The 115,343-nt window shown below is 53.5% G+C and carries 107 protein-coding genes, 1 tRNA gene and 3 pseudogenes (2 of these 111 only partly in view); 84 read left to right on the top strand and 27 right to left on the bottom strand.

All coding sequences use genetic code 11. The features are described 5' to 3' along the window. The 7 genes from EAW52_RS19985 to EAW52_RS19955 all read right to left on the bottom strand — a co-directional run. Positions 1–462, bottom strand: partial view of an MFS transporter gene (locus EAW52_RS19985; protein WP_122043737.1) — the 5' portion only. The gene continues 744 nt to the left of window position 1, outside the view; the window shows 462 of its 1,206 coding nt (coding positions 1–462); the start codon lies at positions 460–462; the stop codon falls past the left edge of the window. Between the two features lie 374 nt (positions 463–836). After that, positions 837–1,148 carry a LysR substrate-binding domain-containing protein gene (locus tag EAW52_RS19980; RefSeq protein WP_122043736.1) on the bottom strand — a complete coding sequence of 104 codons (312 nt, stop codon included), beginning with the start codon at positions 1,146–1,148 and terminating at the stop codon, positions 837–839. A gap of 132 nt (positions 1,149–1,280) precedes the next feature. Then, positions 1,281–1,922, bottom strand: coding sequence for a DedA family protein (locus EAW52_RS19975; RefSeq protein ID WP_122043734.1), 642 nt, complete (start codon positions 1,920–1,922; stop codon positions 1,281–1,283). A 71-nt stretch (positions 1,923–1,993) separates the two neighbouring features. Next, the gene (locus tag EAW52_RS19970) at positions 1,994–2,413 is read right to left on the bottom strand and encodes a DoxX family protein (RefSeq protein WP_162997665.1); all 420 of its coding nucleotides are present in this window, start codon (positions 2,411–2,413) and stop codon (positions 1,994–1,996) included. Positions 2,414–3,226: 813 nt separating this feature from the next. Continuing rightward, positions 3,227–3,619, bottom strand: a complete 393-nt coding sequence (locus EAW52_RS19965) for a hypothetical protein (protein ID WP_122043731.1) — start codon at positions 3,617–3,619, stop codon at positions 3,227–3,229. 15 nt (positions 3,620–3,634) lie between these two features. Beyond that, entirely contained in the window at positions 3,635–4,945 is a 1,311-nt protein-coding gene (locus tag EAW52_RS19960; RefSeq protein ID WP_122043730.1) for an ATP-binding protein, read from the bottom strand. Between the two features lie 12 nt (positions 4,946–4,957). Further along, positions 4,958–5,659, bottom strand: coding sequence for a response regulator transcription factor (locus EAW52_RS19955; RefSeq protein WP_122043728.1), 702 nt, complete (start codon positions 5,657–5,659; stop codon positions 4,958–4,960). 151 nt (positions 5,660–5,810) lie between these two features. Between EAW52_RS19955 and EAW52_RS19950 the strand changes: the two genes are divergently transcribed. From EAW52_RS19950 to EAW52_RS19940, 3 genes are read left to right on the top strand one after another with little or no spacing between them, the layout of a single operon-like run. Further along, positions 5,811–6,983: an efflux RND transporter periplasmic adaptor subunit gene (locus EAW52_RS19950; protein WP_122043727.1), complete on the top strand. Its 1,173-nt coding sequence runs from the start codon at positions 5,811–5,813 to the stop codon at positions 6,981–6,983. Next, on the top strand, positions 6,983–10,105 hold the full coding sequence (locus EAW52_RS19945) for an efflux RND transporter permease subunit (RefSeq protein WP_122043725.1): 3,123 nt from the start codon (positions 6,983–6,985) through the stop codon (positions 10,103–10,105). Before EAW52_RS19950 ends, EAW52_RS19945 begins: the two co-directional genes overlap by 1 nt. Beyond that, positions 10,098–11,537: an efflux transporter outer membrane subunit gene (locus EAW52_RS19940; RefSeq protein WP_122043724.1), complete on the top strand. Its 1,440-nt coding sequence runs from the start codon at positions 10,098–10,100 to the stop codon at positions 11,535–11,537. Before EAW52_RS19945 ends, EAW52_RS19940 begins: the two co-directional genes overlap by 8 nt. 315 nt (positions 11,538–11,852) lie before the next feature. On the opposite strand, the gene EAW52_RS19935 is transcribed toward EAW52_RS19940, so the two are convergent. Next, a complete protein-coding gene (locus EAW52_RS19935) occupies positions 11,853–12,575 on the bottom strand; it encodes a pirin family protein (protein ID WP_122043722.1) in 723 nt (240 codons plus the stop codon). Between the two features lie 281 nt (positions 12,576–12,856). Between EAW52_RS19935 and fusA (EAW52_RS19930) the strand changes: the two genes are divergently transcribed. Further along, complete coding sequence (fusA, locus tag EAW52_RS19930; protein ID WP_122043721.1) at positions 12,857–14,956, top strand: elongation factor G; 2,100 nt, start codon at positions 12,857–12,859, stop codon at positions 14,954–14,956. A 226-nt stretch (positions 14,957–15,182) separates the two neighbouring features. Next, a complete protein-coding gene (locus EAW52_RS19925; protein WP_256680645.1) occupies positions 15,183–15,758 on the top strand; it encodes a helix-turn-helix domain-containing protein in 576 nt (191 codons plus the stop codon). A 24-nt stretch (positions 15,759–15,782) separates the two neighbouring features. Here the strand turns inward: EAW52_RS19925 and EAW52_RS19920 are convergent, their stop codons facing one another. Beyond that, positions 15,783–16,691, bottom strand: a complete 909-nt coding sequence (locus EAW52_RS19920; RefSeq protein ID WP_256680644.1) for a LysR family transcriptional regulator — start codon at positions 16,689–16,691, stop codon at positions 15,783–15,785. 254 nt (positions 16,692–16,945) lie between these two features. Between EAW52_RS19920 and EAW52_RS19915 the strand changes: the two genes are divergently transcribed. Further along, entirely contained in the window at positions 16,946–17,185 is a 240-nt protein-coding gene (locus EAW52_RS19915) for a TIGR02647 family protein (protein ID WP_019366276.1), read from the top strand. Positions 17,186–17,311: 126 nt separating this feature from the next. On the opposite strand, the gene EAW52_RS19910 is transcribed toward EAW52_RS19915, so the two are convergent. The 4 genes from EAW52_RS19910 to EAW52_RS19895 form a co-directional block, all read right to left on the bottom strand. Continuing rightward, a complete protein-coding gene (locus EAW52_RS19910; protein ID WP_122043719.1) occupies positions 17,312–18,088 on the bottom strand; it encodes a WbqC family protein in 777 nt (258 codons plus the stop codon). A gap of 111 nt (positions 18,089–18,199) precedes the next feature. Further along, positions 18,200–19,132, bottom strand: a complete 933-nt coding sequence (locus tag EAW52_RS19905; protein WP_010799077.1) for a glycosyltransferase — start codon at positions 19,130–19,132, stop codon at positions 18,200–18,202. Positions 19,133–19,134: 2 nt separating this feature from the next. Beyond that, complete coding sequence (locus tag EAW52_RS19900; RefSeq protein WP_372238865.1) at positions 19,135–20,658, bottom strand: lipopolysaccharide biosynthesis protein; 1,524 nt, start codon at positions 20,656–20,658, stop codon at positions 19,135–19,137. After that, positions 20,655–21,845: a DegT/DnrJ/EryC1/StrS aminotransferase family protein gene (locus EAW52_RS19895; protein WP_122043716.1), complete on the bottom strand. Its 1,191-nt coding sequence runs from the start codon at positions 21,843–21,845 to the stop codon at positions 20,655–20,657. The genes EAW52_RS19900 and EAW52_RS19895 overlap by 4 nt, the downstream gene beginning before the upstream one ends. Before the next feature lie 604 nt (positions 21,846–22,449). On the opposite strand from EAW52_RS19895, the gene EAW52_RS19890 reads away from it, so the two are divergent. Next, positions 22,450–23,280 (top strand): formyltransferase family protein, encoded by an 831-nt coding sequence (locus EAW52_RS19890; RefSeq protein ID WP_162997664.1) that lies wholly within the window; start codon positions 22,450–22,452, stop codon positions 23,278–23,280. A gap of 92 nt (positions 23,281–23,372) precedes the next feature. Here EAW52_RS19890 and EAW52_RS19885 read toward each other — a convergent pair whose 3' ends face one another. Beyond that, a complete protein-coding gene (locus EAW52_RS19885) occupies positions 23,373–24,290 on the bottom strand; it encodes a LysR substrate-binding domain-containing protein (RefSeq protein ID WP_026003744.1) in 918 nt (305 codons plus the stop codon). 167 nt (positions 24,291–24,457) lie between these two features. On the opposite strand from EAW52_RS19885, the gene EAW52_RS19880 reads away from it, so the two are divergent. The 10 genes and pseudogenes from EAW52_RS19880 to EAW52_RS19845 all read left to right on the top strand — a co-directional run bounded on the left by EAW52_RS19880 (position 24,458) and on the right by EAW52_RS19845 (position 33,972). Next, entirely contained in the window at positions 24,458–25,207 is a 750-nt protein-coding gene (locus tag EAW52_RS19880) for an SDR family NAD(P)-dependent oxidoreductase (protein ID WP_019364260.1), read from the top strand. Between the two features lie 108 nt (positions 25,208–25,315). Continuing rightward, positions 25,316–26,614 carry an MFS transporter gene (locus EAW52_RS19875; RefSeq protein ID WP_122043714.1) on the top strand — a complete coding sequence of 433 codons (1,299 nt, stop codon included), beginning with the start codon at positions 25,316–25,318 and terminating at the stop codon, positions 26,612–26,614. Between the two features lie 21 nt (positions 26,615–26,635). Next, positions 26,636–27,481 (top strand): transketolase, encoded by an 846-nt coding sequence (locus EAW52_RS19870; protein ID WP_122043713.1) that lies wholly within the window; start codon positions 26,636–26,638, stop codon positions 27,479–27,481. After that, positions 27,481–28,500 carry a transketolase family protein gene (locus EAW52_RS19865; protein WP_122043712.1) on the top strand — a complete coding sequence of 340 codons (1,020 nt, stop codon included), beginning with the start codon at positions 27,481–27,483 and terminating at the stop codon, positions 28,498–28,500. Before EAW52_RS19870 ends, EAW52_RS19865 begins: the two co-directional genes overlap by 1 nt. A gap of 79 nt (positions 28,501–28,579) precedes the next feature. Further along, positions 28,580–29,527: an alpha/beta hydrolase gene (locus tag EAW52_RS19860; protein ID WP_122043711.1), complete on the top strand. Its 948-nt coding sequence runs from the start codon at positions 28,580–28,582 to the stop codon at positions 29,525–29,527. A 362-nt stretch (positions 29,528–29,889) separates the two neighbouring features. Beyond that, on the top strand, positions 29,890–30,015 hold the full coding sequence (locus EAW52_RS26445; RefSeq protein WP_256680643.1) for a hypothetical protein: 126 nt from the start codon (positions 29,890–29,892) through the stop codon (positions 30,013–30,015). A 240-nt stretch (positions 30,016–30,255) separates the two neighbouring features. Then, positions 30,256–30,405, top strand: coding sequence for an amidohydrolase family protein (locus EAW52_RS26905; protein ID WP_218567946.1), 150 nt, complete (start codon positions 30,256–30,258; stop codon positions 30,403–30,405). Positions 30,406–31,136: 731 nt separating this feature from the next. Continuing rightward, positions 31,137–31,676 (top strand): annotated as a pseudogene (locus tag EAW52_RS26900) (MCP four helix bundle domain-containing protein); the annotation flags it as partial. Positions 31,677–32,285: 609 nt separating this feature from the next. Further along, positions 32,286–32,807, top strand: a pseudogene (locus EAW52_RS26895) (methyl-accepting chemotaxis protein); the annotation flags it as partial. Positions 32,808–32,907: 100 nt separating this feature from the next. Further along, positions 32,908–33,972 carry a serine hydrolase gene (locus EAW52_RS19845; protein ID WP_122043709.1) on the top strand — a complete coding sequence of 355 codons (1,065 nt, stop codon included), beginning with the start codon at positions 32,908–32,910 and terminating at the stop codon, positions 33,970–33,972. 68 nt (positions 33,973–34,040) lie between these two features. Here EAW52_RS19845 and EAW52_RS19840 read toward each other — a convergent pair whose 3' ends face one another. The 3 genes from EAW52_RS19840 to EAW52_RS19830 form a co-directional block, all read right to left on the bottom strand. Continuing rightward, positions 34,041–35,414, bottom strand: a complete 1,374-nt coding sequence (locus EAW52_RS19840; RefSeq protein WP_122043708.1) for a GntP family permease — start codon at positions 35,412–35,414, stop codon at positions 34,041–34,043. 197 nt (positions 35,415–35,611) lie between these two features. Further along, the gene (locus tag EAW52_RS19835) at positions 35,612–36,145 is read right to left on the bottom strand and encodes a gluconokinase (RefSeq protein ID WP_122043707.1); all 534 of its coding nucleotides are present in this window, start codon (positions 36,143–36,145) and stop codon (positions 35,612–35,614) included. A 246-nt stretch (positions 36,146–36,391) separates the two neighbouring features. Beyond that, positions 36,392–37,126, bottom strand: coding sequence for an SDR family NAD(P)-dependent oxidoreductase (locus EAW52_RS19830; RefSeq protein WP_122043705.1), 735 nt, complete (start codon positions 37,124–37,126; stop codon positions 36,392–36,394). Between the two features lie 175 nt (positions 37,127–37,301). Between EAW52_RS19830 and EAW52_RS19825 the strand changes: the two genes are divergently transcribed. Then, complete coding sequence (locus EAW52_RS19825) at positions 37,302–40,577, top strand: EAL domain-containing protein (RefSeq protein WP_122043703.1); 3,276 nt, start codon at positions 37,302–37,304, stop codon at positions 40,575–40,577. 181 nt (positions 40,578–40,758) lie between these two features. On the opposite strand, the gene EAW52_RS19820 is transcribed toward EAW52_RS19825, so the two are convergent. From EAW52_RS19820 to EAW52_RS19810, 3 genes are all read right to left on the bottom strand, one after another. Beyond that, positions 40,759–41,838: a nucleoside hydrolase gene (locus EAW52_RS19820; RefSeq protein WP_122043702.1), complete on the bottom strand. Its 1,080-nt coding sequence runs from the start codon at positions 41,836–41,838 to the stop codon at positions 40,759–40,761. Positions 41,839–42,050: 212 nt separating this feature from the next. Continuing rightward, on the bottom strand, positions 42,051–44,426 hold the full coding sequence (locus EAW52_RS19815; RefSeq protein WP_372238864.1) for a glucose/quinate/shikimate family membrane-bound PQQ-dependent dehydrogenase: 2,376 nt from the start codon (positions 44,424–44,426) through the stop codon (positions 42,051–42,053). 83 nt (positions 44,427–44,509) lie between these two features. After that, positions 44,510–45,655, bottom strand: a complete 1,146-nt coding sequence (locus EAW52_RS19810) for an aldose epimerase family protein (RefSeq protein WP_122043700.1) — start codon at positions 45,653–45,655, stop codon at positions 44,510–44,512. Between the two features lie 677 nt (positions 45,656–46,332). Here EAW52_RS19810 and EAW52_RS19805 point away from each other — a divergent pair. From EAW52_RS19805 to EAW52_RS19790, 4 genes are all read left to right on the top strand, one after another. Beyond that, a complete protein-coding gene (locus tag EAW52_RS19805; protein ID WP_122043699.1) occupies positions 46,333–47,097 on the top strand; it encodes an SDR family NAD(P)-dependent oxidoreductase in 765 nt (254 codons plus the stop codon). Between the two features lie 131 nt (positions 47,098–47,228). Beyond that, complete coding sequence (locus tag EAW52_RS19800; RefSeq protein WP_162997663.1) at positions 47,229–47,648, top strand: DUF2946 domain-containing protein; 420 nt, start codon at positions 47,229–47,231, stop codon at positions 47,646–47,648. 82 nt (positions 47,649–47,730) lie between these two features. Continuing rightward, positions 47,731–49,116 (top strand): PepSY domain-containing protein, encoded by a 1,386-nt coding sequence (locus tag EAW52_RS19795; protein ID WP_122043696.1) that lies wholly within the window; start codon positions 47,731–47,733, stop codon positions 49,114–49,116. A gap of 152 nt (positions 49,117–49,268) precedes the next feature. Next, a complete protein-coding gene (locus EAW52_RS19790) occupies positions 49,269–50,285 on the top strand; it encodes a hypothetical protein (protein WP_122043694.1) in 1,017 nt (338 codons plus the stop codon). Positions 50,286–50,373: 88 nt separating this feature from the next. Here the strand turns inward: EAW52_RS19790 and EAW52_RS19785 are convergent, their stop codons facing one another. After that, positions 50,374–50,610 carry a hypothetical protein gene (locus EAW52_RS19785; protein ID WP_010799101.1) on the bottom strand — a complete coding sequence of 79 codons (237 nt, stop codon included), beginning with the start codon at positions 50,608–50,610 and terminating at the stop codon, positions 50,374–50,376. A gap of 1,395 nt (positions 50,611–52,005) precedes the next feature. Here EAW52_RS19785 and EAW52_RS19775 point away from each other — a divergent pair. The 3 genes from EAW52_RS19775 to EAW52_RS19765 all read left to right on the top strand — a co-directional run bounded on the left by EAW52_RS19775 (position 52,006) and on the right by EAW52_RS19765 (position 56,017). After that, positions 52,006–53,229: an MFS transporter gene (locus tag EAW52_RS19775; RefSeq protein ID WP_122043692.1), complete on the top strand. Its 1,224-nt coding sequence runs from the start codon at positions 52,006–52,008 to the stop codon at positions 53,227–53,229. 411 nt (positions 53,230–53,640) lie between these two features. Then, positions 53,641–55,350: a YbaL family putative K(+) efflux transporter gene (gene ybaL / locus EAW52_RS19770; RefSeq protein WP_122043691.1), complete on the top strand. Its 1,710-nt coding sequence runs from the start codon at positions 53,641–53,643 to the stop codon at positions 55,348–55,350. A 403-nt stretch (positions 55,351–55,753) separates the two neighbouring features. After that, complete coding sequence (locus EAW52_RS19765; protein WP_010799106.1) at positions 55,754–56,017, top strand: PapB/FocB family fimbrial expression transcriptional regulator; 264 nt, start codon at positions 55,754–55,756, stop codon at positions 56,015–56,017. Between the two features lie 155 nt (positions 56,018–56,172). Here EAW52_RS19765 and EAW52_RS19760 read toward each other — a convergent pair whose 3' ends face one another. Both EAW52_RS19760 and EAW52_RS19755 read right to left on the bottom strand, forming a co-directional pair. Then, the gene (locus EAW52_RS19760; RefSeq protein WP_010799107.1) at positions 56,173–56,622 is read right to left on the bottom strand and encodes a PA2169 family four-helix-bundle protein; all 450 of its coding nucleotides are present in this window, start codon (positions 56,620–56,622) and stop codon (positions 56,173–56,175) included. Between the two features lie 357 nt (positions 56,623–56,979). After that, positions 56,980–58,137: an SDR family oxidoreductase gene (locus EAW52_RS19755; protein WP_162997662.1), complete on the bottom strand. Its 1,158-nt coding sequence runs from the start codon at positions 58,135–58,137 to the stop codon at positions 56,980–56,982. A 618-nt stretch (positions 58,138–58,755) separates the two neighbouring features. On the opposite strand from EAW52_RS19755, the gene EAW52_RS25980 reads away from it, so the two are divergent. The 45 genes and pseudogenes from EAW52_RS25980 to EAW52_RS19530 all read left to right on the top strand — a co-directional run bounded on the left by EAW52_RS25980 (position 58,756) and on the right by EAW52_RS19530 (position 92,103). Beyond that, positions 58,756–58,896, top strand: a complete 141-nt coding sequence (locus tag EAW52_RS25980) for a hypothetical protein (protein ID WP_162997661.1) — start codon at positions 58,756–58,758, stop codon at positions 58,894–58,896. A gap of 268 nt (positions 58,897–59,164) precedes the next feature. Beyond that, a pseudogene (locus EAW52_RS19750) lies at positions 59,165–59,242 on the top strand (elongation factor Tu); the annotation flags it as partial. Between the two features lie 54 nt (positions 59,243–59,296). Continuing rightward, positions 59,297–59,372, top strand: a tRNA-Trp gene (locus tag EAW52_RS19745). Positions 59,373–59,408: 36 nt separating this feature from the next. Then, the gene (gene secE / locus EAW52_RS19740) at positions 59,409–59,777 is read left to right on the top strand and encodes a preprotein translocase subunit SecE (protein ID WP_019366107.1); all 369 of its coding nucleotides are present in this window, start codon (positions 59,409–59,411) and stop codon (positions 59,775–59,777) included. A gap of 9 nt (positions 59,778–59,786) precedes the next feature. Continuing rightward, on the top strand, positions 59,787–60,323 hold the full coding sequence (gene nusG, locus EAW52_RS19735) for a transcription termination/antitermination protein NusG (protein WP_074830397.1): 537 nt from the start codon (positions 59,787–59,789) through the stop codon (positions 60,321–60,323). Between the two features lie 113 nt (positions 60,324–60,436). Further along, positions 60,437–60,868, top strand: a complete 432-nt coding sequence (gene rplK / locus EAW52_RS19730) for a 50S ribosomal protein L11 (protein WP_010796741.1) — start codon at positions 60,437–60,439, stop codon at positions 60,866–60,868. Next, a complete protein-coding gene (rplA, locus tag EAW52_RS19725; protein ID WP_010796742.1) occupies positions 60,868–61,563 on the top strand; it encodes a 50S ribosomal protein L1 in 696 nt (231 codons plus the stop codon). The genes rplK and rplA overlap by 1 nt, the downstream gene beginning before the upstream one ends. Before the next feature lie 192 nt (positions 61,564–61,755). Next, on the top strand, positions 61,756–62,256 hold the full coding sequence (gene rplJ / locus EAW52_RS19720; protein WP_010796743.1) for a 50S ribosomal protein L10: 501 nt from the start codon (positions 61,756–61,758) through the stop codon (positions 62,254–62,256). A gap of 78 nt (positions 62,257–62,334) precedes the next feature. After that, positions 62,335–62,703: a 50S ribosomal protein L7/L12 gene (gene rplL, locus EAW52_RS19715; protein ID WP_010796744.1), complete on the top strand. Its 369-nt coding sequence runs from the start codon at positions 62,335–62,337 to the stop codon at positions 62,701–62,703. A 224-nt stretch (positions 62,704–62,927) separates the two neighbouring features. Further along, positions 62,928–67,001, top strand: a complete 4,074-nt coding sequence (gene rpoB, locus EAW52_RS19705; RefSeq protein ID WP_122043688.1) for a DNA-directed RNA polymerase subunit beta — start codon at positions 62,928–62,930, stop codon at positions 66,999–67,001. A 64-nt stretch (positions 67,002–67,065) separates the two neighbouring features. After that, positions 67,066–71,268, top strand: a complete 4,203-nt coding sequence (rpoC, locus tag EAW52_RS19700; RefSeq protein ID WP_010796746.1) for a DNA-directed RNA polymerase subunit beta' — start codon at positions 67,066–67,068, stop codon at positions 71,266–71,268. Positions 71,269–71,418: 150 nt separating this feature from the next. Next, the gene (gene rpsL / locus EAW52_RS19695; protein ID WP_010796747.1) at positions 71,419–71,790 is read left to right on the top strand and encodes a 30S ribosomal protein S12; all 372 of its coding nucleotides are present in this window, start codon (positions 71,419–71,421) and stop codon (positions 71,788–71,790) included. A gap of 96 nt (positions 71,791–71,886) precedes the next feature. After that, positions 71,887–72,360 carry a 30S ribosomal protein S7 gene (rpsG, locus tag EAW52_RS19690; RefSeq protein ID WP_010796748.1) on the top strand — a complete coding sequence of 158 codons (474 nt, stop codon included), beginning with the start codon at positions 71,887–71,889 and terminating at the stop codon, positions 72,358–72,360. A gap of 18 nt (positions 72,361–72,378) precedes the next feature. Beyond that, complete coding sequence (fusA, locus tag EAW52_RS19685) at positions 72,379–74,481, top strand: elongation factor G (protein WP_122043687.1); 2,103 nt, start codon at positions 72,379–72,381, stop codon at positions 74,479–74,481. Positions 74,482–74,510: 29 nt separating this feature from the next. Next, positions 74,511–75,704: an elongation factor Tu gene (gene tuf, locus EAW52_RS19680; RefSeq protein WP_010796738.1), complete on the top strand. Its 1,194-nt coding sequence runs from the start codon at positions 74,511–74,513 to the stop codon at positions 75,702–75,704. A gap of 142 nt (positions 75,705–75,846) precedes the next feature. Then, positions 75,847–76,158 carry a 30S ribosomal protein S10 gene (gene rpsJ / locus EAW52_RS19675; RefSeq protein ID WP_003243886.1) on the top strand — a complete coding sequence of 104 codons (312 nt, stop codon included), beginning with the start codon at positions 75,847–75,849 and terminating at the stop codon, positions 76,156–76,158. Between the two features lie 83 nt (positions 76,159–76,241). Further along, positions 76,242–76,877, top strand: coding sequence for a 50S ribosomal protein L3 (gene rplC, locus EAW52_RS19670; RefSeq protein ID WP_010796750.1), 636 nt, complete (start codon positions 76,242–76,244; stop codon positions 76,875–76,877). A 14-nt stretch (positions 76,878–76,891) separates the two neighbouring features. Beyond that, positions 76,892–77,494, top strand: coding sequence for a 50S ribosomal protein L4 (gene rplD, locus EAW52_RS19665; RefSeq protein ID WP_010796751.1), 603 nt, complete (start codon positions 76,892–76,894; stop codon positions 77,492–77,494). Then, entirely contained in the window at positions 77,491–77,790 is a 300-nt protein-coding gene (rplW, locus tag EAW52_RS19660) for a 50S ribosomal protein L23 (protein ID WP_010796752.1), read from the top strand. Before rplD ends, rplW begins: the two co-directional genes overlap by 4 nt. Before the next feature lie 13 nt (positions 77,791–77,803). After that, complete coding sequence (gene rplB, locus EAW52_RS19655; RefSeq protein WP_010796753.1) at positions 77,804–78,625, top strand: 50S ribosomal protein L2; 822 nt, start codon at positions 77,804–77,806, stop codon at positions 78,623–78,625. Between the two features lie 18 nt (positions 78,626–78,643). After that, complete coding sequence (gene rpsS / locus EAW52_RS19650) at positions 78,644–78,919, top strand: 30S ribosomal protein S19 (RefSeq protein ID WP_010796754.1); 276 nt, start codon at positions 78,644–78,646, stop codon at positions 78,917–78,919. Positions 78,920–78,932: 13 nt separating this feature from the next. Continuing rightward, positions 78,933–79,265, top strand: a complete 333-nt coding sequence (rplV, locus tag EAW52_RS19645; protein WP_003103908.1) for a 50S ribosomal protein L22 — start codon at positions 78,933–78,935, stop codon at positions 79,263–79,265. A gap of 13 nt (positions 79,266–79,278) precedes the next feature. Continuing rightward, positions 79,279–79,965 carry a 30S ribosomal protein S3 gene (rpsC, locus tag EAW52_RS19640; RefSeq protein ID WP_010796755.1) on the top strand — a complete coding sequence of 229 codons (687 nt, stop codon included), beginning with the start codon at positions 79,279–79,281 and terminating at the stop codon, positions 79,963–79,965. A 12-nt stretch (positions 79,966–79,977) separates the two neighbouring features. Further along, positions 79,978–80,391 carry a 50S ribosomal protein L16 gene (rplP, locus tag EAW52_RS19635; protein ID WP_010796756.1) on the top strand — a complete coding sequence of 138 codons (414 nt, stop codon included), beginning with the start codon at positions 79,978–79,980 and terminating at the stop codon, positions 80,389–80,391. Beyond that, the gene (gene rpmC / locus EAW52_RS19630; RefSeq protein WP_010796757.1) at positions 80,391–80,582 is read left to right on the top strand and encodes a 50S ribosomal protein L29; all 192 of its coding nucleotides are present in this window, start codon (positions 80,391–80,393) and stop codon (positions 80,580–80,582) included. The genes rplP and rpmC overlap by 1 nt, the downstream gene beginning before the upstream one ends. 2 nt (positions 80,583–80,584) lie before the next feature. Beyond that, a complete protein-coding gene (gene rpsQ, locus EAW52_RS19625; protein ID WP_010796758.1) occupies positions 80,585–80,851 on the top strand; it encodes a 30S ribosomal protein S17 in 267 nt (88 codons plus the stop codon). A 12-nt stretch (positions 80,852–80,863) separates the two neighbouring features. Beyond that, on the top strand, positions 80,864–81,232 hold the full coding sequence (gene rplN / locus EAW52_RS19620; RefSeq protein WP_007161241.1) for a 50S ribosomal protein L14: 369 nt from the start codon (positions 80,864–80,866) through the stop codon (positions 81,230–81,232). Between the two features lie 12 nt (positions 81,233–81,244). Beyond that, positions 81,245–81,559: a 50S ribosomal protein L24 gene (rplX, locus tag EAW52_RS19615; RefSeq protein WP_010796759.1), complete on the top strand. Its 315-nt coding sequence runs from the start codon at positions 81,245–81,247 to the stop codon at positions 81,557–81,559. A gap of 19 nt (positions 81,560–81,578) precedes the next feature. Further along, the gene (gene rplE / locus EAW52_RS19610) at positions 81,579–82,118 is read left to right on the top strand and encodes a 50S ribosomal protein L5 (protein WP_010796760.1); all 540 of its coding nucleotides are present in this window, start codon (positions 81,579–81,581) and stop codon (positions 82,116–82,118) included. A gap of 12 nt (positions 82,119–82,130) precedes the next feature. Continuing rightward, complete coding sequence (gene rpsN, locus EAW52_RS19605) at positions 82,131–82,436, top strand: 30S ribosomal protein S14 (RefSeq protein WP_010796761.1); 306 nt, start codon at positions 82,131–82,133, stop codon at positions 82,434–82,436. Positions 82,437–82,597: 161 nt separating this feature from the next. Further along, positions 82,598–82,990, top strand: a complete 393-nt coding sequence (gene rpsH, locus EAW52_RS19600; RefSeq protein ID WP_010796762.1) for a 30S ribosomal protein S8 — start codon at positions 82,598–82,600, stop codon at positions 82,988–82,990. An 11-nt stretch (positions 82,991–83,001) separates the two neighbouring features. Further along, positions 83,002–83,535, top strand: coding sequence for a 50S ribosomal protein L6 (gene rplF / locus EAW52_RS19595; RefSeq protein ID WP_010796763.1), 534 nt, complete (start codon positions 83,002–83,004; stop codon positions 83,533–83,535). A gap of 10 nt (positions 83,536–83,545) precedes the next feature. Then, positions 83,546–83,896, top strand: coding sequence for a 50S ribosomal protein L18 (rplR, locus tag EAW52_RS19590; RefSeq protein ID WP_010796764.1), 351 nt, complete (start codon positions 83,546–83,548; stop codon positions 83,894–83,896). Between the two features lie 3 nt (positions 83,897–83,899). Then, positions 83,900–84,400 (top strand): 30S ribosomal protein S5, encoded by a 501-nt coding sequence (rpsE, locus tag EAW52_RS19585; protein WP_010796765.1) that lies wholly within the window; start codon positions 83,900–83,902, stop codon positions 84,398–84,400. A gap of 2 nt (positions 84,401–84,402) precedes the next feature. After that, positions 84,403–84,585 carry a 50S ribosomal protein L30 gene (gene rpmD / locus EAW52_RS19580; protein ID WP_010796766.1) on the top strand — a complete coding sequence of 61 codons (183 nt, stop codon included), beginning with the start codon at positions 84,403–84,405 and terminating at the stop codon, positions 84,583–84,585. A gap of 3 nt (positions 84,586–84,588) precedes the next feature. Further along, on the top strand, positions 84,589–85,023 hold the full coding sequence (rplO, locus tag EAW52_RS19575) for a 50S ribosomal protein L15 (protein ID WP_019366103.1): 435 nt from the start codon (positions 84,589–84,591) through the stop codon (positions 85,021–85,023). Next, complete coding sequence (secY, locus tag EAW52_RS19570; protein WP_010796768.1) at positions 85,024–86,352, top strand: preprotein translocase subunit SecY; 1,329 nt, start codon at positions 85,024–85,026, stop codon at positions 86,350–86,352. A gap of 29 nt (positions 86,353–86,381) precedes the next feature. After that, positions 86,382–86,498, top strand: a complete 117-nt coding sequence (gene rpmJ, locus EAW52_RS19565) for a 50S ribosomal protein L36 (protein WP_003281814.1) — start codon at positions 86,382–86,384, stop codon at positions 86,496–86,498. Between the two features lie 132 nt (positions 86,499–86,630). After that, entirely contained in the window at positions 86,631–86,987 is a 357-nt protein-coding gene (rpsM, locus tag EAW52_RS19560) for a 30S ribosomal protein S13 (protein ID WP_010796769.1), read from the top strand. Positions 86,988–87,017: 30 nt separating this feature from the next. Beyond that, the gene (gene rpsK / locus EAW52_RS19555) at positions 87,018–87,407 is read left to right on the top strand and encodes a 30S ribosomal protein S11 (RefSeq protein WP_003093689.1); all 390 of its coding nucleotides are present in this window, start codon (positions 87,018–87,020) and stop codon (positions 87,405–87,407) included. A gap of 16 nt (positions 87,408–87,423) precedes the next feature. Beyond that, the gene (rpsD, locus tag EAW52_RS19550; protein WP_010796770.1) at positions 87,424–88,044 is read left to right on the top strand and encodes a 30S ribosomal protein S4; all 621 of its coding nucleotides are present in this window, start codon (positions 87,424–87,426) and stop codon (positions 88,042–88,044) included. A gap of 22 nt (positions 88,045–88,066) precedes the next feature. Further along, the gene (gene rpoA, locus EAW52_RS19545; RefSeq protein ID WP_010796771.1) at positions 88,067–89,068 is read left to right on the top strand and encodes a DNA-directed RNA polymerase subunit alpha; all 1,002 of its coding nucleotides are present in this window, start codon (positions 88,067–88,069) and stop codon (positions 89,066–89,068) included. A gap of 43 nt (positions 89,069–89,111) precedes the next feature. Then, entirely contained in the window at positions 89,112–89,504 is a 393-nt protein-coding gene (gene rplQ, locus EAW52_RS19540) for a 50S ribosomal protein L17 (protein WP_010796772.1), read from the top strand. Between the two features lie 166 nt (positions 89,505–89,670). Next, a complete protein-coding gene (locus EAW52_RS19535; protein ID WP_122043685.1) occupies positions 89,671–91,128 on the top strand; it encodes a catalase in 1,458 nt (485 codons plus the stop codon). 126 nt (positions 91,129–91,254) lie between these two features. Continuing rightward, positions 91,255–92,103, top strand: a complete 849-nt coding sequence (locus tag EAW52_RS19530) for an MBL fold metallo-hydrolase (protein ID WP_122043684.1) — start codon at positions 91,255–91,257, stop codon at positions 92,101–92,103. A 38-nt stretch (positions 92,104–92,141) separates the two neighbouring features. On the opposite strand, the gene uvrA is transcribed toward EAW52_RS19530, so the two are convergent. Continuing rightward, a complete protein-coding gene (gene uvrA / locus EAW52_RS19525; protein WP_122043683.1) occupies positions 92,142–94,976 on the bottom strand; it encodes an excinuclease ABC subunit UvrA in 2,835 nt (944 codons plus the stop codon). A 299-nt stretch (positions 94,977–95,275) separates the two neighbouring features. Between uvrA and EAW52_RS19520 the strand changes: the two genes are divergently transcribed. The 5 genes from EAW52_RS19520 to EAW52_RS19500 all read left to right on the top strand — a co-directional run bounded on the left by EAW52_RS19520 (position 95,276) and on the right by EAW52_RS19500 (position 101,601). Further along, on the top strand, positions 95,276–96,664 hold the full coding sequence (locus EAW52_RS19520) for an MFS transporter (protein ID WP_122043681.1): 1,389 nt from the start codon (positions 95,276–95,278) through the stop codon (positions 96,662–96,664). 25 nt (positions 96,665–96,689) lie between these two features. After that, complete coding sequence (ssb, locus tag EAW52_RS19515) at positions 96,690–97,202, top strand: single-stranded DNA-binding protein (protein WP_019366098.1); 513 nt, start codon at positions 96,690–96,692, stop codon at positions 97,200–97,202. 251 nt (positions 97,203–97,453) lie between these two features. Beyond that, positions 97,454–99,667, top strand: a complete 2,214-nt coding sequence (gene yccS / locus EAW52_RS19510) for a YccS family putative transporter (RefSeq protein ID WP_177411916.1) — start codon at positions 97,454–97,456, stop codon at positions 99,665–99,667. A 106-nt stretch (positions 99,668–99,773) separates the two neighbouring features. Then, positions 99,774–100,673: a sugar nucleotide-binding protein gene (locus tag EAW52_RS19505; RefSeq protein ID WP_010796788.1), complete on the top strand. Its 900-nt coding sequence runs from the start codon at positions 99,774–99,776 to the stop codon at positions 100,671–100,673. Further along, a complete protein-coding gene (locus tag EAW52_RS19500) occupies positions 100,666–101,601 on the top strand; it encodes an NAD-dependent epimerase/dehydratase family protein (RefSeq protein WP_122043680.1) in 936 nt (311 codons plus the stop codon). The genes EAW52_RS19505 and EAW52_RS19500 overlap by 8 nt, the downstream gene beginning before the upstream one ends. A gap of 66 nt (positions 101,602–101,667) precedes the next feature. Here EAW52_RS19500 and EAW52_RS19495 read toward each other — a convergent pair whose 3' ends face one another. After that, positions 101,668–102,216: an outer membrane protein assembly factor BamE gene (locus EAW52_RS19495; RefSeq protein WP_122043678.1), complete on the bottom strand. Its 549-nt coding sequence runs from the start codon at positions 102,214–102,216 to the stop codon at positions 101,668–101,670. Positions 102,217–102,308: 92 nt separating this feature from the next. Here EAW52_RS19495 and fur point away from each other — a divergent pair, with 92 nt between their 5' ends. After that, positions 102,309–102,713 (top strand): ferric iron uptake transcriptional regulator, encoded by a 405-nt coding sequence (gene fur, locus EAW52_RS19490; protein ID WP_010796791.1) that lies wholly within the window; start codon positions 102,309–102,311, stop codon positions 102,711–102,713. A gap of 60 nt (positions 102,714–102,773) precedes the next feature. On the opposite strand, the gene recN is transcribed toward fur, so the two are convergent. Beyond that, entirely contained in the window at positions 102,774–104,441 is a 1,668-nt protein-coding gene (gene recN, locus EAW52_RS19485; RefSeq protein ID WP_074829489.1) for a DNA repair protein RecN, read from the bottom strand. A gap of 194 nt (positions 104,442–104,635) precedes the next feature. On the opposite strand from recN, the gene grpE reads away from it, so the two are divergent. The 8 genes from grpE (at position 104,636) to greA (ending at position 115,105) form a co-directional block, all read left to right on the top strand. Continuing rightward, entirely contained in the window at positions 104,636–105,205 is a 570-nt protein-coding gene (gene grpE / locus EAW52_RS19480) for a nucleotide exchange factor GrpE (RefSeq protein WP_019366093.1), read from the top strand. A 91-nt stretch (positions 105,206–105,296) separates the two neighbouring features. Next, a complete protein-coding gene (dnaK, locus tag EAW52_RS19475) occupies positions 105,297–107,222 on the top strand; it encodes a molecular chaperone DnaK (protein ID WP_010796794.1) in 1,926 nt (641 codons plus the stop codon). Between the two features lie 116 nt (positions 107,223–107,338). Continuing rightward, positions 107,339–108,469: a molecular chaperone DnaJ gene (dnaJ, locus tag EAW52_RS19470; protein WP_010796795.1), complete on the top strand. Its 1,131-nt coding sequence runs from the start codon at positions 107,339–107,341 to the stop codon at positions 108,467–108,469. Positions 108,470–108,529: 60 nt separating this feature from the next. Further along, complete coding sequence (gene dapB, locus EAW52_RS19465) at positions 108,530–109,336, top strand: 4-hydroxy-tetrahydrodipicolinate reductase (RefSeq protein ID WP_122043677.1); 807 nt, start codon at positions 108,530–108,532, stop codon at positions 109,334–109,336. A 255-nt stretch (positions 109,337–109,591) separates the two neighbouring features. Then, the gene (carA, locus tag EAW52_RS19460) at positions 109,592–110,728 is read left to right on the top strand and encodes a glutamine-hydrolyzing carbamoyl-phosphate synthase small subunit (RefSeq protein ID WP_074829484.1); all 1,137 of its coding nucleotides are present in this window, start codon (positions 109,592–109,594) and stop codon (positions 110,726–110,728) included. Between the two features lie 3 nt (positions 110,729–110,731). Next, a complete protein-coding gene (gene leuE, locus EAW52_RS19455) occupies positions 110,732–111,391 on the top strand; it encodes a leucine efflux protein LeuE (RefSeq protein ID WP_122043675.1) in 660 nt (219 codons plus the stop codon). Between the two features lie 19 nt (positions 111,392–111,410). Continuing rightward, positions 111,411–114,632 carry a carbamoyl-phosphate synthase large subunit gene (gene carB / locus EAW52_RS19450; RefSeq protein ID WP_122043674.1) on the top strand — a complete coding sequence of 1,074 codons (3,222 nt, stop codon included), beginning with the start codon at positions 111,411–111,413 and terminating at the stop codon, positions 114,630–114,632. Continuing rightward, complete coding sequence (gene greA / locus EAW52_RS19445; RefSeq protein WP_019366089.1) at positions 114,629–115,105, top strand: transcription elongation factor GreA; 477 nt, start codon at positions 114,629–114,631, stop codon at positions 115,103–115,105. The genes carB and greA overlap by 4 nt, the downstream gene beginning before the upstream one ends. A 179-nt stretch (positions 115,106–115,284) precedes the next feature. On the opposite strand, the gene yhbY is transcribed toward greA, so the two are convergent. Continuing rightward, positions 115,285–115,343, bottom strand: the 3' end of a protein-coding gene (gene yhbY / locus EAW52_RS19440) for a ribosome assembly RNA-binding protein YhbY (RefSeq protein WP_122043672.1). 253 nt of this gene lie beyond the right edge of the window; the window shows 59 of its 312 coding nt (coding positions 254–312); its start codon lies beyond the right edge, outside the window; its stop codon occupies positions 115,285–115,287.

Below are 115,343 nucleotides of genomic sequence, written 5' to 3'. Positions count from 1 at the left end.
ACCCAGCAGCAGTCCACTCATGATGGTGCCAACGATGCGTCCACGTGACTGTTCGGGAGCAAGATGGGCGGCCAGCGGAATCAGTATTTGTACGGCCACCGAGCTGATACCGATTAATAGCGAGACCACTAGAAATACGCTGGGTTGAGTCGAAAGGCCTGCCGCCATCAGCATGACGGCCGAGGCGAGGACCGTGATAACCATTAGACGACGATTTTCCAGGAGATCGGCTAGCGGAACCAGCAGAAGCAGCCCCAGGGCATATCCGATCTGGGTCAGCGAAACGATTAGGCTGGCATCGTGCTCGCTGAGTCCGACGGCGGGAGCGATCAGCTCGATGATGGGCTGTGAGTAATAGAGATTGGCCACAATAGCGCCACAGCAAAAGGCAAAAAGTAATACCAGCCCTTTTGATAGTGTAATAGTAGAATGCTCATGTTCGATCATCGATGCGGTACTCATTAAAGTCTCTTGGCAAGGCAACGGTTATTCAAGTCGGTTCAAGGTCTTTTCAAGAAAATCGACAAACAGAATGGAGCGAGACCCGCTTGTTCAATATAAGCGTGTGAGAACACGTCTATTGGTGGTCTGCCTGTACGGATAATGCTCCGTCAGGTCGCGTTTCAGGTAACCAGGAAAGGCCATAAAGTCAGAAGGTTTGACTCTCATCTTTTCTTATCTCTTCGCCTCAGGTGCGGAGGTGCCTTTACTCCCGATGGGCTCCAGGCGAAGTGCTACTCTATCTTCTGTATCTGCACAACTACCTACCGGCCCCACACCTAGAGCAGAAAACAGCCCGGATAATGTTACGATCAGTCGGGTGCATAGCGGGTGCTTCATTCTGCCTTTGATGAGGCATACCTTAAAGAGGGGGGCAGCGCGAGAGAATTGGACGGCAGAACAACGCAGCGTTGCGTCAGGCGCAATGCCTGGCGAGTGGAAAGGCGTCCCTCGCAAAATTCGATAAAGGCGCTGACCCGCCTTGAGCCGCGCCGATTGGGCATATACAGCGCCGAAATGGCGGCACTGGCCTGATTCAGATTGATGTCATGATCCGGAAATAGCCGAGTCAGTCGACCGCTTTCGATATCGGTTTGCACCAGCCAGCCGGCCAATAAGGTAATGCCCCACCTGCCAGCGCGACTCATGCAGAACCTCGGCATTATCACTGTGTAGACGGGGAACCGATTGACCTGTTGAAAAGCCGGCGATGCCGTGACGCTGAACGTGCGGATTAAAGACACTTCGACCAAAGGCTCTGTAAAAGGCTGATTCGCCGGTTATCGAGGATGGGTGACGGCTTGCTGATTAAGGTGTCTCGCCTGATGGTGTGTGGCACGGTGTTTCAGGTGATGTGCCGCCAGCAGGGCTGCGGCAAGCATCAGCCCGGCAACAGCCAGCCCGGGGAGTAGGTATTCCTGAACCATGTCCAGCGCCAAGAGCACCGGGGCCTGAAAGGCATGCCCTAACGCCAGCGCTGAACCAGCCCACAACATTGAACCCAGAATGTCGTACACGAGAAATTGAGCCAGCGACATTCGTTGTGCGCCTGCCATCAATGTGGCGACTGCTCCCATGCCGGGTACGAATTTGGACACTAGCAACCACCGTGCGCCCCGTTCGGTGAAGCGAGCCGAGCAGGTACCGGCGTTCTTGCGGTGAGAGAAGGGTAGTTTTGTTAACCATGTGAGAATGCGCTCGCCATGATGGCGCCCTGCCCAATACCAGGCGAGATCTGCCAGAACACAAGCCAGCGAAGCGAGAAACAGAAACTCGACCAGCCTCATGGGAGCGTCGGCAGAGGCGCCAGAAGCGACCAGAAGCGGATAGGAAGGTAACGGCGCGCCCAACTGCTCGGCGAAGACATTCACGAACAGCAACACGGCATTTCCAGTCAGCAAGGCGCTCATTACGGATGGCATGGCGGCGGGTCTCTTTGATCGTGCAGGGCAGGGCGGTACGCCCTTTAGGCGGCGTACCGTGCGGCGTCAAGTCAGGCGAGAGCGAGGCGACGTTTGCTAAGAGCGCCGTCCAGGCTGAAGGCGCCGCTACCGAAGGCTACGACCTGCAATAGGCCACCGGTAATGGCGATGTTTTTCAGAAAGTGGATCAGCTGGTTCTGATCAGCAAGGTTATTGTGGAAGACCACCGCCGTCATGAGGGTAAAGCCTGCCATGATGGCTGCTACCCAGCGGGTCTTGTAGCCCACAAGCAACAGGCTGGCCAACCCTACCTCAACGCCAATCGCTCCCAAGTAGGCCAGAAGTGGAAACGGTATGCCGACGGACCCGATGTAACCCATGGTTGCAGCAGGCGCGGCCAGCTTGCCAATACCGCTGAACAGAAACAGTGTACCTAGCAGTAGGCGTCCAACAGTGGCGGTATAGGCTTGAGAGGCGTTCAAATTAGTCATGTTCAGTTCTTCCATTAAGGGGTTCAAGGGCTTCGCCGAGGTACCAAAGCGGTATGGAAGAAAGCTTAATGTCGCCTGATTAAATGAGTAACTAGGTGAAAGATGAAAAATAGTAACATTGTGGTGGACAATAAAGCTCGAGAGCCTGCCTGTTGGTTAAAGCTGCCTGACCTCGGTTAATCAAGTGTGCAGTGATAGGCACTCAAAAGCAGAGGAACGGCCTAAAAAGCGCAATTAATAGCGCATACGTTCCAAACACAGCACAACCGTTCAAGCTCCCGCGGCGCACTTCGACAAAAGTTGTCGTACATTCATTGCAGCTGGAGAGCTACCATGCCAACCGCCATGGCTGCCCCGGAAACGGCCTGATTGATCCCTTAAACCGTACGTTAGTCATGAACATTCCACATCTATGCCATCTTATTTTGAGGTTCGCATATTGGGTGGCTTTATTGGGAGTAACCTGCTGATCACCTTTACATCGGCGCCTTTCATCATGCCAAGCGTGACGCGTTGGTTCGTGAGTTCTGTCGTTATCGCCACGCTTGGCTCGGTTTCTTACCATAGGACCCAGGTAACGGTATCCATCGCTGGTTAAGGATCTGGCCTACCCGAGCCGCATATCCGATTTAGACCCCCCACGGACTCTTACTGTTGTCACTGGGCATGCGCGGCCTTTGTATGGACTTTATATCCACTTGGTTTGGTTGTCGTGAGCATGCTCGGTGGGCGAATGTAGTCATCTATCCGCAAGCACAATAAGCCTAATAACCTTTGCATGCCTCCAAAACGCTAGTTGTGGTATTGGCATCATCAGGATCTTGAATGTCGAGCCTCGATTCCGCGAACAATGACGAAGGCAATCAACGCAACGACAAACACGACAAGATACATCCAGGCGATGCTTTGTAATGTTTCAATCAACGAGCGATAGATCTCGAGGGTCCAGCGTTCTGAATTAAGCACCAGTATCTGAGCATCCGTAGTCGGCGCGCTGATATAGCGCTCAAGGTCGTAGATTCGCACGCCACCTGAAATACCTACCACAAAGCTGGCGAACGTGATGTATCGATGCCAGGCGCTACTGACGTCATCCTTGATAATTCGGGCCAGGACAGCCTTGGTCGAATGGTTGAACAAGGCGACGACTGTGGCGGAAGTGATGAATGCAACGACAAAGGTGGCGGCCAGTAGAGAAAAAAACATAGAGCCTCTTGGTAGCTACGTATGAAATGGCATGTCCAGGCGGAAACGTGCGCCGCCCAAGGGTGAGGTGTCTGCAGCTAATGTCCCGTTTTGGGTCTCGATCGCTCTGCGGCTGATGGCAAGGCCAAGCCCGAAGCCGCCTGTTGTTCGGTCGCGGCTGCGGTCGAGCCGGTAAAAGGGCTCGAAGATCTTTTCATGCTCTGCCTCCGGGATGCCAATGCCGTCATCTTCAACTGTGATCTGATAATGATCCTGATCCTGATCCAAAACACTTACGCTCAGGCGGATGCGGTGGTTACAGTAGCGAATGGCATTTCGGATCAGGTTCTGTAATGCTCTGGCTGTCAGACGAGGCTCCAGACTTACCCGCTGTTTCTCCATCGCCATGTCCACCTCCAGGAGGATTCCGCGCTGCTCCAGTTCTTCAGCGAACCCTCCCACGATGCTATCGATAAACTCACCCAGATTGAGTTCGACCCGCTCCAACTGAGCGGCTACGCTGTGCAGCCGACTGTAAGACAACAGCTCTAGTACCAGTTCGTCCAGCTCACGAACGTGACGAGTCATGTCCAGCAGGCGGGTACGAGAGGCTTCTGGAATATCTTCGGACAACGCCAGGGCCAGGCCAAAGTCGAGCCGGGAGAGGGGAGTGCGAAGTTCATGGGATACTGCATTGAGCAGCTCCTGCTGCTGATTGAGCAGGCGCTCGATATCGGTGGCCATCGAGTCGAATACATGGCCCAGCTCGGCAATGTTGGACCGTGAGGGAAGGTGAGTTCGGGCAGACAGGTTTCCCCTGCCCAATGCCGAGGCGGTACGCCTGAGCGATTCCAGATCTCGCCAATGAGGACGTAGCCAGAGCAGCAGACAGGCCAGAAGCGCTGCGCCTGTCAGGACGTTCATGGCCCAGAACAGCAGGTTGATATCCAGCGGAAGGGGTGGGCTGGACTCTTCTATAAAATGCTCATTGTCCAGCGGAGCCAGGACCGTATCAGGCAGGCCATACTCACCGAGGTGTACGACCATGAGCCCCTGTTCGAGTTGTTCACGCTCATCCGGGCTCAACTGAGCGCTTGCCATTTCTCGAAGACTGACCTCAAGCGGTGCAAAAGAGGTCTTGAGTTCCTTTTCCAACTGATCCCATTCTGTTTTGGGGCGCTCCAGGAATCGTTGCTGGATCAAGGCCATCTGACCTCTGAACTGATCCAGATTCCACGCAACGTAACGATCTTTGGACAATGAAACGACAAGTTCGGGCACTACATAGTTGGCGAGGCTGAAGGTAATCAGCACCACCAGGTATAAACGGATCAGAACCTTCAGCATGACCGGTACATCCTAGTCTTCCCACTCGGAGCGGCTGAAGAGATAGCCCTTGCCCCAAACTGTTTTGATCTTGCGTGCTTCGCCAGAGGTATCTTCGAATTTGCGGCGCAACTTCGAGATGGCGACATCAATGGAGCGATCGATACCGTTAAACTCGATACCACGTACCTGTTGCAAGAGCTGGTCTCGACTCTGTACTTCACCGGCATGACGAGCCAGGGCTACCAGAAGATCGAATTCGCCTGATGACAGCTCGATCGGCTGGTCCCGCCACTGAACAACCCGTTCGGTTAAATCGATTTCCAGACGACCAAAGGTGACACGCGAAGCATCCTTGCGAACTGTTTCCGGCTGGCTGCGCCGGAGCAGCGTACGAATCCTGGCCAATAGCACCCGTGGTTCACAGGGTTTGGTGACGTAGTCATCCGCCCCCAACTCGAGACCGACCACTTGATCATGACTATCGTCGCGGGCGGTGAGCATGAGAATAGGAAGGCCAGCATGGTCTGCGCGGAGCTGGCGGCACACCTGCAAGCCATCAAGCCCCGGCAGCATAAGATCCAGGATGACCAGATCCGGGTATCTTTTCCGGACATGCGCTTGAACCTCGTCGCCCCGGGACAGTATGGAAACCGCGAAGGCATGACGTGTCAGGTAGGTGGCAATCAGTTCAGCCAGGGCGGTATCGTCTTCGACCAGGAGGATGGTAGGCATAGCAGGGCACGCTGAAGGGTTTGAAAGAGCATAAACAAACCGGACAGCTTCTGTAGCGGTCATTACACTTTTTCACAAATGCCCTACAAGCTTTTACAAAGCCGACAGGGCAGGGCTTTTAGCATGGCGCTGTTCCTGAAGGATGCACACCATGATGCCGCCCGTTAAATTTTCCCTACGCCCCTTTTGCTTATTGATGTTACTAGCGCTGACAGGATGTGACCGCCCAGCGCCCTCTGCACACCAAGCACCCGATACATCTGTCACCGTCGAGACGATCAAACCTCAGCCGCTCAGCTTGGTGACTGAACTCAATGGCCGTTTGGTAGCGCCCCGTGTGGCGGAAGTCAGAGCCCGCGTAGCAGGCGTTCTGCTGCAACGGGTTTACCGTGAGGGAAGCCAGGTCAAGCAAGGCGACGTATTGTTTCGGATTGACCCCGCGCCGCTGCAGGCGGACGTCGACAGCGCCGTGGCAGGCCTGAAAAAAGCCCAGGCCAATCGCTATCAGGCACATTTGCAGGCCGAGCGTTATTCTGCATTGATCAAGACTCACGCCGTCAGCCAGCAGGACTTCGAAAATGCGCACGCTGCCTTTTTGCAGGCAGAAGCCGAAGTGTCCGCTGCACAGGCCACGCTCAAACGTGCCCGGCTCAATCTGGGGTATGCCACCGTCACAGCACCTATCTCCGGGCGCATCGGCAAGGCATTGGTCACGGAAGGCGCGTTGGTAGGGCAGGATAGCGCCACACCTCTGGCTATTATTCAGCAACTCGAGCCTATTTATGCCGATGTGACTCAATCCACTCGACAGATCAACGCGTTGCGCCGCGCGCTGCGGGAGGGGCAGTTACAAACCGTAGGGGAGGATCAGGCCGCCGTAACGCTCGTACAGGATGACGGTACAGCGTACCCAATAGCCGGAAAACTCTTGTTCTCGGACCTTACAGTGGATCAAAGTACCGGGCAGATCACGCTGCGTAGCCAGTTTCCCAATCCTCAGGCTGACTTGCTGCCCGGCAGCTTTGTTCGAGTGCGCCTTGAACAGGCCAGGAACGAGCGAGGTATCAGTGTTCCGCAGCGGGCCGTTCAGCGCGACTCGGCGGGGCAGGCTAATGTTTTGCTCGTCAATGCTCAGAATCAGGTTGAGGAACGGACGGTCCGTCTTGGCGGTGCCCAGAATGATCGCTGGATCATCGACGAAGGATTGCATGAAGGTGACCGCGTAATCGTTGCAGGCCTGCAATACGTCAGGCCGGGGATGCCTGTCCAGGCAGAAGAGGCAGGAATTACAACCGATGCACCTGCCGACAAGGAAGCCCGATAATGCCAGACTTCTTTATCAGGCGCCCGGTATTTGCCTGGGTCGTCGCCCTGTTCATTCTGTTGGCAGGTGTGCTGGCCATTCCCAATCTTCCGGTGGCGCAGTATCCCAATGTTGCGCCCCCCCAGATCGAGATTACCGCAACCTACCCGGGCGCCACGCCGCAAACCCTGGATGAAAGTGTTGTCAGTCTGATCGAGCAGGAGCTTAATGGGGTCAATCACCTGCTCTATTTCTCCTCCAGCAGCAGCCAGGGAATGGCGACGCTTACGGTCACGTTTAAACCAGGTACTGATCCGGAGCTGGGCAAGGTCGATATACAGAACCGCTTGAAAACGATCGAGTCCAGACTGCCTCGAGCGGTTACGCAGCAAGGTCTGGAGATTGAAGAGGTCTCGGCCGGGTTTCTGATGCTGATCACATTGACGTCTACCGATGGACGCCTGGATGAAACCGGTCTGAGCGACTACATGGCGCGTAACGTCGTTAATGAGCTCAAGCGTATTGAGGGGGTTGGCAAGGCCCAGCTGTTTGGTGCCGAGCGCGCCATGCGAATATGGATTGATCCGCAAAAACTGGTGGCCTTCAACCTGACGCCGGCCGATGTCAGCCAGGCGATCAGCGATCAAAATGTGCAAGTGCCGGCCGGTAGTATTGGCGACCTGCCTACCCGCAGCACGCAGGAAATTACCGCAGCCGTACAGGTGAAAGGGCAGCTGTCTACACCTGAGGAATTCTCGGCCATCGTACTCAAGGCCAACGCCGACGGATCGACGGTTACCGTCGGTGATGTCGCACGGGTCGAAGTGGACAGCCAAAGCTATCAGTTCGGGACTCGCCTCAATGGCAAGCCGACCACCGCTGTGGCTATCCAGCTAGCGCCAGGTGGTAATGCGATGAGCACGGCTACCTTGGTCAAAGCCAAGATGGAAGAGCTGTCACACTACTTCCCGGCCGGTGTGAACTACGACATTCCTTACGATACGTCGCCGTTCGTCAAGGTCTCGATCGAAAAGGTGGTTCATACCTTGATCGAAGCCATGATGCTGGTCTTTGCCGTCATGTTTCTGTTTCTGCAAAACCTCCGTTATACCCTGATACCCGCACTGGTGGTTCCTGTGGCCTTGATGGGGACATTCGCCTGCATGTTGGCCCTGGGGTTTTCCATCAACGTGCTCACCATGTTTGGCATGGTATTGGCGATCGGTATCCTGGTGGACGACGCTATTGTCGTCGTTGAGAACGTCGAGCGAATCATGGCGAGCGAAGGCCTGACGCCTCGGGCTGCCACGCGAAAAGCCATGACAGAAATTACCGGTGCGATTATCGGAATCACGCTGGTGCTGACGGCAGTATTCATTCCGATGGCATTCATGCCGGGCTCGGTCGGAATCATCTACCAGCAGTTTTCTGTCTCGATGGCGGTTTCGATTCTATTGTCGGCGTTTCTGGCGCTGAGCTTGACACCTGCGCTGTGCGCAACGCTACTCAAGCCGATACCGCACGGTGTACATCACGAGAAGAAAGGATTTTTTGGATGGTTCAACCGACGGTTTGATCATGCTGCGGACGGCTACCAGCGTTGGGTCGCCAATGCCATACGCCGTACAGGTCGCTACATGCTGGTCTACGGTGTGCTGCTTGCAGGGCTCATGCTGCTCTTTACTCGCCTGCCGTCTTCGTTTCTACCCATCGAGGACCAGGGCTTTACCATTACCGATATCCAATTGCCGCCCGGAGCCAGCCAGAACCGCACGATTGAAATCGCACGGCAGATCGAAGCGCACAATGCTACGGAACCTGGCGTAGCCAATACCACCATGGTGCTGGGCTTCAGCTTTTCCGGCAGCGGGCAGAATGCAGCTCTGGCATTTACCACATTAAAGGATTGGGCCGAACGCCGTGTCGAAGATTCGGCCGACGCCATTGCCGAGCGTGCCAATATGGCATTTGCCGGACTGCAAGATGCCATTGCCTATTCGCTCAGCCCGCCGCCAATCGAAGGGCTTGGGACTTCCAGCGGCTTTGAGCTACGTTTACAGGACAGAAGCGGAAAAGGATACGAGGCTTTGCAGAAGGCGCGGGATACATTGCTGTCTGCCGCTGCAAAAAGCGCGCTACTGGCAAACGTACGGGAGACCGCGCTGGCCGAAGCGCCACAGGTAGAGGTCAAAGTCGATCGGCTCCAGGCGAACGCTCTGGGCGTCTCGTTCGCCGATATCAGCAACCTGCTTTCAACTGCCATGGGTTCGGCCTACGTGAATGATTTCCCCAACCTGGGCCGCATGCAGCAGGTCATTGTTCAGGCCGAGGCCGATTCCCGCCTTCAGGCAGAGGATATCCTCAAGCTTGAGGTGCGTAACGCGTCCGGCAAGATGGTGCCCCTGGCTGCCTTCTGCGAAGTAACGTGGACCACGGGACCGGCGCAGCTGACCCGCTACAACGGCTATCCCGCGGTCAGCCTTTCGGGTGAGCCTTCGGCGGGGCACAGTACAGGCGAAGCCATGGATGAAATCCAGCGTCTGGTCGATCAGCTGCCTCAGGGGTTTGGTCTGGAATGGACAGGGCTTTCGCTTCAGGAAAAGACCTCTGGCGCACAAGCTCCCTTGTTGCTGGGACTGTCCTTGTTGATTGTTTTTTTGGTTCTGGCCGCGCTTTACGAGAGTTGGTCGATTCCAACAGCCGTTCTGCTGGTCGTACCACTGGGCATCCTGGGTGCCGTAGTCGCAGTCGTCTTGCGGGACATGCCAAACGATGTGTTCTTCAAGGTTGGGCTCATCACCATCATTGGACTGTCGGCAAAAAATGCGATTCTGATCATCGAGTTTGCCAAGAGTCTTCATGACCAGGGCCATAGCCTATTCCAGGCCACCGTCGAGGCAGCACGTCTGCGTCTGCGTCCGATCGTAATGACCTCACTTGCATTTATCCTGGGTGTGGTTCCCCTGGCCATTGCGACGGGTGCCAGCTCCGCCAGTCAACAGGCCATTGGCACAAGCGTGATCGGTGGCATGCTGACTGCTACCTTCGCGGTTGTCTTTGTTCCGGTGTTTTTTGTGAGCGTCATGCATTGGGTCTCTCGCCTTACCCGCTCGCAAGCCAGAGGAGGGCAGCGCCATGAGTAAGTTGCCTGTTCTTCTGCTGGCCGGCCTGCTGGGTGGCTGCTCTTTGGCGCCTACCTACGAGCAGCCACCTGCACCCATACCGGGAGTCTATCCGGTAGTATCAGCCCCGGTGAACCCAGCTGAAACGGTTCCGGACTGGCAGGCATTGTTTACAGATCCCCGCCTGCGTCAGCTTATCGAGATCGGGTTGAATCAGAACCGTGACCTGCGTATGGCAGTGCTTCGTGTTGAAGAGGCGCGGGCGCAATACAGAATCCAGCGGGCGGACCTGTTACCGAATGTGAGCGTAAGCGGCTCGGCAACCCGTCAGCGCTCCCCAGCGCTCGGGCTGGAAAACACCGGTGGGCTACCGGCTCAGGCCGTAAGCAGTGGAAGCCAAGTCACCAACCTGTATACCGTAGGGGTAGGGCTGAGCACGTACGAAGTAGACCTATTTGGCCGTGTCCGCAATCTTCGAGATGCAGCCTTGGGTGAATACCTGGCGTTGCAGGAGACGCGACGTTCGGTTGAGCTATCACTGATCGCTGAAATCGCTACGGCCTATACCAACCAGCGTGCCCTGAGCGAGAGAATGGCCATAACCCGGCAGGCCTATGAGAGCCGTCAGCAGAGTCTGGAATTGATTCATCAACGTTTCGACTATGGGATTGGTTCTGAACTGGATATCGCTCAGGCCCAGACTCTACTAGAGACAACTGCCAGTGATCTTGCCGCATTGGAGCGTAGTATAGGACAGGCGGACAATGCGATGGCTCTCCTGCTCGGTCAACCATTACCTCATGATCTGCCGCCCGCCCTTTCGCTGGAAAGGCAAGGGTTGGACAAGCCCTTACCCGCCGGGCTTCCGGCAGATCTGCTGACCCGCCGACCGGATATACAGGCTGCCGAAGCCCGGCTGAAAGCCAATTACGCCACTATCGGAGCTGCGCGCGCCGCGTTCTTTCCAAGCATCAGTCTCACAGGCAATACCGGTTTTAGCAGCGCAGAACTTTCAGACCTGTTCAACGGCGGTAATCGCTCATGGAGCTTTACGCCCCAGATCAACCTGCCGATTTTCACAGGCGGTCGTAACCGCGCACAGCTTGAGGTCGCGACACTGCGCAAAGAGATCAGTGTGGCGGAATATGAAAAATCCATACAGACCGCTTTCAAAGAGGTGTCCGATGAGCTGGTCGCGCGTCAGCCACTTCAGCGTCAGCTCGACGCTCAAGAGCGGCTTCGTGACAGTGCTGCCCGAAGCCTTGTCCTTGCACAGCAACGGTATCAGCAGGGGCTCGATGAGTACCTGACGCAACTGGATAGTCAGCGCACGCTGTATCAGGCTGAAAATACCCTGATAGACGCCAGGCTTCAGCTGGCCTTGTCACAGATCAATCTGTTCAAGAGCCTTGGCGGAGGTTGGAGCCGAGACCGTCCTATGCATGTCTTCTGATGCTCCTTTGGATGGAAGAGATGCCCTCAGGCGCCTACGTGGCGCCTTTTTTTATAGGCCAGACCACCGGCTGAATTGATCGGGTCTCCTGTCATACAGCAACAGTAGCATCCAGCGTTGGAATCCTATTACGGACGAGGCGATATGGATCTCGTAAATGTGTGATCTGCTTAGCGTCAAGGAAGAAGGTATTCCGTCTGGCTACGTGGGGTTGTGGACCTTATGTCTAGGCGGGGTGTAAACGCTGTGTTTACGGTTAGCGACAGCGGAGCAAGGGGGGCTGATAGGGCCTCGACTACTCGAGGCCCTCGTCGATCATGGCATCATGGGCAGCTCGTTGGGGCGCAAGTCAAAGACGATAACCTCGGCCTGCTTGCCATTGGCTAGCGTAAGCACCTGCTCGTTACGCACACGCACGCCATCTCCCTCCGCCAGGGTCTGGCCATTGAGTTCGATCTGCCCCTGGGCTACATGCACATAGGCGTAGCGATTTGATCCCAGTGTTAGAGTCGCCTGCTCTTCACCATCAAACAAACCGGCGTAGACACGGGCGTCTTGACGAATTTCCAAGGAGCCCTGCTCGCCGGTTGGCGAAAGGATCAGGCGCAACTGGCCACGTTTGCTGTCCGCGCTGAAGTGCGTTTGCTGGTAGCGAGGCTCGGCACCTCGAGCGTTGGGTACGATCCAGATCTGCAAAAAGTGTACGGGATCGTTCGGGGAGTGGTTGTATTCACTGTGGGCTACTCCTGTGCCTGCGCTCATGAGCTGTACGTCGCCCGGACGAATGACAGATCCTGTACCCAGGGTGTCCTTGTGCTCGAGCGCACCTTCCAGCACATAAGAAAAGATTTCCATATCCCGATGAGGGTGAGTGCCGAACCCTTTCCCCTGAGCGACACGGTCATCGTTGATCACCAGCAGATCCGAAAAACCCTGCTCTTGAGGGTTACGGTAGCTGGCAAAAGAAAAGGTATGGAAAGACTTGAGCCAGCCATGATTGGCGAATCCACGTTCAGTTGCTTTACGAAGGGCTAACATGTTCAGTCTCCTGGTCAATCAACAATGTGTTGTTACCCGAATCAGGTATGGGACCAGAGTAAAGTGCTTAGGTGATGTGATAAATCACTTGAAATGCGTAAAAAAGTCTCAATATGGTTGACAGTACGGTGAGCTTGTCTGATTAGGCTGGCTTCTCCATGCGATACGCACAAACGTTCAATACAAGCCTCGTAAGTCAGTCTATTGTTATTGCAGCCCCGGGCGGATATCCGTATCGCCTGTCTGCCGGCTGACAACGCTGGTTTCTAGGAGAATCTTCTATGGCCCGAACGACCTCTATCGACCGCTATCGCAATATCGGCATCGTTGCCCACGTGGATGCCGGAAAAACAACCACGACCGAACGCATCCTCTTCTATACCGGCGTGAACCATAAAATGGGTGAGGTGCATGACGGTGCCGCAACCATGGACTGGATGGTGCAGGAGCAAGAGCGCGGTATCACAATCACTTCTGCTGCGACCACGGCCTTTTGGTCTGGCTCTACCAAGCAGTTCGATAAGCACCGAATCAACATTATCGACACGCCCGGTCACGTGGACTTCACCATTGAGGTGGAGCGGTCCCTGCGCGTGCTCGATGGTGCCGTAGTGGTATTTAGCGGAGCCGATGGTGTTGAGCCTCAATCCGAGACGGTCTGGCGTCAGGCAGACAAATACCACGTGCCCCGTATCGCCTACGTGAATAAGATGGACCGTGCGGGTGCGGACTTCCTGCGCGTCGTCGATCAGATCAAAAAGCGCCTGGGCCATACACCGGTTCCGATTCAGCTTCCAATTGGTCGTGAAGAAAACTTCGTCGGCCAGGTAGACCTGCTGAAGATGAAGGCTATTTACTGGAACGACGATGACCAGGGAATGACCTATCGCGAGGAGGATATTCCCGCCGAGTTGCAGGCCGAGGCCGAGGAGTGGCGCGAGCACATGGTCGAAGCGGCAGCTGAAGCCAATGAAGACTTCATGAGCAAATACCTTGAAGGCGAGCCGCTCACCAACGATGAAATTCGCACAGGCCTGCGTTTGCGGACGCTGGCGGGTGAAGTCGTTCCTGCTGTATGCGGTTCCTCGTTCAAGAACAAAGGGGTGCCGCTGGTACTGGATGCGGTTATCGATTATCTCCCGGCACCCATCGAAATCGCTGCCATTAAAGGGGTGCACCCGGATGATCCCGAGCGCACCGACGAGCGCCATGCCGATGATGATGAGCCGTTCTCGGCACTGGCGTTCAAGATCGCTACGGATCCCTTCGTGGGCACCCTGACTTTTGCGCGGGTGTATTCGGGCGTGCTTTCATCAGGTGACTCGGTACTCAACTCGGTAAAAGGCAAGAAGGAGCGCGTCGGCCGTATGGTGCAGATGCACGCCAACACCCGGGAAGAGATCAAGGAGGTGCGTGCAGGCGACATTGCAGCCTTGATCGGTATGAAGGATGTGACGACCGGCGACACTCTGTGTTCGGTTGAAAAGCCGATCATCCTGGAACGTATGGATTTCCCCGAGCCGGTGATTTCGGTAGCGGTTGAGCCCAAGACCAAGGCTGACCAGGAAAAGATGGGGATTGCCCTGGGCAAACTAGCCCAGGAAGACCCCTCTTTCCGCGTCAAGACGGACGAGGAAACCGGGCAGACCATCATCTCTGGGATGGGCGAGTTGCACCTCGATATCCTCATCGACCGCATGCGGCGTGAATTCAACGTCGAAGCGAATATTGGTAAACCTCAGGTGGCCTATCGCGAGACCATACGCAACACCTGCGAGATCGAAGGCAAGTTTGTTCGCCAGTCGGGTGGTCGTGGGCAGTTCGGTCATTGCTGGATCCGTTTTGCGCCTATTGATGAGGGCGAGGAAGGGCTGCTGTTTACCAGTGAGGTCGTGGGTGGCGTGATTCCCAAGGAATATATTCCAGCCATTCAAAAGGGTATCGAAGAGCAGATGAAGAATGGTGTGCTCGCCGGGTATCCCTTGCTAGGTCTCAAGGCAACGGTCTTCGACGGCTCTTACCATGATGTGGACTCCAACGAGATGGCATTCAAGATCGCCGCCTCGATGGCAACCAAGCAGCTGTCCCAGAAAGGGGGCGCGGTACTGCTCGAGCCCATCATGAAGGTCGAGGTGGTGACACCTGAAGACTACATGGGTGATGTAATGGGAGACCTCAACCGTCGGCGGGGCCTGATTCAAGGCATGGAAGATACGCTTTCCGGCAAGGTGGTTCGGGCCGAGGTTCCGCTGGGCGAGATGTTTGGCTACGCGACTGATGTACGTTCGATGTCACAAGGTCGTGCCAGCTACTCGATGGAATTCTCGCGCTATGCAGAGGCACCCAGAAATATTGTCGACGCGTTGATTAAGAAATCTTAAGGATCGGTTCAGATCTTTTCCAAGCAACGCTAGTACTTTTAGGCCGACTCCCTCTGGGGAGCCGGCCTTTTTCGTTTCGCCTGAGATAAAGGCGTTGCGATCACATGTTAATCATTGATGACAAGCAGGTATTTTCGTTTAAGAACGCTTCAACTTCAGACAAGGACCTTAAGGGTTCCCAGAGCAGATACTGGACACCAACCTTACCGCCTCAAGGAGCGTTGCAATGGCCACGCTGGGTTCCAAGCGATCGTACCGCTTACCTGCAATTACGGCTGAAAAGCCTGGGTCAAGTGTTCCCAACACTGCGCAGGTACTTATGCAGCGCCTCCTCGAAACGCTTGATAGCGTTCAAGACGGGGAAGGTCCGATCAGCCGTACCTTGATAGATGAACTGCAAGCCCGCCTTTTGCCAGACGCTTTGCACGTGACCTTACCGAGTGAGGATCGGATTGCCTTGTCTCGCTGGCAGGAGCAACTGGCCAAGCGTCTGATGATGGAGCAGTTGGACGATGGCCTATCGGTATCCGAAATTGCCAGTGCCTGCTCGTTGTCGAGAAGTCATTTTTCCCGAGCCTTCAAGAAAAATACAGGCGTTTCGCCACGTGACTGGTATCAGCAATTACGAATTGCCAAGGCCAAGCGGATGCTTTTAAGCACGTGTTTGCCGATAAGCCAGATCGGTGCGGAATGTGGTTTTTCAGATCAATCCCATTTCACCCGCGTATTCACGAAGACAGTAGGGTGCACACCGCTTAGCTGGCGCCGCTCGGGAGATCAGCAAGCCATACGTCAGGCCTGAGGGTTGCGCGGAGTATAGGTACACCTATACCGTCAGATGGTCCTTGAGGAAGTTGGCGAATGTCTGGACGGCTCGGGATGACTGACGATGCTGAGGGTAGACCGCATAGAAGGCTGAAGTGGGTGGCTGGTGCGCTTGTAAGACCGGCTGCAAACGCCCATCGTTGAGCGCGTCACTGACAATGAAAACCGGCAGATAGGCAATGCCAAGACCGGCCACCGCCGCGTCCCGGACAACTTCCCCGTTGTTGGTCCGCAGCTTACCTTTCACCGGTACGCATACGAGTTCGCCCTGGGTTTGAAATTTCCACTCTACGCTTTTCACATGGCCGTAGAGCAAGCACTCATGGTGACGCAAATCATCTGGCGTTTCGGGGGTTGAGTGGCGCTCCAGGTACGCCGGGCTTGCGCAGGCCGTCATTGGAATGTCCATCAGACGCTTGGCGATAAGTGTAGAATCCTCCAGCATCCCGCCGCGGATCGCCATGTCATACCCCTCAGCTACCAGATCTACTGACCGGTCATTGAGATCCAGCTCCAGACTGATCAACGGATTCTCCTGCATGAACCTGGGCAACAGCGGGCTGACATGCAGCGTACCAAACGTCATTGGGGCTGAAACACGTAAAGTTCCGCGAACGTTCACGCCCTGGCTGGATACCAACTCCTGCGTTTCGTTGACTTCATCCAGAATCAGAACGGCCCGTTCGTAAAGGGTCATACCCAGGTCGGTAGGTTTCAGGCTACGTGTCGTCCGGTTGAGCAGGCGGACACCAAGTTCCTCTTCCAGCGCCATGGTTCTTCGGCTGACGTACTGTTTGGAAAGCCCCAGCTTTTCTGCCGCAGCGGTAAAGCTCTGCTCGTTGATCGTAGTTACAAACAGCCTTAAATCCTCAAATTGCATGGCCTGAGTCTCTTCCTGGTTGACAGTCATTCCTAGTGTACTGGCTTTTTCCAGATCTGGATGACTATTAGGCTCCTTCCTGTCATCAAACGTGAGGGAAGCGCATCATGAACACCTTTTTGCATAGTGCGGTTTACGTTATGGCTTCAGCACTGGTGTTGTATATGGCCGTAAGCGGATAACGGCATACCGCATGTGATTTAAAGTGAAACATTTTCTCAGGCAGGCTTTTTGAAGCAGGGCAGCTAGACTCAGAAAGAGGGTTACTTAAATAAGGACACGCCATGCCGTATACCCAAGAACTCATCGAAGAAATGAACCTTCTGGCTCGATATGATCTCAGCAACAGTCTGGCCGGTTTAAAGGTGCACCACGACGCCACGCAAGAAGTCCTGGCCGCTATCAAGCGACTTCATGAAAAGGGCCTGATCAGTCAAGTCGACGGTGGTTATCTGACAGGCTTGGGAAGGGATGCAGCAGAACACGCTCAGGTGTTGTTGACGATCTTGAACCCAACGGCGTGAGGACTGCAAAAAAGCCTTTCGTTACAGGGTAGTCTGAGTAAATCGTTATGATGGCAGGCTGCGGTATCGTATTGAAAACACAGTAGCCTGCCTGTTGATACTGATACACCCGTCAAGTGATCGCGTCTATATGACGGCACACTCAGGCTGGATTGTATCAACCTCAACCTGTGAGTCCGACTGTGCCACGCCCTCTATCAACGTATAGCGAGTAAGCAGTTCTTGTACAGACTCCGCTGAATTGAACATCAGCACGTCGATAATGGAAAGGGACGGGACAAACTCAGCGGTAAGCTGAGGATAGGTCACTTCATCCATCTTGATGAAGCGCAATTGCAGCCCATGATCGGCGAAATAGTCAGGACAGTAGAGCGGGACGCCGCCGATTGAGTTGAGGTAGCGGGTGCCTTCTAACTGCTGAACGATCCGAATGATGCGGTCCTGCTTATCCATCGCCCGGGTATCCGCCAGTTCTGAAAGCATCAGGATGGGCGTCTCGATTTTCATATACCGGCACAGGGCTCGAATCGAGTTTTCGGTGAACCGCGCAAGGTTACGATCCGGATTGGCAAAGATGCTTTTGAGCAGCGCCAGGACTTCTGTTTTATAGGGGGCTTTCTTGTAGGTGTGCTCAAGCATGGTAAGCAGTGCGTCTGCTTCCTGGTCGAACGTCTCTGACAGCCAGCGCTCATTGATAGCGGCCCGGCGGCTGCCCTTACGCAGCGGAAAGGTAATCAGCTTGGGCTGACCATCGTGAGTTAATACCCGGTTGCGGTTCATCCAGGAGCCTTTGACGAACTGTAGGTCATCGACCAGCACGAAGACGTCACTGGCGGCGATCAGCTGAAAGTAGCCCAGGTAAGGAAACAGATAGGGCTGCATCATTGAAATCGTTTTAAGCATGGTGCTTCTCCTTGCACGGCATGACAGGAATCGGGTAGGCGTGCGTTCGCGTAAGCGTTCTTGGGCCAGAAGCGGTATTGCAGGGCAGCAATACCGCTGAGGAAAGCCTGATCATTTTCGAATGACCGAAGGAATGATGTTGGTGAAGGGTTTAAATAGAACCTTGCGGGCCAATTGCAGGAAGGCCTGAATGCGGTTGCGGTGGGTCATTACAATCAGAGACTGGCTGAATACCTGAGTCATGAAATATTCATACAGGTCTTGCTGGCCGATGCGCTGGTAGTAGCGGGCCAGGCTGTAGTAGGCGTGCAGGCTCATGGCGGTGCGGTGCTTTTGCGGACGCATCGACAAGACACCATTCTTGTGCACACGGTAGGCAGCCGGACGGATTTCTTTCATGTACTTGCCTTTGCCGTGAGCGCCCAGCAATGACCACCAGCACATGTCCTCCATACGCACACCGTGCAGCTCGGGCGGAAGGGCCTTGATCACATTGCGAAAGCAGACTGTGAGCGTAGAAAAGTACCGAGCCCGCAGCAGTTCCTGCTGACTTGCATCGCGCCGATGCAGTCCGGCCAGTTGAACGTTTCGGATAATGCCCTGCTCGTTGAACATATAGGCGTCGTGGAACGCCATCACATAGTCTTCGTGGCGCTCAAGAAAGTCGACCTGCAGCTGTAGCTTGTGCGGGTCCGTCCAAAAATCATCACCTTCGCAAATGGCAATATAAGGGGTGTCCAGCGAGGCAAAGATTTTAGTAATGAACGGAACACCTAGGCTGTATTGGTTCTGCTGCTGGTAGATAGGCTTGATGATGGAGGGATAGCGTGCGGCATATTCCTGGATAATGGCTTGTGTTCCATCCGTCGAAGCGTCGTCATGCACGATGACCTCGAAGGGAAACCGCGTCTCCTGAATCAGGAAGCCTTCCAGCGTTTCTCGGATGAACGCCGCTTGGTTGAAGGTCAGGCAGACAACACTGACCAGCGGCTTCTCATCAGCACCCCAGTGCTCCCTGATGACCTGTTCGGTTCTTGCTTCCATGATTAAACGCTCGGGGTTTGATCCAAGAGATACGGTTTTGAAAATACGGCTTTGGCAGACACAAACACCAGCAGCAGACAGAGCAGTCCTCGTCCTGCCAGACCTATAAAGGTCTCGATCCGTTGGCTGCTATCCAGGGCTGGCAGCAGCCAGTCGCCTACCGCCAGGCCGAGGGCGGTCATGGCGGCTATACGCAAAAGGTCCGACAACCAAAGGAAGCTGAGGCCCGGTGAATACCGCTCATGAACGATATGAGGCCAGATGACCAGGGAGGCAAGGCTGACCGCAAACCAGACGCTGGCAGCCCCTAGCGCGCCATGGGTCAGAATCGCATAAGCCATAAGCGGCACGCTGATAGCCGTTGAGCAGATACCAAACCAGACATGCATCCGCAATTGGCCATGGGCATATTGTAGATAGAATTGAAACCCGCTCATGGCCAGTAACGCGCTGCCAAGGACGTACCAGACCAGGACTGGACCGCTCCAGAGCGCGGCCTCGGCGTTGCCTGTCCAGGCATGGAGAAGCGCTTGTCCATGAAAGGCGATCACACCCGCCATGGGAAACAGCACACTGCAAAACAGACGTGATACGTTCAGGTATAACGCCCGCATCTCAGTCATTCGGCCTTCCGCTGTCAGCATGGTCAGGCGTGGCAACAGCGTTTGTACAAGGGGGTTGGTCAGCGACAGAATGCCGGTCGCGATCAGGGCAACCAACGAGAAATAGCCGTATTCCTGCAACGTAAGCGCTTTGGAAAGCAGTACTTTATCCAATTGGGTTTGCAGCATCCACAGGACGGTACTAGACGACATACCCAGGGCAAACGGTAAAACAGGTTTGACCAGCCGCCAGTGAAATCCGGTCAGGCGACGAGGACGGGGCATCAGATCATAGGCTCGGTGAGCAAAGGACAACGTTTCCAGCAGCCCTACGAGTGTTTGATAGAGAAAGAAGTGCAGGGGCTGTGCGCTGACATAGGTAATAAACAGCAGCGCGCCAAAATACCGGAGCGTTGCAAAAAAGACATTGATGCCGTTGAGCCAATGATGCTGCTCCATGCCTTGAATACCGCTCTTGTAGAGCGTGGCGTAAAGCTTCAGCACTATCATCAGCCCCATCAGGCTAATGCACTGCCCAATCATCACAGGATCGAGCTGGCTCGCCTGCAGCCACCCATGGGCTATGGCATTACTGCCCATATGAATAGCCAGGCCGGTCAGCACGGCTATCGGCAGGATAAGCAACTCGAACGAGCGCAGCAGACGGCCGGAGGTGTATCGGCTGTGTTGCTGAGTGCCCCGAAAATGAGCGATCTGACGGGCAAGCGCGGGCGATAGTCCCGCATCCAACAGATAAAGCCACGCCTGCATGGCCGTAAAAAAACCGATCAGGCCATAGGCTTCGGCACCCATATGCCTGAGGTAGAACGGCATGATCAGGATGCCGGCCAGCATTACATAGATCTGACCCAGGTAACTGAGCCCGGTGTTCTTAAGCATAAAACGTTTTAGGGAAGTGCTCACAGGGTGAACTTCTTGCACATGTTGGACAGAGGCAGGGCACTCATGGTGTTGAAAGTAAAGGCGTCCTGGTAAGGCCCGGACGTCTCGCGCTGCGAGCGTACGAGCTGTCTGGCCTCGACTTCTCTGAGCACCGTTTCGATAACCGTGCGCTGCGACTCCCAAGTAAGTCCGGGAAAGATCGGCAGGCAGAGCACGCGTTTACTCAAGCCTCTGGAAATCCATTGAGGCTGCTGCGGCTGAAGGTATTCAACGGTATCGAGAGAAGGGTAGAAGTAGCGGCGTGGATTGATCTGCCTTTCGTTAAGCTGACCTGTAACTCTGAGCAGCTCGCTTTCTTCCTGCAGAGCGATTGGAAAATAGCTGTAGTTACGTTCGCTACCCGGCTGCTGATGCTGAAGATCCAGATACCCTGCCAAGGCCAACTCATACCGATGACCGATTTCAGCCCGCTCCTCTAGGATCAGATCAATATCGTCAAGAACACACAGGCCCATTGCGGCAGAGAATTCGTTGAGCTTGGCGTTGATACCCGGACCACTTAATCGATTGCCTTCGGAGAAACCAAAGTTGGCAAGTTCACGGGCACGTTGAGCCAAATCATCATCATTGGTGACGATGGCGCCCCCTTCGATGGTATGGAAAACCTTGGTAGCGTGAAAACTCAAGGTACAGATATCGCCCCAGTTGGCAATCGATTCTCCCTTATAGCGAACGCCAAAGGCATGGGCGCCGTCGTAGATGGTTTTCAGACCGTTACGGTCAGCGATTGCCTGGATGCGCTCCACATCGCACGGATTACCGAATACATGGGTTGCGACAATGGCTGAGGTGTCCTTTTGTAGCCTGGCTTCGATCTGGCCGGGATCAAGGTTCCAGGTAACAGGATCGATATCCGAGAAAACCGGACGAATATGCTCCCATTGCAGTGTGCTACTGGTTGCAATGAAGCTGAACGGTGTTGTGATTGCGCTACCTTGAATACCCAAAGCACGGTAGGCGATCTGAAGAGCCAGGGTACCGTTGCTTGTAAGCACGATATTCCGTACGCCTAGATACTCTTTCAGACGCTGCTCAAGCTGACGAGTAAGAGGACCATGATTGGTAAAACAGCCTGAAGCATATATCTGATCTATATAAGACTGGAGTTTGACTTTGTTGCCAGGGAAAGGCTGCGTAACATTGATCATTTTGTTCCTCGTCCAATGAGCAGTTAAACCTTTAAAACGGGATTGATTACTATTTATAGATTTCTCAATGTCGCCTATCTATACGGATGGTCCCAAGCAAAGCAGCATCCCATTACAGCGGTAGCCTGAAGCGTGTCTTTTTGTGAAACACGTAATAGGAATAGCCTGAGATTAATTAAGTTCAAATGGCTGGTAAGAATATTTGGTTATTGTTTTGCGTAAGTGGCTCAGGGACGGTTATATAAAGTTTTTTACATACAGGTTCATTAACAGGCTTGCATTCAGTCTGACGTTCGCCTGCAGACCTGTGTTGGCGGCGTCTATAAGACTTGGCACTGGGAACAAGTAGAGTATTGAAGCAGAGCGGCATTGAGCTCTTGATGCTTCGAGCATAGGAGGAAAACAAAAAAAGATACATTCTTTAATTATGAGAAATGGCTTGAAAATATTCCGGGTGAAAAAAGTCAAACGTCCGTTTTATTATATAAATAATTAATCCTTTTGTTATCTAGGTATTAATGCCTTTACAGCGCTTATTGTATATCGGTACAGTTACTTGCTTTTAAACTGCCAGCGTATGGGCATGGCGATCAGGCAAGTACTTATGACGTATAAGATGGTTTTTTTGGGCAGTAATGCCGCTGTTCTAGATTATTTTTGTTGCAGTCAAGATTTTGAGGTTGTGGGTGTCATTTGCGAAAGTCAGCTTTTGAATGACGACCTTCTAACCTGTACCGTTCTAAGAAATATTCCGCTCAGCGTAGCTTCTTCCCATAAGGACATCGAAACGGCCCTGGCAGGTGTTAATGATATTGATTTCTGTGTTATTTGTTATTTCAGTCGGATCATCAAGCCCGACCTGTTAAGCAGGTTCACCTTCTTCAATATTCACACGAGCTACCTGCCAACCTATAAGGGAAAGCATCCAATCTTCCATGCCATCGCGGCGGGAGAGAAGGAGATCGGTATATCGCTGCACAAGGTTACGGTGGCCATTGATGAAGGCGCGATCATCTCCAGAGAAAAGGTCGCTTTTTATTATTGGATGAGCGAAAAGGATCTGTTGCAGGCACTCTTTGCGAAGACGCCTGTGCTTATGGGTGACCTTGTCCGTTATCTGAACGGTGAGTTGGAGCCCGTTCAAAACAGCGAGGGCTCTTACTATCCGCCCTTCGCGGCAGCCTCCATCATCATCAACGAAAGCATGTCTGCATCAGACATCCTTAATCTCTCAAGAAGCCAGGCATGCTACGCCGGTGTCCGTCTGGCGTACGGCAGTCAGTGGTTCAGGATTCGAACAATTACGGTTTCCCAGATGAGCTCCCTGGGTGATCATGAGGTTTTCGGGCGTCTGCTTATAAACGGGCAGCAACCTATCGGCATGCAGATTGATCACACCTACTGTCTTAAATTTGCAGATGTCACTGCCGAATAGCAGTTGTTGCACATGCCTGCATTGGGCCGCCTATAGTGGCTGCCGGCGGCCCGTTCTCCAGTGGTGTAGGTGGATTTCATAACCCTGCTCATCTAGTAGCTGAAGTCATGACCAAGCTCCTGCTGCAGCCAGGCGAGAAAGCGCCTAACACGAGGAAAGTCCGAGTGGCTGCGGGGAAATACCAGATGGTGTGCGCTGACCGGGCTACAGAATTCAGCACCAAATACCGAGACGAGCTTGCCCTGTTCCAGATATTCACGTGCCAGCAGGGTGCTTTCCAGTGCGAAACCCAATCCATGGCTGGCCGCTTCGAGTGTCATGTAGGAACGGTCAAAGCTTAGTGAAAACGGAGCCTCGGGAAGTGAAAGACCTTGTTGGGCAAACCATTGAGGCCATTGGACCAGGGTTGCCTCAGACAGAATCAGATTGCATGTCAGCAAATCGTGAGGAGCCGCTATCGGCTGTTTCTGCAGCAGTGCTGGAGAAGCCATGACGGCTACATGCTCATGGCGAATCGTTCGTACTTCGAGCGTATTCCAGTTGGGTACGCCGTGGCGGATATCCAGATCGACCTTGTCCCGGCTGAAATGTAGCGCCTCGTAGGAGCATGACAGGTTGATCTGTATGTCAGGATGGCTGGCTTGAAAGGCTTCGAGGCGAGGCAGTAACCAAAGCAGTCCGAAGCTAGGTGAGGAGTGCAGGCGCAGGCAATCCTGACTGAGATCACTGCTGGCCCGTTGGGTGGCTGTTGCAAGCGTATCGAGGACTCCAGATACGTCCCTCAGGTATTGCTCGCCACAGGGCGTTAGCGTCACGCCTTTGGCTGTCCGCCGAAACAACGGACGGCCAATTAACGTTTCCAGATTGGCGATCTGATGACTGACCGCGGAAGGCGTTAGATCCAGTTGTTCGGCCGCCCTAGCAACGTTACCCAGGCGCGCTGCCATTTCAAAGGCTTGGATGGCCTTAAAGGGCGGAAGCGATAATAGGCGGTTTCCTTCGCTGGGCATTATGTCTGTTCCCTCCTGTGAATACTGAAGCGTGCCAACGCTCTATGCTGAATTTTTTTCAGCATAGAGTGACTTTTTCAGGATTGCCAGCGCACTGCGAACCAAGGAATCTGCACATAACGGCCCGCCTTGAGCCGAATCCATAAAAATAATTCAGGAGCAGTCCTATGCTACTCGAAGGCAAGATCGCCATTATCACCGGTGCAGCTTCAGAACGCGGTATCGGCAGAGCTACTGCTAGAACCTTTGCTGAGCACGGTGCCCGCGTCGTTATTCTCGATCTGGATGAGGCCGCCTCGGCTGCTGCTGCGGCGTCCCTGGGTACCGAACACTTGGGGCTTGCCGCTAACGTAGCGAATGAAGCTCAGGTCAAGCATGCGGTAGCCAAAGTGCTGGAGCAGTATGGTCGTATCGATATTCTGATAAACAATGCCGGTATTACTCAGCCTCTCAAGACATTGGATATCCAGCGTCAGGACTACGATAAGGTGCTGGACGTTAGCCTGCGCGGTACGCTCCTAATGTCCCAGGCGGTTATTCCTGCCATGCGCCAGCAAAAGTCTGGCAGTATCGTGTGCCTGTCATCCGTCTCGGCCCAGCGCGGCGGCGGTATTTTTGGCGGTCCGCATTACAGCGCTGCCAAGGCAGGGGTGCTGGGTCTGGCCAAGGCGATGGCACGTGAACTAGGACCAGACAACGTACGCGTCAACTCCATTACGCCCGGGCTTATCCAAACCGACATTACGGGTGGTCTGATGCATGACGAGCGCCGTCACGCCATCATCGAAGGCATTCCGCTGGGTCGTTTGGGCGAAGCCAAGGATGTCGCCAATGCTGCGTTGTTCCTGGCCAGCGATCTCTCCGGTTACCTGACCGGCACCACACTGGATGTGAATGGCGGGATGCTGATTCACTGACGTTTCAAGGACGAGCCTGCGGGTGGCTCGTCCCTCGTGCTGCCTCTGACGTTCCGGCGAGTCTCTGAAAACTCGTCCGGCCACTATAAGAACAAGAGATCAGACACCATGACGACACTTACCCTCGACGCGGTTGCGACCGCGCGTTCAAACGCCTATCGCAAGACAGCCTGGCGGCTGATGCCTTTTCTAATGCTCTGCTATCATTGCGCCTACCTGGATCGGGTGAACGTCGGGTTTGCCAAGCTCCAGATGATGAATGACCTGGCCTTGAGCGAGGCGGTCTATGGGCTGGGCGCTGGGATGTTTTTCATCGGTTACTTCCTGTGCGAAGTCCCAAGCAACATCATTCTGCACAGGGTGGGGGCCCGGCGCTGGATCGCCCGGATCATGATTACCTGGGGCATCATCTCAGCCCTGTTTGCCTTTGTCGAAACGGCATGGCAGTTCTATGTGCTTCGCTTCTTGCTGGGCATTGCCGAGGCAGGGCTAGCTCCAGGCCTGCTGCTTTACCTCACGTATTGGTTCCCGTCCTACCGCCGCGCCAAGATGACGGTACTGTGGTTTATCGCCATTCCATTGTCCGGCATGGTAGGCGGCCCGCTGTCCGGCTGGATCATGGAGCGTTTCGCTGGCGTGCACGGTTGGGCCGGTTGGCAGTGGATGTTTCTGATCGAAGCCGTTCCTACCGTTGTGGTCGGTTTGCTGGTACTGAGTTACCTGAAGGATGGCGTCAAGGATGCCCATTGGCTGGATGACGACGAAAAGAAACTGATCAGCAGCGAACTGGCTGAAGATGAGCAGCACAAGGTCACCCATGCCTCGGCAGGTGCGTTTATCCGTGATCGTCGGCTTTGGCTGTTGGCATCCATCTACTTTTGTGTGGTGATGGGCCAGTATGCAATCACGTTCTGGCTACCCACCCTGGTGCGCAACGCCGGTATCGCTGACCCCCTGCATATCGGCCTGCTGACGAGTTTGCCGTACTGCTGCGCCATTGTGGCGATGCTGCTGGCCGGCCGAAGCGGGGATCGACATCGTGAGCGTCGTTGGCATCTGGCTGTTCCCATGGTGGCCGGTGCGACAGGTCTGACACTCGCCGCGCTGCTGGGTGGACATATCAGCGCCTCCATCCTGAGCCTTTGCCTCGCTGCTGCCGGTATCCTTTCTGCCTCCTCACTGTTCTGGATGCTGCCTACCAATCTACTAGGCGGTGTTTCGGCTGCTGCCGGCATTGCAGCCGTCAATAGCTTCGCCAACCTGGCGGGCTTCTGCTCACCTTATCTGATCGGCTGGATCACCACGTCTACAGGCTCCAGTGCGATTGGCATGTACCTCATTACCGGTGTGCTGGCATTCGGGGCCCTGTTGGTCTTCCGTATTCCTGCTGCCCTGGTCAATCGTTGAGTTCAAGCAAGGAGTCATACCATGCAAACACAATCTGCTCCGACAGGCGCGCTCGATCTCGCGGAGCGCGCCTACAACATTCGCCGCCATGCCTTACGCATGGGGCAGGTGCAGGGTCAGGGCTATATCGGTCAGGCATTGGGGGCAGCCGATCTGCTCGCCGCGTCTTACTTCCATGCAATGCGTTATCAGCCGGAAAACCCCGAGTGGGAAGGGCGTGACCGTTTCTACCTGTCTATCGGTCATTACGCCATTGCGCTTTACGCCGCACTGATCGAGGCGGGCATCGTTCCCCTTGATGAACTGGAAACCTATGGTACCGATGACAGCCGTCTGCCGATGTCCGGCATGGCTGCCTACACCCCCGGTATGGAAATCACAGGCGGCTCTCTGGGACATGGCTTAGGGATTGCCGTAGGGGCGTGCCTGGGCCTCAAGCGCAAGCACTCCGAGGCGTTTGTTTACAACCTGCTTTCTGATGGCGAACTAAATGAGGGCTCTACCTGGGAGGCAGCAATGTCGGCGTCCCACTGGAAGCTCGATAACCTGATTGCCGTGATCGATGTAAACAACCAACAAGCCGACGGGCGTTCCAGTGAGATCCTGGCGTTCGAGCCGATTGTCGATCGCTGGCAGGCCTTCGGCTGGTACACGCAACGGGTCGACGGTAACGATCTCGGTGCGTTGGTAATAGCGTTCGATAATGCCAGGCAACACTCCGGCCCCCAGCCTCGCGTCATCATTTGCGACACACGAATGGGTAAGGGCGTGCCGTTCCTGGAAACACGTGACAAGACCCATTTCATTCGGGTGGACGAGGATGAATGGGAAAAAGCCCTGGAAGCCCTTGAAGTCGGGAGAGTCTGATGAATACGCCAACCTCTGCAACTGTAACGGCCGCACCGGCCAAGAAGCGCCTGACTACATCGGCGATGATCGCATCCATTGCCAGCGAGGGCCAACCTACACGCCCGGCCCCCTTTGGTCATGCATTGGCGGCGTTGGCCGAGCAACGCAAGGACATCGTCGGGCTCTCGGCTGACCTTGCGAAGTACACGGATCTACATATCTTTGCCAAGGCGCATCCAGATCGATTCTATCAGATGGGCATGGCCGAGCAGCTTCTGATGAGCGCCGCTGCAGGAATGGCCCGTGAGGGTTTCACGCCATTCGCGACCACCTATGCCGTATTCGCCTCCCGCCGCGCGTATGATTTCATCTGCATGGCCATCGCCGAGGAAAATCTCAACGTCAAGATCGTATGTGCCTTGCCAGGGCTCACCACAGGTTATGGCCCGAGCCATCAGGCCACTGATGACCTGGCGATCTTCCGTGCCATGCCTAATCTGATGGTCATCGATCCGTGTGATGCATTGGAGATTGAGCAGGCTGTACCCGCTATCGCAGCCCATAATGGCCCGGTATATATGCGTCTGCTGCGTGGCAATGTACCGCTCGTGCTGGATCGATTCGACTATAAGTTCGAAATCGGCAAGGCCAAGACGCTCTGTCCAGGCAAGGATGTGTTGATCATCTCGACAGGACTCATGACCATGCGTGCAGTGGAGGCGGCTGATCAGCTCCGTGCAGACGGTATCGACGCGTCCATCCTTCATGTACCAACGATCAAACCACTCGATGAACAAACCATCCTGGCGGAGGCCCGAAAGCCGGGGCGGCTTGTGGTAACAGTGGAAAACCATTCCATCATGGGTGGTCTGGGGGAGGCGGTCGCCAGCCTGCTCCTGCGCAACGGTGTGACGCCGACGTTCAGGCAGATCGCGCTGCCGGATGCGTTTCTCGATGCTGGCGCGCTGCCCACTCTGCATGATCGCTACGGGATCTCCACCCAGGCGGTCGCAGCGCAGATCAAGGGTTGGCTATAGTCGAAGCGACAAGGTGCGGATCACTGATCCTTACCTTGTCATTCTGTCTTCCTGCAATCCCTGACCGATATGCTCCCTTATGAAGACTCATGCTTTAGTTGATCCTGACTATCTGGCCTATGCCCAGCCACCCGGTGAGCCGTGGACCCAAGAAGCGCTACCCGCGATTCGCGATCGCCTGCGAGCCGGTTACCCGAGCGCGACATTTCCCGGTTATGACCCAGTTGCCATTCCAGGTCCGAGTTTAGGCATCAGTCTTCAGCTATGTGTTTATCGACCTGAATCCAAGCTGCACACTAACCGACCGGCCATTTTGTACCTGCATGGAGGTGGTTTCGTCGTTGGCGACACGGCCATGGTTGACGATTACCTGACTGAGCTTGCCCAAACATTGGGTGCAGTAGTCGTTGGCGTTGATTATCGCCTTGCGCCTGAAACGCCGTTTCCTGGGCCGCTGGAGGACTGTTATGCCGGTCTGGAATGGCTTTTCAAGCAAGCCGATACACTCCAGATCGACAGGCATCGAGTATTAGTGATGGGGCATAGTGCTGGCGGAGGACTTGCCGCTGCACTGGCGCTCCTGGCACGCGACAGAGGCCGTTATCCTCTCGCTGGGCAGGTGCTGATCTATCCCATGTTGGACTACCGAACCGGTACGGCTGAGGCACCTCTGTTGAATTCGAGTACGGGAAAATTCTACTGGACGCCAGAAGATAACCAGTTTGCCTGGAAATGCATGCAAGGCGCATATGAACTAAGCGCCAGCCAGATGGGTTACTTCTCGCCCGCATTGGCTGATGACCTGTCCGGTCTGCCGACTACGTTCATGGCAGTAGGCGCGCTGGATCTTTTCCTCGAAGAAGACGTGCAGTACGGTATGCGGCTTTCGCGTGCAGGTGTGCCACTGGAGCTTCATGTTTACCCGGGCGTATTCCACGGGTTTGACCGTCTTCCTGGCCAGCGTTCCGACACCTGCCGTGCCGACATAAGTGCCGCGCTCAAACGCATGCTGAAGGCATCTCTTTAACTACAGTCACCACAGCCGACCCTGTCGGCTGTGGTAATCAAGAAGCTGCATCTGAATCTAGGACCGGCTTCCGAAGGAGAATAACAATGAGCGACTTGCCGATCATTGATGCACACCATCATCTGTAAGATCTGGATAAGCATTACTATCCCTGGCTCCACAAGGGCGTAAAACCAAGCGTCTTTGGAGACTATTCTGTCCTCTGTACCAGCTACCGTGGCCCGGACTTTCTGGGGGATGGCTGCAACCAGAACATCGTCAAATCCGTTCACCTGGATGTCGGGTTTGACCCACAAAACCCGGCGGGTGAGACGTGTTGGCTGCAGCGTGTAGCAGACGAACATGGATTTCCCTACGGGATCATGGACTATGCGGACCTGTCCGCCTGCCATGTCGAGGCGCTGCTCGATGAGCATATGCAATACCCCAATTTCCGCGGTATTTGCCAACCCCTTAATTATCATGCTGATCCGGCAAAACCTACCTGACACGTCTCGGTGTAACTCGTGAGAACGTGTGGCGTCGAGATTTTGAAAAACTGCGGGCACGCAATCTTTCCTTTGACCTGCAGATTTACTACCCGCAGATGGAGGAGTGCTATGAGCTGGCTAGCGCTTTTCCCGAGACGCAGATCATCTGGAACCCACCGGTATGCAGGTGGATGGTCTAGAACACTTTGAGTCCTGGTGCGCCGCGATGAAAAGGCTTGCCCAGGCGCGTAACGTGGCCTGCAAAATGTCCGGGCTTGGCATGGGGATTGGCAATGGACACCTGAGAGTATCAGACCCTATGTATTGGCAGCGATCGAGGTGTTTGGGATCGATCGCTGTATGTTTGCCAGCAATTTTTCCGTCGATAAAGTTGTTCAGCACTTATGACGCTATCTTTGATGCGCTCAAGTCGATTACGGCAAACTTCAGCCATGACGAGCGGGGCGAATGAAGGACCGCTACCACGTTATGAAATAGAGACCCTTTGCCAGCACGACGATCAATACCATATGGGCAAGTATGCTGATACGGATAAGCCGCGAGCGGCGGAACGTGAGCATGTCTCGCCGTAGCAACTGAGCCAGTACCATATAGTGAAGGATAATACTAAGCCCTGATTTTGTTGTTACGAATGTCGCAAAGCCGATGAGATTCTCGACTTGGTGAGTTTTAGAGTCACCTAGACATCAGTCTTACCGAGAAGCGGCCCTTGGGAAGTGCACGCAGCCAGCACTAAGAGCGCTTCTGTTGAAACGAGCCATGCGGGACTGACGCAAATACCACTGCTCCGTGACTTCAGCTTAACCAAAAATCTTTAAGCGCTCCGACTCATGAGCATAATTGTTAAGTAATACCAGCCCTTAAAAAAGATTATGAAACCATCTCCAACCTCATAACACAGACCAAAGTAAATAATAACTGGTCACCCATGATGGAGAGGGGAGAGTTCAAAACCGGGCCATCACGCGTTATAGCGCTCCTACATTTCATTGAGTTGTATGAATTCTTCAAAAAGCAACGTCCCGTCTTTCCTTTAAAAATAGCCATCCATCACCTCATGGCATAAATTTGTGTTGCAGTAATTGTTATCCCAATAACTAAAATATAAAGTGTGACCTATGTCACCTTTAATTTTTCTTTCGAGGCTTCGTATGCATACCCGTATGACCATGGCTACGCGCCTAGGTCTTGGCTTTGGCTTGGTTCTAGCGCTCATGCTGTTGATTACACTGATTGGTGTTCAACGGGTAGGCGTAATTGACGGCACGCTTACTTCAATCAGCCAGGGCGCTAGTCTGAAACAACGGTACGCCATCAATTTTCGTGGAAGCGTTCATGACCGCGCTATCGCGATTCGGGATGCTGTGCTTATTCACGATACGTCGGCACTGTTTAATCGGTTGAGTGATATCGAGCGGCTCAAGGCTTTCTATCAACAGTCAGCTCAACCTATGGATCAACTTTTTGCTGCGCAGGACTCAACGCCAGCAGAGCAAGCCTTGCTGGTTGCAATTAAGGAGATTGAGCAACGAGCATTACCACTGACTGATCAGCTACTGAGGCTGCGACAAGCTGGCCAGTTTGAGGAGGCTCGCGTGTTCCTGCTTGAACAGGTGTCGCCTGCATACGTTGAGTGGCTAAAGCGGATCAATGCATTGATTGACCATGAAGAGTTCTATGTCAATGCGCACCTTGATCAGGTAAAAGATATTGCCGGCAGTTTTCGCTGGCTCATGCTGATCACCTGTGCCGTTGCCATTGTATTTAGCGTAATTATTTCCTGGGTCATTATCCGCCAGATGAAAATGACGCTGGGGGCAGAGCCAACCGATGTGGCTGCAGCCATCCATCGCATGGCTCAGGGTAAGCTGGATGCCATTCCAGTCACACGTTATCCCGAAAGCGTCATGGGGGCACTAGGAGCCACGACCATACACTTGGCTGAGACCATACAGCAGGTTCGTGAGGCGGCTGCTACTGTTGCGGCAGCATCCGAGCAGTTACTGGAGACCGCTCAGGAGAACCAGCGGCAGACCGACCTGCAATCGGCCCAGGCTGAACAGATGACCGCTGCGGTCAACGAAATGACAACGAAGGTGGGTGAGGTTGCAGACTATGCAGCCTCCGCAGCCCAGGCAACAGGCAATGCGGATGAACAGGTAGAGCAGGGTAATACGCTGATCGTCGATGCAGGCAAGGCGGTTCAGGCATTGGTTAGAACTATGGAGCAAGCCACCAATACGGTACAGATGGTATCTACCAACAGTGCAGATATCGAGAAAATCGTGGCTGTCATTAAGTCAGTGGCTGAGCAGACCAACTTGCTGGCACTCAATGCGGCAATCGAGGCAGCACGGGCGGGAGAACATGGACGAGGCTTTGCAGTGGTAGCCGATGAGGTACGCTCACTCGCCACGCGCACTCAGGAATCCACCCGCGAAATTGAAAGCATGATTGCAACCCTACAGGAAGGCACGGCTACCGCTGCCAAGGAAATGCAGTTAAGCCGAAGCATGGCGCGTGACACCGAGGTGCTGACAACGGATGCTGTTGCCGCGCTTCAAGGTATAAGCCGTGAGGTAGGCGCAATCAACAGCATGAACACTCAGATTGCCTCAGCGTCTGCACAGCAGAGCGTGGTGGCAGAAGAGGTAAGCACCAATATCAACCGTATTCACGGGGCAAGCCTGGAAACCTCAAAAGGCTCACAACATATCGCTGATGCCAGTCGTCAGCTTGCTGGCCTGGCAAGTCAGCTAGCGGATCGAGTCAGCGTCTTCCAAGTGTAATTAGCTGACTGGATGGTTCAGGCTTCACAAGGTTTTCCACTCTTATATAACGCCTGAATGAAATGCTACGTAACGAGTTGAAGGGCATGTTTGTCCGTCAATGACGGTCGGATTTGTCATTCAGGTCAGTGTGGTTCTGGTCATGCCTCCGATCCTTCCGCTTGTTCGGCGTTTGGCACATTTTAGGTCTATGGGGCTTATTGCCTTGTGCTGGGTGTCTATCAGCGCCTCTGCCAATCCCAACTTGTCCCAAGTGCTGGATGATGCTCAAGCACTTGGGCCGCTGGAAACGGTGATTGTCAGTCACGATGGGCAGGTGATGGCTGAGCGCGGTTATCGAGGGCACCGCACAACTACACCCACCAATATCAAATCTGCCTCCAAGCTGGTGGTATCAGCGCTGATCGGTATCGCCATTGACAAGGGGATTCTCAAAGGGACTGATCAAACAATCGCTCCGCTGTTGTCAGAAGACCTTCCGGCAAAACCGGATCCGCGGCTGAAGGACATTACGATTGGTAATCTCATGTCCATGCAGGCGGGACTGGCGTCTACTTCAGGGCCGAACTATGGCGCCTGGGTTGCTAGCAGAAACTGGGTGAAAGCTGCCCTGGCGCGTCCTTTTGAAAACGACCCTGGTGGTCCCATGATCTACTCCACCGGCTCAACTCACCTGCTTTCGGCTATTTTGACCCGACAAACCGGGCGCTCGACCTTGCAGCTGGCCCAACTCTGGCTGAAACCTCTTGATGGTTTTGCCATTACCAGCTGGAGTCGCGATCCGCAGGGTGTCTATATCGGTGGTAACGAAATGGCCATGAGCCCACGATCATTGCTGGCATTTGGCGAACTGTACCGGAGGAAGGGTGTAACCCAGGACGGTCGCCGTCTGATCTCATCCCGTTGGGTAGAAGAATCCTGGCAGGTTCGTACCTACTCACGCTATACCGGGGATGGTTATGGATATGGCTGGTTTGTTGCGCGAATCGCGAACCAGGAGGTGTATTACGGCTGGGGATTCGGTGGGCAGATGCTGTATATCGTGCCCCGCCAGAAGCTGACAGTCGTCATGACCTCAGATGGTAGCGCCTCGGCTGCGCGCTCAGGGCATCGGGACGACTTGCACCGCTTGTTGGGCAGCATTATCGAGATTTACGCGCAGTAAGGCTTTACGACAATACTGGGATAGTCTTCCGGACAGGTGGTTGCTCACCTGTCCGGTTTTACGCTCTGTCAGAGTATCAGGCTGCCTATCCAGGCCAACACGAAAGCGATAGTACCAATGAGCGTTTCCATCACGGTCCAGGTCTTGAGCGTGGTTTTTTCGTCCATATCAAGGAAGCGACCCACCAGCCAGAAGCCAGAGTCGTTTACATGTGAGAGCACAGTAGCGCCGCCGGCAATCGCTACGACGATAAAGCACAGATCGAACTGGCTCAGTCCACCGGTTGCGGCTACGGTTGGTGCCATGAGTGCGGCTGCGGTTGTGAGGGCAACGGTTGCCGAACCTTGGGCTACCCGTAGCGCCGCCGAGATCACAAAGGCCGCAACGATTACCGGAAGTCCGGTATCTGCCAGCATCTGAGACAGTGCGTCGCCAATGCCACTTGTACGCAGCACACCACCAAACATGCCACCTGCGCCCGTCACCAGTACGATGGAGCAGATAGGGCCGAGTGCGCCGTCACATACTTTTTCCAGATGCTTACGGCTGTGTCGACCGCTAAAGACGATCAATGCAAAGAGCACGGTGATCAGCAAGGCCACTGGCGTCTTGCCCAGCATCCGCAGGAACTGGACCCATGTGCTTTTGCCATCGACTGTACCCATAACGCTCAAGGTATTCAGGCCGGTATCTAGAAAGATCAGGATCAAGGGCAACAACAGGATAGCAAGTACGGTAGAGAAGCGGGGCGGGGTAACTGTCGTATCACGGTCAGCATCGGTCAAAAAGCTTGCTGGAATACCAACATGAAATTTCTTGCCCGACCACAGGCCGAACAGATAAGCGCCAAAATACCAGGTAGGCAGTGCGATGATGGCTCCAACGATAACCAGCAAACCGATGTTTGCACCCAGAAGTTCTGCGGCAGCAACCGGGCCTGGGTGCGGCGGAACCAGCGCGTGCATGGCGGCGAATGCACCGGCCGCCGGTAACGCATAGCTCAGCGTAGAGCCGCCCAGACGCTTGGCCACACTGAAGATGATCGGCAGCATCACGATCAGCCCCGCATCAAAGAAGATGGGAAATCCGAAAAGCAGCGATGCTACGCCAAGTGCGAAGGGCGCACGGTGTTCACCGAAGCGATTGATCAGGGTGTCGGAGAGAACTTGGGCACCGCCTGTAATCTCTAGAAGACGTCCGATCATGGCGCCCAAGCCAACCAGCAATGCCACCGAGGCAAGGGTATTACCAAAGCCGGTCAATAGTGTCGGGACTACCTTGTCAAAAGGGATCTGCGTCGCGAGCGCCGTCAGGATGCTCACCAGCACAAGTGCCAGAAAAGCATGGACCTTGAATCGCATAATCAGGAGGAGCAACAGAATTACAGCGCCTGCTGCTATGAGGAGCAATATACTGGCGCTGAGCGCAGTAGGTTCAGTCATGGTGGGCCACTTTCTATTGTTGTTGGTCGTTAGCGAAAGCCATACATGTGCGCGCCTGACGCCTGAGGACTACCAGAACGTCAACACCCTCGCTGCAACATGCAGTGAGGGTGAGGTAAGGAGCAAAGCCATACATGCCGGACATGTCGCCTCACATGTTATTGTTATAGATGAAGCGTTAACGGGAGTCCGGCCGGTCAGGCGCTTTTAACAGCCGCAAACGTATCGTTCCACCAGTCGGACGCCTGCTGGCTGATCACCTCGATGGGCAGTGTCGCGTCCACAACAAGGGTCGCGTCTTCCTGAAGAGGCGGCTCCAGCGCTGCAAACTGGCTATCCACCAGGCTTGCGGGCATGAAATGCCCAGGCCTGTTGGCAACACGCACGGCTGCGTCTTCACGGGTAAGATTCAGAAATACAAAGCCCAAGCCTGGAACGGCGGAACGGAGCTTGTCACGGTACTTCTGTTTGAGGGCGGAACAGGTGAGAACGGGCTTGATACCTGCGTTTACGGCATTAGCCATTTCCTGACCCAGGCGAGTCAGCCAGTCGGCGCGGTCTTCATCGGTGAGCGGAATGCCAGCACTCATCTTGGCGATGTTTGCAGCAGGATGAAACTGGTCACCTTCGATCAGGACACCACCGCTGCGTTGAGCAATGGCCTCACCAATGCAGCTCTTGCCGCAACCAGCCACGCCCATCACAACCAGGGCAGGGATATACGTATTCATAGGATTCTCCAGCCGAAGATAGCGCTATCTTTAATTAAGAAATCTGAACAGATAGCGGCTTCGTATGTTGTAGCTCTTGTTTGCTAGATAATGCATCTCGAAAACAATGACGATTAACTGCTTTAATTTTCGAGACAGCGCTAACTTAAGCATACCGCCCGGACTTGGCAAGCGCTTTTGATACCAGGGTTCCGCCAAAAACGTGACGGGGTAAAGGCTGACGCCTACTGGAGGATAAGCTGTCCGTTACCGTTTTGGGCTCATAAGGCCAGCGGTCTCAGCACCGTCAACTGTGAGCGTAGCGCCATTGATATAGCTTGATGCAGGCGACAGCAGCCAGTAGATCGCTTCGGCTACCTCTTGGGGCGAGCCCAGGCGGCTTGCGGGTATCCGTGAGGTAAGTGCAGCAAGATGAGCGGCATCCTGAATAACCTTGTCCATCATGCGCGTAGCGATCTGCCCAGGGCACACCGCGTTGAAGCGCACCTCTGAGCCATATTCCAACGCCAGCGCCTGGGTGAGTCCCAGCAGGGCGGCCTTGGTTGCACAGTATGCTGCAAGTCCTTGTTCACCCGTCTTGCCTGCAATGGAAGACACTGTAACGACCGCGCCATGTGCTGCCTGCAGGCCCGGAAGCGCATGCTTGATGTAGAAAAACACCGAGCGCGTGTTTACCGCGAAAAGATGATCCCAGGTGTCCTGACTCATCGTGCCGAACTCACCACGGCTGGACATGCCAGCACTGTTGACCAGGCCGGATATCCGGCCCTCTCCCAATGTCATTGCATGCGCTACGACCTGTTGGCAGTCCTGCTCACTCAAGACATCGCCTGCCATGAAAACGGCTGTCTTCAGCCGTGTCTGCAGGGCTTGCCCTGCATTTTCGTCCCGGCCGGTAAAAACGACCTGATGCCCTTCAGTAACCAGTTTTTCAACCACCGCCGCGCCAATGCCCTGGGTGCCACCCGTTACGATAAACATGGTTTGCTCTCTACGTGGTTTCAGGGCGTGCCTGTTCTTAATCAAGTAAAGCGGGGAATCTCTAACGAACCAATGGCGGTGTATTGGCTCAGACCTATAACAAGCCAAGCCGTAGCCTATCGTGGAGCGGTTGTTGCTCTACCCGCATACTGACCTTCAGGCGTACCCTTTAATTATGGATCAAACGAACCAGCCTCTTGATCTTGCGCAGTGTGACAGGGAACCGATTCATATTCCCGGATCGATTCAGCCACACGGCATCTTGCTTGCTATCGACCCTGATACCCAGATTATTCAACAAGTTGCCGGTGATACTGTGCGGTTTTTAACACGAAACCCTACTGACTTGCTGGGGCAGCCAGTCGATACGGTTTTTGGGGCCGATGCCGCGACGTCTCTTCTGACGCTCGAGCCTGATATGACTGAACCTTTGTATTTAGGCTCGTTGTCGCCAGCAGGCAACCTTGGTATGCCCGTAGATCTGACAGCACATATTTACAATGGTGTGCTGTTTCTAGAGCTGGAGCCTTCCTCAGAGCATCAAATCACTGCGGCGCAGAGGGTCGGCGAGATCCATCGGGTTCTTACAATTTGGAATGCCACAACCAGTCTGCACGCTCTGCTTAAGAGTGCGAGTGAGGAGTTTCGCCGACTGACCGGGTTTGATCGGGTAATGATTTATCGGTTTCTAGAGGATGGGACAGGGCTTGTCGCGTCTGAAGACAAGATCGATAGTCTTGATGCGCTCCTCAACCATCACTATCCCGCCTCCGACATTCCCAGGCAGGCGCGAGCGCTTTATCTTCGGAATCCCATCAGAACAATAGCGGATGCTGGGTATATACCTGCTCCGCTCGTTCCGGCATTGAACCCCATTACAGGTCAGCCATTGGACATGAGCGGATGCAGCTTGCGCAGCGTTTCGCCCATTCATATTCAATATCTTAAAAACCTGAACGTTACAGCCTCTATGTCCGTCTCGATAGTCGTGGATGGGCAACTATGGGGACTTGTCTCCTGCCATCATACCTCTCCCAAACGGGTCTCTTATGATATGCGCGAGACCTGTAAACTATTAGGGCAGACGCTGGGCCAATCGATTAAGGCGCATTTAGAAAAAGCGATTAACAATCAGGCGCAGCAATTGGCCTTTGCTCGTGAGGAGTTACTCAAAAGGCTGACAGGGTTTTCTGCTGTTGAAGAAAGCATTCGGCGCTATTTGAAGGATGTTCAGCATCTTGTTCACGCAGAGGGTGCAGCACTGCTTCTTCACGGCAAGCTTACCCTGCTGGGCAGTACGCCATCTGAGGAGCAGACCCGAGCGTTGATAGAGTGGCTTCTGGAGCCATCCATGCCGACTACCTTTGCGACCAAAAGTCTTGTGGATCATTATGAGTCTGCAAAGGTGTATGCCACCCAGGCCAGCGGCTTACTGGCCGTTATAATCTCGCACACCCCTCCGTTTGTATTGCTATGGTTCAGGGCCGAATATCTTGAAACCATTAATTGGGCAGGTAATCCCCATAAGCCAATTGAGCCAGATTCTACTCCTGGGCAGTTGACGCCGCGAAAGTCATTTGAAGACTGGAAAGAAACGGTTCGCTATCAGGCTAAGCCCTGGTCAGAGGCTGAAATAGATTCAGCCCGAAAGTTTGGCCGAGCGCTTCTTGATATGCGCATGAAAGATATGCTCCAAGGGCTGAACGGGCAGCTACAGAAAATGCTGGTCGATAAAGAGGTTCTCCTTGCCAGGAAAGACTCGCTAACCAAAGAGGCGCAAGAGCACATTCAAACGCTGCATAAGCGTGAGGCCGAACTAAGTGCCATCTTGGAAAATACCAGTGACGGGTACATCTGTACGGATGAAAGGGGGGCTGTTACCGCCTGGAATCGCAAAGCCGAAGAGATCTTTCTCTGGAGTCGAGAAGAAGCAATAGGCGCGTCTATAGAGGATCTGATTATTCCGCCGATGATGCGTCAGGCTTATCGTGACGATTTGAAAGGCTTCCTCGCCACAGGAGAAAGCAACAATGTGGGCAAGGTTGTCGAACATTCGGCGTTGCGTAAGGATGGGATGCTGATTCCCGTTGAGACACGCATCACGGCGATCCAGATTGACAGCCGTACGATCTTCAGCGCCTTTGTACAGGATATTACGCCGCGCAAACTCCAGGAAAAAGCGCGATTAAGAGATGCTCAGGAGGACGCTCTGACGGGCCTGGCCAACCGGCGTATGATGTATCGCTTTCTCAAGGCGAGGTTGGAGGCCAAGCCTACCGCGGAGAATCCGCTTTGGCTCCTGTACCTTGATCTGGATGGTTTCAAACCCATAAACGATACCCTTGGGCACGCGGCTGGTGATCAGATGTTGGTTGAGGTTTCTCACCGGCTGAAACAATGTATGCGTGAGGATGATCTTGTCTCCCGTATTGGGGGCGATGAGTTCGTCATTGTAGCCAGCGGTCTGCCAAACCGGGCTTTTATTGAAAAACTCTGCGAGCGACTCCTTAATAGCCTGCGAAAGCCTGTTTTGATCAATAAGCATGAGGTGAGTGTAGGATGCAGCATAGGGATCGTTTCGGCGCCGGAGGATAGCTGTCAGGCTGACGATCTCTTGCGTTTTGCCGATATAGCGCTTTACGAAGCCAAAGCGTCAGGCCGGAACACGTGGCAGTTTTACACCTCACGGATGAGTAGTCGTCTTCTGGTTCGGCGGCAACTCGAGACGGATCTTAGACTGGCCTTACGCCGAGACGAATTGCGCTTGGAGTTTCAGCCCCGTTATAAGATACGAGGTGGTCATCTAACAGGGGCCGAAGCCTTGGTACGGTGGCAGCATCCTCTACGCGGCTATTTAAGCCCTGACTATTTTATTTCCATTGCGGAAGAAACCGGCCTAATCGTGCCGTTGAGTGACTGGGTATTACGCAGGGCGTGCCTAGAGGCTATGCAGTGGAAGGACTCGGCCTTTGTCTCAGTCAATCTTTCACCGATAGAATTCAAGCGCAGTGACTTAGTAGCTCGCATACAAGCGGTTCTAGAGGAAACCGGGCTTGCGCCTGAGCGCCTGGAGCTTGAGATTACCGAAAGCGTTATGCTTGATAACACCAACGATGCCTTGGCTATTATGCGAGCACTCAAGGAGCTGGGCGTTAGGCTAGCCATGGATGATTTTGGCACCGGCTACTCCTCATTAAGCTACGTCCATACCTATCCCTTCGACGGCATCAAGATCGACCGTAGCTTTATTGCCGCGTTGGATGGCTCGTCTAGTGGCGAGGCAATTATCGAAGCCATCATTGGTTTGGGTCGTGCCTTATCGCTCACTGTTACGGCTGAAGGCGTTGAAACCCAGGAGCAGCTTGAATTATTGACTCGGCTTAATTGCCATCAGGCACAAGGGTTTTATTTAGGTCGCCCCGCGCAGGGTGATCTGCTTATGACTCACTAGCATGATTTGTAGATACGCAACTTCCCTAGTACCACGGGGGCTTGGTTAAAGCAGCAAGGGATTTAACACTATCCGCTAAGTTTTTAGCATTTCTGGCAGCGGAGGATGCGCCAGCAGCGCAGACCTGTGTGGAGGCAAGGACAGGGTTGCAACAATACAGCTGGCAACCCTAGGCACCGCTTCATGGTCGTTTGACTGGGGCAGGCAACGTAACCAGGTTTACATAATCATTCCAAAAGGCTTGTTGATCGATACCAAACACCACCTTGGCTTTCTGGGTGCCTAATGGGGGGTTCTTGCGGTAGCCCAGTGACCTGCCGTAGTTCGGGCCAAAGTGGGTATCAACGTCAACCCAAAGGTCTTTCGATTCGGTTACCAGTTCCGGGTGCACCAGGAAGAGCGCCGGCAGACTGTCCCAGGTAAAACTCTGGTAGGCAGGGTCCTTGTCGAACTCAGGGCCCAGGACTGTCTTGTAAAGGTCAGGGATAACCCCTTCAGCGGCCACGATGCGCTTGTAGACGCCTGCGTTGAAGATGACCTTTTCGCAGACGTCGTTGGGGAAGATCACATGCTCTATCGGCGAGCGTAAAACGATCCGTGCAGCCTCCGGGTCGAACCACCAGTTGAATTCTGCTGCGGGCGTGGTATTGCCTGGAATCCCGATGGCGCCGCCCATGTACACGATACGCTTGATCAGCGGCACGATCTCAGGTGCGCTGCGAATAGCCAAGGCCAGGTTAGTCAGTGGACCGACAGCCAGGATAGTGACTTCATGGGGGTGCTGTTTGATGCTGTCGATAATGAACTGGGTCGCTGATTCAGGGCGTACCGTCGTATGGGTGGCGCGACCATCCGGAGGCGCGATGAGCGCATCGGCTGAGGTCGGTCGTGGGCTCTTGAAAGCGCCAGGCCAGCCTGCGCCAAACAGCGCCTGTTCTTGCGGGTACGTCGAGAGGTCATGTAGAAGCGGGTAGGCTGCGCCAGAATAAACGCCGACTTCCTTTTCCACGCCCATACGCTCGACGGCCTTGAGGGCGTCTACCTGCTCTTGATCCACCCAGGCATTGCCGCTCACCAACGTCATGCCCAACAGTTCGATCCGTTTTTGCGCATGCAGTTGCGCCAGCATGATGAACGCCTGACCGTCATCATTGAGTACATTGAAGTCGGTATCGAAAATAACCTTGTCTGCAGCCTGTATAGGGCTTGCCAGAACGCCAAAGGCCAGGATGGCGGCGCAGTATTTGAAGAGTGCTCGCATCGGTTGGGGGGCTCTTGTTGTAATAGTGATGCAGCAAGTGAGACAGGTCTCATCTGCCCGAAAGCTGTATCGCCAAGCATAACGCAGCGGCAATGAACGCTGCCAACAATGACGTTCATTTTGGCAGGCCAATTCCTAGGCATAATGCAGAAACAGCGAAGCCCGGATGAGATTTCCGGGCTTCGCGTAGAGGTCAGCTCTGATTACGAATTTTACTTCGTATCGGGAAGGGCGTACGCAATCAGATAATCACCCATTTTGGTGCCAAAGGAGCCGTGCCCGCCCGCCATGATGACAACGTACTGCTTGCCGTTGGCTTCGTAGGTCATGGGTGTGGCCTGGCCACCAGCCGGTAGACGTGCCTCCCATACCTTGTCGCCATTGGTCACGTTATAGGCGCGGATATAGTTGTCCTGAGTACCGGCAATAAACATTAGGTTACCTGCTGTCGAGATCGGGCCTCCCAGCATAGGGACACCAATTTTCAACGGTGGCAGTTGAAGCCCCTGCAGACTGTCCCGAATCGTACCGATTCGCTTACGCCAAACTACTTCGTGGGTTTTCATATCGACCCCGGCGACATAGCCCCAGGCCGGCTGCTTGCACGGAAGGCCCAGCGGTGACAGGAACGCATTGATCTCTACACCAAACGGCACACCATATTGGGGCTGAATGCCCGTTTCGGTGCCGGTCCCTTTGGCGCCTTCTTCCGGCCACATGGGATTACCCGGGCCGCGCGGAATCAGCTTTGACACAAAGGGCAGCGCCATTGGGTTCATTAACGCTATCTGGCGGTCGGAATTGACGGAAATGCCACCCCATTCAAAAACGCCAAGGTTACCGGGGAAAACAATCGTGCCCTGTTCGGACGGTGGCGTGTATTGACCCTTATAGCTCAGGCGCTTGAAGATCACGCGGCACATCAGTTGGTCGAACATGGTGGCGCCCCACATGTTCTTGTCAGTCAGTGTCTGGATGGGGGTCAAGTTCAAGGCGGAGCGAGGTTGCGTCGGGCTTACCCAATCGCCTTCTGCGGCACCCTGTGGTACCGGCACCTCTGTAATGGGCACAATGGGCTTGCCGTCACGACGATCCAGTACGAACAGATTACCCGCCTTGGTCGGTACGTAAACAGCAGGAACTGTGTCGCCAGACTCTACCTTTACATCAGCAAGAGTAGGCTGGGAAGGTACATCCATGTCCCAGAGGTCATGGTGGGTAGTCTGATAAGACCAGACCAGTTTACCGGTCGAGCCGTTCAGCGCAACGATAGCACTGGCATAGCGCTCCATAAGCGGCGTACGGTGGCCGCCCCAGATATCAGGCGTGGCGTTACCTGTCGGTACATAGACTACATCGGCAGCGGCATCATAGGCCAAGGGCGCCCAGGCGTTGGGTGAGTTGTTAACCAGGGTCTTGCCGTCAGTCGGGATCGCATTGGGATCTTCTGCACCCGTATCGAATATCCACTGCAACGCGCCGGTATTGACGTCATAACCCCGGATGGCACCTGATGGCTCATGGATAGAGAAGTTGTCAGTAACTGAGCCACCAATGATTACTGTAGTGCCCGTTACAACCGGCGGTGAGGTGGGCTGTAAACCACCTGGATAGGTGTAAGGATGCATCTCCTTAAGATCCAGCTCGCCATTGTTGGCAAATTCGCTACATGGTTGGCCATTGTCTGCGTTGATGGCAAAGAGACGGCCATCATTGACGGGCAGGAATACCTTGCGTGGGCAGCTGGTCTGAGCCTGGGGTTTACCGGCGAGGCTGGCTGCAAACTCCGTGGTGTTGGCTTGATCGTAATAGGATACCCCACGGCAGGTCAGGTGCTGGTAGGAGGGTTCCGATTTAAGCTTGGGATCGAACCTCCATTTCTCCTTGCCTGTAGCCGGGTCCAACGCTACCAATATCTGGTGCGTGGTGCAGATATACATGTTATCGCCAATCTTGATTGGGGTCAGTTCGTTAGTGGTTTCCCCCGAATCATTCTCGGTTCTGGACTCGCCACTACGAAATGTCCAAGCGACCTGCAGGTCTTTGACGTTGTTCTCGTTAATCTGATTCAGCGGCGAGTAGCGCGTACCGCTTTGGGTCCTGCCGTAAGCAGGCCAGTCCGCCGGGCTGATACCCTCTACCGGCTGAGCCTGGGCAGGCTGGGTAGACGCCAGGCTGCCATTGATCTCCTGCGGATCATTGAAGATCGAATACACCAGTACGGCAATGGACAGCACCAGCGTTGCAGATAAAAAGGTTTTGCTGGCTCTGAGACCTGCGCCAATGCCACGCGTTACTCCAGGAATCAACAGCCAGATGCCCAACAGCCCGAGAATATTCAGGCGTGGTACGAGAGCCCAGAAATCGGTGCCTGCTTCCCAGAGGCCCCATACGAGCGTCACGAGCATCAGTACCGCATAAAGCCAGATCGCGGCGGTAGAGCGACGCGCGAGCAGAGTAGCGCTGATCAGCAGAGCAATACCGCTGATCACGTAATAATACGAGCCGCCTAATACTGCAAGCCAGGCCCCTCCAATCACTAAAATTACCGCGAATATAACGGCGATAACCGCAGTGAAAGTTCTCAATCCAGACCTTGTCGATAAAGTGCTCATCAACTGTTTCTCTCTTTGTAAAAAAGCACGGATCCTTTAGTGAACTATCAAAGGCGTTATTGAGTATCGAAACGGAATACGGTCGTGCTATTAAATACCTCCCCAGGTTTTAATACCGTACTAGGAAAGTCCGGTTGGTTCGGGCTGTTTGGATAATGCTGGGTTTCAAAGGCAAACGCTTCAGTCTGCCGATATACCTTGCCGCCTGCGCCCGTTACGTTCCCCTTGAGAGCATTACTGGTATAAAACTGCAAGCCGGGTTCTGTAGTCAGGCACTCAAGTATGCGACCCGTTCCATGATCAACGACCTTGGCCGCATCTTGTAACGCCTTTGGATCAGCGCCTTTGTTCAATACCCAGTTGTGGTCAAAGCCATGGGCATAAAGGAGCTGTGGGTCGTTGGCGCGAATGTCTTTGCCAATGGCTTTAGGCGTTCGGAAGTCAAAAACACTGTTTTCCACCGGTTGCAGGGTGCCGGTAGGAATCGACTGAGCATCGGTGGGAAGATAATGATCGGCATTTATCTGCACCACCTGATCCAGGACTCCATGGGTACTGTCAGGTCCGGCCAGATTGAAGTAACTGTGATTGGTCAGGTTGATGACCGTGTTCTTATCCGTCTGGGCCTGATAGTCAATACGAAATGTGTTGTCGTCAGAAAGGCTGTAGGTAACAGTTAGCTGGAGGTTGCCTGGAAATCCCTGATCGCCCTCTGGGCTGTTTAACTTCAGGGCAGCCTTGACCACAGGGCCTTCAGTCACCAATGGCGTGACCTGCCAGATGCGCTTGTCATAGCCCTTGCTACCGCTGTGCAGCGTATTAGGACCATCATTTCGTTCGAGTTGATAGTTTTTTCCGTCAAGTGTGAACTGCCCTTTGGCGATGCGATTGGCGTAGCGGCCAATCAGAGCGCCAAAGTGGATGCCTTCGCGAGCATCCACAACTTCGTAACCATGCAGATCATCGTACCCCAGCACAATGTTGGCGCGTTTGCCGTGTCGGTCAGGCGTAATGATCTCCGTAATAACACCACCAAAACTTAAAAAAGAGACGCTTACGCCTTTGTCGTTAGTCATGGTGTAGCGCGTTACAGAATGGCCATCTTGCGTGGTGCCGTAAGATTCCTGAGACAACGTCGAAGCAGTGCTGTATTGGCTGGCGAATATGCCTAAAGCAGCTACGAACAAACCTGAAGCCCGCATTGTTATAAGTCCACCTAGTTGAGCAATACAGGTCAGAGTCAAAATGTTACAACTCGTTCGTTGCCAAAGTGCGATAAGCACTGGATTAGATCTTTCACGTACAAAGTGTCAGGAAATTAGGCGATTTGGACTTCTATTCGTCACTGCGTTAATAACTGAACGTAGCCTGATATGGCCGATTTGTCCGAGGTTTTCTGCAGTCGTGCGATATGCAGACAAGGCTGTAGCTAATGAAAGTTTTAAGGGTCGTGAGCAAGCGGAACGAATAGCAATCCTTGAATTCTGTGAAAAATTTAAATGCTTTTAAAGCGATTCAAAATTTGTTTTCGTTGTGTAATTTATTGCATGCTGTTTCGAGTAGAGGCGTTGTCGGCGCGACATGTAATCGCGGCATTGAACCTGCCCAAGCGATCAAGTAAACGACATAGCATTGAGAAACCAATATTCAGTCAAATTGCATAGACAAAGTCTAAGTGACTCTCGAAGCACTAGCGGGCCGCTTGTGTCTCATTCGTTGTGTTCTCGATAAGCATCGCTTGTAAAGTGGTATGCGTGCCCTCGCCAGAATGTACTTTCTAACTAGCGATCGCTTGGCTCTGCAATGCACCTCCTGATGAACTTGGGTTTGCTGCTGCGGTTCTACTGGTGCATACCTTCCATGATCCAGAGAGGCTGACATGACTCGTTTTACTAACAAGGTAGTGCTCGTGACAGGGGCGGGATCGGGTATTGGTGAAGCAACTGCCAAACGCTTTGCGGAAGAGAACGCTAAGGTCGTGCTGGTGGGCAGAACGACCGAAAAGCTTGAGCACGTGGCGCGTACGCTTCCAGCGGATAGCAGCTACATCAAGACCGCTGATGTCTCGGACCGGATTCAAGTAGAGCAGCTGATCGCGGATGTCATCCAGAAGTATGGCCGCCTGGATGTGCTGGTGAACAATGCGGGTACGGTGGCCCAGGGCAAGATTACCGAGGCTGATGTCGACGACTGGCGCAAGGTCATGTCCACCGATCTGGACGGTGTGTTTTATTGTAGCCGAAGCGCCTTGCCTGAGTTGATCAAGCAGAAGGGCTGCATCGTCAATGTCTCCTCGGTCTCAGGCCTGGGCGGTGACTGGGGGATGAGTGTTTACAACGCGGCCAAAGGGGCAGTGACCAACTTTACCCGTGCCTTGGCAATGGACTTTGGTGAAGAAGGCGTCAGGGTCAATGCCGTATGCCCCAGCCTCACTAAAAGCGAGCTGACGGAAGATATGCTTGGCAATGAATCGCTTATGGCCAGCTTCAGGGAGCGGATTCCGCTGGGAAGGCCAGCCGAGGCCGAAGAGGTCGCCGATGTCATTGCGTTCCTGGCCAGTCATGATGCCCGTTTCGTAAACGGCGTGAATCTCCCTGTCGATGGTGGGCTCTCAGCCTCCAACGGGCAGCCCAGACAGGCTTGAGTTCTTCAAAACCCGGGGTTGCGGCATGTGGCCGCAGCCTGGCGTTTACGTACGGTATTGCTGTATACGCACCGTTCGACAACAGATCCCGCACCTGGTCTGTGTTTGTCATCAGTGCTAAATTGGTTGGTATGAAGTCAGTTCGAGCCCATTTTACTTCTCTTGCCTGGATGCTGGTTGCCGCCGTCCTGCTCAATGGTCTCGCCTGTAGTTTTGGTCACGGCATCATGCATGGCCAGACATACCGTCTCCCGTCGCCCCACGAAACAACGGTGGAGATGGACCATCACGTACATCACCATGCTATGGCCGCCGCGCCTGATACGCACCAGGGCAGTATGCCCATGGTTGATTCATCTCATAATTCAGCTATCAAGCAGCTTGCCATGAGCGATTGCGCCTTCGCTGGTACGCTTCCACTGGCGCTCATGGTTTTCACGGCGCTGAGCTGGCTGCTGCGTCATAAACGGCAACGCCTGTATCATCTGGACGCCGGTTGTCGACGACCTCCCCGTGACGCATTTCCCTGCCTCAATCCCCGCGCGCCCTGACAGCCACTGGCGGCATTTACTTACTAACCCTTAGTTGGCGGCAGCCATGTGTTGTCGTCGTGCTTAGCCGTGGTGAATTTTCATGTCAGGTTCTTCGCCAGCGTCGGTCCAGAATAGACCGGGCGCGTTTATCCAGTTACTCAAACGACTGCACTTCTATATCGGGCTTTTTGTTGGTCCTTTTCTTCTCGTGGCGGCGCTGAGCGGTATTGTCTACGCTTTGACCCCTCAGCTTGAGGACTACCTTTATGCCGATGCCCTGCATACGGATAGCCAGGGCGCTCCTCTCAGCCTTGCCGCCCAAGTGGGTGCGGCCCAGGCAGCGGTAGATCCGTCCTCTCGCATCACTGCCGTACGCCCTGCGCCTGCAGCCGGTGATACTACCCGGGTGATGTTCAACGCGCCGGGCCTGGGCGCCTCCGAGAGCCGTGCCATCTTTATCGACCCGGTGACCGGTGAGGTCAAAGGCGATATGAAGGTATACGGGACGAGTGGTGTCCTGCCATTACGTACCTGGCTGGATCAGTTTCACCGGGGCCTTCTGTTGGGTGATGTAGGCCGAATCTATAGTGAACTGGCGGCATCCTGGCTATGGGTCGCCACCTTGGGCGGCTTGGTGTTATGGGCGTCACGACGGAGTCGTACGCGTGGTAAGACGCCGGCGGGTCTACGCTCTCTGCATGGGTCCACAGGGGTATGGCTGCTAGCAGGGCTGCTGTTCTTTTCGGCCACGGGGCTAACATGGTCACAGTATGCAGGGAGCAATATCGGCATTCTGCGTGCATATTATGGATGGTCGACGCCTGTTGTTTCAACGGAGCTGGGTAGCTCAACCACCATGAAGATGCCCATGGACGAGCATGCCGAACATCATATGCACATGGATAACATGCCGAAGATGGAAGCGGTTGATCCCGACGTGTTTGATCAGGTGATGGCCGCTGCACGTACCCAGCACATTGACGCTGCAAAGGTGGAAATCAAACCTGCCATGCAGCCGGGAAAAGCCTGGACGGTTAATGAAATCGACCGTCGCTGGCCTACTCATGTGGATGCGGTTGCTATCGATCCCGGCTCCTTGGCGGTGGTAGATCATGTCCTGTTTGCTCAGTACTCTCTGCCAGCCAAACTGACCCGGTGGGGTATCGATGCGCACATGGGGGTACTTTTCGGCCTTGCCAATCAGCTGTTGTTGATTGGATTTGCAGGTGGCCTTGTGGTCATGGTGGTTTGGGGATACCTGCTCTGGTGGCGTCGGCGTCCGACCTTTAATGATATTTCTCAACCGAGTCTTATCGATGCATGGCGTGAACTGGGCCTGGTTCAACGAATCCTGGCGCTTGTAATCTCGACAGTACTGGGGATCTGTCTGCCTGTATTAGGCGCCAGCCTGCTTGTGTTTCTAGCGGTGGATTTCATTCTGGGCTTCAAGGCTTCGTTTTCAGGTCTCAAGCAAGGGCAGCCGTAGTACAAGGGAGAAAAACGCTGGCTGCACCGTGAGCGGTTAGCGTTTCTCCTCTCCAGTTCGCGTACTGCCAAAGCTGTAAGGACGATTAAGTAGGAACCCGAAACCAGAATTGACCACACAGGCAATACCCTATTTGTTCTGTGGAGGCTGATATGTCAGTAAAAGTGCTTGGGCCCGCTGAGCCAGGTTTTAGCCTTGGCAGCAATGATTATGGCCCAACGCCTGGGTTCAACGGTGGCCTGGCTCAGCCATACGGCGGACAGGTTAATTTCGGTTCGCCTTCTGAGCCTGCCAGCCAGGGAAGGGAGGTCACGTTCGGCAAGGCTGGGGCTGGTCATTCCCCAGGTGGCGTCAAGGGAGCTAACGAAGAGGATTTGATGGCATTGGTGCGTGACCTGGTGCAGCAAATCCTTCAGATGATTGCGCAACGGTTACAGCAAAACCAGAACGACACGGGAGCATCCTCTCAGGGCCAAAGTAAGGGTAGGGAGGTAGGAAAAGCCACCGCACCAGCGGCTGGTAGTTCGGAACAACCTTCTGTAGCTTCTGGCCCTGCTGTAACTCCCGAAACTGACCCGCAAAAGGTAACGTCTGCAAACCCAGCCAGTAGTGACGGGCCCACTGCCGGTAGCGGTCCGCGTGCATTCAATATAACCAATACTCAGGACCATCCGATCAAAATAGGCCAATTCGATAAGAACGAGCAGTTGACCGCTGAGCTAACGCTTGAGCCAGGGCAGACAGGCGTTATGAGGTTCGAGGACGATACCACTGGACTGCTTAAGCAGGCGGATGCAGACGGACATTACCGCCCTGATGCCAGCCGGCTGGAATTCTTCAACGGCTTTATCAATACCAGTGATATCGATGGCCGAAACGCCTCGATCCATGCCACGAATAACAAGGGATTCGAGATTGGTGATAACAAGAGTATTGCTGACGCTGCGCCCAGCAATATCGTTACAGTCGATTCTGCTGGTAACAAGACCATTGCTGGCTTCTACGATGGTTCGACAGAAACCATGAATAAAGGCGGCCAATTCATGACCGAGAAGCTCGGTACAGGCATGACCTACATGCACCCTGATGATGATCGTCTGCCCACTGGACAGAATCCGATGCGCCATACTGATTCGATGACATTGGATGTCACGTTTGGGAAGCCATAAATAAAGTCGGTGACGCACCGTGTGGCGATATACAAGTACAGGAAGCCCGAGGTGCCTAGGGCTTTCGTTAAATCTTTTGCAGACAGTGCTAGCGACGACGATTCAAATCTCTCAGGCCAAACCAGAGCACCGCCTGGGTGCTAAAGCCGATAATCAGGACAAAAAGCCCAACCGCCATGAACGTCCAATGAGATGAAGCGTAGCCCAAGCAAACAACGACCGCCGCTACGATGCCAATGAGCAAAGGGATGCGGCTGAACCAGAGAGCTTCGTGATGAACTCGGGATTCAAGCATGGCAATCATTTCTTCCCTGTTTCTGCGCATTGGTGTCTACCTGTTTTACTAATGCGGAATGTGGCTCCCATGAGTATAGTCAGCATTTGCATTAACGTAGGCTGTCTAGCCGTACGTTTTACCTTTACGACCCACGGTCTGATAGAACTTAGTGCCCGGCAGGCACAGTGCGGACACCTGATGCTTTAAACACATGCTTTGGAGTGGAAGAAGCAACGCGGCCATATTCCATTACAGCATCGCAGCGGCGTCTTTCCTCGCTAGGGCACCCTAGAGCAAACGTATCCCTCATCCTAAACAGGACACAACGTTCTGTCTTTAAGGTAGGTCGTTCAATAACGGCATCTGAGAAATCAGGTATCCCGATACAGCAGGGTAATAGTTTGAGGCTCCGCGAGTATTAATTCACTTACGGATGGCGGGTCGCATCCTGATGCGCCTGCTGGATACCAATCTTGTATCCGAGCTGCGCAAGGCCGAAAGGGCATTCTGGTACGAGGGCCGATTTGAGGTTTATACAAGAGGTCATTTCCCGTTCAGCTGTCGATTAAAGGCGGCGTGTCTTACAAAAATGTTGGAACTACATCCTGACCTAATCCCTTGTATCCATTATTTACTTACCTTTACCGTTTCTGACGAACTTCTCATCCCCCTAATTGAGTATCTTTACCGTGCTAGCGGTCCTGCTAGTAAGTTGAAGCTAGGCCTTTAGCCTGGATGGACGTTGTACTGTCTTATTCCTCTCAGAACAGATATCCGTCCGGGCTATTTTTCAGTTCGCCTCTAATAGCCCGTGCTATTGCAACGCTTCTACTTTGATATCGGCTCGGTATTTCTTGGTTCAGAAAAGGGTTGCAGTCTGACAAACAGCTATACCGTTTAGCCGGTCCTGTCGTGATACAGCGTTTTATGGCTGTCTATTAGAAGTACTTTCAGAAATGGGTAATCGTTCTTTGCAGGAGGTGTGGCATGCGCATACAAAGCAGGTTGTTGCAGAGAATATTGAAGAAGATACAGGCTGTGATGTCGGCCTTGGGTAGTTTTGCCTTACTTGCCCTTTTTACGATAAATCACTGATGTGAGACCTGCTAAAAGAGGCCCAGCGTCTCGTAAAGTGATCCTTCATAAACGGCAGGATGGTAGCCTCAATCGATCCCAATTGATGTGTCTGTGATGGAGCAGCGTCGCGGCTCTGGTCCTGGTAGCGTCTTGAGCACTGAATTGATCCGCCTCGCTGGTGCCAGTGAGGCCTTCCTGCCGGTCGTCTTTCATACTGGATAGGATGTGGCTTTTAAGGTGCCGTATTTGCCTTGCTTATAAGTAAACCGCAACCGGACCTGCACACTGTTTCGAATTGTATCTAGATACCATGCTTACGAAATGGCACAGTACGGTACCAAACAATGAGTATAACGAGTACCGTTCATGTCCGTGCCTACTGCCCAGGCTGACACTTCCATCCGTTCAGCCTCTGCCGCCAATCCCCTTGTGATGAGCATTGTTTTCTCTTGCGCGCTCGCGCACCTGATCAATGACCTTATCCAGTCGGTTCTTCCGTCCATCTATCCCATGCTGAGGGAAAATTACGGCCTGACCTTTACCCAGGTAGGGCTGATTACGCTGACCTTTCAAGTCACAGCCTCTTTGCTGCAACCATGGATTGGTTTCTATACGGATCGATATCCAAAACCGTTTCTGCTTCCGGCTGGTGCTGTCTGTACACTGATAGGCATCCTGATGCTGGGTTTTGTCGATACCTTTTCGACCATACTGGTAGCTTCGGCGCTGATTGGGGTTGGCTCATCCACCTTTCACCCTGAAACCTCGCGAGTTGCCCGTCTGGCTTCTGGTGGCCGCTTTGGTCTGGCCCAGTCTACTTTCCAGGTAGGAGGCAACGCAGGAACCGCTGTAGGACCATTGCTGGCTGCAGCGATCATCATCCCTTTCGGCCAATCCAATATCGTGTGGTTCGGCCTGTTCGGACTCTTTGCCATCGGCGTGCAATATCGGCTTAGCCTCTGGTATCGGGGCCACTTAAATACGGCGGGGAAAAAGAAGGGGCGTGAAGCTACGCATGGGCTTTCTCGGCGCCAGATCACGGGGGCCTTGGTCGTCCTGGCCTTGCTGGTTTTCTCCAAATATATCTACATGGCCAGTATCACCAGCTATTTCACGTTTTATCTGATCGAGAAGTTTGACTTGTCGGTGGCCAGCTCCCAGCTGCATCTGTTCCTGTTTCTGGGCGCGGTGGCAGCAGGTACGTTCTTTGGTGGGCCCATTGGCGACAGGATCGGGCGCAAGGCGGTAATCTGGTTTTCCATTCTGGGGGCCGCGCCATTTACGTTGGCCATGCCGTACGTTGATCTCTTCTGGACCAGCGTGTTGAGCGTGATTATTGGATTTATCCTGGCGTCGGCCTTTTCTGCCATTGTGGTCTACGCTCAGGAGCTGGTGCCCGGCAACGTAGGCATGATTGCCGGCGTGTTTTTTGGCCTTATGTTCGGCTTTAGTGGGATCGCAGCCGCAGCGCTGGGCCATCTGGCGGACCTGCGTGGTATCGAGTACGTCTACACACTGTGCTCATTCATGCCGCTCTTGGGGATTCTTACGATTTTTCTACCTTCCACCCAATCTAAACGCAAGCATTGAGCCGACATCTAACGTACTCCAAGGGGCAATCTGCTTGCTTCTTGGAGTCGCTGAGTTTGTTTGGCCCTAAATAGAGGTTTTGGCTAGCTTTTTATTGCTTTTCCTTCTGGAAATTCCTGTAGTCAAGATAACCAACAAAAGCGAACATGACAGCGCGCTCAAAATACCTATCGCAGCGTAGTTTGTTCCAATCCTTATCTTTATAAGGAGGTAGAGGCCGCCCAAGCCTGAACCCGTACGCGGGCATGGAACCTAGCATTGTTCATCAAACTATTACCAATATTGAAAGGATGCCATTAACATCCTGTAATGAAAGGGCATTTTTTTAGCCAATCAGTAAGGGTGAATGAAAGTCCGGCCAGTTATGCTCATATCTAGCGGTTGAATACTGGATACGTTAGAAGGAGTTCTATGGAGCACAACATTCCCCTTATTACGACCATTGCCGCGGGACTTGTTGTCGCGTTGATACTGGGCTTTCTGGCCGAAAAGATGCGAATACCCGCACTGATTGGTTACCTGTTGGCAGGCATTCTCATTGGCCCTTCCACGCCCGGGTTTGTGGCCGACATGCACATCGCCTCGGAGCTTTCCGAGATTGGTGTGATGCTGCTGATGTTTGGCGTGGGGCTGCACTTTTCCATTGGTGACCTGCTTTCGGTCAAGCGCATCGCCATTCCTGGCGCTATCGTACAAATGAGTCTCGCCACGGTGCTGGGCGCTGTACTGGCTCACTGGTGGGGCTGGAGCTGGGGCAACGGCTTTATCTTTGGTCTTTGCCTGTCGTGTGCCAGTACTGTCGTGCTGCTTAAAGCATTGGAGGCGCGCGGAGTGCTAGACAGCATGAACGGCCGTATTGCCGTCGGCTGGCTGGTCGTTGAAGATCTGGCAACCGTACTGGTGCTGGTACTGCTACCTCCACTGGCAGGCATGCTCGGTAGTACCAGCGAAGCATTGCCCGCGCAGGACGGGCCACTCTGGGTAACGCTTGGGAAAACCCTTCTGCAGATCGTCGCCTTCGTCGCGCTGATGCTCATTGCCGGACGCCGAGCGCTGCCATGGCTGCTCTGGCAAGTGGCGCGAACAGGCTCTCGCGAACTCTTCACGCTAGCGGTCGTCGCGATTGCCATCGGTATTGCCTTCGGTGCATCCAAGCTCTTTAATGTGTCTTTTGCGTTGGGTGCTTTCTTTGCCGGTATGGTAATGAGGGAGTCCAAATTCAGCCATCGGGCTGCCGAAGAGTCGTTGCCATTGCGTGACGCCTTCTCGGTATTGTTCTTTGTGTCCGTAGGGATGCTGTTCGACCCGATGATCTTGGTTCAGGAACCGGCACATGTACTGGCCGTTGTGGCTATCATCGTGCTAGGAAAATCACTAGCGGCGCTAGTCATCACATTAGCTCTACGCTACCCACTTAATACTGGTATGACGGTAGCTGCGAGCCTTGCCCAGATAGGAGAGTTCTCTTTCATATTAGGCGGTCTCGGTTTGACGCTAGGGCTGCTACCGCAGGAGGGGATGAGCCTGGTATTGGCCGGTGCGCTCGTCTCGATTGCCATAAATCCGCTATTGTTTACCCTGATCGAGCCGGTACGCCGTTGGGTGCTGGCGCGCTCGTCGTTTGCACGCGAGCTTGAAAGCAGGCAGGATCCTTATGCTGAACTTCCCATGGATACGGACCGCAAATACCTGGAGCGCCAAATCGTTCTGGTTGGTTATGGACGAGTTGGACGGCGGATAGCGAAGGTATTGGACGAACAGGGGATTCCTTACGTCATTGCTGAGCAGAACAGGGAAATGGTGGATCAGTTGCGTAAGGAAGGCAAAGCGGCTGTTTCCGGCGATGCTGCGGACCCTGCTGTGCTTATCCAGGCCCATATTGCCAAGGCTGCCATGCTGGTCATCGCAACTCCTGATCCACTCAACGCGCGCCAAATGGTAGAAACCGCCAAAACGTTAAATCCGGAAGTGGAGGTCGTGGTTCGCACTCACAGTGAGGATGAATCACAGCTCCTGCGGCGGGATGGAATCGGTACGGTGTTCTTCGGGGAAGAGGAACTGGCGAAGGGCATGGCAAGTCATGTTTCAATTCGTTTTGTGGAGTTGATAGCTCATCGGTAACGGAGAGCGTATCCCAGACGAATTAAGTTTGAGGATTATGTACATAGCCATTATGGGCTAGTGAAGCAAGGCATAGCTAATTACGCCTTGCTTCAACCTTACGTCACTGTTAGTGATGAGCGCTCAGACAAATTCCAACTCGGATAGCGCCGCTGTGATTTAAGGTATAGATCTCAGCTTGCAAGGCTATAAGCGGTTTACCAGACTTCTAATCCGCGTTGTGGCTTGAACACTGAATACACCAGAAGAGCAGAAATTGGAGGCTCCATCTGCTAAAACGAGCTATACTATTGATAACCTATTAAGGTAACTCAGGTGTAGTGGTATCTAGAGACCTGCCTCTATCCCAACGATTACTCGCCTACCTGTTACATATACCTGTCATTAGACTGTTGAGAGAGCCATGCGCGCCCGTACATTGTCCTTCTTAAAACCTGGAGCACTTGAGCGTGAGCACTTTGACCTGTTACTGGAGGGTACTTCCATTCGGGGAGAACGGGTTATTCGCGCCTTGGAAGACTTTCTGATAAAAGGCGTACCCGTAACCGAGGCCTGTGAGAGTAATGGGGTAAACCGCAGCCAGTTCTACCGCAGGCTTTATGCTCTAGAAAGCGAGAGTGAACGAGCGAGACGCTTGAGCAAGTTTTATAACTACGCCAGTGATTGATACCCAGCCTCCCAGGTTGCTGTTGAGCTGGCGGAACGTAGATCTAATGCTGGCAATTTTGCTTAATATACGCGTCGTAGAAGGTGCTCATCACCGCTGAAAGCCGAGCCGAAAGAGAGCCTTTTGCAAGGCGTCTCTTTGCGGCGCCTAAGGGCTTAGCTTGCTCGTGCAGCGTCTCTGAGTGCCTTGACCTGGTCATGGTTTCGTTGCACCCCTTGCAGCTGCCGCTCTACGACAGCGCGAACATCCGCAGGCAAATCCTTTTCAAGCGCCTGCTTGTAGCTTTTGAGAGCGACATCTTCGCCGCGCTCGCATTCATTAAGAATCGCTTCGTCGCTCTTACCTGTAATTGATGATTTGATATCAACCCATTTGCGGTGGAGGGCACCCGATACACTGGCTTTCTGTTCCGGATCACCGCCTAGCTTGGTCACGAGTTGCTGAAGCTCGGTTGCGGCTGTGCTGCAATCCTGGGCGCGGGCTGCCATGGTTGACTTGAGTTTCGGATCCTTCAGGTCATCGGCGCATTCCTGAAACCCCTTGTAGCCATCCAGACAGGTTTCAATCAAGTCGTTCAGCTCAGAAATTACCGCTTTGTTATCCATAAAGATTACCTTCAGGCAGTTCAAATAGGTGTAGCCTGGTCCGTACGACGAGGCTATTTAGCTGACTCGTTCCGGTGTGGCTTCGTTCAATTCGTGATGGTTGAACAGCGGTTTTGGTGCAAAGGGAAGCTCTAAGCACTTGGTTATTTGAGCTGCACCAGGAGCGGATCAGCTACGGAGTGGGGCGCGTCCTCAATGGAGTCTAGGTGAGACATGAGCGCGCTACGTTATTGAATGGATGAGTTTAACGGCGTAGCAATTCTCTATCCGTTGTAGGCCCGATTTCGATCAATATGAAAATAAAGTAGGCGAGAGGCTATTACTCAAGTCCTCTCGCCTTAGTCCTGTCAGCCCTGATTACGCGGCCCTGGCAGTCGCCAGTAGGGACAGTTCCTTTTTCATCGCTGCAATTATGGCAGTCCATTCCAGCTCTTCGACATCAATAGGAAACTTGGCGAGAGCGTCCTGTGACATCCACTGCAACGGCCGACGTACCTGGGAATCGTTAAAAATGAAGCGGTTCTCCATCGCGAATCCATACGCCTCAACGATGACTCTATTAAGCTTTGCCTGTTTTTCATTCAGGTGAGCTAACGCCTCGTTAAACTCGTACTGATTCTCGAAATAGCTGATATGGCCAGCCATTTCAGCCACCTGACCCAACGTAGGGATATTGCGTGTAGCGGATGAACAATGGACAACCTGAAACAGGCTATTTGAAGGGTCTACGGCATTTGCCAGTAGCATATTGACGCAAATATCCACGGGGATCATGTCGTTGATCGCCGTTTTCATGGATACCGGGAAATGTTTAACGCCTCCAAGCGCAATGGATCGGATGAAAGCGGGCAGGGAGATGGAAAAATTGCAATAACCTTTACTTGGATAGGCCCAGGCGCCTGTGACTGAAGTAATGCGCGCGACCATAATAGGGAGGTGAGGGTAGCGCTGGTGTAATAGGCGTTCCATCAGATTCTTTGAATAGGCGTAAGCATTAGGCCATTCACTAAGCCTTGCGCTGCCTCCTTTCGTGAAGATCTCTTCCAGTTCAGATTCCGCCGTTGAGTCCTGATAGATTCGTTCCTCAATATGCTCCGTCGCTGAGCGATTACATAGTGCCCAATAGCTGGATGTAACTAAAAATAGTGCACGTTTTTCAAAGGTAGCGACAAGCGTTGCACCCTGTAGAGCAGACAGCGTGTTGGCGTGTACCTGATCCTGTATATCGGTATCCCAACGGGTATACGCAGCCAGGTGGAAAACAATGTCCACATCCTTCCTGATTTCCTGCAGCCAAGAGGTGGCAATGTCCCAATTTTCCTTCCTGATATCGCCCTTTATCCATACGACTCGTTTGTCATGAGCATAAGCTTGAGAAGGAGGCGTTGTATGATAAAGGCAGTAAATCCGGCCGACACCTTCGAGTTTTTCCGACAGGGTCTTGAGCAACATCGAACCAATAAAGCCCGTAGCGCCGGTGATCAGTACATTCTTTCCTTCGTAAGCCTTGTCCACTGATGTTCTCCACATGGGTTTATTACAGGACAAGTGGCCAGGAGTTACCATGTTGCTTTAAGCACATGAACTGCCTGCGCCTGACCGCAAGTCAGCACATCCACACTTTAGACTCGTCGCATGAAGCCTTTATGAAAGGCCTGAGATAGAGCGGCAGGAACTGCTTGTGGAGGTTTTACACCACAGCCTCATTAAGCCTTAAATACAAAAGCGAGGAATAGCTTTAGCCAGTGAGTTACCTTTTTAGAAAACCTCTGATTTGCTCAAGTCTTCGTATCAGCATTTGTGAACCGGCAAACGGATAATGCAAGTGGGGGGACAATCAGTCACAGAAGGGACTTAAAAGTGGCGTTAAGCGCTGGCCAAAAGCCAAATAGAAAATCCGATAGCAGAGTTATGACCCTATTTGACAACTTTAAAGTCAGTCGCAGGTAAGCCTTAGCTGCTTACTCGTACAGGTTCCGATCAAAGGCTACGTAACTTATTTTTTCAGCAAGGCAACTTTTTAATTTGGCTCTGTCCTACCATTTAGCGGCCAGTCACTAATTACCTATCTATTGAACGTAGGGATAGCAAAAGTCGCCAAGGGAATGGATAACATCAATAGAGGTGAGAATAATGACAACTACCCTCCAGCAGCGCCGTGAACAGTTGAATGCTCTAATGGATGAGTCGCGGGCCAAGGCAAAAGCCTTGGGAATCCACTTTGACTTCAGGAAAGCGAGGCTCGCGGCGCGTAGCGTTGTGTTGGGTAAGTAAAAGGCAACATGGTTTAAAAGCCTGGCCGCGATGCGATAAAGACTGTCTGTTTCGCATCACAAGAAATGCTGGTGCAGGTTAGTCAGATAACCTGCACTACGCTTCGACACAAACCTGACGATCAGTGCGTTAGGGTTAGGGCATTGCGTTGAGTAGGTATGGCTAAGCAGTTCGTTGCCGCTTGCGCCGATTCACCCGACCGACCTGAACACTCTCGGCAACCTGGTAAACGGACTTGGCCAAATCAACCGCTATGCGTTTCATTGCACAAGAAGGTCTGCGTTTCGCTATTCGCGAAGGCGGCCGTACCGTAGGCGCCGGCGTGGTTGCCAAGATCGTCGAATAAGTTCTTGATCTTGGGTTGTTAGGCCGGCATAATAGCCGGCCTGATTTAAGTTACAGGCCAGTAGCTCAATTGGCAGAGCGGCGGTCTCCAAAACCGCAGGTTGGGGGTTCGATTCCCTCCTGGCCTGCCAGATTTAATCTGGCATTTCCTGACAGGATTTCAATTGATGAGCGTCAAGGCGGAAGCCAAAGAGTCACGCTTCGATGCGATGAAGTGGCTTGTGGTCGTCTTGCTGGTAGCAGTAGGTGTTGTTGCTAACCACTACTACTCAGCCCAGCCGATCCTGTATCGCGTTATCGGTTTGCTGGTTCTGGGTGCTGTAGCTGCTTTCGTTGCATTACAGACTGTCAAAGGGCAAGCGTTTTTCACGCTGCTCAAAGAGGCGCGCACCGAGATTCGTAAGGTTGTCTGGCCTAGTAGGCAAGAGACAACTCAGACCACATTGATTGTGGTTGCAGTAGTGCTGGTCATGGCGTTGCTGCTATGGGGATTAGATTCCCTGCTCGGATGGCTTGTTTCCATGATCGTAGGTTAAGGGTTCGCCGTGGCTAAGCGTTGGTACGTAGTGCATGCATACTCGGGTTACGAGAAGCATGTCATGCGCTCTTTGATTGAGCGCGTCAAGCTTGCCGGAATGGAAGATGAGTTCGGCGATATTCTGGTTCCCACTGAAGAAGTAGTGGAAATGCGTAATGGCCAGAAGCGCAAAAGCGAACGTAAATTCTTTCCAGGTTATGTGCTCGTTCAGATGGAAATGAACGAAGGTACTTGGCACCTCGTTAAAGATACCCCGCGGGTTATGGGTTTTATTGGTGGGACGGCTGATAAGCCAGCACCGATTACTGATCGTGAGGCAGAGGCGATTCTTCGTCGTGTTTCCGACAGTAGTGATAAGCCCAAGCCGAAAACACTGTTTGAGCCAGGTGAGACTGTTCGCGTTATCGATGGTCCGTTTGCTGACTTCAATGGTGTTGTCGAAGAAGTGAATTATGAAAAAAGCCGGATTCAAGTGGCTGTCCTGATTTTTGGACGTTCTACGCCGGTTGAGCTGGAATTCAGTCAGGTCGAAAAAGTCGTCTAACTGATGCCTAGTCCCATACCCCGCAGTTTAGGCTGCGGGGTTTTGTCGTCAGTGGGATAAGGTGAATCAAACCGGGGAGCCTTAAGGCGTTAGACCCGTCATTGGAGTAGCAAATGGCTAAGAAAATCCAAGCTTATATCAAGCTGCAAGTTAAAGCGGCCCAAGCTAACCCGAGCCCGCCAGTAGGTCCGGCGCTGGGTCAGCATGGTGTGAACATCATGGAATTCTGTAAGGCATTCAACGCCCGTACCCAAGGTATGGAACCAGGTCTGCCTACTCCGGTAATTATTACCGTTTACAGTGACCGTAGCTTCACGTTTGAGACCAAGAGTACTCCTGCTTCCGTTCTTCTGAAGAAGGCTGCGGGCATTCAGAGCGGTTCTAGCCGTCCTAACTCTCAGAAAGTAGGCACCGTAACGCGTGCTCAGCTTGAAGAGATTGCTAAGACCAAGAATGCTGATCTGACTGCTGCTGATATGGATGCAGCTGTACGTACTATCGCTGGCTCTGCGCGTAGCATGGGCCTCAATGTGGAGGGCGTGTAATGGCCAAGCTCACTAAGCGTCAAAAGGCTATTGCTGCCAAGATTGAAGCAGGCAAGCAGTACAGCTTTGAAGAGGCTGCTGCGCTTCTGTCTCAGCTGTCCACTGTCAAGTTCAAAGAGTCGGTAGACGTTTCAGTTAATCTGGGCGTTGATCCTCGTAAATCTGACCAGGTTGTTCGTGGTGCTACCGTTCTGCCAAACGGTACTGGCAAGAGCGTCCGTGTAGCCGTGTTTACTCAGGGCCCCAATGCTGAAGCAGCGCTGGCTGCTGGTGCAGAAAAAGTGGGTATGGACGACTTGGCTGCCGAGATGAAAGCTGGCGATCTGAGCTATGACGTCGTGATTGCTTCTCCAGATGCAATGCGCGTAGTAGGTCAGTTGGGTCAGATCCTTGGTCCTCGTGGTCTGATGCCTAACCCCAAAGTTGGCACTGTGACTCCGGACGTTGCTACTGCAGTCAAGAACGCAAAGGCCGGTCAGGTTCGTTTCCGTACCGACAAGAACGGCATCATCCATGCCTCCGTTGGCAAGGTTGATTTCGAACCCGTTAAGCTTAAGCAGAACGTTGAAGCGCTGCTGGCTGACCTGAAGAGACTCAAGCCGTCTACTTCCAAAGGTATTTATGTCAAGCGCGTGACTCTGAGCACCACTATGGGCCCAGGTCTGCAGATTGATCAGGCTTCCCTGGAAGCCTAAGTGATTCGAGCGAAGCACTGCTTCGCTCTCTTATTGGGGTCCCTGCCTGGCGGGGGCTGTCCAAGACCGTAGGTGACGAAAGTCTTAAATTAAGCCTACGCAGATGGTGCTCCCGATTCGGTTACCGAGTCAGACACCAAAACGACGTCCGGCTTAGGTTGGGCGATACGGTAACATCCAGGAGTAAAACCCGTGGCAATTAAACTCGAAGACAAGAAGGCTATCGTCGCTGAAGTCAACGAGGCTGCCCAAAGTGCCCTGTCTGCTGTCGTGGCTGATGCCCGTGGCGTGACAGTAGGTGCAATGACCGGACTCCGTAAAGAGGCCCGTGCGGCTGGTGTTTACGTGAAAGTTGTGCGTAACACACTGCTGCGTCGCGCTGTTGAAGGTACTTCGTTTGACGTACTGAACGACGCGTTCAAAGGCCCGACCCTGATTGCTTTTTCCACTGAACATCCGGGCGCTGCTGCTCGCATTTTCAAGGAATTCGCCAAGGGTCAGGACAAGTTCGAGATCAAGGCAGCCGCGTTTGAAGGCAAGCTGATCCCAGCTAACCAGATCGACGTATTGGCAACTCTGCCAACCTACGACGAAGCTGTGTCCCAGCTGATGAGCGTTATCCAGGGCGCAACCAGCAAGCTGGCTCGTACTCTGGCAGCTATTCGCGACCAGAAAGAATCTGCTGCAGCCTAAGGCTAAGCATCTACTTTCTCGCTTTTTTGTTTAATTCTAGTGGCTACGAAGCCCCTAAACGATACAGGAATTAGAGTCATGGCTCTGACCAACGAAGATATCATCAACGCCGTATCCGAAATGTCCGTCATGCAAGTGGTCGAACTGATCAAGGCGATGGAAGAGAAGTTCGGTGTAACTGCTGCTGCCGCTGTAGCTGCTGGTCCGGCTGCTGCCGCCCCTGCTGCTGAAGAGCAGACTGAATTCACTATCATGTTGACCGAGGCTGGCGACAAGAAAGTGAACGTCATTAAGGTCGTTCGTGAACTGACTGGTCTGGGCCTGAAAGAAGCCAAGGCAGTTGTTGACGGCGCTCCTGGCGTTGTTAAAGAAGGCGTTTCCAAAGAGGAAGCCGAGGCTGCCAAGAAGTCTCTGGAAGAAGCTGGCGCCAAGGTCGAGCTCAAGTAAGCTCAGACATTGCGTCTACAGCCTGAGCGTTAAAGTTCGGCTGATGGCTGGTGGCAATAGCCACCGGCCTTTTTCTGTTTCGATGCAGCCCGGTCGGGCTTGTGATCAAATAGAAATAAAGAAGGCCATCATAGGTGATGGCGCAAACGATAACGTTTGCAAGATTTTCCGGCTGCTCCCGTCGGAGAGGCCAAACAAGCAGGTGACCAAGCTGGGGAACGCTGATGGCTTACTCATACACTGAGAAAAAACGTATCCGCAAGGACTTTAGCAAGTTGCCGCACGTTATGGACGTGCCGTATCTATTGGCTATCCAGCTGGATTCGTATCGCGAATTCCTGCAGGCGGGCGCAGGCAAAGATCAGCTCCGCGATATCGGTCTGCACGCGGCCTTCAAGTCCGTTTTCCCGATTATCAGTTATTCCGGCAATGCTGCCTTGGAATATGTCGGTTATCGCCTTGGCGAGCCGGCGTTCGATGTTAAAGAATGTGTTCTGCGCGGCGTGACATTTGCTGTTCCGCTGCGAGTAAAAGTGCGCCTGATTATTTTTGATCGTGAGTCGTCCAACAAGGCGATCAAAGACATCAAGGAGCAAGAAGTTTACATGGGGGAAATTCCCCTGATGACAGAAAACGGCACCTTCATTATCAATGGTACCGAGCGTGTCATCGTTTCCCAGTTGCACCGTTCTCCTGGTGTCTTCTTCGATCACGACCGTGGTAAGACCCACAGCTCCGGTAAGCTGCTGTATTCCGCTCGTATTATTCCTTACCGTGGTTCTTGGTTAGACTTCGAGTTTGACCCCAAGGACAGCGTATTTGTTCGTATCGACCGTCGCCGCAAGCTACCTGCGACCGTTCTGCTGCGCGCGCTTGGTTACGGTACTGAAGAAGTGCTGGATATGTTCTACGACACCAACGTATTCCACATCAAGGGTGAAACCTTGAATCTGGAATTGGTGCCGCAGCGTCTGCGTGGCGAAATTGCCAGCTTTGATATTAAGGACAATGCAGGCAAGGTGATTGTAGAGCAGGGACGTCGTGTTACTGCGCGCCATATCAATCAGCTTGAAAAATCAGGTATTACCGAGCTGGAAGTGCCATTCGATTATGTTATTGGCCGTACTACTGCCAAGGCGATTGTGCATCCTGCTACTGGTGAAATTATTGCCGAGTGCAATACCGAGTTAACCCTCGATATGCTGGCAAAAATTGCAAAGGCAAATGTCGTCCGCATCGAAACGTTGTACACCAACGACATTGACTGTGGTCCGTTTGTTTCCGATACGCTGAAGATCGATTCCACAACTAATCAACTCGAAGCATTGGTTGAAATCTATCGTATGATGCGTCCAGGCGAGCCTCCAACCAAGGAAGCTGCCGAGACACTATTTAACAACCTGTTCTTCAGCGCCGAGCGTTACGATCTATCTGCCGTTGGCCGTATGAAGTTCAACCGTCGTATCGGCCGTGACGAAATCGAAGGCCAGGGTGTGCTGAGCCGCGAAGACATCGTTGACGTGCTCAGAACGCTGGTAGATATTCGGAACGGTAAAGGTATCGTCGATGATATCGATCACTTAGGTAACCGCCGTGTACGTTGCGTAGGTGAGATGGCTGAGAATCAGTTCCGTGTTGGCCTGGTGCGTGTTGAGCGCGCGGTCAAGGAACGTCTATCGATGGCCGAAAGTGAAGGACTGATGCCGCAAGACCTGATCAATGCAAAGCCGGTGGCTGCTGCGATCAAGGAGTTTTTCGGATCGAGCCAGTTGTCTCAGTTCATGGATCAGAACAACCCGCTTTCTGAGATCACGCACAAGCGTCGTGTCTCAGCACTCGGCCCGGGTGGTTTAACACGGGAGCGTGCGGGCTTTGAGGTTCGTGACGTTCATCCGACTCATTACGGTCGCGTATGTCCGATTGAGACACCAGAAGGTCCGAACATTGGTCTGATCAACTCGCTGGCAACCTATGCACGCACGAATCAGTATGGTTTTCTGGAGAGTCCTTATCGCGTAGTCAAGGATGCCGTGGCCTCTGATGAGATTGTGTTCCTGTCAGCGATCGAAGAAGCCAATCATGTAATCGCTCAGGCCTCTGCGGCTCTGGACGAAAATAACCGACTGGTCGATGAACTTGTGGCGGTACGCCATCAGAACGAATTCACGGTTAAGAGCCCGGAAGACGTAACTCTGATGGATGTGTCACCTAAGCAGGTGGTTTCCGTTGCTGCTTCGCTGATTCCTTTCCTCGAGCACGATGATGCGAACCGTGCCCTTATGGGTTCGAACATGCAGCGTCAGGCTGTTCCGACTCTGCGCTCGGACAAGCCGCTAGTCGGAACGGGTATGGAGCGTAACGTAGCACGCGACTCTGGTGTTTGTGTTGTGGCACGTCGAGGCGGTGTGATCGACTCCGTTGACGCAAGCCGTATCGTGGTGCGCGTTGCTAATGCCGAAGTTGAAACGGGCGAGGCGGGTGTAGATATCTACAACCTGACCAAATATACCCGCTCCAACCAGAACACCTGCATTAACCAGCGTCCGCTGGTAAATAAGGGTGACGTCATTGCGCGTGGCGACATCCTGGCTGATGGCCCGTCTACCGATATGGGTGAGCTGGCACTAGGTCAGAATATGCGCGTTGCGTTTATGACCTGGAACGGCTTCAACTTCGAAGACTCGATCCTGTTGTCTGAGCGCGTTGTGCAGGAAGACCGCTTTACTACGATCCACATTCAGGAGCTGACCTGTGTGGCTCGTGATACAAAGCTCGGCCCAGAAGAAATCACTTCTGATATCCCGAACGTAGGCGAGGCAGCGCTTAACAAGCTTGATGAAGCCGGTATTGTTTACGTTGGTGCCGAGGTGCAGGCAGGTGACATTCTGGTCGGTAAGGTAACGCCGAAAGGTGAAACCCAGCTGACTCCAGAAGAAAAGCTGCTACGTGCCATCTTTGGTGAAAAGGCGTCCGATGTTAAGGATACTTCCCTGCGCGTACCAACGGGTACCAAGGGTACGGTCATTGATGTACAGGTCTTTACCCGTGATGGGGTAGAGCGTGACTCTCGTGCACTGGCAATCGAGAAGTCCCAGCTCGACGAGATTCGCAAGGACCTCAATGAGGAGTTCCGTATCGTTGAAGGTGCCACCTTTGAGCGTCTGCGTCAGGCACTTGTAGGTCAGGTTGCGGATGGCGGACCGAATGTCAAAAAGGGTTCTGTCATTACTGACGAGTACCTGGATGGTCTGGAGCGTGGCCAGTGGTTCAAGCTGCGTATGGCAGAAGATGCGCAAAACGAGCAGTTGGAAAAGGCTCAAGCCTATCTATCCGATCGCCGTCAGCTCTTGGACGACAAGTTCGAGGACAAGAAGCGCAAGCTGCAGCAAGGCGATGACCTGGCACCTGGCGTGCTTAAGATCGTGAAGGTTTACCTGGCAATCCGTCGCCGTATCCAGCCTGGTGACAAGATGGCAGGTCGTCACGGTAACAAGGGTGTGGTATCGGTCATCATGCCGGTTGAAGACATGCCTTACGATGAGACGGGTACTCCGGTTGACATCGTATTGAACCCGCTGGGTGTTCCGTCACGGATGAACGTTGGTCAGATTCTTGAAACGCACCTAGGCCTTGCTGCCAAGGGGTTGGGCGAGAAGATCAATCGCATGCTTGAAGAGCAACGCAAAGTAGCTGAGCTGCGTAGTTTCCTGCATGAGCTCTATAACGAGATCGGTGGCCGCCAGGAAAACCTGGATGAGCTGAGCGACGAAGAAGTGTTGCGTTTGGCTAAAAACCTGCGTGGTGGCGTGCCGATGGCTACGCCGGTCTTCGATGGTGCTAAGGAACGTGAAATCAAGGCTATGCTGAAGCTGGCTGATCTGCCCGAAAGTGGTCAGATGCGCCTGTTTGACGGCCGTACCGGTAATCAGTTCGAGCGTCCGGTTACTGTCGGCTACATGTATATGCTGAAGCTCAACCACCTGGTCGATGACAAGATGCATGCCCGTTCCACAGGATCGTATAGCCTGGTTACTCAGCAGCCGCTGGGTGGTAAGGCGCAGTTCGGTGGACAGCGTTTCGGAGAGATGGAGGTCTGGGCGCTGGAAGCTTATGGTGCCGCCTACACCCTTCAGGAAATGCTGACGGTCAAGTCGGACGATGTGAATGGCCGGACCAAGATGTACAAGAACATCGTGGACGGAGATCATCGTATGGAGGCCGGTATGCCGGAGTCCTTCAACGTACTGATCAAGGAAATTCGCTCGCTCGGTATCGATATCGAATTGGAAACCGAATAACACGCGACGCCAAGAAGGCATGGCCGTCAAGGCGGTCATGCCTGGTCCGTGAGGAGGAAAGGCCTTGAAAGACTTGCTGAATCTGTTGAAAAACCAGGGTCAACTCGAAGAGTTCGATGCCATTCGTATCGGTCTGGCCTCGCCCGAGATGATCCGTTCCTGGTCCTTTGGCGAAGTGAAGAAGCCCGAGACCATCAATTACCGTACGTTCAAGCCTGAGCGTGATGGTCTTTTCTGTGCCAAGATCTTTGGTCCAGTAAAGGACTACGAGTGTCTGTGCGGAAAGTACAAGCGCCTTAAGCACCGTGGCGTTATTTGTGAAAAGTGTGGTGTAGAAGTTGCGCTGGCCAAAGTGCGTCGTGAGCGCATGGGTCATATTGAGCTGGCGTCCCCAGTTGCACACATTTGGTTTCTGAAGTCACTGCCGTCCCGTATCGGCCTGCTGCTGGACATGACTCTGCGGGATATCGAGCGAGTGCTCTATTTCGAGAGCTACGTTGTCATCGATCCGGGCATGACCACGCTTGAAAAATATCAGCTGCTCAATGACGAGCAGTACTTTGAAGCTCTTGAAGAGTTCGGTGACGATTTTGACGCCCGCATGGGCGCCGAAGCGGTTTTCGAATTGCTGGGCGGCATTGATCTGGAGCACGAAATTGGCCGCCTGCGCGAAGAAATTCCGCAAACTAATTCTGAAACCAAGATCAAGAAGCTATCCAAGCGCTTAAAGCTGATGGAAGCCTTCCAGGGCTCTGGCAATAAGCCTGAATGGATGGTCATGACGGTGCTGCCCGTTCTGCCTCCAGATCTGCGTCCGCTAGTTCCGCTGGATGGCGGCCGTTTTGCAACGTCTGATCTAAACGATCTTTATCGTCGCGTTATCAACCGTAATAACCGACTGAAGCGCCTGCTTGATCTGTCTGCGCCCGATATTATCGTGCGTAACGAAAAGCGGATGCTGCAGGAGGCGGTTGATGCACTGCTGGATAATGGCCGTCGCGGTCGCGCAATCACGGGCTCTAACAAGCGTCCGCTGAAATCGCTGGCTGATATGATCAAGGGTAAGCAGGGCCGCTTCCGTCAAAACCTGCTGGGTAAGCGCGTGGATTATTCAGGCCGTTCGGTTATTACCGTAGGTCCGACCTTGCGTCTGCATCAGTGCGGTCTGCCCAAGAAAATGGCGTTGGAGCTATTCAAGCCATTCATCTTTGGCAAGCTGGAAGCTCGCGGTATGGCGACTACCATCAAGGCCGCCAAGAAAATGGTTGAGCGTGAGCTGCCTGAGGTCTGGGACGTTCTCGCCGAAGTCATTCGCGAACACCCTGTATTGCTGAACCGTGCTCCGACGTTGCACCGTTTGGGTATTCAGGCGTTCGAGCCTGTGCTCATTGAAGGCAAGGCGATTCAGTTGCACCCATTGGTGTGTGCGGCTTATAACGCTGACTTCGATGGTGACCAGATGGCTGTCCACGTGCCGCTGACACTGGAAGCTCAGCTGGAAGCTCGCGCATTGATGATGTCGACCAACAACATCCTGTCGCCTGCTAATGGTGAGCCGATTATCGTGCCGTCGCAGGACGTGGTGCTGGGCCTCTATTACATGACGCGCGAGGCGGTGAACGCCAAGGGTGAAGGTCGTGTATTTGCTGACCTGCAGGAAGTCGATCGCGTATTCCGCGCTGGCGAAGCTGCGCTGCATGCCAAGATCAAGGTTCGTATCAATGAAAAGGTGAAGCAGAAGGACGGCTCTGTCGTTAGCAACACCCGTATCGTTGATACGACAGTAGGTCGTGCCTTGCTATTCCAGGTTGTTCCTGCCGGTTTGCCGTTCGATGTCGTAAACCAGTCGATGAAGAAAAAGGCGATCTCCAAACTGATCAACCATTGCTATCGCGTGGTAGGTCTAAAGGATACCGTCATTTTTGCAGACCAACTCATGTACACCGGTTTCGCCTATTCGACCTTGTCGGGCGTTTCCATTGGCGTGAACGACTTCGTTATTCCAGACGAGAAGGCTCGTATCATTGATGCCGCTACGTCTGAAGTAAAAGAGATCGAAAGCCAGTATGCCTCTGGTCTGGTTACTCAGGGTGAGAAGTACAACAAGGTGATCGACCTTTGGTCGAAGGCTAACGACGAAGTATCCAAGGCGATGATGACCAATCTCTCGAAGGAGAAGGTGATCGATCGTGAGGGTAAGGAAGTTGATCAGGAGTCATTTAACTCCATGTATATGATGGCTGACTCAGGTGCGCGGGGCTCCGCTGCACAGATTCGTCAGTTAGCCGGTATGCGTGGTTTGATGGCCAAGCCTGATGGCTCCATCATCGAGACGCCTATTACTGCGAACTTCCGTGAAGGTCTGAACGTACTCCAGTACTTCATTTCCACGCACGGTGCACGTAAAGGCTTGGCGGATACCGCCTTAAAGACTGCGAACTCAGGTTACCTGACTCGCCGTCTGGTTGACGTTGCGCAAGACTTGGTTGTAACCGAAGTCGACTGTGGTACCGAGCATGGCCTGGTTATGACGCCGCACATCGAAGGTGGCGACGTGGTCGAGCCGTTGGGCGAGCGCGTCCTTGGTCGGACCATTGCACGTGATGTCTTCAAGCCCGGTGCGGATGACGAAGTCATTGTTCCTGCAGGCACTCTGGTAGATGAGCGTTGGGTTGAGTTCCTCGAGCTGAATAGCGTAGACGAGGTAGTGGTTCGCTCTCCAATTACCTGTGAAACACGTCATGGTATCTGTGCCAAGTGCTACGGCCGTGATCTGGCTCGCGGACATCAGGTTAATATCGGTGAGGCGGTTGGTGTTATTGCTGCTCAGTCGATCGGTGAGCCTGGTACACAGCTGACCATGCGTACGTTCCACATTGGTGGCGCGGCCAGCCGTACATCCGCAGCGGATAATGTTCAGGTGAAGAACGGCGGTACCATCCGTCTGCATAACCTGAAACACGTTGAACGCGCTGACGGTGCGTTGGTTGCTGTATCCCGTTCCGGTGAGCTAGCTATTGCGGATGACTTTGGTCGTGAACGTGAGCGCTATCGTCTGCCGTACGGTGCAGTAATCTCTGTCAAGGAAGGTGACAAGGTTGAGCCGGGTGCTGTGGTGGCCAAGTGGGATCCGCATACCCACCCGATCGTAACCGAGATGGACGGTACCGTAGCCTTTGTCGGCATGGAAGAAGGTATCACGATCAAGCGTCAGACCGATGAGTTGACAGGTTTGACCAATATCGAAGTATTGGATATCAAAGATCGTCCAAGCTCCGGTAAAGACATTCGTCCGGCTGTAAAGTTGATTGATGCAAATGGTCGCGACTTACTGTTGCCAGGTACTGACGTACCAGCCCAGTACTTCCTGCCGCCCAATGCATTGGTTAACCTGAACGATGGTGCCAAGGTTCATGTGGGTGACGTCATTGCACGTATCCCGCAGGAAACATCGAAGACCCGAGATATTACGGGTGGTCTGCCGCGTGTGGCTGACCTGTTCGAAGCGCGTCGTCCAAAAGAGCCGGCTATTCTTGCGGAAATCAGCGGTACGATTTCTTTTGGTAAGGAAACAAAAGGCAAGCGTCGTTTGGTAATTACGCCTACCGACGGTAGTGAGCCGTACGAGGAGCTAATTCCTAAGTGGCGTCACCTTAACGTCTTTGAGGGCGAGCAGGTGAGTCGCGGTGAGGTTATCTCCGATGGTCCAAGCAATCCGCATGACATCCTTCGGTTGTTAGGCGTAAGTGCGCTGGCGAAATACATCGTGAATGAGATTCAGGATGTATATCGTCTGCAAGGCGTGAAGATCAACGACAAGCACATTGAGACCATCCTGCGCCAGATGCTGCGCAAGGTGGAGGTGAGTGAAGTTGGTGATTCAAGCTTCATCAAGGGTGATCAGATGGAGTTGACTCAGGTACTGGAAGAAAATGAGCGCCTGGTTGCAGAAGATAAGTTCATTTCCAAGTACGAGCGTGTGCTGCTGGGTATCACGAAGGCATCCTTGTCAACGGAATCCTTTATTTCGGCAGCTTCCTTCCAGGAGACAACGCGCGTTCTTACTGAGGCGGCGGTAACAGGTAAGCGTGACTTCCTGCGTGGCCTGAAGGAGAACGTTGTTGTGGGTCGTCTGATCCCGGCGGGTACTGGTCTGGCGTATCACAGCGAGCGCAAGCGTCAGCGGGAAATTGGCAAGCCTCAGCGTGTGAGTGCGAGCGAGGCGGAAGCTGCGCTGACCGAAGCGTTGAACTCAAGTGGTAGCTAAGCAGTAAATCAAACGAAGCCTTGGCCGAGTGGTCAGGGCTTCGTATTGACGGTACGGGAGAACCTCTTTAGACTTTCGTACCCCGAAAATTGGCAGGGCCCATGGTCCTGCCATTTCGTTTGTGTCGTAAGACAATCAGTGGAGCTATAGATGGCAACTATCAACCAGCTGGTGCGTAAGCCGCGCAAGCGTCTCGTCGAAAAGAGCGACGTGCCTGCGCTGCAGAACTGCCCGCAACGTCGTGGTGTTTGCACCCGCGTATATACAACTACCCCTAAGAAGCCTAACTCGGCACTGCGTAAAGTATGCCGTGTACGTTTGACAAACGGCTTCGAAGTGACTTCCTACATTGGTGGTGAAGGTCACAACCTGCAAGAGCACAGCGTGGTACTGATCCGTGGCGGTCGTGTAAAGGACCTTCCGGGTGTGCGCTACCACACTGTACGCGGCTCTCTGGACACCTCTGGTGTTAAAGACCGTAAGCAGGGTCGTTCTAAGTACGGCGCGAAGCGTCCGAAGTAATCTATTCTTTTTGTTCGAGTCGATAAGAGTAAGGTCAGGCGTAACCTGCTTGTTACAGTCCTGAGCTAACCTGAAGACCGTTTTGAGGGCTTATCAATGCCAAGACGTCGTGTAGCGGCCAAGCGCGAAATACTTGACGATCCAAAATACGGAAGCCAGATCCTGGCCAAGTTCATGAACCACGTAATGGAAAGCGGCAAGAAAGCCGTTGCTGAGCGTATCGTTTATGGTGCTCTGGACAAGGTCAAAGAGCGTTCCAAGAATGCCGACCCCCTGGAAGTTTTCGAAAAAGCGCTCGACGCCATCGCTCCGCTGGTCGAAGTGAAGTCCCGCCGTGTAGGCGGTGCTACCTACCAGGTGCCGGTCGAAGTTCGTCCGTCCCGTCGTAACGCTCTGGCCATGCGCTGGCTTGTGGACTCTGCGCGTAAGCGTGGTGAGAAGTCCATGGCTCTACGCCTGGCGGGAGAGCTCATGGATGCATTCGAAGGCAAGGGCGCCGCAGTCAAGAAGCGTGAAGACGTGCATCGCATGGCAGAGGCCAACAAGGCCTTCTCGCACTACCGCTTCTAATCAAGCGAGGACCTTATCGTGGCTCGTACTACCTCAATTAATCGCTACCGTAATATCGGTATCTGCGCCCACGTGGACGCAGGTAAAACGACTACCACGGAGCGTATTCTGTTTTACACCGGCGTGAACCATAAGATGGGTGAGGTTCATGACGGCGCAGCTACTATGGACTGGATGGTTCAGGAGCAGGAGCGTGGTATTACCATTACTTCTGCTGCTACCACAGCGTTCTGGTCCGGCTCCACTAAGCAGTATGACAAGTACCGCGTAAACATCATTGATACCCCTGGTCACGTTGACTTCACTATTGAAGTTGAGCGTTCCTTGCGTGTACTGGACGGTGCTGTTGTTGTTTTCTGCGGTACTTCGGGTGTAGAGCCTCAGTCTGAAACTGTATGGCGTCAGGCTAACAAGTACGGTGTTCCGCGTATTGTCTATGTCAACAAGATGGACCGCGCTGGTGCCAACTTCCTGCGTGTTGTTGAGCAGATCAAAAAGCGTCTAGGTCATACACCTGTCCCGGTTCAGCTGGCTATCGGTGCTGAAGATAACTTTCAGGGTCAGATTGACCTTCTGAAGATGAAGGCGATCTTCTGGAACGATGATGACCAGGGCATGACCTATCGCGAGGAAGAAATTCCTGCAGAGCTTCAGGGCTTGGCTGACGAGTGGCGCTCCAACATGGTTGAAGCAGCTGCTGAAGCTAACGAAGAGCTGATGAACAAGTACCTGGAAGAAGGTGAGCTGTCGATCGAAGAGATCAAGGCTGGCCTGCGTCAGCGTACTATCGCATGCGAAATCGTTCCGGCTGTGTGTGGTTCCTCCTTCAAGAACAAGGGCGTTCCACTGGTTCTTGATGCCGTGATTGACTTCCTGCCGGCTCCGACAGAAATTCCTGCGATCAAAGGTGTCCATCCGGACAACGAGGAGCAGGAAGATGAGCGTCATGCTAATGACGAAGAGCCCTTCTCTGCTCTAGCGTTCAAGATTGCCACCGACCCGTTTGTAGGTACGCTGACTTTTGCGCGCGTTTATTCTGGTGTTCTGAATTCCGGTGATTCGGTTCTGAACTCTGTGAAGGGTAAGAAAGAGCGTGTGGGTCGTATGGTGCAGATGCACGCGAACACCCGTGAAGAGATCAAGGAAGTTCGTGCAGGTGACATTGCTGCTCTGATTGGTATGAAGGATGTTACTACGGGCGATACTCTTTGCTCGCTAGAAAAGCCGATTATCCTTGAGCGTATGGACTTCCCTGAGCCGGTAATTTCGGTTGCGGTTGAGCCGAAGACCAAGGCTGACCAGGAGAAAATGGGTATTGCATTGGGCAAGCTGGCCCAGGAAGACCCGTCTTTCCGAGTTAAGACCGACGAAGAGTCTGGTCAAACCATTATTTCCGGTATGGGTGAGCTGCACCTGGATATTCTGGTTGATCGTATGAAGCGCGAGTTTGGTGTTGAGGCTAACATCGGCAAGCCTCAGGTAGCCTACCGTGAAACTATCCGGAACAAGTGCGAAATCGAAGGTAAGTTCGTTCGCCAGTCCGGTGGTCGTGGTCAGTTCGGTCACTGCTGGATTCGTTTCGCCCCGGCTGATGAAGGTCAGGAAGGTCTCGAATTTACCAGTGAGGTAGTGGGTGGTGTGATTCCGAAAGAATACATCCCTGCTATTCAGAAGGGCATCGAAGAGCAGATGAAAAACGGTATCGTTGCCGGTTATCCGCTGCTTGGCCTGAAAGCAACTGTATTCGACGGCTCTTATCATGACGTCGACTCCAACGAAATGGCGTTCAAAATCGCTGCTTCGATGGCGACCAAGCAGTTGACCCAGAAGGGTGGTGCTGTTCTGCTTGAGCCAATCATGAAGGTCGAGGTGGTAACGCCTGAAGACTACATGGGCGACGTAATGGGTGACCTGAACCGTCGTCGCGGCCTGATCCAGGGTATGGAAGATACTGTATCCGGTAAGGTGATTCGTGCTGAAGTTCCGCTGGGCGAGATGTTTGGCTACGCTACTGATGTGCGTTCCATGTCTCAAGGTCGTGCTAGCTACTCCATGGAGTTCGCCAAGTACGCTGAAGCGCCATCGAACATCGCCGAAGCTATTATCAAGAAACAAGCTTAATAAACGCTTTCTAGTAGGGGTTTATACTCGTGGCTAAAGAAAAATTTGAACGTAACAAACCGCACGTCAACGTCGGCACCATCGGCCACGTCGACCATGGTAAGACAACGCTGACTGCAGCACTGACCAAGGTTTGCTCTGAAACTTGGGGTGGTTCTGCCCGTAACTTCGACCAGATCGATAACGCTCCGGAAGAAAAAGCGCGCGGTATTACCATTAACACTTCCCACGTTGAGTACGATTCGGCCACTCGCCACTACGCTCACGTTGACTGCCCTGGCCACGCTGACTATGTGAAGAACATGATCACCGGTGCTGCGCAGATGGACGGTGCGATCCTGGTTTGCTCGGCAGCTGACGGCCCCATGCCGCAGACTCGTGAGCACATCCTGCTGTCCCGTCAGGTAGGCGTTCCTTACATTGTCGTGTTCCTGAACAAGGCCGACATGGTTGACGACGCTGAGCTGCTCGAGCTGGTAGAAATGGAAGTTCGCGATCTGCTGAACACCTATGACTTCCCAGGTGACGACACTCCGATCGTTGTAGGTTCCGCGCTGATGGCGCTGGAAGGCAAAGACGACAACGAAATCGGTGTTTCTGCTGTGCGTAAGCTGGTTGAAACTCTGGATGCCTACATCCCTGAACCAGTTCGTGCAATCGATCAGCCGTTCCTGATGCCGATCGAAGACGTATTCTCCATCTCTGGTCGCGGTACTGTAGTAACAGGCCGTGTTGAGCGTGGTATCGTCAAGGTGGGTGAGGAAGTTGAAATCGTAGGTATCAAAGCTACGACCAAAACTACCTGCACCGGCGTTGAAATGTTCCGTAAGCTGCTAGACGAAGGTCGTGCAGGTGAGAACGTTGGCGCCCTGCTGCGTGGTACCAAGCGTGAAGACGTTGAGCGTGGTCAGGTTCTGGCTAAGCCGGGCACCATCAAGCCGCACACCAAGTTCGAGTGCGAAGTGTACGTTCTGTCCAAGGAAGAAGGCGGTCGTCATACTCCGTTCTTCAAGGGCTACCGTCCTCAGTTCTACTTCCGTACTACTGACGTGACTGGTAACTGCGAACTGCCGGAAGGCGTTGAGATGGTAATGCCGGGCGACAACATCAAGATGGTTGTTACCCTGATCGCTCCGATCGCCATGGAAGAAGGTCTGCGTTTCGCTATTCGCGAAGGCGGCCGTACCGTAGGCGCCGGCGTGGTTGCCAAGATCGTCGAATAATATCGACGTTCGTCCAGAGAAGGCCCTTCGGGGCCTTTTCTGCTTTGTCTATTATTGACACCCCTCTGGCGTCTCTATAGAATTGCGCCTCCTTTTATCGGGCATATTCTGCCTGAGGGGAAAGCTTGGAGTCTGAGGTCAAATGCAAAACCAACAAATCCGTATTCGGTTGAAGGCTTTTGATCATCGCCTGATTGATCAGTCCACCCAGGAAATCGTGGAAACCGCGAAACGTACTGGTGCTCAGGTGCGTGGTCCGATTCCTCTGCCTACCCGCAAGGAACGTTACACAGTGCTGATTTCTCCGCACGTCAACAAGGATGCACGTGACCAGTACGAGATTCGTACTCACAAGCGTGTGCTGGATATCGTCCAGCCAACGGATAAAACCGTTGATGCGCTGATGAAGCTCGACCTTGCTGCTGGTGTAGAAGTACAAATCAGCCTCGGCTAAAACCTTGGAGTTTTAGTCGTGTAACGCTCTGAAATGGGCGGCCATAGCGGGTGAAAGCCCCGTACACTCAAGAGGTTTATACAATGACTATTGGTGTAGTCGGTCGTAAGTGCGGCATGACCCGCGTTTTCACCGAGGAAGGTGTTTCCGTTCCGGTTACAGTCATCGAGATTGAGCCGAACCGTGTAACACAGATGAAAGTAGAAGAGACTGATGGCTATCGTGCTGTTCAAGTGACAGTGGGTGAGCGTCGTGCTTCTCGTGTTAGCAAGGCTCAGGCAGGTCACTTTGCCAAAGCGAGCGTTGCTGCTGGTCGTAGCGTTCTGGAGTTTCGTCTTGAAGAAGGCGAGTACAACGCTGGTGATCAGATCACGGTTGATATTTTCCAAGCTGGACAGCTGGTCGATGTGACTGGTCAGTCCAAAGGTAAAGGCTATGCCGGTACCATTAAGCGTTGGAACTTCCGTGGCCAAGATAATACTCACGGTAACTCCGTTTCTCACCGCGCACCTGGCTCTATCGGCCAGTGCCAGACTCCTGGTCGAGTGTTCAAGGGCAAGAAGATGTCCGGTCACCTGGGTGCTGAGCGTGTAACTGTGCAGTCCCTTGAAATTGTCCGTGTTGATGCTGAGCGCAACCTGCTTCTGGTCAAGGGTGCCATTCCTGGCGCGCCTGGCGGTGATGTGGTTGTTCGTCCTGCAGCCAAGGCTCGCGGTTAAGAGGGGAACGGAACATGCAACTAAATGTAAATGGCTCACAGGCTATTGAAGTCTCTGAGCGCGCCTTTGGTGGCGAATTCAACGAGACGCTGGTCCATCAGGCAGTAGTCGCCTACATGGCTGGCGGTCGTCAGGGTACTCGCGCTCAAAAGACTCGCTCCGAAGTATCTGGCGGCGGCAAAAAGCCCTGGCGTCAAAAGGGTAGCGGTCGTGCCCGTGCAGGTACTATTCGTAGCCCTATCTGGCGTGGCGGTGGTACCACTTTTGCTGCTAAGCCGCAGAACCATGAGCAGAAGCTCAACAAGAAGATGTATCGCGCTGCGCTGCGCTCCATTCTGGCGGAGCTGGTACGTCTGGATCGTCTGGTCGTAGTGGACGAGTTTTCTATCGATGCCCCTAAGACTAAAGGGTTGGTAAACAAGCTTGACGGCCTTGGCCTGAAAGATGTCCTGATTGTGACTGATAACGTCGATCAGAACCTTTACTTGGCTGCCCGCAACCTGCCTTTCGTTGACGTTCGTGATGTACAGGGTTCCGACCCTGTTAGCCTGATCGCTTACGACAAGGTTTTGGTCACAGTGTCTGCCGTGAAGAAATTCGAGGAGCTGCTGGGATGAACCAGGAACGTGTATTCAAGGTACTGCTTGGTCCGCACATCTCCGAGAAGGCAACGGTGCTAGCGGAAAACCAAAAGCAGTTTATTTTCAAGGTTGCTACTGATGCAACCAAGCTGGAAATCAAGAAGGCGGTCGAGCAGCTGTTCGACGTTAAAGTGCGCAGTGTTAGCACCCTGAATGTAAAGGGTAAGACTAAGCGTACCGCACGTGGTCTGGGCAAGCGTAACGATTGGAAGAAGGCATATATTGCTCTCCAGCCGGGCCAAGACCTCGATTTCTCCAGCAATGCTGAGTAAGTAAGGGGGCATCATGGCAATCGTAAAATGCAAGCCGACCTCCGCTGGCCGCCGTTTCGTGGTCAAGGTTGTCAATGCTGATCTGCACAAGGGCGCCCCGTATGCTCCTCTTCTGGAGAAGCAGGGTAAGTCCGGTGGCCGTAATAACAACGGTCGTATCACCACTCGTCACAAGGGTGGCGGTCATAAGCAGCACTATCGTCTGGTTGATTTCCGTCGCGATAAGGACGGTATCCCGGCTGTTGTTGAGCGCGTTGAGTACGATCCAAATCGTACTGCTCACATCGCGCTGCTGAAGTACGCTGATGGCGAACGTCGTTACATCATCGCTCCGAAAGGTGTGACAGCAGGTGATCAGCTGATCTCTGGTGCTGGTGCGCCAATCAAAGCAGGTAACAGCTTGCCTCTGCGCAATATCCCGGTAGGTAGTACTGTTCACGGTATTGAGCTCAAGCCAGGCAAAGGCGCACAGATCGCCCGCTCAGCTGGTGCTTCCGCCCAGCTAGTTGCTCGTGAAGGCGCTTATGTAACGCTGCGTCTACGCTCTGGCGAGATGCGCAAGGTTCTAAGTGAATGTCGCGCAACGTTGGGTGAAGTATCCAATACCGAGCACAGCCTGCGTTCCCTGGGTAAAGCAGGTGCTAAGCGCTGGCGTGGTATTCGTCCAACCGTCCGCGGTGTGGCGATGAACCCTGTTGATCACCCGCATGGTGGTGGTGAGGGTCGTACCTCCGGTGGCCGTCATCCGGTGTCTCCATGGGGCTTCCCGACCAAGGGCGCGAAGACCCGTGCGAACAAGCGCACTGACAAGATGATCGTCCGTCGCCGCAAGTAACGAATTGAGGATACGACTGTGCCACGTTCTCTTAAGAAAGGTCCTTTTATCGATCTTCACCTACTGAAGAAGATCGAAGTTGCGGTAGAGAAGAACGATCGTAAACCAATTAAGACTTGGTCGCGTCGTTCGATGATTCTTCCGCAGATGGTCGGCCTGACCATCGCTGTACACAACGGCCGCCAGCATGTCCCGGTGCTAGTCAACGAAGACATGGTTGGTCATAAACTCGGCGAGTTCGCTGCTACCCGCACTTATCGCGGTCATGCGGCTGACAAGAAAGCCAAGCGTTAAGGGGTAAGGAAAGATGGAAGTAGCCGCTAAGCTGTCGGGCGCTCGAATCTCCGCCCAGAAAGCCCGCTTGGTCGCCGACCAGATTCGCGGGAAGAAGGTGGGCGAGGCGCTCAACCTCCTGGCTTTCAGCAGTAAGAAAGCTGCCGAGATCATGAAAAAAGTGTTGGAGTCGGCTGTTGCCAATGCCGAGCACAACGAAGGCGCAGACGTGGATGACCTAAAAGTCTCCACGGTTTTCGTCAACGAAGGGCGTTCGCTGAAGCGCATCATGCCGCGCGCCAAAGGTCGTGCTGATCGCATCGTGAAGCGGTCTTGCCATATCACGGTCAAGGTTGCGGACAAGTAACGGAGTCGATCAGATGGGTCAGAAAGTACATCCCAATGGCATTCGCCTGGGCATCGTCAAGGAGCATACTTCCGTTTGGTATGCAGATAAGCGCACTTACGCTGATTATCTGCTCTCCGACCTGAAGGTTCGTGAGTACCTCCAAGACAAACTAAAAAGCGCGTCCGTAAGCCGTATCGATATTCATCGTCCGGCGCAAACTGCACGCATTACCATCCACACTGCTCGTCCCGGTATCGTTATCGGCAAGAAAGGTGAGGATGTAGAAAAGCTGCGTCAGGACCTGACCAAGCAAATGGGTGTGCCTGTGCACATCAACATCGAAGAGATCCGTAAGCCGGAACTCGACGGTGCGCTGGTTGCGCAAAGCGTGGCTCAGCAGCTCGAGCGTCGCGTTATGTTCCGTCGTGCGATGAAGCGCGCAGTGCAGAGTGCGATGCGTCTTGGTGCCAAAGGCATCAAGATTCAGGTGAGTGGTCGTCTTGGCGGGGCAGAAATTGCTCGTACCGAGTGGTATCGCGAAGGTCGTGTGCCGCTGCACACACTGCGTGCCGATATTGACTACGCAACTGCGGAAGCGCACACCACTTATGGTGTGATCGGTGTGAAGGTTTGGATCTTCAAAGGCGAGGTCATTGGTGGCCGCCAGGAAGAGCTTAAGCCTGTAGCTCCTGCTCCGCGTAAAAAAGCTGCTAAGTAAGGAGTACGCATCATGCTGCAACCTAAGCGTACAAAATTCCGCAAGCAGATGACCGGTCACAACCGTGGCTTGGCTCATCGCGGTAGTAAAGTAAGCTTTGGCGAATATGCGCTGAAAGCTGTTGGCCGTGGCCGTCTTACTGCTCGCCAGATCGAAGCAGCTCGTCGTGCCTTGACTCGTCACGTTAAGCGTGGCGGTAAAATCTGGATCCGTGTGTTCCCGGACAAGCCTGTTACCAAGAAGCCCCTTGAAGTGCGTATGGGTAAAGGTAAGGGTAGTGTTGAGTACTGGGTAGCCCAGATCCAGCCGGGCAAGGTCCTCTACGAGATCGAGGGTGTTTCTGAGGTTCTGGCTCGTGAAGCTTTTGCGCTCGCGGCTGCCAAGCTTCCCGTTGAAACCTCCTTTGTTAAGCGGACGGTGATGTAATGAAAGCGCAAGAATTACGTGAGAAATCCGTCGAGGAGCTGAACGAGCAGCTCCTCAGCCTGCTGCGTGACCAGTTTAATCTGCGTATGCAGAAGGCAACTGGCCAATTGGGGCAGTCTCACATGCTCTCGCAAGTGAAGCGCGACATTGCTCGTGTCAAGACTGTGCTGAACCAGCAAGCAGGTAAGTGATCATGGCTGAAGCTGAAAAGACCGTCCGTACACTGACCGGCCGAGTGGTCAGTGATAAAATGGACAAAACCATCACTGTATTGATCGAGCGTCGCGTTAAGCACCCGATCTACGGTAAATACGTCAAGCGTTCCACCAAGCTGCACGCCCACGACGAAAACAATCAGTGCCGCGCTGGTGACCTGGTCACCATTCGCGAAACCCGCCCTCTGGCAAAGACCAAGGCGTGGACGCTGGTTGATGTCGTTGAGCGCGCCGTACAAGTGTAAGGGTGAAGAGCCATGATTCAGACTCAATCCATGCTCGATGTGGCCGATAACAGCGGTGCTCGTCGTGTTATGTGCATCAAGGTGCTGGGTGGTTCGCATCGCCGCTACGCAGGTATTGGCGACATCATCAAGGTCACCGTAAAAGAAGCCATTCCTCGTGGAAAGGTGAAGAAGGGCCAGGTGATGACGGCTGTTGTGGTGCGTACTAAGCACGGTGTGCGCCGTACTGACGGCTCCATCATTCGCTTCGACGGTAACGCGGCTGTTCTGTTGAACAACAAGCAGGAGCCTATCGGTACCCGTATCTTTGGGCCGGTGACGCGTGAACTTCGCTCTGAGAAGTTCATGAAGATCGTCTCCCTTGCCCCCGAAGTGCTGTAAGGAGTAGCCGTCATGCAAAAGATTCGTCGTGACGATGAAGTAATCGTCATCGCAGGCAAGGACAAGGGCAAGCGCGGTAAGGTGCTCAAGGTTCTGGCTGATGACCGTTTGGTTGTTGGTGGTGTTAACCTTGTCAAGCGTCACACCAAGCCTAACCCCATGCTGGGCGCGCAAGGTGGCATTGTTGAGAAGGAAGCTCCTCTGCATGTCTCCAACGTTGCTATCTTCAATCCTGAAACTAACAAGGCTGACCGCGTAGGTTTCAAGGTAGAGGACGGTAAAAAAATTCGTATCTTTAAGTCGAACCAGAAAGCGGTTCAGGCTTAAGGTTGCTAGGTAGATCACCATGGCACGATTGAAAGAAGTTTATCGGAAGGACATCGCGCCCAAGCTGAAAGAACAGCTTCAGCTGGCTAACGTGATGGAAGTTCCGCGTATCACTAAAATCACTCTGAATATGGGTGTTGGTGAGGCGGTAGGCGATAAGAAGATTATCGACAATGCGCTGGCTGACCTTGAAAAAATCGCTGGTCAGAAGCCGGTTGTAACTTACGCGCGTAAGTCGATCGCTGGTTTTAAGATCCGTGATGGTTGGCCGATTGGCGTCAAGGTAACTCTGCGTAGCGATCGCATGTACGAGTTCCTGGATCGTCTGCTGGCTATCTCTTTGCCGCGCGTTCGTGACTTCCGTGGTCTGAATGCCAAGTCCTTTGATGGTCGCGGTAACTACAGCATGGGTGTTAAAGAGCAAATCATCTTCCCGGAAATCGATTACGATAAAATCGATGCGCTCCGCGGTATGGATATTACTCTGACTACAACTGCTCGTACGGATGAGGAAGGTCGTGCACTGCTTCGTGCATTCAACTTCCCGTTCCGTAACTGATAGGAGCTACGTATGGCTAAGCAAAGCATGAAGAACCGTGAGCTGAAGCGTCAGCAAACGGTTGCTAAGTTTGCAGCTAAGCGCGCTGAGTTAAAGGCAGCTATTGCCAATCCCAACACTTCTCCGGAAGATCGTTGGGCTGCACAGGTTGCACTTCAAAAGCAGCCGCGCGACGCTAGCGCCAGTCGTCTGCGTAATCGCTGCCGTTTGACTGGTCGTCCGCACGGTGTATACCGTAAGTTCGGTCTGTCGCGTATTATGCTGCGCGAAGCTGCAATGCGTGGTGATGTTCCTGGTCTGGTTAAAGCCAGCTGGTAATTTCATAGCAATTTGCAGTAAGTATGCGAATCAAGCCCCTTTTGGGGCTTGATTCGTTTTTGTATGCCTACTAGAATATCCGGCTCGCCCGAGTCGGCATGTTTTCGGCTGGGCAGTTTCAGAGCTATAGGCTCATTTATGCATTTAGGAGCTACAAGCCCATGAGTATGCAGGACCCGTTAGCAGATATGCTAACTCGTATCCGTAATGCCCAGATGGCTGAAAAGTCCGTCGTAAGCATGCCTTCTTCCAAGCTGAAGGTGGCGGTAGCTAAAGTCCTTAAGGACGAAGGTTACATCGCGGGTTTTCAGGTCAGCACGGAAGTTAAGCCGCTGCTGTCCATCGAGCTGAAGTATTTCGAAGGTAAGCCTGTAATCGAAGAGCTTAAGCGTTCTAGCCGTCCTGGCCTTCGCCAGTACAAATCTGTTGACCAGTTGCCGAAAGTGCGCGGCGGTTTGGGTGTATCGATCGTGTCCACCAACAAGGGTGTGATGACTGATCGTGCAGCCCGTGCTGCTGGTGTAGGCGGCGAAGTGCTCTGCACTGTTTTCTAAGGGGAAGAAGCATGTCTCGCGTTGCTAAAAACCCCGTTAAGCTTCCTGCCGGTGTTGAAATTAACCTGGCTGGTCAACAGCTTTCTATTAAGGGTTCCAAAGGCTCTCTTGAGCTTAAGGTTCATCCTTCTGTTGAAGTCTCTCAAGAGTCCGGTGAGCTTCGTTTCGCCGCTCGTAATGGTGATCAGCAGACTCGTGCCATGGCTGGTACTACCCGTGCGCTGGTTAACAATATGGTCATTGGCGTGAGCCAAGGCTTTGAGCGCAAGCTTCAGCTGGTTGGTGTTGGTTATAAAGCTCAGGCCAAGGGCCAGGTTCTTTCGCTTTCCCTGGGTTTCTCTCACCCGGTCGACTATGAATTGCCGCAAGGCATTACTGCTGAGACCCCGAGCCAGACTGATATCCTGATTAAGGGTATTGATAAGCAGCTCGTTGGACAGGTGGCAGCAGAGATTCGTGATTTCCGTCCGCCAGAGCCCTATAAGGGCAAAGGTGTACGTTATTCCGATGAAGTCGTTCGCCGTAAAGAAGCCAAGAAAAAGTAGGGCATAGCAAATGAGCGTAAAGAAAGAAACTCGACTGCGTCGCGCTCGCAAGGCACGCCTGAGAATGCGCGAGCTGGAAACTGTACGCCTGTGCGTATACCGTTCCTCTCAGCACATCTATGCCCAGGTCATCGCGGCCGACGGCAGCAAGGTTCTGGCCAGTGCGTCTACGCTGGACAAAGATCTGCGCGAAGGCGCAACCAGCAACATCGAAGCGGCGCAAAAGGTCGGCAAGCTGGTAGCAGAGCGTGCCAAAGCGGCTGGCGTTACTCAAGTAGCGTTTGATCGTTCTGGCTTCAAGTATCATGGTCGCGTTAAGGCGCTGGCCGATGCCGCTCGTGAAGGCGGGCTGGAGTTCTAAGTCATGGCAAACAACGATCAAAAGCGCGACGAAGGTTACATCGAGAAGCTCGTTCAAGTTAACCGTGTTGCTAAAACCGTTAAAGGTGGCCGTATCTTCGCTTTCACTGCACTAACCGTGGTGGGTGATGGTAAGGGTCGTGTTGGTTTTGGCCGTGGTAAGGCGCGCGAAGTTCCTGCAGCTATTCAAAAGGCTATGGAAGCTGCGCGCCGTAACATGATTCAGGTTGATCTGAACGGCAACACACTTCAATACCCAGTGAAGTCTGCTCATGGCGCATCCAAAGTTTTCATGCAGCCTGCTTCTGAAGGTACGGGTATCATTGCCGGCGGTGCCATGCGTGCCGTTCTAGAGGTAGCTGGCGTTCAGAACGTTCTGGCTAAGTGCTATGGCTCTACTAATCCAGTAAACGTTGTCTATGCAACGTTTGAGGGTTTGAAGCACATGCAGTCGCCTGAGTCGGTCGCGGCCAAGCGTGGCAAGAGCGTCGAGGAGATTCTCTGATCATGGCTACTTCAACTGTTAAAGTTACGCTGATCAAAAGCGTGAATGGCCGTTTGGCTAATCACAAAGCCTGCGTCAAGGGTCTCGGCCTGCGTCGCATCGGTCATACCGTTGAAGTTCTGGATACTCCAGAAAACCGCGGCATGATTAATAAGGCTTACTATTTATTGCGTGTGGAGGGTTAAGTTATGAAACTTAACGATCTACGTTCCGCTCCTGGTGCACGTCGTGAAAAGCTGCGTCCAGGTCGTGGTATCGGTAGCGGTCTTGGTAAGACTGGCGGCCGTGGCCACAAGGGTGCTACTTCCCGTTCCGGCGGTAAGGTTGCTCCTGGTTTCGAGGGTGGTCAACAGCCCCTTCACCGTCGTCTGCCGAAGTTTGGTTTCGTATCGCTGAAAGCCCTTGATCGCGCTGAGGTTCGTACTTCAGAGCTGGCAAAGGTAGAAGGCGGCGTGATCACTTTGCAAGCGCTGAAAGATGCCAATGTTATCAATCGTAGCGTTGTGCGCGTTAAGGTCGTTCTCTCTGGCGAAATCAGTCACGCTGTTACCTTGAAGGGCATTCCTGCCACTAAGGGTGCTCGCGCGGCTATCGAAGCAGCTGGCGGTAAGATCGAGGAATAAATGGCTAAGCAAGGTTCTCTCTCTGCGCTCAACAATGGCGGTTTGTCGGAACTGTGGGCGCGCTTGCGCTTCCTGTTTCTGGCAATCATCGTTTATCGAATTGGTGCGCATATTCCAGTTCCAGGTATAAATCCTGATCAATTGGCTGCACTGTTTCGGCAGAACGAGGGGACCATTCTTAGCCTGTTCAACATGTTCTCTGGCGGTGCGCTGGAGCGGATGAGTATATTTGCACTTGGGATCATGCCGTATATCTCGGCATCGATCATCATGCAGCTTCTCACTGCTATCAGCCCACAGCTAGAGCAGTTGAAAAAAGAAGGCGAGTCTGGTCGCCGCAAGATCAGTCAGTACACTCGTTACGGTACGCTCGTGCTTGCGCTGGTTCAGGCTACGGGTATGTCTGTAGGACTGGCGAGTCAAGGTGTAGCCTTTTCAGCAGGGTTCAGCTTCTATTTTGTTGCTGTAACCACATTTGTTGCGGGCGCACTTTTTATGATGTGGCTGGGTGAACAGATAACCGAGCGAGGTGTTGGTAATGGAATTTCCATGCTGATCTTCTCGGGAATCGTTGCTGGCTTACCGCGGGCGATTGGTCAATCCTTCGAGTCTGCTCGTCAAGGCGATATTAATATCTTCGCTCTGATAGCTGTGGGCCTTGTTGCTGTTGCTATCATTGCGTTCGTGGTCTTCATCGAGCGCGGCCAGCGTCGTATCGCTGTTCATTATGCTAAGCGCCAGCAAGGCCGTAAGGTGTTTGCAGCGCAAAATAGTCATTTGCCACTGAAAGTAAATATGGCGGGTGTCATACCTGCTATCTTTGCAAGTAGCATTTTGCTGTTCCCGGCCTCGCTAGGCTCGTGGTTCGGTCAGTCTCAAGGGCTCGGTTGGCTTCAGGATGTGGCTCAGGCCATTGCTCCAGGGCAGCCGCTTAATATCTTGCTGTTTAGTGCGGGGATCATATTTTTCTGCTTCTTTTACACAGCCTTGATGTTTAACCCTAAGGACGTTGCCGAGAACCTAAAGAAGTCTGGTGCGTTTATTCCAGGAATCCGTCCTGGTGAGCAGTCTGCACGCTATATAGATGGTGTGTTGACGCGTTTGACCATGTTCGGCGCCCTGTATATGACGGCGGTCTGCTTGTTGCCCCAGTTTCTGGTGGTTGCAGCCAACGTGCCGTTTTACCTCGGCGGGACTTCGCTGCTGATCGTAGTTGTGGTGGTCATGGACTTTATGTCCCAGGTCCAATCGCATCTTGTATCCCACCAGTATGAGTCTCTGATGAAGAAAGCCAACCTGAAGGGCTACGGCGGCGGAATGCTCCGCTGATCTGTACCCGTAAGGTTAAGGAGTTGGTGATGAAAGTTCGTGCATCGGTCAAGAAGCTGTGCCGTAACTGCAAAATCATCCGTCGCGACGGCGTCGTTCGGGTGATCTGCAGCGCGGAGCCGCGTCACAAGCAGCGCCAAGGCTGAGTGTGAATACACGCGTATAACCCGACAGCTAGTGTGCTGTCGGGTTGATCATTTTTTATTACAGCGTTAATATCTCGCGCCCTTTTCTTGGCTTCCAGGGCGTGGGTTGCTGTCACATGGAGTTTTTCTAGAATGGCCCGTATTGCAGGCGTTAACATTCCGGATAACAAGCATACTGTTATCTCGCTGACCTATATCTATGGTATTGGTCGCACTACTGCTCAGAATATCTGTGCGGCCACAGGCATCAGCCCGTCCGCCAAAATCAAGGATCTGAGCGACGAGCAGATCGATCAGCTGCGTAATGAAGTCGCTAAGCTCGTCACTGAAGGTGACCTGCGTCGCGAACTCAACATGAATATCAAGCGCTTGATGGACCTGGGTTGCTACCGTGGCCTTCGCCATCGTCGCGGTCTGCCGGTTCGTGGTCAGCGTACCAAGACCAACGCGCGTACCCGTAAGGGCCCGCGTAAGCCGATCCGCAAGTAATCGCATCCGCGAATCGACAGGAATTTAGTCATGGCAAAACCTGCTGCTCGTCCTCGTAAGAAAGTCAAAAAGACAGTGGTTGATGGCATCGCCCACATCCATGCGTCTTTCAATAACACCATCGTAACCATTACTGATCGTCAAGGTAATGCGTTGTCCTGGGCTACTTCTGGTGGTTCCGGTTTCCGTGGCTCCCGTAAGAGCACTCCGTTCGCTGCCCAGGTTGCAGCTGAGCGTGCCGGACAGGCAGCTCTTGAGTACGGTCTCAAGAACCTTGACGTAAACGTCAAAGGCCCAGGCCCGGGCCGTGAGTCTGCAGTGCGTGCATTGAACGCCTGTGGTTACAAGATCGCCAGCATTACCGACGTGACGCCCATCCCGCATAATGGATGCCGTCCGCCGAAGAAGCGTCGCGTGTAATAGGAGACAGTAAGAAATGGCTCGTTACATTGGTCCCAAGTGCAAACTGTCCCGCCGTGAAGGCACCGATCTCTTCCTGAAGAGCGGTGTGCGCGCGATTGAATCTAAGTGCAATATTGAAACTGCTCCTGGAGCTCACGGTCAGCGTCGTGGTCGTTTATCCGACTATGGCCTGCAGTTACGTGAGAAGCAAAAAGTTCGCCGTATCTACGGCGTCTTGGAGCGTCAGTTTGCTGGTTATTACAAAGAAGCTGCTCGTCGCAAAGGTGCAACAGGCGAAAACCTGCTGCAGCTGCTAGAAACTCGTTTGGATAACGTTGTTTACCGTATGGGTTTCGGTGCTACTCGTGCAGAGTCTCGCCAGCTGGTTTCTCACAAGTCCATTACTGTTAATGGTCAGACTGTAAACATCCCGTCCTACCAAGTTAAGCCTGGTGATGTGGTAGCAGTACGCGAGAAGGCAAAGAATCAACTGCGTATCGCCCAAGCTCTCGAGCTTTGCGCCCAGCGCGGTCGTGTTGAGTGGGTAGAAGTCGACTCCGAGAAGAAGTCTGGTACGTTCAAGAGCGTTCCGGCTCGTGGCGACCTTTCCGCCGACATCAACGAAAACCTGATTGTCGAGCTCTACTCCAAGTAAGGGCTAGAAAATAGGTGCATCCATGCAGAGTTCGGTAAATGAGTTCCTGACCCCCCGGCACATTGATGTGCAGGCGGTCAGTCCAACCCGCGCCAAAATCACGCTCGAGCCTCTCGAGCGCGGTTTTGGTCATACCTTGGGCAACGCGCTTCGTCGCATCTTGTTGTCCTCCATGCCTGGCTGCGCGGTGGTCGAAGCCGAAATTGATGGCGTACTACACGAGTACAGCGCAATCGAAGGCGTGCAGGAAGACGTTATTGAAATCCTGCTTAACCTTAAAGGTCTGGCTATCAAGCTTCATGGTCGTGACGAGGTGACTCTGACCCTTTCCAAGAAAGGTCAAGGTCCCGTTCTGGCTTCCGATATTCAGCTTGAGCATGACGTTGAAATCGTCAATGGCGATCATGTCATTGCTCATCTGGCTGATAACGGTTCGCTGAACATGCGGCTTAAGATTGCTCGTGGCCGTGGCTATGAGCCGGCTGATGCTCGCCAGAGTGAAGAAGACGAGACGCGTGCGATTGGTCGCCTGCAGCTCGATTCCTCTTTTAGCCCGGTTCGCCGTGTGGCCTATGTGGTCGAAAACGCTCGTGTTGAGCAGCGTACTAACCTGGATAAGCTGGTTCTTGATCTTGAGACCAATGGTACTCTGGATCCTGAGGAAGCTATCCGTCGTGCTGCAACCATCTTGCAACAGCAATTGGCTGCTTTCGTTGATCTCAAAGGTGACAGTGAGCCTGTTGTCGTTGAGCAGGAAGACGAAATTGATCCGATTCTGCTGCGTCCGGTTGATGACCTTGAACTGACCGTCCGTTCGGCTAACTGCTTGAAAGCTGAGAATATCTACTATATCGGTGATCTGATTCAGCGTACCGAAGTAGAGCTGCTCAAGACGCCTAATCTAGGTAAGAAGTCGCTTACCGAGATTAAGGATGTCCTAGCTTCACGTGGTTTGTCGCTTGGCATGCGCCTGGACAACTGGCCCCCGGCAAGTCTTAAGAAGGACGATAAGGCTACAGCCTGATCGTTATTAGTCACCGAACGTTAGTTTGGTAAGGAATTTAACCATGCGTCATCGTAAAAGTGGTCGTCACCTGAACCGCACGAGCGCACACCGCAAGGCTATGTTCCAGAACATGGCTGTGTCGCTGTTCGAGCATGAACTGATCAAAACTACTCTTCCAAAAGCCAAGGAACTGCGTCGCGTTGCCGAGCCGCTGATCACTCTGGCCAAAGAAGATAGCGTTGCTAACCGTCGTCTGGCTTTCGACCGTACTCGTTCGAAAGCTGCTGTCGGCAAGCTGTTTAACGATCTGGGCAAGCGTTATGCAAATCGTCCAGGTGGTTACCTGCGTATTCTCAAGTGCGGCTTCCGTGCTGGTGATAACGCTCCTATGGCCTATGTTGAGCTGGTTGACCGTCCTATTGGCGGCACAGTTGAGGCTGAATCTGCTGAGTAAGCAGTGAGTGTTATCAAAAGCCGGGCCTAGTGTCCGGCTTTTTTATGCTTAAAATAGGTGGTTTTTCTATCACAAGGCTAGATCTAATAAATTAGATCTACCGTCCCGCTTTTAACATACTTCTCTGCAAGACGCGCTGAAGCGCAATTCCAAGGGAGAAGTTTTCATGAGCCAGAACAATACGCTCACTAATGCTAGCGGCATTCCAGTTGCCGACAATCAAAACTCTCGCTCTGCCGGTGAACGTGGGCCGTTGCTGTTGGATGATTTTCATCTTGTTGAAAAGCTGGCTCACTTCAACCGTGAAGTGATTCCTGAGCGTCGTGTACATGCGAAAGGTTCTGGGGCTTACGGCACTTTTACTGTTACTCAAGATATTACCCATCTATCCTCTGCTCGGCTTTTTGAAAGCGTAGGTAAGCAGACGCCGGTATTCTTGCGTTTTTCTACTGTTGGCGGTGAGCGTGGCTCGGCAGATACCGAACGTGATCCTCGTGGTTTTGCCTTGAAGTTTTACACGGAAGAGGGTAACTGGGATATCGTTGGTAACAACACGCCTGTTTTCTTCCTGCGTGATCCACTGAAGTTTCCTGATTTCATTCATACGCAGAAGCGCAATCCGCAGACTAACCTAAAGAGCCCGCAAATGATGTGGGACTTCTGGTCGCATTCTCCGGAGTCACTGCACCAGGTAACCATTCTATTCTCTGATCGTGGTATTCCTGACGGCTATCGCTTCATGCATGGCTTTGGGAGTCACACGTTTAGCGTTATCAATGAAGCGGGTGAGCGGCGCTTCGTGAAGTGGCATTTTAAGAGCAAGCAGGGCATCAAGAACCTATCTCCCGCGGAAGCTACGAGGTTGGCCGGTACTGATCCAGATTATGCTCAGCGTGATCTGTTCGATGCAATCGAGCGGGGTGACTTTCCGAAATGGCGCGTTTGCATTCAGGTGATGGACGAAGCTGAAGCGTTTAGCCGCACAGAGAATCCGTTCGATGTCACCAAGGTATGGTCGCAAAAAGAGTTTCCGTTGATTGAAGTGGGTGAGCTGGTGCTTAACCGTAATCCGCTCAACTATTTTGCAGAGGTTGAACAGGCAGCTTTTGCTCCTAGCAATGTAGTGCCAGGGGTTGGTCTGTCGCCTGATCGAATGTTGCAGGGGCGCGTGTTCGCTTATGCTGATGCTCAGCGTTATCGCGTCGGAACCAACTATCAGCAGCTGCCTGTAAATGTTCCGCGTTCGCCTTACCAGAACTACCAGCGTGATGGTGCCATGCGTTTTGATGGTAATGGTGGGGCCGCACCCAACTATGAGCCAAACAGCTTTAGCAATGCACCCAAGCAGGCCCCTCAGTACCGTGAGCCTGCAATGACATTGAGTGGTGCAGCGGATCGTCATGATCATCGCCTGGACGAGGATTATTACTCTCAAGCAGGAGCGTTGTTCCGCCTGATGTCCGATGCGCAAAAGGCATTGTTGATCGATAACATCACTGGTGCTATGCGTTCTGTTACGCGTGACGTTCAATGCCGCCAGATTGCTCATTTTCTTAAGGCGGATCGCGCTTATGGTGAGGGGATCGCCAGTGGTTTGGGTGTGTCCTTAAGCGAAGTGGAATAAGTATCGTCAGTTCAGAAGGCCCTCCTACGAGGGGCTTTTTATTGTCTGCAAATAAATGTACAGATAGAGGAAACACCTGCCGCCCGCGGTGTGTCGCAATAAAAGAACCACACTGGGATTGATCTCATGCGTATACATCATCTTAACTGCGGTTGTATGTGTCCGTGGGGCGGTGCGCTTTTTGATGGATTTAGCAAAGGCCTGACAGGACATCTTGTTTGTCATTGTCTGTTGATTGAGACAGACAACGATGGCCTTGTCTTGGTTGATACAGGGTTTGGTGCCCGTGATGTTCATGCACCGCACAAGCGTCTTAGCAGATTTTTCATTGGGTTCAACAATATCCAGTTTGAGATGCGTTATACCGCTATCGAGCAAATTCGGCTGCTTGGATTCCAGGCCAGCGATGTACGCCATATTGTGCTTACCCATCTGGACTTCGATCATGCGGGTGGTCTGGAGGATTTTCCAGACGCCACGGTTCATGTGCTAGAGCGTGAGATAAGTATGGCCCGTTTGCCTCATGGCTATATAGGCAAGCGACGCTACCGTTTTCATCAATGGGACCAGGTAAGGCGCTGGGAACTATATGAGCCTCAAGGCGAGGCATGGTATGGCTTTTCTGCAGTTCGGGATTTGAAAGGTCTGCCTCCAGAAATTCTCATGATTCCATTGGCAGGCCATACTTGGGGGCATGCGGGGATTGCCATTCAGACACCGACAGGTTGGTTGCTTCACGCTGGTGATGCTTACTTTTATCGTGAAGAAGTCGGGCAGCCGAAGCGTTCCTGTACGCCAGGTTTGCGTTTTTATCAAACGATGATGGAAGTTAACCGAGAGCTACGTCTGCGTAATCAGCAGCGGCTGCGTGAGCTTTCGTTGACACATAAGAGTGAGGTGGAGCTTTTTTGCAGTCATGATGCAAAGGAGTTGGAGCGCTGCCAGCAAAGTGGCCGACAGAGCTCCAAGTTGTAGATGCAACGCCTACTAACCTATAAAGGTTAGTAGGGGCATCACGCTCGGTCACGCTCCAGCAATGGTTGCAGAAACCGTCCGGTATGCGAGGCTAGATTCTCGGCTACGTCTTCTGGTGTACCTGTCGCGATGATCTGACCGCCCTTCGAGCCGCCTTCAGGTCCTAGGTCCACCAGCCAGTCTGCCGTCTTGATAACATCCAGGTTATGCTCGATCACTACGACGGTATTGCCGTGGTCACGTAGGCGGTGAAGTACGTCAAGCAATTGCTGGATATCCGCAAAGTGAAGACCGGTTGTGGGCTCGTCAAGGATATAGAGTGTCTTGCCTGTATCACGCTTGGATAGCTCTCGAGCCAGTTTGACGCGCTGTGCTTCTCCACCAGAGAGCGTGGTTGCGCTTTGGCCCAGGCGGATATAGGACAGGCCGACATCCATCAGGGTTTGAAGCTTACGCGCCAGGGCAGGCACTGCATCAAAGAACTCACGCGCTTCTTCGATGGTCATGTCCAACACCTCTGTGATGGTCTTACCCTTGTATTTGACCTCAAGTGTTTCACGGTTATAGCGCTTACCTTTACAGACATCGCATGACACATAAATGTCGGGCAAGAAGTGCATCTCTACCTTGATAACGCCGTCACCCTGACATGCCTCACAGCGGCCACCTTTCACGTTAAAGGAGAAGCGGCCCGGCCCGTATCCTCTGGAGCGCGCCTCTGGCACACCCGCGAACAGCTCACGTATGGGTGTGAAAATGCCCGTATAAGTCGCCGGGTTTGATCGAGGGGTGCGTCCAATAGGGCTTTGGTCGATATCGACAACTTTGTCGATATGCTGCAGGCCATCGAACGAATCATAGGGTGCTACTTCCAGCGTAGTGGCGCCGTTGAGTGCGGTAGCTGTAATAGGGAATAGGGTATTATTGATGAGTGTTGACTTGCCTGAGCCTGAAACACCTGTAATGCATGTGAACAAGCCTACTGGAATACGCAGCTCAACGTTCTGTAGGTTATTGCCGCGGGCACCTTTAATGACCAGTTCTTTCTTCTTGTCACGCTTGGTGCGCTCGGCAGGCACGACGATTTTCTTTCGTCCTGAAAGATACATCCCCGTTACAGACTCTGGGTGTGCCATGACTTCTGCCGGTGTACCTTGGGCAATGATCTGGCCACCGTGTACGCCTGCCCCTGGGCCAATATCTACAACATAATCGGCAAGGCGGATTGCATCCTCATCGTGTTCTACGACGATGACAGTATTGCCCAGGTTACGCAGGTGCGTAAGTGTTCCTAACAGGCGTTCGTTGTCCCGTTGATGCAGGCCAATAGAAGGCTCATCAAGAATGTACATTACCCCGACAAGGCCTGCGCCAATCTGGCTGGCGAGGCGAATACGCTGAGCCTCGCCCCCGGAAAGTGTGTCGGCGCTGCGGTCCAGGGTGAGGTAGTCCAGTCCTACATTGACCAAGAACTGCAAGCGCTCACGGATTTCCTTGAGAATCTTGTCTGCGATCTGGCCTTTATGTCCGGCCAGGGTCAGGTCCGCAAAGTAGCTGGTTGCATCTCCTACCGGTAAGCGCGTCACGGCAGGTAGCGTTTTGTCCCCGACCCATACGTGACGTGACTCACGGCGCAGACGTGTACCATTACACTCCGAACACGGCTGTGTGCTCAGGTATCTGGCCAACTCGTCCCGTACGCTTTGTGATTCGGTTTCACGATAGCGTCGCTCCAGATTCGGCAGAATGCCTTCGAATGGGTGAGAGCGCTTGACGATGTCTCCGCGATCGTTGAGATAGCGAAACTCTACGCCCTCACGACCAGAGCCGTTGAGCACCGCTTTCTGATGGTTGGCGCTGAGGTTCTTAAAGGGTTCTTCAAGGCTGAAGCCGTAATGGGCTGCGAGTGAACCCAGCATTTGGAAGTAATAGACGTTGCGGCGATCCCACCCGCGTACGGCCCCTTCTGCCAGGGAAAGCTCGCTATTTACAACCCGGCGTGCATCGAAAAACTGCCTAACGCCTAGGCCGTCACAGGTAGGGCAGGCACCGGCCGGGTTGTTGAACGAGAATAGCTTGGGCTCAAGCTCGCCGATGGAGAATCCGCAAATCGGGCAGGAGAAGCGAGCTGAAAAGAGCACTTCTTCACCGTCCTCGCCCTCCAAGGGAGCGATTACAGCAATATCATCGGCCAGTTTAAGCGCTGTCTCAAACGATTCTGCCAAGCGCTGCTGGATGTCGCCGCGTACTTTAAAGCGATCGACCACGATTTCGATGGTGTGCTTTTTTTGCTTGTCTAGCTTGGGCAGGTCGTCTAATTCGTACAGGCGACCATCTACCCGGGCACGAACAAAGCCCTGCGCACGCATCTCTTCGAAGATAGCCTGATGCTCACCCTTGCGCTCACGGATGACAGGAGCCAGCAACATAAGGCGGCGACCTTCCGGCATGCTGACGACCTGATCGACCATCTGACTGACGGTCTGTGCTTCCAGAGGCACGTCGTGATCGGGACACCGTGGCGTGCCTACACGCGCGTAAAGCAGGCGCAGGTAATCGTAGATCTCGGTGATAGTCCCTACCGTTGAGCGAGGGTTGTGCGAGGTAGACTTCTGCTCAATGGAAATCGCAGGTGATAAGCCTTCTATGCTATCGACCTCAGGCTTTTCCATCATTGACAGGAATTGGCGAGCGTAAGCCGATAATGATTCGACGTAGCGGCGCTGCCCTTCGGCATAAAGCGTATCGAATGCCAGAGACGATTTGCCCGAGCCGGACAAGCCTGTAATGACGATGAGCTGATCGCGGGGTAGGGTAAGGTCGAAATTTTTTAGATTGTGGGTTCGCGCCCCACGGATAAGGATCTTATCCACGTATGTTATGGCCTCGCTTGGCGGGCATCTGAGAACCCGCAATTGTACGACGTCGGCCGGGTGCGCGTCGAAACGTCGCGCCTGTGCCGGACAGGTCAAGACTGGTAAAATTGTGAGTGCTCTTCAGCAGTAATTGCCGCGTTGCCAAATTGGCAACGGTACAGCCAAGGGACAGCATGTCTGGGGTATAAGTCGGCATGCTTGGGCTTCGTCCCGCTTTCCTATATGTGGTCATTCTTTCGCTATTTTTAAAGTTATCCGGCACGATGAATTTTGAGGTGCCGACAAGAGGAGTATTCATGCACGATAAGCTCAGCGACCGCATGAGCGCTTTAGAGCGCCGCGCGGCGGTCGGACTGGCCCTTGTGTTTGCCTTTCGCATGCTTGGTATGTTCATGGTGTTACCGGTGCTGGCCACCTATGGTCAGGAGCTGGCAGATGCGACGCCAGCCCTCATCGGTTTGGCAATCGGTGCTTATGGTTTGACCCAGGCTGTACTGCAAATTCCCTTCGGTACGCTTTCTGATCGTATTGGTCGGCGGCCGGTTATCATTGCCGGCCTGCTGGTGTTTGCTGCAGGTGCTGCAGTGGCTGCTAATGCGCACAGCATATGGGGTGTTATTCTGGGTCGTGTCATTCAAGGGGGCGGAGCTATTTCTGCCGCCGTGATGGCACTGCTGTCCGATCTGACTCGCGAACAGCATCGTACGAAGGCCATGGCTACCATTGGAATGAGTATTGGCGTGTCCTTTGCGGTTGCAATGGTGTCCGGTCCTCTGCTGACGCGCTCGTTTGGTTTGTCAGGTCTCTTCTGGGCGACTTCTGCGCTGGCGCTGATTGGACTCCTGTTGATTCTTTTCCTCGTGCCCAAGGGGTCGCGCGTCATGCAACATCGCGAGTCCAGTGTTGCCAAACAGGCATTGGGCAAAACGTTGCGCAACAAGGACCTTTTGCGCTTGGACCTTGGCATTGGCGTATTGCATGCCGTGCTGATGTCCAGCTTTGTAGCGCTGCCATTGGCACTGGCTGAGCATGCCGGGTTGCCCAAGGAGCAGCACTGGTGGGTTTATCTGACTGCCTTGGTCGTAGGATTCTTTGCCATGGTGCCCTTTATCATCTATGGCGAAAAGAAGCGGCAGATGAAGCGGGTGCTCGTGGGCGCTATTGCGGTACTGGCTTTGTGTGAGCTGTTTTTCTTTGCCTTTGATGAAAGTCTGACGGCACTGGTAATTGGCATCGTTGTATTCTTTGCTGCCTTTAATCTGTTGGAAGCTTCACTGCCCTCGCTAGTAAGCAAGGTGGCCCCTGCTGGAGGAAAGGGGACGGCAATGGGCATCTATTCCACCAGTCAGTTTCTGGGTTCGGCGGTCGGTGGCATTTTAGGTGGCTGGCTGTTCCAGCATGGAGGGTTGAATACCGTTTTTCTAGGGTGTGCGGCGCTTTGTGTCGTTTGGCTGCTAATAGCTGTTACGATGCGCGAACCCCCTTATGTCACCAGTCTGCGCATGCCGTTGGCGCCATCCGTTGCCCAGGATGCGACATTGACTGATAGGCTAATGGCTTTGCCCGGCGTTACCGACGCGGTAGTCGTAGCGGAAGAAGCTGCGGTCTACGTTAAAATAGATACCAAACAGGTCAATCGTGAGGCCTTGGAGCGGTTGGTAAATCCCGCGGCGGCAGCTCATTGATTGATGAAGATTTCAGGAGAAGTAAATGGCTCGTGGTGTTAATAAAGTAATCCTGGTCGGGAACGTCGGCGGCGACCCGGAAACTCGTTATATGCCCAATGGCAATGCAGTGACCAATGTCACGTTGGCAACCAGTGATAGCTGGAAAGACAAGCAGACCGGCCAACAGCAAGAGCGTACCGAGTGGCACCGCGTGGTTTTCTTTGGCAAGTTGGCTGAAATTGCTGGGGAATACCTACGTAAAGGCTCACAGGTCTATGTGGAAGGTAGCTTGCGCACCCGTAAGTGGCAGGGCCAGGACGGACAGGACCGCTATACCACCGAAATCGTGGTGGATATCAACGGTACCATGCAGCTCCTGGGCGGCCGTGGTGGCGCGTCTGCTGGCGGTGGAGATGAGTACAATCAAACTCAACAGGCGCCTCGGGCACCTCGTCCCCAGCAAGCCGCGGCGCCTCAGCGTGAAAACCGTCCGGCACCTGCGCCACAGCAGCCGGCACCAGACTACGACAGCTTTGATGACGATATCCCGTTCTGATACGTATTGAGCTGGTTCTGAACGAAAAGCCCGACTTGAAAGAGTTGGGCTTTTTTATTTTTACCGCTCAAGACGTGTGTTTCAGTTATTCCTGTTCGAGCCGATCTTTAAGGCTGCTTGTCCTTGTATTGGTGGATTGGCCTGAAAACAATAAAAACACTTTCATCTGTAGGATGTCTTTTCCTCTTTGCCCAGCGTCTATTGGTAACAGCCTCGCTGAAGAGGCACAACGGAGCTAACGAAGCCTCACTATGACTTTATTCGGCAAACCTCTGCGTCATTTGTGGGCCCATGATAAGGCCAGCTACAGTGTTCGTGTGTTTGTCGCCCTGACAGGGGCTATGGCCGTATGCTGGTATCTAGGGGATCTACGCTCCATTTCTCCTGTCTTTCTCGGAATTATTGCCAGTGCCCTGGCCGAGACCGATGACAATTGGCTGGGACGACTGAAGTCCCTGCTGGTAACGCTGGTCTGCTTTGCCATCGCTGCGTTTTCTGTGGAGATACTGTTCCCTTATCCTTGGATCTTTGTCTGCGGGCTGGCGCTGGCTACATTCTTGTTGACGTTGCTGGGCGCGCTTGGCGAGCGGTATGGCTCAATAGCCCAAGCAACAGTGATCTTGTCCATCTACGGAATGATCGGTGTGGATCAGCGGCTTGGAGGCGAGGTGCCGATCTGGCATGAACCCGCGCTTTTGTTGGCGGGCGCCACGTGGTACGGCTTTCTATCGGTGCTATGGTGTGCCTTGTTTGCACATCAGCCGGTGCGGCAGCACCTAGCAGCTTTGTATTATGAACTGGGTCTCTTTCTACGCTTCAAGGCTGATCTGCTTGAGCCGGTGCGTCAGGTAGATCTCCATGAGCGCCGCTTGAAACTGGCGCAGCAGAATGGGCGTGTTGTCGATGCACTGAACAAGGCCAAGGCCACCATTCTGATTCGCTTTGGCCGCTCGGGGAGACCAGGCGTACGTTCGGGGTTCTATTTCAAGCTCTATTTCATGGCTCAGGATATTCACGAGCGGGCCAGCTCTTCCCATTATCCTTATAGCGCATTGACCGAGGCGTTTTTCCATAGCGATGTGCTGTTTCGTTGCCAGCGGTTGCTGAGTCTGCAGGCAAAGGCTTGTGCCTTGCTAGGTGAGGCTACTCGATTGCGGCAGCCCTTTGAGTATGGCCAGCAGAGTCATCAGGCTATGGCTGACCTGCACGCATCGATCGAACACCTCAAACAGCAGAACAACCCCCGTTGGCGTGGACTGTTACGTTCTCTAGATTCGTTATCCACCAATCTGACGACTCTGGAGCGCCAGCTTTCTAATGCCAGCCAGCCCGATGTCAATATAGGAGAGTTGGATACCAGTCTGCTTGATCCAGCGCCGCGCTCCCTCAAGGACATGTTGCAACGCATACGGTTGCAACTTACGCCAACATCGCTTCTGTTTCGCCATGGGCTGAGAATGGCTATTGCTCTAGCTGCCGGCTATGGCATCTTGCATTTGATTCACCCGAACTACGGCTATTGGATATTGCTCACGACTGTTTTCGTATGCCGTCCAAATTATGGCGCTACGCGGGTACGTCTGGTTCAGCGAATAGTGGGTACCGTCATAGGTCTATTGTTGGGAAATGCCTTGCTACAGCTTTTTGGCAGTACCGAGGCTCAGCTGTCGTTGGCGGTTATCGCAGGTACGGTCTTTTTCGTGACCCGGACCGATCGATATACCATCGCCACAGCGGCTATCACGGTCATGGTGCTGTTCTGCTTCAACCAGGTGGGCGATGGTTTCGGACTGATCTGGCCGCGTCTGATCGATACCCTTATCGGTTGCCTAATTGCGGTATTGGCTGTCTTCTTTATCTTGCCCGACTGGCAGGGAAGACGCTTGCATCAGGTGATGGCCAACACACTGCTGACCAGCAATAACTACCTGCGTAGCGTCATCGACCAGTATCGCCACGGCAAGCGGGATGATCTGAATTACCGGGTGGCGCGGCGTAACGTACACAACGCAGACGCGACGTTATCGGCAGCACTGGCTAACATGTTGCGAGAGCCTGGGCATTTTCGCCGTAATTTAGAGGCAGGGTTTCGCTTTCTGGCGTTATCCAATACCTTGTTGGGTTATCTCTCAGCATTAGGGGCTCACCGTATACAGCTGGCTGAGCATCCCGTAGATGTCCTGATTGAAAAAGCCATGGACCGCTTGAGCGCAGGGCTGCTTGAAATAGCCCAAGCGCTCAATGAGCGGCGTTCTTTGGTGCCTACGGCAGAAGAAGAAAATGCCTTGGCTGATGAGCTGGAGCAGTTTCCGGATGATCTTGACGATGGGCATCGTCTGGTACTGACCCAATTGGCCTTGATCAGCCGTCTGCTACCCAATCTCAAGAGCGCAGCGGCCTATGTGCTACGTGCACCAAAAGAAAATACCGAAGATGAGACAACCGTTGAGGCTGTCCCATCCTGACGCGGATGACGAAAGCTTCCGCTATGCTGCACAATGATGACCCTGTCGGCGTGCCTGTTTTCAGGCACGCCATTTATGATTAGATTTTGGAAGATACCCGAACTCCATGCGCATGCGCCTCATGCTGTTGGGCGGCGGTAATGCCCTGGGTCAGGCGCTGATCCGTCTGGGTGCTGAAGAAGATATTCACTTTCTTGCACCTCGTCCGCCAGCGCAGGGCTGGAACGCCAGCCACCTGACTCAGTTGCTTGATGACACCCGTCCCGATGTAATCATCAACCTGGCCTATTATTTCGACTGGTTTCAGGCCGAGCATGTCGATGATGACCAGCTCTCTCGGCAGGCCAGCGCTATCGAGCGGCTGGCTGAACTCTGCCAACATTACTCAATTGCATTGATACAGCCCTCCAGCTACCGTGTTTTCGATGGGAGTAGAGCGAGTGCGTATAGCGAGAAAGATGAGCCCAATCCTCTTGGTGTGCGCGGACAGGCGCTATTGACTATAGAGCAAACAGTACGTGCCTTGTGCCCCCAGCATGTTCTGTTGCGATTGGGATGGCTTCTGGATGAAAGCCCGCAAGGTGAGCTGGACCGTTTCCTGTCGCGGGCTGAAGTAGGGCAATTGATGCCGCTTGCTGATGACCGTCGTGGAAGCCCAACCCCTGTCGATGACGCCGGGCGGGTTATCCTAGCCGTCATTAAGCAACTGGATTGCAGTGCTCCTCTGTGGGGGACCTATCATTACGGCGGTATTGAGGCTGTTACTCAATTGACGCTGGGACAGGCGATTATTGCCGAGGCCCTGACTCTGCACGGGATGCCAGAGCCGAACCTTGAGCCAAGAGCTCATGGCGCGACTCTCGATGCTTCTGAAGAGCCGCAAAATGCAGTGTTAGCTTGCAGAAAGATTTTGAACACGTTTGGCGTCAAGCCGCGTAACTGGCGTAGCGGAATGTCCGCTTTGCTGGACCGTTATTATCGGCAAACAGGAAGTCGCCATGACTGAGCAACCAATTCTCATAACGGGCGGAGCCGGGTTCATCGGTTCTCATCTGGTTGATGTGCTACTAGCCAAAGGCAAACGTGTCCGGGTACTGGACGATTTTTCTACCGGTAAACGGGACAATCTCCCAGCAGATAATGCTTGGTTGGAAATCATTCAAGGGGACGTGGCCGATACCGATACGGTCCACCAAGCGATGACAGGTTGCTGTGCTGTTGTGCATTTGGCGGCTGTCGCCTCTGTTCAGGCGTCGGTAGACAACCCAGTTAGTACGCATCAGAGCAATTTTATAGGCACGTTGAATGTCTGCGAAGCCATGCGCAAGCATCATGTTCGCCGTGTGGTTTTTGCTTCAAGTGCTGCGGTATATGGGCCGAACGGAGAAGGGCAGGCCATTGCCGAGGAAACGCCCAAGGCGCCGCTTACGCCCTATGCAGCTGATAAGCTGGCTGGCGAGTATTACTTTGATTTCTACCGCCGTGAGCACGCTCTGGAGCCGGTCGTCTTCCGATTCTTCAATATATATGGCCCTCGGCAGGATCCGTCTTCACCATACTCGGGGGTCATCAGTATCTTTACAAATCGAGCACGTCAGGGAGAGCCAATAACCGTTTACGGCGATGGCGAGCAGACCCGCGATTTTGTATATGTGGGCGATCTGGTAGGGCTTATTGTCCAAGGCCTTGAAAGGGCTGAGCCCGTGGTTGGGCCTGTCAATGTAGGACACGGCCAGGTCGTTAGCCTGAATCAATTGTTACAGGAAGTTGGCGACTTAGTAGGCGGTCTTCCCAAGATCACACATGCAGCAACACGCGCAGGTGATATCCGTCATTCAAAAGCAGATAACTCGCGTCTCAAGGCATATTTCACTTTTGATCACGTTACATCTATGCGTGAGGGGCTGAGCCTGTTGTTAAAGACAGACAGCTAACCATGGCGCCCCCATAAAAAAGCCCCGTCAACCGGGGCTTTTTTTATTTGAAATAGATAATGGAATCTATTCGTTCTCTGTATCAATGGGGGCTGGCGTAGGGACTGGAGTCGACTGTGTTCTATCGATTTCCTGCTGGATCTGCTCTTCAACTGAGCCAGGTGCTGGCGGTTGATCAACCGGCTGCTGAGGTTGCTGTTGAGCGGGTTGGTCCGCTGGGCTGGAAGTCTCTGGAGCAGCGGTTTGACCGTCTGTGCCCATGATTTCCTGTTCCCGGGTAACACCCGGTTTGAAGTCGCCGGCGAGGCCTACAAGATGATCGCTGTCATCGAAAACCAGGCTCACACGCTCCTGCTGGCGCTGACCGCCACCCGGCTGCATGCTATAGAGGTAATCCCAGCGATTAGCGTGAAAAGTATCGGTAATCAGGGGGCTCCCCATGATAAACCTTACTTGTCGTCGGGTCATTCCTGGGCGAAGCTGGTCTATCATGTCTTGCGTGACAACGTTGCCCTGCTGGATATCAATTTTGTAGACCCCCGGAAAAGAACATCCGGCGAGCGTGGCGAGGCTCAGAAAGGTAAGCCCGGTCAGCGTTAGCTTGAGGTTTTGCATCGGGGGAAGACTTCCACTATCTTGCTAGGCAATGAACTCTGATCATACCTGCATTCCGAAGTGCTGCGAAGCGTTCGAAGCCGAGAAAGAACATGGTTGAAAATAACGAGCTCCGTAAAGCCGGGCTAAAAGTGACTCTTCCAAGGGTCAAGATCCTGCAAATGCTGGATTCCGCCGGTCAGCGCCATATGAGTGCTGAAGATGTATACAAGGCGTTAATGGAGGCCGGCGAGGATGTCGGGCTCGCTACTGTTTATCGTGTATTGACCCAGTTTGAAGCCGCTGGACTGGTGGATCGCCACAATTTCGATGGCGGTCATGCCGTGTTTGAGCTGGCGGATACGGGACATCATGATCATATGGTGTGTGTAGACTCAGGCGAGGTCATCGAGTTCACCGATGCCTCAATCGAAAAGCGCCAGCGTGAGATTGTTGAGGAGCACGGCTATGAGCTGGTCGATCACAATCTTGTGCTGTACGTCAAAAAAAGAAAATAAGCCTTGCTGCGCAATAAAAACAGCGGCCTTTGCCGCTGTTTTTGTTTCGTCTTAACGCTGTTATTTCGCTGTAACCATCTTTTTGGCATGCGCAAGGGATTCGCGCGTCAGGTCGATGCCCCCTAGCATACGGGCCACCTCCTCAATGCGGCGTTGTTTGTCGAGTATCGCAACCGCCGTCCGTGTTTCACTGACGCCACGCTCCTTGTGAACAAAGAGGTGGTGATGCCCCTGAGCCGCTACCTGTGGCAGGTGAGTAACGGTTAAAACCTGTCCATCTTCGCCGAGGCGTCGTAGCAATTGACCTACAATTTCAGCGGTAGGCCCGCCGATCCCTACATCCACTTCGTCGAATACAAGCGTAGGGACGCGTGACGTCTGGGCTGTGATGACCTGAATGGCCAAGCTGATACGAGACAGCTCGCCTCCTGACGCTACCTTGGCCAGAGGTTTCAAGGGCTGACCTGGGTTTGCGCTTACGCGAAACTCCACCGTTTCTTGACCGTAAGGTTGCAGGTCGTCTGAGGATTCAGGCTGTAGCGTAATAGAGAAGCGACCGCCAGGCATGCCGAGGCGCTGCATCTCTGTCTCTACGGCTGCCGCCAATTCGGGCGCACGGGTTTGTCGCCGTTCGCTCAGTTCATTGGCCTTTTCCTGATAATGACGTGCATACGCTGCCAGCTCTTCCTGGAGGCGCTCAACCGCTGCATCATCAGCATTAAGCGACTCGAGCTCACTCTGAAGTTGTGTCTGCAAGTGAACAAGCTCTTCGGGCTGTACGCGATGTTTACGCGCCATGGTGTAAATGGCATCCAGGCGCTCCTGTACTACCTGTTGGCGCTCTGGATCGGCCTCGAAGTTATCGATAAAGCGGTTGAGTTCGGACACGGCTTCTTCGATCTGTATCTGCGCCGAACCAATCAGGTTTGTCGCTTCCTCCAGCGCTTTGGGCGCATGACTGAATCCGCCCAGGCGGTGAGTGCTTGTGTTCAGGGCCGACAGGACGTTGCCGCCTTCACCCTCACTGCATAGGTCGATGACCTGACGACAGGCAACAAGAAGCTGCTCTGCGCTGGCTAGTGTCTTCTGCTCCTGTTCAAGTGCTTCGATTTCCCCTTCGCTCAAAGCGAGATTTGCCAGCTCTTCAAGCTGGTAACTCAGCAACTGATAGCGAGCTCGTTGTTCTTCACTGCTACTCGACAGTCGCTCAAGGGTTTGCTTGGTCTGGCGCCACCGCTGTGAAGCCAGCTGTACCTGGCGTGCCAGCTCTTTTGCCTCGGCAAATTCATCCAGCAAGCGGCGATGGGTATCCGTTTTCAGCAGTGACTGATGTTCATGCTGGCTATGGATGTCGATGAGCAGGCTGCCCAATGCCTTAAGGTCCCCTTGAGGGCAGGGCGACCCGTTGATGTAGGCCCGTGAGCGGCCTTCGGCTGTAATAACACGCCGCAAAATACACAACCCATCATTATCAAGGTCTCGCTCAGCCAGCCAGCTTTGCGCCTCGGGGATGCGTTTCAGATCAAAGGTGGCCAGGATGTCCGCCTTGTCAGCGCCAGGGCGTACTACGCCGCTATCTGCCCTGTCGCCCATGGTAAGGCCGAGCGCATCGAGCATGATCGATTTGCCGGCGCCCGTTTCGCCGGTAATCACTGTCATGCCACGCTCAAGTTCAAGATCGAGATGTTCAACAATCGCGTAATTACGGACGGACAGATGCACCAGCATGTGGGTGGGCTCCGAAATCTGTTGATCTGGTTATTTATTCAGTGGTGTTCATTTATACAGTTTTTCTTTTCGTTCTGGCAATAAGCTCAACCCTTGAAGCTTTAAATGCCGGCCCCATATAGCGGGCAGAACCGCAGGCTTTGCAGCGCTTTATATGGCGCCTCGCCTGCCAACTGATTCGACAGGAGGACGACATGGCTGACGAACAAAATCCAGATATTCAAAAGCCTGAAACCAATCAAGACGCCCAGGCTTCTCAGGGAGATGACCTGGCTGCTCGCGTAGCGTCATTGGAAGAGCAGCTAGCGGCTGCACAAGATCAGATGCTGCGTAGCGCAGCTGAGTTGCAGAACGTCCGTCGCCGCGCTGAGCAGGATGTCGAGAAAGCGCACAAGTTTGCCTTGGAAAAATTCGCGGGCGACTTACTGGCTGTGATCGATAGCCTTGAGCGTGGTCTTGAGATGTCGGATGCCAACAACGAGGCGTTGCGCCCTATGCGTGAAGGCATGGAGCTGACGCTCAAGGTTTTCCAGGACACGCTCAAGCGTTACCAGGTAGAGGTCATTGATCCGCATGGTGCGCCCTTTAATCCAGAGCATCACCAGGCCATGGCAATGGAGGAAAGTGCCAATGTCGAGCCGGGCAGCGTGCTGAAAGTGTTCCAGAAGGGGTATTCCATCAATGGACGTCTGCTGCGTCCGGCCATGGTGGTTGTCAGCAAGGCACCTTCGAATCAGCAGCCGACAATTAACGAAAAGGCTTGAAATAATCTGCTCGATCCCCATTTGGTGAAACAACCGAGCAAAAAAGATCCGCAGACGGATCGCACGGAATCAAGATTTCTGGAGAGTGAACATGGGTAAGATCATTGGTATCGACCTGGGGACGACCAACTCCTGCGTGGCCATCCTCGAAAACGGCAATGTAAAGGTGCTTGAGAACGCTGAAGGCGCTCGCACCACGCCGTCCATTATTGCCTACACCAACGATGGTGAAACACTGGTAGGTCAACCTGCCAAGCGTCAGGCGGTAACTAACCCGCAAAACACGCTTTATGCCGTCAAGCGTTTGATCGGCCGCCGCTTCGAAGAGAATGTGGTACAGAAAGATATCCAGATGGTGCCTTACAGCATCGTCAAGGCAGACAATGGTGATGCGTGGGTAGAAGTGAAGGGCCAGAAGATGGCTCCCCCGCAGATTTCTGCCGAAGTGCTGAAAAAGATGAAGAAAACCGCCGAGGATTACCTGGGCGAGACAGTAAGCGAAGCGGTAATTACCGTTCCGGCCTACTTCAATGACAGCCAGCGTCAGGCTACCAAGGATGCCGGTCGTATCGCAGGCTTGGATGTTAAGCGAATCATCAACGAGCCGACGGCTGCTGCGCTGGCGTATGGCCTGGACAAGGCCAAGGGCGACCACACCGTTATCGTGTACGATCTGGGTGGCGGTACCTTCGACGTGTCCGTGATTGAAATCGCGGAAGTGGATGGGGAGCACCAGTTCGAAGTACTGGCGACCAATGGTGATACCTTCTTGGGTGGTGAAGACTTCGATATTCGTCTGATCGACTATCTAGTAGACGAATTCAAAAAAGAAAGCGGCATCAACCTCAAGGGTGATCCGCTGGCTATGCAGCGTCTGAAAGAAGCTGCTGAAAAAGCCAAGATCGAGCTTTCTTCGGCTCAACAGACTGATGTGAACCTGCCGTACATTACCGCAGACGCAACAGGTCCCAAGCACCTGAACGTGAAGATCTCTCGTGCCAAGCTGGAGTCGCTGGTTGAGGACTTGGTCGAGCGCACCATCGAGCCCTGCCGCACGGCGCTGAAGGATGCCGGTATCGATGTGTCCAGCATCGATGAGGTGATCCTGGTTGGTGGTCAGACGCGTATGCCTCTGGTTCAGAAGCGTGTAGCTGAGTTCTTTGGCAAAGAAGCACGTAAAGATGTCAATCCTGACGAAGCGGTAGCTATCGGCGCTGCGATTCAGGGTGCCGTACTGGCAGGTGACGTTAAAGACGTTCTGCTGCTGGACGTAAGTCCGCTGACGCTGGGCATCGAAACCATGGGCGGCGTGATGACTCCGCTGATCGAGAAAAACACTACGATTCCAACCAAGAAGTCGCAGGTGTTCTCGACGGCAGATGATAACCAGAGCGCTGTGACTATTCATGTGCTGCAGGGTGAGCGTAAGCAGGCTGCACAGAACAAGTCCCTGGGTAAGTTTGACCTGGCTGAGATTCCGCCAGCACCCCGTGGCGTACCGCAGATCGAGGTCACATTCGATATTGATGCCAACGGTATTCTGCATGTGTCTGCCAAGGACAAGGCCACTGGTAAGCAGCAGTCCATTGTCATCAAGGCGTCTTCTGGTCTTTCCGAAGAAGAGATCCAGCAGATGGTTCGTGATGCCGAAGCCAATGCTGATGAGGACCGTAAGTTCGAAGAGCTGGTAACTGCACGTAACCAGGGCGATGCGCTGGCGCACGGCACGCGCAAGATGCTTACCGAAGCGGGTGACAAGGCGAGTGCTGACGAAAAAGCGGCCATCGAAAAAGCGCTTGGTGAGCTTGAAGCAGCGGTGAAGGGTGATGACAAAGAGGCCATCGAGGCCAAGATGAACGCTTTGTCTCAGGCTTCTGCTCCGTTGGCTCAGAAGATGTATGCTGAGCAGCCTGCTCCAAATGCAGAAGGCGCAGCCAAGGCAGATACCAACAGCGACAAGCCTGCCGGCGATGACGTTGTGGATGCCGAGTTCGAAGAGGTCAAGGACAATAAGTAAGCCTCGCGCTTGCTTGAGCCCCGGCAGGTTACTTGACCTGCCTGATCCGCTGCGCGGGAGCCTGCCTCCCGCGTTGGCGTGTCTGGAGGGTTGAAAAATGAAGGTGCAGGAAACTTATGGCCAAGCGTGATTATTACGAGATTCTTGGTGTCGAGCGTGGCGCTAGTGATGCTGACCTGAAAAAGGCTTACAGGCGCCTTGCGATGAAATATCACCCGGACCGTAATCCGGGCGATAAGGCCGCTGAGGAAAAATTCAAAGAGGCCAATGAGGCCTATGAAGTGCTGTCCGATGCGGGTAAGCGCTCTGCATACGACCAATATGGGCATGCAGGGGTTGATCCCAGCATGGGGGCTGGTGGCTTCGGCGCTGGAGCGGCAGGCGCCAGCTTCTCTGACATATTCGGCGATGTGTTTAGTGACTTCTTTGGTAACGCTCGTGGAGGCGGACGTGGTGGTCCGCAGCGTGGCGCAGACCTGCGTTATACGCTGGATCTAGACCTTGAAGAGGCTGTACGTGGCACTAATGTCACGATCCGTGTCCCGACACTGGTCGGGTGTAAGACCTGTGATGGCAGCGGTGCAAAGCCCGGCACGTCGCCAACTACCTGTACGACCTGTGGTGGTATTGGTCAGGTTCGCATGCAGCAAGGCTTCTTTTCGGTTCAACAGACCTGTCCGCGGTGTCATGGCACTGGCAAGATCATTCCTGAGCCATGCCAGACCTGTCATGGTCAGGGGCGTATCGAAGAGCAGAAGACGCTGTCGGTCAAGGTTCCGGCAGGTGTTGATACCGGTGACCGCATCCGCCTTTCTGGCGAGGGCGAGGCGGGAACGATGGGTGGGCCGGCCGGCGATCTATACGTGGTTGTGAACGTTCGTGAGCATGCCATCTTCCAGCGTGACGGTAAGCATCTCTATTGTGAAGTGCCGATCAGCTTTGCCGATGCGGCGCTGGGAGGCGAGCTGGAGGTGCCAACGCTCGACGGCCGCGTGAAGCTCAAGATTCCAGAAGCCACCCAGACAGGCAAAATGTTCCGCTTGCGCGGTAAGGGTGTTGTGCCTGTGCGCGGGGGTGGTGCGGGTGATCTGATGTGCCGTGTGGTGGTCGAGACGCCTGTTAATTTGGACAAGCGCCAGCGTGAGCTGCTCGAAGAGTTCCGCAATACACTTCAAGGCAATAGCTCGCACTCGCCGCGTGCCAGTGGGTGGTTCGATGGTATGAAGCGTTTTTTCGACGATCTATAAGCCAGGCGGGCACAGGCCTGGCGGCGTGTCGGCCTGTTGCTAGCGGCATGGAGCATAACAATGCGACGTATAGCAGTAATGGGCGCCGCCGGGCGCATGGGTAAGACGCTGGTTGAAGCCGTGCAGCAAACCAGTGGCGCGGCGGGACTGACGGCAGCGGTGGATCGTCCTGACAGTACCTTGGTTGGAGCGGATGCCGGTGAGTTGGCTGGCATTGGTCGTATCGGTGTGCCTTTATCTGGCGATCTGGCGCGGGTTTCCGATGAGTTCGATGTGCTGATTGATTTTACTCATCCAACCGTAACGCTACAGAATCTGACTTATTGCCGTCAGGCAGGCAAAGCCATGGTCATTGGGACCACCGGCTTTACTGCAGAGCAGAAACTTATGCTCATGGAGGCGAGTAAACAGGTTCCGATCGTGTTTGCAGCCAATTTCAGTGTAGGCGTCAACCTGTGTTTGAAGCTTCTTGACACGGCTGCTCGTGTGCTTGGAGATGAAGTTGACATTGAAGTTGTCGAGGCTCACCACCGGCATAAAGTCGATGCTCCTTCCGGTACAGCGTTGCGTATGGGCGAAGTCGTTGCGCAGGCCTTGGGCCGAGATCTGAATGAGGTGGCTGTATACGGTCGTGAAGGTCAAACCGGAGCACGTGACCGCAAGACAATTGGTTTTGCTACTGTGCGGGCGGGCGATGTGGTTGGAGACCATACGGTATTGTTTGCTGCCGAGGGCGAGCGAGTCGAGATTACCCACAAGGCGTCAAGTCGCATGACCTTTGCAAAGGGTGCGGTCCGCGCGGCGCTGTGGCTGGAAGGGAAAGAGCCTGGCCTTTACGATATGCAGGATGTTTTAGGGCTGCGTTGAGTTATCTTTTCGCTAGGCACTTATGGGATGCGCTTAGAGGTGCTTTAGATTATCTAGTTTCGTTTTGGCATCTAAGGCGATGAGCTGCATCAATAAGTGTGGATTTGCTCAAGTAATTTCCGTATCATGCAGCTTTAGTGTGTCCACTAAAGCCAGCGCAGCATAATCTAATAAAAAAGCGGGATGCGGTTCATACCACATCCCGCTTTTTTACAACCTGCGTTTGCCTCTTCAGACTAGATTTTGGGAGGTCTCTTGACTAAGCCAGCCATTCTCGCACTTGCCGATGGCACGATTTTCCACGGAGAATCCATCGGTGCCGACGGTCTTACAGTCGGTGAGGTGGTGTTTAATACCGCTATGACCGGCTATCAGGAAATCCTCACCGATCCTTCCTATGCCAAGCAACTCGTAACCCTTACTTATCCTCATATTGGCAACACCGGTACGACACCTGAAGACAGTGAGGCCAATCAGGTATGGGCCTCCGGCCTGATTATTCGTGATCTTCCCCTGGTAGCCAGCAACTGGCGTAACAAACAGTCACTTCCTGACTATCTTCGTGCCAATCAGACCGTAGCCATTGCTGGAATTGATACCCGCAAGCTGACCCGGATTCTGCGTGAAAAGGGCGCTCAAAACGGCTGCATTCTTGCAGGTGATGACATCACTGAGGCGCAGGCGCTTGAAGCAGCCCGTGCGTTCCCAGGCCTCAAGGGAATGGATCTTGCCAAAGAGGTGAGCGTCAAGCAGTCCTACGAATGGCGCCGCTCTGTTTGGGGGCTGGAGACAGATAGTGCTCCAGAGATTCCGGCTGACCAGTTGCCTTACCATGTGGTTGCGTTTGACTACGGTGTCAAATACAACATCCTCAGGATGTTGGTTGCTCGCGGCTGCCGAATTACTGTTCTGCCCGCGCAAACCCCAGCCAGCGAAGCCTTGGCGTTAAATCCTGATGGTATATTCCTAGCCAATGGTCCGGGAGATCCTGAGCCTTGTGATTATGCAATCCAGGCTATTCAGGAAGTGCTCGAAACAGACATTCCCGTTTTCGGTATCTGCTTGGGGCATCAGCTTTTAGCGTTGGCCTCTGGTGCGCGTACAGTGAAAATGCCTAACGGTCACCATGGTGCAAACCACCCGGTGCAGGATCTCGATACGGGTGTTGTGATGATCACCAGTCAAAACCACGGTTTTGCTGTAGATGAAGCGACATTGCCAGGCAACGTTCGTGCAACTCACAAGTCGCTGTTCGACGGTACCCTTCAGGGCATCGAGCGTACTGACAAGGTCGCGTTCAGCTTCCAGGGTCATCCGGAAGCAAGTCCGGGGCCGCATGATGTGGCGCCACTGTTTGATCGCTTCATCAATGCCATGGCGGGGCGGCGTTAATAAATGGCCTGGTCGGAGTTGGGTATCACTGACCTTTGGACATATATAGCGGGTGTGATTTTCGTCGTATTGCTGCCCGGTCCCAACTCCCTCTTTGTGCTGGCGTCCTCTGCAAGAAGAGGCGTGGCAGCCGGTTATCGTGCTGCCTTTGGCGTCTTCTTTGGGGATGCGTTGCTTATGACGCTATCCGCGTTGGGAGTAGCCTCACTCTTGAAAGCCGAGCCCCTGTTTTTCATGGGACTCAAGTACCTGGGCGCAGCTTATCTACTGTATCTAGGTATAGGAATATTACGTGGCGCCTGGCGTCAGTGGCGTTATCCCCTGTCGCCCATTGAGCAGCAGACTCAAGAAGAGGGCATCGACAAGCCTTTTAGAAAGGCACTTCTATTGAGTTTGTCGAATCCAAAGGCCATTTTGTTCTTTGTGTCCTTCTTCATACAGTTTGTCGATCCCGGGTACGCTCATCCAGGGTTGGCATTCGGGGTGCTCGGGCTGATTCTTGAAGTGATCAGCGCGATATACCTCAGTTTTCTGATTTTTACCGGTGTGCGTTTGGCGGCCTGGTTCCGCCAGCGGCAGCGGCTCGCCGCCAGTGCCAATACTGGTGTAGGCGCATTATTCGTTGGCTTTGGTGTGAAGCTGGCGACCGCAACTCTGACTTGATTACTGCAACGAGAATCCCATGCCCAAGCGTACAGACATAAAGAGCATCCTGATCCTCGGTGCCGGCCCTATCGTTATCGGCCAGGCCTGCGAATTCGATTACTCCGGTGCACAGGCCTGTAAGGCCCTGAAAGAAGAAGGTTTCCGCGTCATTCTGGTGAACTCCAATCCGGCCACCATTATGACTGACCCATCCATGGCTGATGCGACCTACATCGAGCCTATCAAGTGGGCGACGGTAGCTAAAATCATTGAGAAGGAGCGCCCTGACGCGCTGCTGCCTACCATGGGTGGCCAGACAGCGTTGAACTGTGCGCTGGACCTTGAACGTCATGGCGTCCTGGAAAAGTTTGGCGTCGAAATGATCGGTGCCAATGCTGATACGATCGATAAGGCAGAGGACCGTTCCCGTTTCGATAAGGCCATGCGTGCCATCGGCCTGGCTTGTCCGCGCTCGGGTATTGCTCACAGCATGGAAGAGGCATACGGCGTGCTGGAGCAGGTTGGTTTCCCTTGCATCATCCGCCCATCCTTCACTATGGGTGGCAGTGGTGGCGGTATTGCCTATAACCGTGAAGAGTTCGAAGAGATTTGCTCTCGCGGTCTGGACCTTTCACCAACCAACGAGCTTTTGATCGATGAGTCTCTAATCGGTTGGAAAGAGTACGAAATGGAAGTTGTCCGCGATAAAAAGGACAACTGCATCATCGTCTGCTCCATCGAAAACTTCGATCCTATGGGTGTGCATACGGGCGACTCCATCACCGTTGCGCCTGCGCAGACGCTAACCGATAAGGAATACCAGATCATGCGTAACGCCTCCCTGGCGGTGCTGCGTGAAATTGGTGTCGAAACCGGTGGCTCCAACGTGCAGTTCGGTATCTGCCCTGATACAGGTCGCATGGTTGTCATCGAGATGAACCCACGCGTCAGCCGCTCTTCAGCGCTGGCATCCAAGGCCACAGGTTTCCCGATTGCCAAAATTGCAGCCAAACTCGCAGTTGGCTACACGCTGGACGAGCTGCAGAACGACATTACCGGTGGGCGCACCCCGGCATCGTTCGAGCCGGCTATCGACTATGTCGTAACCAAGATACCGCGCTTTGCCTTTGAGAAATTCCCTAAGGCTGATGCTCGCCTGACTACCCAGATGAAGTCAGTGGGTGAGGTAATGGCGATCGGTCGTACCTTCCAGGAATCGGTCCAAAAAGCATTGCGTGGCCTGGAGGTTGGCGTAAATGGATTTGATCCCAAGCTCAATCCAGAAGATCCTGAAGCCGATAGCATTCTCAAGCGCGAACTTACAGTGCCTGGCGCAGAGCGTATCTGGTACGTCGGAGATGCGTTTCGTCGTGGTCTGAGCGTTGAGCGTGTGTTTGAGCTGACCAAGATCGATCCGTGGTTCCTGGTGCAGATCGAAGACCTGATCAAGGATGAAGAAAAGGTCAAAACCCTGGGGTTGGCGGATGTCGATCGTAATCTCATGTGGAAGCTCAAGCGCAAGGGCTTCTCGGACGCACGTCTGGCCAAGCTGCTCGGTGTGACGGAAAAAAGCCTGCGTCGCCATCGCTACAAGCTGGAAGTGCTCCCGGTCTACAAGCGTGTCGATACCTGCGCCGCAGAGTTCGCGACCGACACTGCGTACATGTACTCCACGTATGAGGAGGAGTGTGAGGCCAACCCATCCAGCCGTGACAAGATCATGGTGATTGGAGGTGGTCCCAACCGTATCGGACAAGGTATCGAGTTCGACTACTGCTGTGTTCATGCGGCTTTGGCCATGCGTGAAGATGGTTACGAAACCATCATGATCAACTGCAACCCCGAAACCGTGTCGACGGATTACGACACGTCTGACCGCCTGTATTTTGAGCCGGTTACGCTTGAGGACGTGTTGGAAATCGTGCGTGTCGAGCAGCCTAAGGGTGTAATCGTTCAGTTCGGTGGCCAGACGCCGTTGAAGCTGGCTCGCGCGTTGGAGGAGGCCGGGGTTCCGATTATCGGTACCAGTCCCGATGCAATCGATCGTGCTGAGGATCGTGAGCGCTTCCAGCAGATGATCGAGCGTTTGAATCTGCGCCAGCCGCCGAATGCTACTGCTCGCAGCGAAGAAGAAGCGATTGCTGGTGCTAAGCGTATCGGTTATCCGTTGGTGGTTCGCCCTTCGTATGTGTTGGGTGGCCGCGCCATGGAAATCGTTTACGAAGAAGAAGAGCTCAAGCGCTACATGCGCGAAGCGGTGCAGGTGTCCAATGATAGCCCTGTGTTGCTGGATCACTTCCTGAACTGCGCGATAGAAGTAGACGTGGATGCAGTATGTGACGGCAAGGACGTAGTCATTGGCGCTATCATGCAGCACATCGAGCAGGCGGGTATCCACTCGGGTGATTCGGCGTGCTCATTGCCTCCGTACTCCCTGCCGGCACACATACAGGATGAAATGCGTGAGCAGATCCGGAAAATGGCGCTGGAGCTTGGCGTGGTCGGACTGATGAACGTGCAGTTGGCCCTTCAGGGGAGCGATGTTTATGTGCTGGAAGTAAACCCACGTGCATCCCGTACAGTGCCATTCGTCTCCAAGTGCATTGGCGAGTCACTGGCCAAGGTAGCGGCACGTGTAATGGCAGGTAAGACCCTGGAAGAGATCGGGTTTACCAAGGAAATCATTCCGCCTTATTACAGTGTTAAGGAGGCAGTGTTCCCCTTCGCCAAATTCCCTGGCGTCGACCCGCTTCTCGGCCCAGAAATGAAATCTACCGGAGAGGTCATGGGCGTAGGCGACAGCTTCGCCGAGGCATTCTCAAAAGCCCAGTTGGGTGCGAGTGAGATTCTTCCTAATAGTGGTTGTGCCTTTATCAGTGTTCGGGATGACGATAAGCCTTTTGTCGCTGAAGTAGCTAAAGAGCTGGTTGAGCTGGGCTTTGAAGTTGTTGCTACGGCTGGTACGGCCCGTGTCATTGAGGAAGCTGGCCTGCCGGTTCGCCGTGTTAACAAGGTGACTGAAGGTCGCCCGCACGTTGTCGACATGATCAAAAATGATGAAATTACATTGGTGATCAATACAACCGAAGGTCGTCAGTCTATTGCTGACTCCTACTCAATTCGCCGGAATGCGCTTCAACACAAGATCTGCTGCACGACCACGCTTGCAGGCGGCCAAGCGATTTGTGAAGCTTTGAAGTTTGGTGCAGAAAAGACTGTGCGCCGGCTTCAAGATTTACATGCAGGAATCAAGGCATGAACAAATATCCTATGACAATTCAGGGCGCTCGCGCCCTGGAGGAAGAGCTCAAGCATCTCAAGACGGAGCTTCGTCCCCAAATTACACAGGCGATTGCCGAGGCGCGCGAGCTGGGTGATTTGAAAGAAAATGCGGAATATCATGCGGCTCGCGAGCAGCAGGGTATGGTCGAGGCGCGTATTCGTGATATCGAAGGGCGTTTATCCAATGCCCAGGTTATCGATATCACAACGATTCCGCGCTCGGGCAAGGTGATTTTTGGTACAACCGTTGAGATCGTAAATGTTGATACGGACGAGTCGGTGACGTATCAGATCGTTGGTGACGACGAGGCAGATATAAAGTCTGGCAAGATCTCGGTTAGTTCTCCAATTGCTCGCGCATTAATCGGCAAGCAAGAGGGCGACGCGGTGATTGTTAAGACTCCGGGCGGCGATGTTGAGTACGAAATCGTCGAAGTGCGTCATATCTGATGTAGGTAGCCAGCTGTCCAATCGCTTCCCTTGAGGTGGCGATTGGAGGCGGGTAGGCAGGTTGTCAAAAGATGACTTGCCGAATAAGCATTAAGGTGGGAGGTCTGCCCAAGGTGGGCCTGCTTTCTCTTCCCATCAGACAGAATGCAGTTATCTGAATGCCTGGTTCGTTCCGGGCATTACAGGCTATGGCGGACTACATTTGAAAGCGAACGGTTCTGCGGCTGAGCCTTGCGAT

The sequence above is a fragment of the Pseudomonas sp. LTJR-52 genome, from assembly GCF_003691465.1.
GTDB lineage: Bacteria > Pseudomonadota > Gammaproteobacteria > Pseudomonadales > Pseudomonadaceae > Chryseomonas > Chryseomonas luteola.
This window is presented reverse-complemented; position numbering and strand designations above follow the sequence as displayed.

Bases quoted from the DNA above. Each gene is read 5' to 3' on its own strand.
- EAW52_RS19980 (WP_122043736.1), bottom strand. From the start codon at position 1,148: ATGAGTCGCGCTGGCAGGTGGGGCATTACCTTATTGGCCGGCTGGCTG.
- EAW52_RS19975 (WP_122043734.1), bottom strand. From the start codon at position 1,922: ATGCCATCCGTAATGAGCGCCTTGCTGACTGGAAATGCCGTGTTGCTG.
- EAW52_RS19970 (WP_162997665.1), bottom strand. From the start codon at position 2,413: ATGACTAATTTGAACGCCTCTCAAGCCTATACCGCCACTGTTGGACGC.
- EAW52_RS19965 (WP_122043731.1), bottom strand. From the start codon at position 3,619: ATGTTTTTTTCTCTACTGGCCGCCACCTTTGTCGTTGCATTCATCACT.
- EAW52_RS19960 (WP_122043730.1), bottom strand. From the start codon at position 4,945: ATGCTGAAGGTTCTGATCCGTTTATACCTGGTGGTGCTGATTACCTTC.
- EAW52_RS19955 (WP_122043728.1), bottom strand. From the start codon at position 5,659: ATGCCTACCATCCTCCTGGTCGAAGACGATACCGCCCTGGCTGAACTG.
- EAW52_RS19950 (WP_122043727.1), top strand. From the start codon at position 5,811: ATGATGCCGCCCGTTAAATTTTCCCTACGCCCCTTTTGCTTATTGATG.
- EAW52_RS19945 (WP_122043725.1), top strand. From the start codon at position 6,983: ATGCCAGACTTCTTTATCAGGCGCCCGGTATTTGCCTGGGTCGTCGCC.
- EAW52_RS19940 (WP_122043724.1), top strand. From the start codon at position 10,098: ATGAGTAAGTTGCCTGTTCTTCTGCTGGCCGGCCTGCTGGGTGGCTGC.
- EAW52_RS19935 (WP_122043722.1), bottom strand. From the start codon at position 12,575: ATGTTAGCCCTTCGTAAAGCAACTGAACGTGGATTCGCCAATCATGGC.
- fusA (WP_122043721.1), top strand. From the start codon at position 12,857: ATGGCCCGAACGACCTCTATCGACCGCTATCGCAATATCGGCATCGTT.
- EAW52_RS19925 (WP_256680645.1), top strand. From the start codon at position 15,183: ATGGCCACGCTGGGTTCCAAGCGATCGTACCGCTTACCTGCAATTACG.
- EAW52_RS19920 (WP_256680644.1), bottom strand. From the start codon at position 16,691: ATGACTGTCAACCAGGAAGAGACTCAGGCCATGCAATTTGAGGATTTA.
- EAW52_RS19915 (WP_019366276.1), top strand. From the start codon at position 16,946: ATGCCGTATACCCAAGAACTCATCGAAGAAATGAACCTTCTGGCTCGA.
- EAW52_RS19910 (WP_122043719.1), bottom strand. From the start codon at position 18,088: ATGCTTAAAACGATTTCAATGATGCAGCCCTATCTGTTTCCTTACCTG.
- EAW52_RS19905 (WP_010799077.1), bottom strand. From the start codon at position 19,132: ATGGAAGCAAGAACCGAACAGGTCATCAGGGAGCACTGGGGTGCTGAT.
- EAW52_RS19895 (WP_122043716.1), bottom strand. From the start codon at position 21,845: ATGATCAATGTTACGCAGCCTTTCCCTGGCAACAAAGTCAAACTCCAG.
- EAW52_RS19890 (WP_162997664.1), top strand. From the start codon at position 22,450: ATGACGTATAAGATGGTTTTTTTGGGCAGTAATGCCGCTGTTCTAGAT.
- EAW52_RS19885 (WP_026003744.1), bottom strand. From the start codon at position 24,290: ATGCCCAGCGAAGGAAACCGCCTATTATCGCTTCCGCCCTTTAAGGCC.
- EAW52_RS19880 (WP_019364260.1), top strand. From the start codon at position 24,458: ATGCTACTCGAAGGCAAGATCGCCATTATCACCGGTGCAGCTTCAGAA.
- EAW52_RS19875 (WP_122043714.1), top strand. From the start codon at position 25,316: ATGACGACACTTACCCTCGACGCGGTTGCGACCGCGCGTTCAAACGCC.
- EAW52_RS19870 (WP_122043713.1), top strand. From the start codon at position 26,636: ATGCAAACACAATCTGCTCCGACAGGCGCGCTCGATCTCGCGGAGCGC.
- EAW52_RS19865 (WP_122043712.1), top strand. From the start codon at position 27,481: ATGAATACGCCAACCTCTGCAACTGTAACGGCCGCACCGGCCAAGAAG.
- EAW52_RS19860 (WP_122043711.1), top strand. From the start codon at position 28,580: ATGAAGACTCATGCTTTAGTTGATCCTGACTATCTGGCCTATGCCCAG.
- EAW52_RS26445 (WP_256680643.1), top strand. From the start codon at position 29,890: ATGGACTATGCGGACCTGTCCGCCTGCCATGTCGAGGCGCTGCTCGAT.
- EAW52_RS19845 (WP_122043709.1), top strand. From the start codon at position 32,908: ATGACGGTCGGATTTGTCATTCAGGTCAGTGTGGTTCTGGTCATGCCT.
- EAW52_RS19840 (WP_122043708.1), bottom strand. From the start codon at position 35,414: ATGACTGAACCTACTGCGCTCAGCGCCAGTATATTGCTCCTCATAGCA.
- EAW52_RS19835 (WP_122043707.1), bottom strand. From the start codon at position 36,145: ATGAATACGTATATCCCTGCCCTGGTTGTGATGGGCGTGGCTGGTTGC.
- EAW52_RS19830 (WP_122043705.1), bottom strand. From the start codon at position 37,126: ATGTTTATCGTAACGGGTGGCACCCAGGGCATTGGCGCGGCGGTGGTT.
- EAW52_RS19825 (WP_122043703.1), top strand. From the start codon at position 37,302: ATGGATCAAACGAACCAGCCTCTTGATCTTGCGCAGTGTGACAGGGAA.
- EAW52_RS19820 (WP_122043702.1), bottom strand. From the start codon at position 41,838: ATGCGAGCACTCTTCAAATACTGCGCCGCCATCCTGGCCTTTGGCGTT.
- EAW52_RS19810 (WP_122043700.1), bottom strand. From the start codon at position 45,655: ATGCGGGCTTCAGGTTTGTTCGTAGCTGCTTTAGGCATATTCGCCAGC.
- EAW52_RS19805 (WP_122043699.1), top strand. From the start codon at position 46,333: ATGACTCGTTTTACTAACAAGGTAGTGCTCGTGACAGGGGCGGGATCG.
- EAW52_RS19800 (WP_162997663.1), top strand. From the start codon at position 47,229: ATGAAGTCAGTTCGAGCCCATTTTACTTCTCTTGCCTGGATGCTGGTT.
- EAW52_RS19795 (WP_122043696.1), top strand. From the start codon at position 47,731: ATGTCAGGTTCTTCGCCAGCGTCGGTCCAGAATAGACCGGGCGCGTTT.
- EAW52_RS19790 (WP_122043694.1), top strand. From the start codon at position 49,269: ATGTCAGTAAAAGTGCTTGGGCCCGCTGAGCCAGGTTTTAGCCTTGGC.
- EAW52_RS19785 (WP_010799101.1), bottom strand. From the start codon at position 50,610: ATGCGCAGAAACAGGGAAGAAATGATTGCCATGCTTGAATCCCGAGTT.
- EAW52_RS19775 (WP_122043692.1), top strand. From the start codon at position 52,006: ATGTCCGTGCCTACTGCCCAGGCTGACACTTCCATCCGTTCAGCCTCT.
- ybaL (WP_122043691.1), top strand. From the start codon at position 53,641: ATGGAGCACAACATTCCCCTTATTACGACCATTGCCGCGGGACTTGTT.
- EAW52_RS19765 (WP_010799106.1), top strand. From the start codon at position 55,754: ATGCGCGCCCGTACATTGTCCTTCTTAAAACCTGGAGCACTTGAGCGT.
- EAW52_RS19760 (WP_010799107.1), bottom strand. From the start codon at position 56,622: ATGGATAACAAAGCGGTAATTTCTGAGCTGAACGACTTGATTGAAACC.
- EAW52_RS25980 (WP_162997661.1), top strand. From the start codon at position 58,756: ATGACAACTACCCTCCAGCAGCGCCGTGAACAGTTGAATGCTCTAATG.
- secE (WP_019366107.1), top strand. From the start codon at position 59,409: ATGAGCGTCAAGGCGGAAGCCAAAGAGTCACGCTTCGATGCGATGAAG.
- rplK (WP_010796741.1), top strand. From the start codon at position 60,437: ATGGCTAAGAAAATCCAAGCTTATATCAAGCTGCAAGTTAAAGCGGCC.
- rplA (WP_010796742.1), top strand. From the start codon at position 60,868: ATGGCCAAGCTCACTAAGCGTCAAAAGGCTATTGCTGCCAAGATTGAA.
- rplL (WP_010796744.1), top strand. From the start codon at position 62,335: ATGGCTCTGACCAACGAAGATATCATCAACGCCGTATCCGAAATGTCC.
- rpoB (WP_122043688.1), top strand. From the start codon at position 62,928: ATGGCTTACTCATACACTGAGAAAAAACGTATCCGCAAGGACTTTAGC.
- rpsL (WP_010796747.1), top strand. From the start codon at position 71,419: ATGGCAACTATCAACCAGCTGGTGCGTAAGCCGCGCAAGCGTCTCGTC.
- rpsG (WP_010796748.1), top strand. From the start codon at position 71,887: ATGCCAAGACGTCGTGTAGCGGCCAAGCGCGAAATACTTGACGATCCA.
- rpsJ (WP_003243886.1), top strand. From the start codon at position 75,847: ATGCAAAACCAACAAATCCGTATTCGGTTGAAGGCTTTTGATCATCGC.
- rplC (WP_010796750.1), top strand. From the start codon at position 76,242: ATGACTATTGGTGTAGTCGGTCGTAAGTGCGGCATGACCCGCGTTTTC.
- rplD (WP_010796751.1), top strand. From the start codon at position 76,892: ATGCAACTAAATGTAAATGGCTCACAGGCTATTGAAGTCTCTGAGCGC.
- rplW (WP_010796752.1), top strand. From the start codon at position 77,491: ATGAACCAGGAACGTGTATTCAAGGTACTGCTTGGTCCGCACATCTCC.
- rplB (WP_010796753.1), top strand. From the start codon at position 77,804: ATGGCAATCGTAAAATGCAAGCCGACCTCCGCTGGCCGCCGTTTCGTG.
- rplV (WP_003103908.1), top strand. From the start codon at position 78,933: ATGGAAGTAGCCGCTAAGCTGTCGGGCGCTCGAATCTCCGCCCAGAAA.
- rpsC (WP_010796755.1), top strand. From the start codon at position 79,279: ATGGGTCAGAAAGTACATCCCAATGGCATTCGCCTGGGCATCGTCAAG.
- rplP (WP_010796756.1), top strand. From the start codon at position 79,978: ATGCTGCAACCTAAGCGTACAAAATTCCGCAAGCAGATGACCGGTCAC.
- rpmC (WP_010796757.1), top strand. From the start codon at position 80,391: ATGAAAGCGCAAGAATTACGTGAGAAATCCGTCGAGGAGCTGAACGAG.
- rpsQ (WP_010796758.1), top strand. From the start codon at position 80,585: ATGGCTGAAGCTGAAAAGACCGTCCGTACACTGACCGGCCGAGTGGTC.
- rplN (WP_007161241.1), top strand. From the start codon at position 80,864: ATGATTCAGACTCAATCCATGCTCGATGTGGCCGATAACAGCGGTGCT.
- rplX (WP_010796759.1), top strand. From the start codon at position 81,245: ATGCAAAAGATTCGTCGTGACGATGAAGTAATCGTCATCGCAGGCAAG.
- rplE (WP_010796760.1), top strand. From the start codon at position 81,579: ATGGCACGATTGAAAGAAGTTTATCGGAAGGACATCGCGCCCAAGCTG.
- rpsN (WP_010796761.1), top strand. From the start codon at position 82,131: ATGGCTAAGCAAAGCATGAAGAACCGTGAGCTGAAGCGTCAGCAAACG.
- rpsH (WP_010796762.1), top strand. From the start codon at position 82,598: ATGAGTATGCAGGACCCGTTAGCAGATATGCTAACTCGTATCCGTAAT.
- rplF (WP_010796763.1), top strand. From the start codon at position 83,002: ATGTCTCGCGTTGCTAAAAACCCCGTTAAGCTTCCTGCCGGTGTTGAA.
- rplR (WP_010796764.1), top strand. From the start codon at position 83,546: ATGAGCGTAAAGAAAGAAACTCGACTGCGTCGCGCTCGCAAGGCACGC.
- rpsE (WP_010796765.1), top strand. From the start codon at position 83,900: ATGGCAAACAACGATCAAAAGCGCGACGAAGGTTACATCGAGAAGCTC.
- rpmD (WP_010796766.1), top strand. From the start codon at position 84,403: ATGGCTACTTCAACTGTTAAAGTTACGCTGATCAAAAGCGTGAATGGC.
- rplO (WP_019366103.1), top strand. From the start codon at position 84,589: ATGAAACTTAACGATCTACGTTCCGCTCCTGGTGCACGTCGTGAAAAG.
- secY (WP_010796768.1), top strand. From the start codon at position 85,024: ATGGCTAAGCAAGGTTCTCTCTCTGCGCTCAACAATGGCGGTTTGTCG.
- rpmJ (WP_003281814.1), top strand. From the start codon at position 86,382: ATGAAAGTTCGTGCATCGGTCAAGAAGCTGTGCCGTAACTGCAAAATC.
- rpsM (WP_010796769.1), top strand. From the start codon at position 86,631: ATGGCCCGTATTGCAGGCGTTAACATTCCGGATAACAAGCATACTGTT.
- rpsK (WP_003093689.1), top strand. From the start codon at position 87,018: ATGGCAAAACCTGCTGCTCGTCCTCGTAAGAAAGTCAAAAAGACAGTG.
- rpsD (WP_010796770.1), top strand. From the start codon at position 87,424: ATGGCTCGTTACATTGGTCCCAAGTGCAAACTGTCCCGCCGTGAAGGC.
- rpoA (WP_010796771.1), top strand. From the start codon at position 88,067: ATGCAGAGTTCGGTAAATGAGTTCCTGACCCCCCGGCACATTGATGTG.
- rplQ (WP_010796772.1), top strand. From the start codon at position 89,112: ATGCGTCATCGTAAAAGTGGTCGTCACCTGAACCGCACGAGCGCACAC.
- EAW52_RS19535 (WP_122043685.1), top strand. From the start codon at position 89,671: ATGAGCCAGAACAATACGCTCACTAATGCTAGCGGCATTCCAGTTGCC.
- EAW52_RS19530 (WP_122043684.1), top strand. From the start codon at position 91,255: ATGCGTATACATCATCTTAACTGCGGTTGTATGTGTCCGTGGGGCGGT.
- EAW52_RS19520 (WP_122043681.1), top strand. From the start codon at position 95,276: ATGCACGATAAGCTCAGCGACCGCATGAGCGCTTTAGAGCGCCGCGCG.
- ssb (WP_019366098.1), top strand. From the start codon at position 96,690: ATGGCTCGTGGTGTTAATAAAGTAATCCTGGTCGGGAACGTCGGCGGC.
- yccS (WP_177411916.1), top strand. From the start codon at position 97,454: ATGACTTTATTCGGCAAACCTCTGCGTCATTTGTGGGCCCATGATAAG.
- EAW52_RS19505 (WP_010796788.1), top strand. From the start codon at position 99,774: ATGCGCATGCGCCTCATGCTGTTGGGCGGCGGTAATGCCCTGGGTCAG.
- EAW52_RS19500 (WP_122043680.1), top strand. From the start codon at position 100,666: ATGACTGAGCAACCAATTCTCATAACGGGCGGAGCCGGGTTCATCGGT.
- EAW52_RS19495 (WP_122043678.1), bottom strand. From the start codon at position 102,216: ATGCAAAACCTCAAGCTAACGCTGACCGGGCTTACCTTTCTGAGCCTC.
- fur (WP_010796791.1), top strand. From the start codon at position 102,309: ATGGTTGAAAATAACGAGCTCCGTAAAGCCGGGCTAAAAGTGACTCTT.
- recN (WP_074829489.1), bottom strand. From the start codon at position 104,441: ATGCTGGTGCATCTGTCCGTCCGTAATTACGCGATTGTTGAACATCTC.
- grpE (WP_019366093.1), top strand. From the start codon at position 104,636: ATGGCTGACGAACAAAATCCAGATATTCAAAAGCCTGAAACCAATCAA.
- dnaK (WP_010796794.1), top strand. From the start codon at position 105,297: ATGGGTAAGATCATTGGTATCGACCTGGGGACGACCAACTCCTGCGTG.
- dnaJ (WP_010796795.1), top strand. From the start codon at position 107,339: ATGGCCAAGCGTGATTATTACGAGATTCTTGGTGTCGAGCGTGGCGCT.
- dapB (WP_122043677.1), top strand. From the start codon at position 108,530: ATGCGACGTATAGCAGTAATGGGCGCCGCCGGGCGCATGGGTAAGACG.
- leuE (WP_122043675.1), top strand. From the start codon at position 110,732: ATGGCCTGGTCGGAGTTGGGTATCACTGACCTTTGGACATATATAGCG.
- carB (WP_122043674.1), top strand. From the start codon at position 111,411: ATGCCCAAGCGTACAGACATAAAGAGCATCCTGATCCTCGGTGCCGGC.
- greA (WP_019366089.1), top strand. From the start codon at position 114,629: ATGAACAAATATCCTATGACAATTCAGGGCGCTCGCGCCCTGGAGGAA.